General features: G+C 57.9%; 103 protein-coding genes and 1 other RNA gene. 66 read left to right on the forward strand and 38 right to left on the reverse strand.

The features are described from left to right. Positions 1-390: 390 nt before the first annotated feature. The 14 genes from JQN68_RS08150 to JQN68_RS08215 all read right to left on the reverse strand — a co-directional run bounded on the left by JQN68_RS08150 (position 391) and on the right by JQN68_RS08215 (position 17,840). Positions 391-876: an Hcp family type VI secretion system effector gene (locus JQN68_RS08150; RefSeq protein ID WP_225071933.1), complete on the reverse strand. Its 486-nt coding sequence runs from the start codon at positions 874-876 to the stop codon at positions 391-393. 260 nt (positions 877-1,136) lie between these two features. Next, positions 1,137-1,517 (reverse strand): hypothetical protein, encoded by a 381-nt coding sequence (locus tag JQN68_RS08155; RefSeq protein ID WP_225071932.1) that lies wholly within the window; start codon positions 1,515-1,517, stop codon positions 1,137-1,139. 63 nt (positions 1,518-1,580) lie between these two features. Continuing rightward, positions 1,581-2,066, reverse strand: coding sequence for an Hcp family type VI secretion system effector (locus JQN68_RS08160; RefSeq protein ID WP_249621109.1), 486 nt, complete (start codon positions 2,064-2,066; stop codon positions 1,581-1,583). Positions 2,067-2,243: 177 nt separating this feature from the next. Beyond that, the gene (tssC, locus tag JQN68_RS08165) at positions 2,244-3,737 is read right to left on the reverse strand and encodes a type VI secretion system contractile sheath large subunit (protein ID WP_225071923.1); all 1,494 of its coding nucleotides are present in this window, start codon (positions 3,735-3,737) and stop codon (positions 2,244-2,246) included. After that, on the reverse strand, positions 3,734-4,234 hold the full coding sequence (gene tssB, locus JQN68_RS08170) for a type VI secretion system contractile sheath small subunit (RefSeq protein ID WP_225071922.1): 501 nt from the start codon (positions 4,232-4,234) through the stop codon (positions 3,734-3,736). The genes tssC and tssB overlap by 4 nt, the downstream gene beginning before the upstream one ends. 42 nt (positions 4,235-4,276) lie before the next feature. Further along, complete coding sequence (gene tssA / locus JQN68_RS08175) at positions 4,277-6,664, reverse strand: type VI secretion system protein TssA (protein ID WP_225071921.1); 2,388 nt, start codon at positions 6,662-6,664, stop codon at positions 4,277-4,279. Then, positions 6,649-10,122 (reverse strand): type VI secretion protein IcmF/TssM N-terminal domain-containing protein, encoded by a 3,474-nt coding sequence (locus JQN68_RS08180; RefSeq protein WP_225071920.1) that lies wholly within the window; start codon positions 10,120-10,122, stop codon positions 6,649-6,651. The genes tssA and JQN68_RS08180 overlap by 16 nt, the downstream gene beginning before the upstream one ends. Before the next feature lies 1 nt (position 10,123). After that, positions 10,124-10,801, reverse strand: coding sequence for a DotU family type IV/VI secretion system protein (locus tag JQN68_RS08185; protein WP_225071919.1), 678 nt, complete (start codon positions 10,799-10,801; stop codon positions 10,124-10,126). A gap of 4 nt (positions 10,802-10,805) precedes the next feature. Further along, positions 10,806-12,194: a type VI secretion system baseplate subunit TssK gene (gene tssK, locus JQN68_RS08190; protein ID WP_225071918.1), complete on the reverse strand. Its 1,389-nt coding sequence runs from the start codon at positions 12,192-12,194 to the stop codon at positions 10,806-10,808. Continuing rightward, positions 12,191-12,739, reverse strand: coding sequence for a type VI secretion system lipoprotein TssJ (gene tssJ, locus JQN68_RS08195; RefSeq protein WP_225071917.1), 549 nt, complete (start codon positions 12,737-12,739; stop codon positions 12,191-12,193). Before tssJ ends, tssK begins: the two co-directional genes overlap by 4 nt. 554 nt (positions 12,740-13,293) lie before the next feature. After that, positions 13,294-14,511: an ABC transporter permease gene (locus tag JQN68_RS08200; RefSeq protein ID WP_225071916.1), complete on the reverse strand. Its 1,218-nt coding sequence runs from the start codon at positions 14,509-14,511 to the stop codon at positions 13,294-13,296. Beyond that, complete coding sequence (locus JQN68_RS08205; protein ID WP_225071915.1) at positions 14,508-15,254, reverse strand: ABC transporter ATP-binding protein; 747 nt, start codon at positions 15,252-15,254, stop codon at positions 14,508-14,510. Before JQN68_RS08205 ends, JQN68_RS08200 begins: the two co-directional genes overlap by 4 nt. Positions 15,255-15,273: 19 nt before the next feature. Then, positions 15,274-16,476: an efflux RND transporter periplasmic adaptor subunit gene (locus JQN68_RS08210; RefSeq protein ID WP_225071914.1), complete on the reverse strand. Its 1,203-nt coding sequence runs from the start codon at positions 16,474-16,476 to the stop codon at positions 15,274-15,276. Beyond that, the gene (locus JQN68_RS08215; protein ID WP_225071913.1) at positions 16,473-17,840 is read right to left on the reverse strand and encodes a TolC family protein; all 1,368 of its coding nucleotides are present in this window, start codon (positions 17,838-17,840) and stop codon (positions 16,473-16,475) included. The genes JQN68_RS08210 and JQN68_RS08215 overlap by 4 nt, the downstream gene beginning before the upstream one ends. Before the next feature lie 403 nt (positions 17,841-18,243). Here JQN68_RS08215 and dksA point away from each other — a divergent pair, with 403 nt between their 5' ends. Together dksA and JQN68_RS08225 are read left to right on the forward strand one after the other, a co-directional pair. Continuing rightward, positions 18,244-18,669, forward strand: coding sequence for an RNA polymerase-binding protein DksA (gene dksA, locus JQN68_RS08220; RefSeq protein WP_225071912.1), 426 nt, complete (start codon positions 18,244-18,246; stop codon positions 18,667-18,669). A 263-nt stretch (positions 18,670-18,932) separates the two neighbouring features. Next, on the forward strand, positions 18,933-19,142 hold the full coding sequence (locus JQN68_RS08225; protein WP_225071911.1) for a hypothetical protein: 210 nt from the start codon (positions 18,933-18,935) through the stop codon (positions 19,140-19,142). A 6-nt stretch (positions 19,143-19,148) separates the two neighbouring features. Here JQN68_RS08225 and JQN68_RS08230 read toward each other — a convergent pair whose 3' ends face one another. The 4 genes from JQN68_RS08230 to JQN68_RS08245 all read right to left on the reverse strand — a co-directional run bounded on the left by JQN68_RS08230 (position 19,149) and on the right by JQN68_RS08245 (position 21,280). Further along, the gene (locus JQN68_RS08230) at positions 19,149-19,592 is read right to left on the reverse strand and encodes a macro domain-containing protein (RefSeq protein ID WP_225071910.1); all 444 of its coding nucleotides are present in this window, start codon (positions 19,590-19,592) and stop codon (positions 19,149-19,151) included. 2 nt (positions 19,593-19,594) lie between these two features. Next, complete coding sequence (locus JQN68_RS08235; protein WP_225071909.1) at positions 19,595-19,894, reverse strand: hypothetical protein; 300 nt, start codon at positions 19,892-19,894, stop codon at positions 19,595-19,597. A gap of 48 nt (positions 19,895-19,942) precedes the next feature. After that, the gene (locus JQN68_RS08240) at positions 19,943-20,200 is read right to left on the reverse strand and encodes a hypothetical protein (protein ID WP_225071908.1); all 258 of its coding nucleotides are present in this window, start codon (positions 20,198-20,200) and stop codon (positions 19,943-19,945) included. A 555-nt stretch (positions 20,201-20,755) separates the two neighbouring features. Then, positions 20,756-21,280, reverse strand: coding sequence for a hypothetical protein (locus JQN68_RS08245; protein WP_225071907.1), 525 nt, complete (start codon positions 21,278-21,280; stop codon positions 20,756-20,758). 369 nt (positions 21,281-21,649) lie between these two features. Here JQN68_RS08245 and pgaA point away from each other — a divergent pair, with 369 nt between their 5' ends. From pgaA to zupT, 5 genes are all read left to right on the forward strand, one after another. Next, entirely contained in the window at positions 21,650-24,124 is a 2,475-nt protein-coding gene (gene pgaA, locus JQN68_RS08250) for a poly-beta-1,6 N-acetyl-D-glucosamine export porin PgaA (RefSeq protein ID WP_225071906.1), read from the forward strand. A 2-nt stretch (positions 24,125-24,126) separates the two neighbouring features. Then, the gene (gene pgaB, locus JQN68_RS08255; protein ID WP_225071905.1) at positions 24,127-26,052 is read left to right on the forward strand and encodes a poly-beta-1,6-N-acetyl-D-glucosamine N-deacetylase PgaB; all 1,926 of its coding nucleotides are present in this window, start codon (positions 24,127-24,129) and stop codon (positions 26,050-26,052) included. Beyond that, the gene (pgaC, locus tag JQN68_RS08260; RefSeq protein ID WP_502799353.1) at positions 26,049-27,335 is read left to right on the forward strand and encodes a poly-beta-1,6-N-acetyl-D-glucosamine synthase; all 1,287 of its coding nucleotides are present in this window, start codon (positions 26,049-26,051) and stop codon (positions 27,333-27,335) included. The genes pgaB and pgaC overlap by 4 nt, the downstream gene beginning before the upstream one ends. Continuing rightward, positions 27,332-27,781 (forward strand): poly-beta-1,6-N-acetyl-D-glucosamine biosynthesis protein PgaD, encoded by a 450-nt coding sequence (pgaD, locus tag JQN68_RS08265; protein ID WP_225071903.1) that lies wholly within the window; start codon positions 27,332-27,334, stop codon positions 27,779-27,781. The genes pgaC and pgaD overlap by 4 nt, the downstream gene beginning before the upstream one ends. A 110-nt stretch (positions 27,782-27,891) precedes the next feature. Next, positions 27,892-28,794 carry a zinc transporter ZupT gene (gene zupT, locus JQN68_RS08270; protein WP_225071902.1) on the forward strand — a complete coding sequence of 301 codons (903 nt, stop codon included), beginning with the start codon at positions 27,892-27,894 and terminating at the stop codon, positions 28,792-28,794. 59 nt (positions 28,795-28,853) lie between these two features. Here the strand turns inward: zupT and JQN68_RS08275 are convergent, their stop codons facing one another. The 3 genes from JQN68_RS08275 to JQN68_RS14855 all read right to left on the reverse strand — a co-directional run bounded on the left by JQN68_RS08275 (position 28,854) and on the right by JQN68_RS14855 (position 30,488). Then, positions 28,854-29,582, reverse strand: coding sequence for a Crp/Fnr family transcriptional regulator (locus JQN68_RS08275; protein WP_225071901.1), 729 nt, complete (start codon positions 29,580-29,582; stop codon positions 28,854-28,856). A gap of 80 nt (positions 29,583-29,662) precedes the next feature. Then, positions 29,663-29,944: a DUF2325 domain-containing protein gene (locus JQN68_RS08280; protein WP_225071900.1), complete on the reverse strand. Its 282-nt coding sequence runs from the start codon at positions 29,942-29,944 to the stop codon at positions 29,663-29,665. A gap of 328 nt (positions 29,945-30,272) precedes the next feature. Continuing rightward, on the reverse strand, positions 30,273-30,488 hold the full coding sequence (locus tag JQN68_RS14855; RefSeq protein ID WP_225071899.1) for a FeoB-associated Cys-rich membrane protein: 216 nt from the start codon (positions 30,486-30,488) through the stop codon (positions 30,273-30,275). A 358-nt stretch (positions 30,489-30,846) separates the two neighbouring features. Here JQN68_RS14855 and JQN68_RS08285 point away from each other — a divergent pair, with 358 nt between their 5' ends. Both JQN68_RS08285 and arsB read left to right on the forward strand, forming a co-directional pair. Next, positions 30,847-31,779: a septal ring lytic transglycosylase RlpA family protein gene (locus JQN68_RS08285; protein ID WP_225071898.1), complete on the forward strand. Its 933-nt coding sequence runs from the start codon at positions 30,847-30,849 to the stop codon at positions 31,777-31,779. Positions 31,780-31,924: 145 nt separating this feature from the next. Next, entirely contained in the window at positions 31,925-33,112 is a 1,188-nt protein-coding gene (gene arsB, locus JQN68_RS08290) for an ACR3 family arsenite efflux transporter (RefSeq protein WP_225071897.1), read from the forward strand. Between the two features lie 71 nt (positions 33,113-33,183). On the opposite strand, the gene JQN68_RS08295 is transcribed toward arsB, so the two are convergent. Next, the gene (locus tag JQN68_RS08295) at positions 33,184-34,419 is read right to left on the reverse strand and encodes a M48 family metallopeptidase (protein ID WP_225071896.1); all 1,236 of its coding nucleotides are present in this window, start codon (positions 34,417-34,419) and stop codon (positions 33,184-33,186) included. Positions 34,420-34,603: 184 nt separating this feature from the next. Between JQN68_RS08295 and JQN68_RS08300 the strand changes: the two genes are divergently transcribed. Next, positions 34,604-35,959 carry a radical SAM/SPASM family putative metalloenzyme maturase gene (locus JQN68_RS08300; RefSeq protein WP_225071895.1) on the forward strand — a complete coding sequence of 452 codons (1,356 nt, stop codon included), beginning with the start codon at positions 34,604-34,606 and terminating at the stop codon, positions 35,957-35,959. 13 nt (positions 35,960-35,972) lie between these two features. Here the strand turns inward: JQN68_RS08300 and JQN68_RS08305 are convergent, their stop codons facing one another. The 3 genes from JQN68_RS08305 to JQN68_RS08315 are packed head-to-tail and all read right to left on the reverse strand — an operon-like array spanning position 35,973 to position 39,198. Continuing rightward, positions 35,973-37,148 (reverse strand): SpoIIE family protein phosphatase, encoded by a 1,176-nt coding sequence (locus tag JQN68_RS08305; protein WP_225071894.1) that lies wholly within the window; start codon positions 37,146-37,148, stop codon positions 35,973-35,975. Positions 37,149-37,167: 19 nt separating this feature from the next. Further along, positions 37,168-38,937 (reverse strand): [Fe-Fe] hydrogenase large subunit C-terminal domain-containing protein, encoded by a 1,770-nt coding sequence (locus tag JQN68_RS08310; RefSeq protein WP_225071893.1) that lies wholly within the window; start codon positions 38,935-38,937, stop codon positions 37,168-37,170. A gap of 6 nt (positions 38,938-38,943) precedes the next feature. Continuing rightward, positions 38,944-39,198 carry a (2Fe-2S) ferredoxin domain-containing protein gene (locus tag JQN68_RS08315; RefSeq protein WP_225071892.1) on the reverse strand — a complete coding sequence of 85 codons (255 nt, stop codon included), beginning with the start codon at positions 39,196-39,198 and terminating at the stop codon, positions 38,944-38,946. Between the two features lie 535 nt (positions 39,199-39,733). Here JQN68_RS08315 and panB point away from each other — a divergent pair. The 18 genes from panB (at position 39,734) to JQN68_RS08400 (ending at position 50,837) form a co-directional block, all read left to right on the forward strand. Beyond that, on the forward strand, positions 39,734-40,537 hold the full coding sequence (gene panB, locus JQN68_RS08320; protein WP_225071891.1) for a 3-methyl-2-oxobutanoate hydroxymethyltransferase: 804 nt from the start codon (positions 39,734-39,736) through the stop codon (positions 40,535-40,537). 36 nt (positions 40,538-40,573) lie between these two features. Then, the gene (panC, locus tag JQN68_RS08325) at positions 40,574-41,434 is read left to right on the forward strand and encodes a pantoate--beta-alanine ligase (RefSeq protein ID WP_225071890.1); all 861 of its coding nucleotides are present in this window, start codon (positions 40,574-40,576) and stop codon (positions 41,432-41,434) included. Continuing rightward, on the forward strand, positions 41,431-41,826 hold the full coding sequence (gene panD, locus JQN68_RS08330) for an aspartate 1-decarboxylase (RefSeq protein WP_225071889.1): 396 nt from the start codon (positions 41,431-41,433) through the stop codon (positions 41,824-41,826). The genes panC and panD overlap by 4 nt, the downstream gene beginning before the upstream one ends. 121 nt (positions 41,827-41,947) lie before the next feature. Next, the gene (locus tag JQN68_RS08335) at positions 41,948-43,237 is read left to right on the forward strand and encodes an amidohydrolase family protein (RefSeq protein WP_225071888.1); all 1,290 of its coding nucleotides are present in this window, start codon (positions 41,948-41,950) and stop codon (positions 43,235-43,237) included. A 63-nt stretch (positions 43,238-43,300) separates the two neighbouring features. Further along, entirely contained in the window at positions 43,301-43,981 is a 681-nt protein-coding gene (locus tag JQN68_RS08340) for a DUF502 domain-containing protein (protein WP_225071887.1), read from the forward strand. Positions 43,982-44,017: 36 nt separating this feature from the next. Further along, entirely contained in the window at positions 44,018-44,488 is a 471-nt protein-coding gene (locus JQN68_RS08345; protein WP_225071886.1) for a SoxR reducing system RseC family protein, read from the forward strand. Further along, positions 44,478-44,933, forward strand: coding sequence for an SsrA-binding protein SmpB (gene smpB / locus JQN68_RS08350; RefSeq protein WP_225071885.1), 456 nt, complete (start codon positions 44,478-44,480; stop codon positions 44,931-44,933). The genes JQN68_RS08345 and smpB overlap by 11 nt, the downstream gene beginning before the upstream one ends. Before the next feature lie 132 nt (positions 44,934-45,065). Beyond that, positions 45,066-45,423: a transfer-messenger RNA gene (gene ssrA / locus JQN68_RS08355) on the forward strand. 154 nt (positions 45,424-45,577) lie between these two features. After that, positions 45,578-45,826 carry a GIY-YIG nuclease family protein gene (locus JQN68_RS08360; protein WP_283775460.1) on the forward strand — a complete coding sequence of 83 codons (249 nt, stop codon included), beginning with the start codon at positions 45,578-45,580 and terminating at the stop codon, positions 45,824-45,826. A 450-nt stretch (positions 45,827-46,276) separates the two neighbouring features. Beyond that, a complete protein-coding gene (locus JQN68_RS08365; RefSeq protein ID WP_225071883.1) occupies positions 46,277-46,486 on the forward strand; it encodes a helix-turn-helix domain-containing protein in 210 nt (69 codons plus the stop codon). Continuing rightward, positions 46,483-46,959 (forward strand): hypothetical protein, encoded by a 477-nt coding sequence (locus JQN68_RS08370; RefSeq protein ID WP_225071882.1) that lies wholly within the window; start codon positions 46,483-46,485, stop codon positions 46,957-46,959. Before JQN68_RS08365 ends, JQN68_RS08370 begins: the two co-directional genes overlap by 4 nt. Before the next feature lie 72 nt (positions 46,960-47,031). Next, on the forward strand, positions 47,032-47,139 hold the full coding sequence (locus tag JQN68_RS14725) for an aminopeptidase (protein WP_349632305.1): 108 nt from the start codon (positions 47,032-47,034) through the stop codon (positions 47,137-47,139). Beyond that, a complete protein-coding gene (locus tag JQN68_RS08375; protein WP_225071880.1) occupies positions 47,136-47,321 on the forward strand; it encodes a hypothetical protein in 186 nt (61 codons plus the stop codon). Before JQN68_RS14725 ends, JQN68_RS08375 begins: the two co-directional genes overlap by 4 nt. An 8-nt stretch (positions 47,322-47,329) precedes the next feature. Continuing rightward, a complete protein-coding gene (locus JQN68_RS08380; RefSeq protein WP_349632307.1) occupies positions 47,330-48,343 on the forward strand; it encodes a Fic family protein in 1,014 nt (337 codons plus the stop codon). A gap of 84 nt (positions 48,344-48,427) precedes the next feature. After that, the gene (locus JQN68_RS08385; RefSeq protein ID WP_225071878.1) at positions 48,428-48,760 is read left to right on the forward strand and encodes a hypothetical protein; all 333 of its coding nucleotides are present in this window, start codon (positions 48,428-48,430) and stop codon (positions 48,758-48,760) included. A gap of 9 nt (positions 48,761-48,769) precedes the next feature. Beyond that, positions 48,770-49,171, forward strand: coding sequence for a hypothetical protein (locus JQN68_RS14860; RefSeq protein ID WP_225071877.1), 402 nt, complete (start codon positions 48,770-48,772; stop codon positions 49,169-49,171). Continuing rightward, positions 49,171-49,761 carry a plasmid pRiA4b ORF-3 family protein gene (locus tag JQN68_RS08395; RefSeq protein WP_225071876.1) on the forward strand — a complete coding sequence of 197 codons (591 nt, stop codon included), beginning with the start codon at positions 49,171-49,173 and terminating at the stop codon, positions 49,759-49,761. Before JQN68_RS14860 ends, JQN68_RS08395 begins: the two co-directional genes overlap by 1 nt. After that, positions 49,758-50,837 carry a virulence RhuM family protein gene (locus JQN68_RS08400; protein WP_225071875.1) on the forward strand — a complete coding sequence of 360 codons (1,080 nt, stop codon included), beginning with the start codon at positions 49,758-49,760 and terminating at the stop codon, positions 50,835-50,837. The genes JQN68_RS08395 and JQN68_RS08400 overlap by 4 nt, the downstream gene beginning before the upstream one ends. Before the next feature lie 114 nt (positions 50,838-50,951). On the opposite strand, the gene JQN68_RS08405 is transcribed toward JQN68_RS08400, so the two are convergent. Then, positions 50,952-51,380 (reverse strand): ATP-binding protein, encoded by a 429-nt coding sequence (locus tag JQN68_RS08405; RefSeq protein WP_249621111.1) that lies wholly within the window; start codon positions 51,378-51,380, stop codon positions 50,952-50,954. A 61-nt stretch (positions 51,381-51,441) separates the two neighbouring features. On the opposite strand from JQN68_RS08405, the gene JQN68_RS08410 reads away from it, so the two are divergent. Then, positions 51,442-51,759 (forward strand): class I SAM-dependent methyltransferase, encoded by a 318-nt coding sequence (locus JQN68_RS08410; protein WP_249621112.1) that lies wholly within the window; start codon positions 51,442-51,444, stop codon positions 51,757-51,759. Here JQN68_RS08410 and JQN68_RS08415 read toward each other — a convergent pair. After that, entirely contained in the window at positions 51,754-52,473 is a 720-nt protein-coding gene (locus JQN68_RS08415) for a hypothetical protein (protein WP_225071872.1), read from the reverse strand. The genes JQN68_RS08410 and JQN68_RS08415 overlap by 6 nt on opposite strands. An 873-nt stretch (positions 52,474-53,346) precedes the next feature. Between JQN68_RS08415 and JQN68_RS08420 the strand changes: the two genes are divergently transcribed. The 6 genes from JQN68_RS08420 to JQN68_RS08445 all read left to right on the forward strand — a co-directional run bounded on the left by JQN68_RS08420 (position 53,347) and on the right by JQN68_RS08445 (position 61,079). Beyond that, a complete protein-coding gene (locus JQN68_RS08420; RefSeq protein WP_249621113.1) occupies positions 53,347-54,369 on the forward strand; it encodes a helix-turn-helix transcriptional regulator in 1,023 nt (340 codons plus the stop codon). Further along, positions 54,362-55,135, forward strand: a complete 774-nt coding sequence (locus JQN68_RS14735; RefSeq protein ID WP_249621114.1) for a hypothetical protein — start codon at positions 54,362-54,364, stop codon at positions 55,133-55,135. Before JQN68_RS08420 ends, JQN68_RS14735 begins: the two co-directional genes overlap by 8 nt. 860 nt (positions 55,136-55,995) lie before the next feature. Beyond that, positions 55,996-57,081 carry a RecB family exonuclease gene (locus tag JQN68_RS14740; RefSeq protein ID WP_349632308.1) on the forward strand — a complete coding sequence of 362 codons (1,086 nt, stop codon included), beginning with the start codon at positions 55,996-55,998 and terminating at the stop codon, positions 57,079-57,081. Further along, positions 57,078-60,272 (forward strand): UvrD-helicase domain-containing protein, encoded by a 3,195-nt coding sequence (locus JQN68_RS08435; RefSeq protein ID WP_249621115.1) that lies wholly within the window; start codon positions 57,078-57,080, stop codon positions 60,270-60,272. The genes JQN68_RS14740 and JQN68_RS08435 overlap by 4 nt, the downstream gene beginning before the upstream one ends. Positions 60,273-60,555: 283 nt before the next feature. Further along, a complete protein-coding gene (locus JQN68_RS08440; RefSeq protein ID WP_225071867.1) occupies positions 60,556-60,885 on the forward strand; it encodes an ArsR family transcriptional regulator in 330 nt (109 codons plus the stop codon). A gap of 14 nt (positions 60,886-60,899) precedes the next feature. Next, entirely contained in the window at positions 60,900-61,079 is a 180-nt protein-coding gene (locus JQN68_RS08445) for a hypothetical protein (RefSeq protein ID WP_225071866.1), read from the forward strand. A gap of 286 nt (positions 61,080-61,365) precedes the next feature. On the opposite strand, the gene JQN68_RS08450 is transcribed toward JQN68_RS08445, so the two are convergent. Then, on the reverse strand, positions 61,366-61,716 hold the full coding sequence (locus JQN68_RS08450) for a hypothetical protein (protein ID WP_225071865.1): 351 nt from the start codon (positions 61,714-61,716) through the stop codon (positions 61,366-61,368). 189 nt (positions 61,717-61,905) lie between these two features. Here JQN68_RS08450 and JQN68_RS08455 point away from each other — a divergent pair, with 189 nt between their 5' ends. The 14 genes from JQN68_RS08455 to JQN68_RS08520 all read left to right on the forward strand — a co-directional run bounded on the left by JQN68_RS08455 (position 61,906) and on the right by JQN68_RS08520 (position 73,432). Beyond that, positions 61,906-62,358, forward strand: a complete 453-nt coding sequence (locus JQN68_RS08455) for a C-terminal helicase domain-containing protein (RefSeq protein ID WP_225071864.1) — start codon at positions 61,906-61,908, stop codon at positions 62,356-62,358. 532 nt (positions 62,359-62,890) lie between these two features. Beyond that, positions 62,891-63,568: a complement resistance protein TraT gene (gene traT, locus JQN68_RS08460; protein ID WP_225071863.1), complete on the forward strand. Its 678-nt coding sequence runs from the start codon at positions 62,891-62,893 to the stop codon at positions 63,566-63,568. Positions 63,569-63,714: 146 nt separating this feature from the next. After that, positions 63,715-64,002 carry a type II toxin-antitoxin system TacA family antitoxin gene (locus JQN68_RS08465; RefSeq protein WP_225071862.1) on the forward strand — a complete coding sequence of 96 codons (288 nt, stop codon included), beginning with the start codon at positions 63,715-63,717 and terminating at the stop codon, positions 64,000-64,002. Continuing rightward, the gene (locus JQN68_RS08470) at positions 63,999-64,493 is read left to right on the forward strand and encodes a GNAT family N-acetyltransferase (RefSeq protein WP_225071861.1); all 495 of its coding nucleotides are present in this window, start codon (positions 63,999-64,001) and stop codon (positions 64,491-64,493) included. Before JQN68_RS08465 ends, JQN68_RS08470 begins: the two co-directional genes overlap by 4 nt. Positions 64,494-64,967: 474 nt before the next feature. After that, complete coding sequence (locus JQN68_RS08475) at positions 64,968-65,411, forward strand: hypothetical protein (RefSeq protein ID WP_225071860.1); 444 nt, start codon at positions 64,968-64,970, stop codon at positions 65,409-65,411. A gap of 46 nt (positions 65,412-65,457) precedes the next feature. After that, positions 65,458-66,852, forward strand: a complete 1,395-nt coding sequence (locus JQN68_RS08480; RefSeq protein WP_225071859.1) for a GGDEF domain-containing response regulator — start codon at positions 65,458-65,460, stop codon at positions 66,850-66,852. After that, positions 66,815-67,273, forward strand: a complete 459-nt coding sequence (locus JQN68_RS08485; RefSeq protein WP_502799354.1) for an HU family DNA-binding protein — start codon at positions 66,815-66,817, stop codon at positions 67,271-67,273. Before JQN68_RS08480 ends, JQN68_RS08485 begins: the two co-directional genes overlap by 38 nt. Positions 67,274-67,317: 44 nt before the next feature. After that, on the forward strand, positions 67,318-67,986 hold the full coding sequence (locus JQN68_RS08490) for an SOS response-associated peptidase (RefSeq protein WP_283775462.1): 669 nt from the start codon (positions 67,318-67,320) through the stop codon (positions 67,984-67,986). A 223-nt stretch (positions 67,987-68,209) separates the two neighbouring features. Next, complete coding sequence (locus tag JQN68_RS08495) at positions 68,210-68,428, forward strand: dodecin (protein WP_225071856.1); 219 nt, start codon at positions 68,210-68,212, stop codon at positions 68,426-68,428. Positions 68,429-68,858: 430 nt separating this feature from the next. Then, complete coding sequence (locus JQN68_RS08500; RefSeq protein WP_225071855.1) at positions 68,859-69,857, forward strand: AAA family ATPase; 999 nt, start codon at positions 68,859-68,861, stop codon at positions 69,855-69,857. A 55-nt stretch (positions 69,858-69,912) separates the two neighbouring features. Next, a complete protein-coding gene (locus tag JQN68_RS08505; protein ID WP_225071854.1) occupies positions 69,913-71,085 on the forward strand; it encodes a vWA domain-containing protein in 1,173 nt (390 codons plus the stop codon). A gap of 72 nt (positions 71,086-71,157) precedes the next feature. After that, a complete protein-coding gene (locus JQN68_RS08510) occupies positions 71,158-71,370 on the forward strand; it encodes a hypothetical protein (RefSeq protein WP_225071853.1) in 213 nt (70 codons plus the stop codon). An 80-nt stretch (positions 71,371-71,450) separates the two neighbouring features. Continuing rightward, positions 71,451-72,533, forward strand: a complete 1,083-nt coding sequence (locus tag JQN68_RS08515; RefSeq protein ID WP_225071852.1) for an NADH:flavin oxidoreductase — start codon at positions 71,451-71,453, stop codon at positions 72,531-72,533. 32 nt (positions 72,534-72,565) lie between these two features. Next, a complete protein-coding gene (locus tag JQN68_RS08520; RefSeq protein ID WP_225071851.1) occupies positions 72,566-73,432 on the forward strand; it encodes a 4Fe-4S ferredoxin in 867 nt (288 codons plus the stop codon). Between the two features lie 41 nt (positions 73,433-73,473). On the opposite strand, the gene JQN68_RS08525 is transcribed toward JQN68_RS08520, so the two are convergent. The 5 genes from JQN68_RS08525 to JQN68_RS14865 are packed head-to-tail and all read right to left on the reverse strand — an operon-like array spanning position 73,474 to position 77,329. Next, positions 73,474-74,277: an ABC transporter ATP-binding protein gene (locus JQN68_RS08525; protein ID WP_225071850.1), complete on the reverse strand. Its 804-nt coding sequence runs from the start codon at positions 74,275-74,277 to the stop codon at positions 73,474-73,476. A 2-nt stretch (positions 74,278-74,279) separates the two neighbouring features. Then, positions 74,280-75,308 carry a FecCD family ABC transporter permease gene (locus JQN68_RS08530; RefSeq protein ID WP_225071849.1) on the reverse strand — a complete coding sequence of 343 codons (1,029 nt, stop codon included), beginning with the start codon at positions 75,306-75,308 and terminating at the stop codon, positions 74,280-74,282. Positions 75,309-75,317: 9 nt separating this feature from the next. Further along, a complete protein-coding gene (locus JQN68_RS08535) occupies positions 75,318-76,433 on the reverse strand; it encodes an ABC transporter substrate-binding protein (RefSeq protein ID WP_225071848.1) in 1,116 nt (371 codons plus the stop codon). Between the two features lie 12 nt (positions 76,434-76,445). Next, positions 76,446-77,159 (reverse strand): DUF364 domain-containing protein, encoded by a 714-nt coding sequence (locus JQN68_RS08540; RefSeq protein WP_225071847.1) that lies wholly within the window; start codon positions 77,157-77,159, stop codon positions 76,446-76,448. Continuing rightward, complete coding sequence (locus JQN68_RS14865) at positions 77,147-77,329, reverse strand: FmdE family protein (RefSeq protein WP_502799355.1); 183 nt, start codon at positions 77,327-77,329, stop codon at positions 77,147-77,149. Before JQN68_RS14865 ends, JQN68_RS08540 begins: the two co-directional genes overlap by 13 nt. A gap of 168 nt (positions 77,330-77,497) precedes the next feature. Between JQN68_RS14865 and JQN68_RS08545 the strand changes: the two genes are divergently transcribed. The 8 genes from JQN68_RS08545 (at position 77,498) to JQN68_RS08580 (ending at position 85,382) form a co-directional block, all read left to right on the forward strand. Next, positions 77,498-78,532: an ABC transporter substrate-binding protein gene (locus tag JQN68_RS08545; RefSeq protein ID WP_225071846.1), complete on the forward strand. Its 1,035-nt coding sequence runs from the start codon at positions 77,498-77,500 to the stop codon at positions 78,530-78,532. After that, on the forward strand, positions 78,529-79,554 hold the full coding sequence (locus JQN68_RS08550; protein ID WP_225071845.1) for a FecCD family ABC transporter permease: 1,026 nt from the start codon (positions 78,529-78,531) through the stop codon (positions 79,552-79,554). Before JQN68_RS08545 ends, JQN68_RS08550 begins: the two co-directional genes overlap by 4 nt. Further along, complete coding sequence (locus tag JQN68_RS08555) at positions 79,538-80,311, forward strand: ABC transporter ATP-binding protein (protein ID WP_225071844.1); 774 nt, start codon at positions 79,538-79,540, stop codon at positions 80,309-80,311. Before JQN68_RS08550 ends, JQN68_RS08555 begins: the two co-directional genes overlap by 17 nt. 12 nt (positions 80,312-80,323) lie before the next feature. Next, positions 80,324-81,334, forward strand: coding sequence for a radical SAM protein (locus JQN68_RS08560; protein ID WP_225071843.1), 1,011 nt, complete (start codon positions 80,324-80,326; stop codon positions 81,332-81,334). Then, positions 81,331-82,470: a hypothetical protein gene (locus JQN68_RS08565; RefSeq protein ID WP_225071842.1), complete on the forward strand. Its 1,140-nt coding sequence runs from the start codon at positions 81,331-81,333 to the stop codon at positions 82,468-82,470. The genes JQN68_RS08560 and JQN68_RS08565 overlap by 4 nt, the downstream gene beginning before the upstream one ends. A gap of 117 nt (positions 82,471-82,587) precedes the next feature. Beyond that, positions 82,588-83,343 carry a DUF364 domain-containing protein gene (locus tag JQN68_RS08570; protein ID WP_225071841.1) on the forward strand — a complete coding sequence of 252 codons (756 nt, stop codon included), beginning with the start codon at positions 82,588-82,590 and terminating at the stop codon, positions 83,341-83,343. A gap of 194 nt (positions 83,344-83,537) precedes the next feature. Beyond that, positions 83,538-84,386 carry a ModD protein gene (modD, locus tag JQN68_RS08575; protein ID WP_225071840.1) on the forward strand — a complete coding sequence of 283 codons (849 nt, stop codon included), beginning with the start codon at positions 83,538-83,540 and terminating at the stop codon, positions 84,384-84,386. Between the two features lie 246 nt (positions 84,387-84,632). Next, the gene (locus tag JQN68_RS08580) at positions 84,633-85,382 is read left to right on the forward strand and encodes a sulfite exporter TauE/SafE family protein (RefSeq protein ID WP_225071839.1); all 750 of its coding nucleotides are present in this window, start codon (positions 84,633-84,635) and stop codon (positions 85,380-85,382) included. 33 nt (positions 85,383-85,415) lie between these two features. Here the strand turns inward: JQN68_RS08580 and JQN68_RS14870 are convergent, their stop codons facing one another. Next, positions 85,416-85,649: an Nmad3 family putative nucleotide modification protein gene (locus JQN68_RS14870; protein ID WP_225071838.1), complete on the reverse strand. Its 234-nt coding sequence runs from the start codon at positions 85,647-85,649 to the stop codon at positions 85,416-85,418. A gap of 417 nt (positions 85,650-86,066) precedes the next feature. Between JQN68_RS14870 and JQN68_RS08585 the strand changes: the two genes are divergently transcribed. Genes JQN68_RS08585 through JQN68_RS08610 form a run of 6 tightly spaced genes read left to right on the forward strand, consistent with a single transcriptional unit; the run spans position 86,067 to position 93,280 of the window. Further along, complete coding sequence (locus JQN68_RS08585) at positions 86,067-87,995, forward strand: DNA phosphorothioation system restriction enzyme (protein WP_349632306.1); 1,929 nt, start codon at positions 86,067-86,069, stop codon at positions 87,993-87,995. 25 nt (positions 87,996-88,020) lie between these two features. Continuing rightward, positions 88,021-88,302, forward strand: coding sequence for a hypothetical protein (locus JQN68_RS08590; protein ID WP_225071836.1), 282 nt, complete (start codon positions 88,021-88,023; stop codon positions 88,300-88,302). 41 nt (positions 88,303-88,343) lie between these two features. Further along, the gene (locus tag JQN68_RS08595) at positions 88,344-88,523 is read left to right on the forward strand and encodes a hypothetical protein (protein WP_225071835.1); all 180 of its coding nucleotides are present in this window, start codon (positions 88,344-88,346) and stop codon (positions 88,521-88,523) included. After that, entirely contained in the window at positions 88,520-90,619 is a 2,100-nt protein-coding gene (locus tag JQN68_RS08600) for an AAA family ATPase (RefSeq protein ID WP_225071834.1), read from the forward strand. Before JQN68_RS08595 ends, JQN68_RS08600 begins: the two co-directional genes overlap by 4 nt. Further along, positions 90,616-91,344: a DNA phosphorothioation-associated protein 4 gene (locus JQN68_RS08605; protein ID WP_225071833.1), complete on the forward strand. Its 729-nt coding sequence runs from the start codon at positions 90,616-90,618 to the stop codon at positions 91,342-91,344. The genes JQN68_RS08600 and JQN68_RS08605 overlap by 4 nt, the downstream gene beginning before the upstream one ends. Before the next feature lie 13 nt (positions 91,345-91,357). Further along, positions 91,358-93,280, forward strand: coding sequence for a DUF262 domain-containing protein (locus tag JQN68_RS08610; RefSeq protein WP_225071832.1), 1,923 nt, complete (start codon positions 91,358-91,360; stop codon positions 93,278-93,280). Here JQN68_RS08610 and dndE read toward each other — a convergent pair. The 4 genes from dndE to dndB are packed head-to-tail and all read right to left on the reverse strand — an operon-like array spanning position 93,277 to position 98,314. Beyond that, a complete protein-coding gene (dndE, locus tag JQN68_RS08615) occupies positions 93,277-93,651 on the reverse strand; it encodes a DNA sulfur modification protein DndE (RefSeq protein ID WP_225071831.1) in 375 nt (124 codons plus the stop codon). The two genes, JQN68_RS08610 and dndE, sit on opposite strands and share 4 nt — an antisense overlap. Next, entirely contained in the window at positions 93,648-95,624 is a 1,977-nt protein-coding gene (gene dndD / locus JQN68_RS08620; RefSeq protein WP_225071830.1) for a DNA sulfur modification protein DndD, read from the reverse strand. Before dndD ends, dndE begins: the two co-directional genes overlap by 4 nt. Continuing rightward, complete coding sequence (dndC, locus tag JQN68_RS08625; RefSeq protein WP_225071829.1) at positions 95,621-97,219, reverse strand: DNA phosphorothioation system sulfurtransferase DndC; 1,599 nt, start codon at positions 97,217-97,219, stop codon at positions 95,621-95,623. Before dndC ends, dndD begins: the two co-directional genes overlap by 4 nt. An 18-nt stretch (positions 97,220-97,237) precedes the next feature. Continuing rightward, the gene (gene dndB, locus JQN68_RS08630; protein WP_225071828.1) at positions 97,238-98,314 is read right to left on the reverse strand and encodes a DNA sulfur modification protein DndB; all 1,077 of its coding nucleotides are present in this window, start codon (positions 98,312-98,314) and stop codon (positions 97,238-97,240) included. A gap of 136 nt (positions 98,315-98,450) precedes the next feature. Between dndB and dndA the strand changes: the two genes are divergently transcribed. Genes dndA through JQN68_RS08645 form a run of 3 tightly spaced genes read left to right on the forward strand, consistent with a single transcriptional unit; the run spans position 98,451 to position 100,477 of the window. Then, positions 98,451-99,584, forward strand: a complete 1,134-nt coding sequence (gene dndA / locus JQN68_RS08635; RefSeq protein WP_225071827.1) for a cysteine desulfurase DndA — start codon at positions 98,451-98,453, stop codon at positions 99,582-99,584. 21 nt (positions 99,585-99,605) lie between these two features. After that, complete coding sequence (locus JQN68_RS08640; protein WP_249621116.1) at positions 99,606-100,094, forward strand: HNH endonuclease; 489 nt, start codon at positions 99,606-99,608, stop codon at positions 100,092-100,094. Then, positions 100,091-100,477, forward strand: a complete 387-nt coding sequence (locus JQN68_RS08645) for an HIT family protein (protein WP_225071825.1) — start codon at positions 100,091-100,093, stop codon at positions 100,475-100,477. Before JQN68_RS08640 ends, JQN68_RS08645 begins: the two co-directional genes overlap by 4 nt. Positions 100,478-100,655: the final 178 nt, after the last annotated feature.

Consider the following 100,655-nt stretch of genomic DNA (forward strand, 5'->3'; position numbering starts at 1 on the left):
ACTGCAGATGCGCCACCACCGAATCGATGCAGCGTTTGCGGCTTTGTTTGCCGCGCCGCATCGGTTCCTGGTCCTGCGAGCGCAGGCGCTCGGTCAATCGTTGTTCGTACATTAAGTTTGAACTCCGTAAATTATCTGAAAATATTTTTTAATTATTCACCACGCTACCAAATATCGTCATCCCCGAGTAGTTTTGTCGGGGACCCAGGAAAAATCTGGGTTTCGGCCAAATACATAACGGAATGGCGGGGTAGGAGTTGCCTTGAGGCACTACCTTCGACGCTACGGCGATTCCCGTGAGGGCGCTGAATAGTAACTTCTCCTTTTCACATTTCGGGTCCGAATTTTGTGGACGCCCTCCTTGCGTTGAAGGAGGGCGTCGCTTTCGATTTACCTGGGTGCCGCCCAAGAATCTTCTGATTCGATGCCGGTCGGCTCCCAAGTCCATTTTATTTTTTTGAAGGCAAAGGAGACTGTTTCCATGTGGCGGAAGGGTTCGTTGGCCGCTATCAGGGTGTTGGGCATGGACGGGCTGATGCTGACAATGATGGCGTCTTCCAAGACATGGGTGAAGTAGTGTTCTTCGGTGCCCTGTTTGCTGATGCGGTACCACTTGATGGCGACGTTTTTGAGATGCTCGCCTGTGCACAGGGCCTGATAGAGTTTCGGCGAACTCTGGTCGAATTCCTTGGTGATGGTCAGCGCGCCATGTACCCTTTTGCCGGTGGCCAGTCCGTCTGTCGGGCTGCGGGGGATGTTGACGTCATGGGTCATTCCATATACCAGAATGGTGTTTTCCCGCCCCTGCATTTCGCACGAACCGTCGATCTTGCCTTGTTTTTCTCCGATGAGTGTAAGATGTGCGGGCATTGCCATGGTCGGATTCCTCCTTTTAGGTAACTTGTTATTCCAGATCACGACATTCTGAAAGATATTAATCGTGCTTATTCGATCTCACTTAGACTGATGCCGGTCCGCAAACTTCTTTTTCAGATGTCTGTTTTCCAAAAACTGAGCTATTACTATGCCTGTTAATAGTATTCGATCACCATAGACCCCAGTATAATGCCAATATATCCAGGCAAGTATTGAACAAATAACTCCAGTTGAAAGAAGTAGGCTGAAATCTTTGATTTTCATGGTATAACTACCCAACCATTGGCGATAAATTCAGGAACCCAGCTTCTAGAAATTTTATGTTTTTCTGCAAGATACAATACATCTGCAATGGTTGCCCCACCAGATAATGATTGTCCAGTTGCAATAGCAATGCTGCCCAATACAGCACCTAAGTAGTAAGCTGCAGCAACAGTGACCATTGTACCGAGGCCCTCAGCAATTGTTCCTGCTCCGATCAACTCGCCAATTGTGACTTTTGTTCCATAAGTTTCAACAGCTTTCGAGATTGCAAAGGCCGCCCCAATAGATTTCTCAAATGTGCCAAACAACTCTTTTGGTGCAGAAAGACCCATTGCTTCCATGTTTGTTTTGAAATATGTGTAAAAATTATCTGCCACTACAAAACCTCCTTGATTATAAAGGCTATTCAGTAACTGGCGCATATGGCGTGCAAATAGGAATTAACTTGGTGCTGCCCAGGAATCTTCCGATTCAATGCCGGTCGGTTCCCAGGTCCACTTAATCTTTTTGTAGGTAAAGGAGACTGTTTCCATGTGGCGGAAGTGTTCATTGGCCACTACTAGGGTGTTGGGCATGGACGGGTTGATGCTGACAATGATGGCGTCTTCCAAGACATGGGTGAAATAGTGCTCTTCGGTGCCCTGTTTGGTGATGCGGTACCACTTGATGGTGACGTCTTTCAGGTGTTCCCCGGTGCACAAGGCCTGGTAGAGTTTGGGTGAACTCTGATCGAACTCCTTGGTGATGGTCAGGGCGCCATGTACTCGTTTGCCAGTGGCCAGTCCGTCTGTCGGGCTGCGGGGGATGGTGACATCGTGGGTCATGCCATAGACCATGATGGTCTTTTCCCGCCCCTGCATTTCGCAGGAACCGTCGATTTTGCCTTGTTTTTCTCCGGTAAGGGTGAGGTGCGCTGGCATTGCCATGGTGTTTTTCCTCCTTTTGTTGGGGGTTTAACCCGCCTAGTGGCGGTTTGGTGACTTTGTAGTATTTAAAATATTAAATATAATTAGAATTACTGTGGAAAATTTTTTAGGACTAATGCAAGATTTCCTGAAAGTTTGTTTCAGAATGCCAAGCCTAAGCTAATGGCGCGGGCCAATTCATCCCTGCGTCTCCTTATCCAGCTTGCCGACCAGCGACAGGGTGAAATACGCCCCCATGTATTTGAAATGAGGACGCACCTTGAGGGAGACGCGATACCAGCCCGGTTCGCCTGCAACTTCCTCGACGCCGATCTGCGCCTGACGCAGAGGACGACGGCTGCGGACTCCGGGCATGGGGTTATCCATGTCGGAGACGTACTGGCGGATCCAGTTGTTGAGTTCCAGTTCCAGATCGACGCGTTCCTTCCAGGTGCCGATGTTTTCGCGCTGAATGACCTTGAGGTAGTGGGCCAGGCGGCTGATGATGAACATGTAGGGCAGCTGCAGGCCGAGTTTGTAGTTGAGTTCGGCTTCCTTGCCTTCCTTGCTGATGCCGAAGTATTTGGGTTTCTGTACGGAATTGGCGGAGAAGAAGGCGGCGTTGTCGCTGCCCTTGCGCATGGTCAGGGCAATGAAGCCTTCTTCGGCCAACTCGAATTCGCGGCGTTCGGAAATGAGGACTTCCGTGGGAATCTTGGTCTGGATGGCGCCCATGGCTTCGTATTGGTGCAGAGGCAGGTCTTCCACCGCGCCGCCGCCCTGGGGACCGATGATGTTGGCGCACCAGCGATAATCGGCAAAGCTGTCGGTCAAACGGGAAGCGAAGGCGAAGGCGGCGTTGCCCCATGTGTAGTGTTCGTGGCTGGCGGATACGTTTTCCTGGTAGTTGAAGGTCTTGACCGGCTGCGTTTCAGGACCGTAGGGCAGGCGCAGCAGGAAGCGGGGCAGGGTCAGACCCACGTATCGGGCGTCTTCCGATTCGCGGAAGGATTGCCACTTGATGTACTGGGGGCCTTCCAGGATGGATTTGATGTCCTTGAGATTGGGCAGGGGATTGTAGTCGTCGACGCCGAAGAATTTGGGGGCGACGGCGGCAATAAAAGGGGTGTGGGACATGGCGGCCACGGCGGCGGTGTGCTGCAGCAGGCGCATGTCCTGGGGGCCGGCGTCGAATTCGTAGTTGCCGATGAGGGCGCCGTAGGGTTTGCCGCCGAACTGACCGTATTCGCTGGTGTAGACGGTTTTATAGAGCCCTGATTTCGGTACCTCCGGGGCATCTTCGAAATCCTCGAGGAGCTCGTCCTTGGTGACATGGAGAATTTCGATTTTGATGTTTTCCCGGAAATCGGTGCGGTCCACCAGAAAGGCCAGAGAGCGCCAGGCGGATTCCAGCTTCTGGAAACTGGCATGATGCAGAATTTCGTCGACCTGGCTGCTCAGTTTGCGGTCGATTTCGGCGATCATGCCATCCAGTCCGGCTTTGGATACGTTGGGCGTGGTCTGTCCGGGTTCGAGCAATTGGGCGATAAGCGCCTGGACGCCCTTGCGGGTGATGGAATAGGCTTCGTCGGCCGGTTGCAGCCGGGTGGCTTGGACGATTTCCTCCAGCAGAGAGCCCTGCTCCAGGGTAGTGGCTTCCGGCTGTTGAGCGGTTTGCTGTTCGTTGCTCATTGTTGCTCTCCTTCCGAGGCCAGGCCGATTTCGGCCAGGATGCGTTGGCGGGCGTTGTCATCCTTGATCAGTTCCTGGATCTTTTTGCGGAATTCCGGCACGTTGGACAAGGGTCCCTTCAGGGCGCGCAGGGCCTCGCGCAGTTCCAGCAATTTTTTCAGTTCGGGAACCTGCGCGACGAGGGCGTCGGGCGAGAAATCCTTCATGGACTGGATGTTCAGATTGACGTTCAATTCCTCGCTGTTTTCGGGGGCGAGCCGGTTGGGCACGTTGAAATTCAGGGAGATGTTCTGGGCCTTGAGAATTTCATCGAAATTGTCCTTGTCCACGTTGGCCGGCAGGCGCTTTTCGATGGGTTCATCGCCGGGGGCGCCGGTAAAGTCGCCCATGACGAGTGTTTTCAAGGGCAGTTCCACCTCTTCCTGGGCGTCGTTGAGGGACGGTTTGTAAACGATATTCACGCGTTCCTTGGGGGCTACGGTTGGATCCTTGGCCATTTTCGACTCCTTTTGTCAGGCGTTGTGAGTGTGTAATTGAGATCAGCCGTTGGCCAGTCGCACCATTTCCGGCATGTCAAGTCGACCGATGCGATGGAGGACGTCCGTGGCCAAATCCTTGAAGCGGACTTCCGGTTGGCTGTCGAAGACGAACCAGGTCAGCTTGAGGCTTTTCATGGCCAGGCCGGGGTCGTATTCTTCCAGCTTAAAGCGATCCAGATCGCGCAGAACCTGATCCAGGTGGGGCAGGGCGAGCTTGGGTTTGCCCACGTTGACCATCATTTCGGACAAGGTCAGCCGCCAGAGCAGCTTTTCCCTCTGGGACGTGCAGTTGCGCAGTTTCTGCTGCAAGGCTTCCATGGCTTCCACCAATTTGTTCTGTTGCATTAACTGGTGAATCGCGGCGCTTTCGGCGGCCATGTCCGTTGCGGTCTCGCCTTCGATCTGGGTTGCCGGACCCAAGGCCGGCGCCTGCCGGAACGTGAGCCCGGCGAGCCATTGCCGGGTTTCCGGTGTGGCGAAGGGCGTTCCGTCGGCAAAGGTCAGATTCTCGAGGCCGGGCAGGCGTTGCAGGAGGAAAGCGGTCTCCTGACACACGGTCTGGTGAGCTTCTTCGAAGCGGCTGCCGAGCCGGGACAGGGCTTCGGCCGCGAGACGATTGAGGTCGAGCCAGAATATATACAGGCCCAGGCGTGCTTCTGCCGCCTTGAGCAGTGCTTCCGCCTCGCTGTTGTTGCGTAGGTCGAACAACAGATTCTTTTCCTGGGCCGCTGGCGCCGGAATCCGGGTTCTGCCGTTATTGGCCGGCGGCAGGGTTTCCACCGCATGCCAGTGTGCCTGACGGGCCAGGCGGTAGGGCAGGGCGGCGGCGGGGTCCTTCTGGAACAGGAGGTAGGCGCTTTCGCTGATTTTTCGCAGGCCTTCCTGCAGGACCTCGGCGGCGTCCTGAACGGATGCAGGGGGGGACTCTTCAGGAACGGTTCTCTGGGCCGGCGGGGCCGGCTGAGCCGTTGGGGTCGGGACGGTTTCCGGTGTACGGTTTTCAGGGGTTGCAGGCCTGAGGGCGGTGCTTGCCTGGCCGGCTGTGGCAACCAGACTCGGATTGCAGAAATATTCTTTCAGGGCACCGAGTCCCGGCGCTAATTCCAGGTGCTCGGCCAGGAAGATCTCCAGGCGCGACAGGTTATCTTTGATAAGGGCGATTTGCTGCGACGGGAAGGACAAGTCCCCCGCCTGCTGCAGGGCGGCTTCGGTTTTTTCCAGCCACCATTCAACGGCGCGCACCCGGCCCCGCATCCGTTCGCGGGCCGGAAACAAGCCTTCCCAGAATTGTTCGCACAAGTCCAGGTAAAGTTTCAGGCCGACGGCGAAACCGTCATTGCGGCGCGTATGCAACAGGGACACCGCCAGGTAGCTGGCCACCAGCAGGTCCTTGGATTTGTGCATCAGGATATCGGCGGCCAGGCGTCCGATCTTTTCCCAGTTGATGGAGCCGGCCAGGGCCGGAGAAGCGAGTTTGTCGATTTCCGTCTGCAGGGCGTCGAAATCCGGATCGTAGCGGATGTCGCTGCCTGCGGGTTTTTCGGCGTTTATGGGTTGTTTGGCAAGTTCGGAAATATCCATGGAAAACTCCGTTCCGATGACGGGATAGCGGGTCCCTGAAGCCGGGATGGACCACAAGATGGAGAAATCGGCAGGTTTCAATGGCCGGTTAAACAGGGCCAGGTAGGCTTTGTCCAGAGTGCCGCCCATGAACATGGCATTGGGTACCTGGCTGGAGGCTTCCTTGAACAGCCAATGCCAAAGACCGACCCGCACGATCTTGTCGTTACAGGGACCGCGGTCCAGGGCGACGAGAATTTCGCCCCGGTCAGTGCTGGCGTGCGCGGTTTTTCGCAGTTCCCGTAAATCGGGAAAGGAAGCAAAGGGATCCAGCGGTGATCCGATTTCATTGAGGGCCCGACACTGGGCCGCCAGTGCTGTCCAGTCGCCGTCCGGCGGTTTGATGTTGTGCATCTGTTCTTCCATTTTCTGCAGGTCGGGAAACAGATGCGCGGCCAGATATTCAATCTGGCACCAGGTTTTTTCGCAGGCAAAGGGCAGCAGATGACGGTTTTTCTGCCAATTCTTCAAGGGGCCGGCGCCGGTAACGGCTAATGGAAAGGGACGGCCGAAGCTGTCGCTGCTGACCCGGATGACGCCGCAGACCAGAGAATCCTTGCCGGCTTCCCGGGCCCAGAAACGCCAGGAGCAGAAATCGGGTTTGCCGCCCTTTTCGGAAACCAGCTGCTGATAACCGGTTTCCATCCAATGAAACAGCCCGGAGAAAAAGGGGGATTTTTCTCCCAGTCGGAAATAGTCGCCGGCCGCCGGATGTTTGCCGAAAGCGGCCCATTTCCATTTCTGCGCATTCTCTATTGGTCCCAACACTGTGCAATGCTCCTTGGCGCCTGACCTGTCAGGGTGGCGGTCTGTTGGAGAATCGGCCCAGTACCGGTAAACCGGTAGTTGACCGTGATGGAAGTAACGCCCAAGCGCGCCAGGGCCTGACGTTCGCCCGGGAATTCGGCCGGCCGGAAGGTTCGGCTGCCGCCGCGCATATCCTTGAGAAAGTCGGTAAAGCCCTGGGGTCCGGAGTAATGGCGGGAGAGCAGCACGTCGCCTACCTCAATCTGCAGAATGGTGTCCCCGCAATGGTCGGGCGCATAGGAGAAGGTTCGGCTGACGGGATAATTGTTATTCACCAGGCTTTGGCCGGCGTTGCCGCACTGCAGTTCCAGACGGGTGGCGTGAGGCTTAAAAAGAGCATTGGCGTTGGCATTGGTGGGGAGTCCCTGGATGCCTACGTTGAAACTGCGCGGACGCTCCATGGAGCGCACCGTGGCCTGGGTCAGGTTGCCCCGGCGCAAAAAGGTGAACAAGGCGCTTTCCAGCGGCAGACTGTTTCCGAGAGCCTGGCGGGCGCCGTAGCCTGCGCGACCGCCTTGTACGAAAGGCGCGGCCGGACCTTGCACGAAGCGCCAGACCAGACCGTTTGGACCCACCAACTCCGGCATGGCCTGTTCCGGAGACATGCCCACGGTCCCTGCCAGAACCTGTTCCTCCCACAGCGATTGGAGTTGGCAGGCGCTTTCTCGACGGGAGTAATCCCAGAGAAAATCGAAGGGGCCGGACACCAGATTGGCTATGGTCTGATCATTCTGATTGCTGCCGAGGCGACGGGAAAGTTCCGAGCCCGCCGCGGATGCAACGTAAACGGCATTGTCCCCTGAGCCATGGTCCTGGCGGAAGGTCTGGGTCATCAGGTCAAAGACCTGGCCCCGGGATTCCGTCGCGGCGGCCATGGAGGCCAATGCCCGGCGGTAGGTCTGGAGTGCCTTGCCGCCCGCCAGGTGGGTTTCCAAGGCTTCCGCCGCAGCTTCACGGCCCACATTGCGCCGCAAGGTGGCGACAATTTTTCCGCCGCCGCTGGCGGCTTTGGCCAGGGCTCCGCTGTCCTGAACAATGCTTTGGGCGCGAACCGCCTGGTACTGGTAGACCTGTTGCAGCCAGGCGGGTACCGCCGCGGTGGTGGCAAGGGGTTCAAGTTCCATGGCCAGGGTGTTGAGCAGTTTGAAGTAAGGGCCCTCGTCCCCGGCCATGCGTGCGGCCAGCGGTTGCCATTCGCGAGGGCCCCGAAGCCGCTGGCGCCCTTGGCCAAAATTGGCGGCAAATTGATGCCAGGCTGCCAGCGCCGCGTTGCGGTACCAGCTTTCCAGTTCGCCGACCGATGGGCTCAGTCCGTGCGGATCCGTGGTGGCGCCGGCCAGTTCTGCCAGTAACTCGTCGAGAGTTTTTTTGCCCTGACGCGTAAATGCCGGGGGTACGATGGGTTCATCCGGAATACTCAGACTGCCGCCCCAGAAATCCTGCAGGGATACTGCCGGCAGGCCGCATTGGGTATTGACCCAGGTTGCCAGCCATCGCAGATGGTTGCCCTTGAGGGCGAGCAACCGGTTGAGTCGTGCCTGCAGGTCGACCAGATCGCCGGTGAGAAGATTCTGGTCGGTCTCCCAAAGCAGATAGCGATGGTAAAGGGATGACAGATGGCTTTCGGCATCCGACACACCATCGCCCGCAATACTTTCTATTCCGGTCGGCGGGTGGGGCAGGTCCAGAAGGCCCTGAAGCCCCTGGCCTGCCAGTCGGGCTTTGATGAGATGGATGCGGCGCATTTCATGAACGACATGCCGTGCAAACAGTTCGTCCGCCGTGGCCGGATTCATGGCCGCCTGAGTGGTGGTCAGGCGGCGGTTGAAAGGCTCCAGGATGGCCTGCCGAAACTGCCGACAATAGCTGCGTTTAAGGGACTCTTCCACCCTTATGCTGGCGTTCAGGCCGAACCTGGGGAGCCACCAATGGCGATTCTTCTCTTCGACCAGGAGAATTTGCTCAAGAAACCGTTGGCCGTTGGCCAGGCGCACGGCGGCATCACTGTCGGTCATGGCCGGCCGGGTGAATTCCTGGGAGATTTCGCGAACGGTTGTCAGATTGCGGATGAAGGAAAAACTCAACAGCCCGCAGACGGCGACGCCGAGCAGCACCCATGCCGTCAGGCCGAGGTTGCCGGTCAGGGCGCGCCATTCGAGGGCGCGTCGCGTCGGGCTCAACAGGGCTCGGTCCCGGGGCAGAACGGCGGCAAAAAAGTCATGCAGAAAAAGACCTTTGCTGGTGCCCGGCAGGGGGCTGGCAGGCTCGCCGTGTTCCAGGGTGGCCGTGAAGTGGGAGCGTGGCTGACCCTCCTGTCTGCCGCTGCTGAAAAACAGTCCGCGGAGGGCGGGGGTTTCCTGGTAGGGATTGTCTCGAAAGGCACTGGTCATGAAGGAGACCAGCCCTTCCCGGACTTTGGCGAATTCCTCCGGGAACAATAGCAGAGCCGAATCGAAGTCGGCCTTTTCGGTACTGTGCAGCAACTGCAGACGCAGGTTGCGCAGCCGCTCGTCGATGGTCCTGACGGCGTCATCGACAAAAGATTCGACCTTTAAGGAGAGCTCCTGGTTGATGATGCCCATGGGCTGATTAAGGCTCTTTTCGGGCAGGCTTTCGCAAAACCGATTGATGCCGTGGACCAGGTCGCACTTGGTTACCAGCACATAGACGGGAATGCGCACGCCCATGGTCCGCATCAATTCATCGATGCGCTTGCGAATCGTCAGGCCGTCCTTTTCCAGTTCCTCCCGATTCCCGGCCAGCAGTCGATCGGCGGCAACGGTGACGATCAGGCCGTTGAGGGGTTCACGCCGACGGTAACGCAGGAGCATGGCCAGGAATTTTCGCCATTCGGACTGATCCTGTTCGCCATTGACCGGCATGGTGTAGCGTCCGGCCGTATCGATGAGGATGGCCTGCTCGAAAAAATACCAGTCGCATTGCCTGGTTCCGGCAATACCCTGTACCCGGTCCGTATCGGCAAAGGGCGAGGCGATGCGCGCGCTGTTGAGGGAAGTGGTCTTGCCCGAACCACTTTCGCCGATGACCATGTACCAAGGCAGAACGTACAGCGGATTACCCAGTTTTCTCAGGTGCGAGGACCGCAGTCGTTGGATGGCCGATTTCCAGCGCTGTTGAAGTTCCTTGAGCTCGTTCTTTTCCTGAGCCGATGCGGCGCGGATCCGGGCTTCGTCCTGTTCGCACATATCCTTGACGAAATTCTCTTCCCGGCGTCGCCGCCAGAGCTTATGCAGGAAGAACCCGCCGATCCACAGACCCGCCGCGAGCAGCAACAGGAACCCGCCGACCCACCAGGGCCAGCCCAACACCAGTACCGTTCCGACAGCCAAAAACAGCAGTAGCATGACGGCCGCGATCAGGAGGAACAGCTTGAAGAATTTCCGGATGCTCTCTTTCATTTCAGTTGACCACCGTTTTCAGGAAATTGTCGGCAACGCCGTTGAGAGTGAAGCGGTAAATGAGATAAAGCAGGCCGAAAAGCAGCACCGGGGCGACCAGGCAGATCATGCTCATGGCATCGAAGGCGCGTCTTTTTCTCGGTCTGCTTCGTTCCGCCACGGTCGGCCAGGCTTCGGGAAACAGGTCGGTACGATCCAGGGGCGGCAAGCCGACGGAACTGCCCAGCAGCAGTTTCAGGTTGGCGATGCGGATCTGCTGCAGGTGGTATTCATCGCCCGGGCGGCAGTGGCGGCCGGTGAACCCCAGTGCCAGGCACAGATAGTAGATTTCACGTACTTCACGCTGGTGCAGACCGAGGGCTTCGAGACGGGTGAAAAATTCTTCTCCGGCATCGGTGGTGTTGTAATGGCTGCGTTGCAACTGGTCCTTCATCCAGTAGCTTTTCTGCTGCCAGTTGGCGCTGAGCAGTTTTTCATCGACCCAGGCGCAGAGGGCGAAGCGGGCCTGATCGAAATCATTCCCGTCGATACCGTTTTCGGCGGCCAGTTTTTCGCTGGCGGCGAACAGGTTTCGAATCTGTTCCCTGACATCGTGGTAATCGGGCTGCCTGACCTCCACCGATTTGGCGAAGCAGGAGACATAGGCGAATATATCCATGAAGCAATCACTCAGATGCATGGTCTTATCTCCCGACAACCATCAATTCCACGGCCAGATCTTCCGGCGGATTGTGCCAGAACAGGGCCAGGGAATGATTTTTCGCGACCGTTTCCCACTGTTCGTCGTGGTGGTGAATGGCAAAATACAGGGTGTGCGCCCGGCGCGGCAGTTCCTGGGGGGGAACTTGGAGGTACTGCAGAGGCACCCCGGGCAGTGCCTGGGTGACCAGCACATCGAGGCTTTCCCGGGAACTGAGCTTGGCCGTGTGCTCCAGGGCATGCAGGATCAGTTTGGGATCGGCATCGGCACGAACGGCCAGGTAGAAACGGTTGCGGCCTTCGAAGATGGCCGGCTTGAGAGAGGCTGCATAGTAGGTGCCGTCATGCACCAGCCGCATGACATATTCCGGTCCGGCGGTGATATCGTCCAGCAGATGGGAGATCATGTCCTGGGCGGCGGCAAAACATTTCCAGAGCTGGCCATGGTCGTAATCGGGCAAAGGAGAACCTTCCCGCCCGGCGTCGCCAAGGACACCGACCCCCTCGGAAAAACAACTCAGTTCGCCGACCAGTTGCCGCAATACACCATACAGATGCCAGGGGTGGACCCGGCCGGTCTGGGTGTACTGGAACAGCAGCGGCACATAGCGGTTGATGGAGCGCAGGGCCAGGAAGTAGACCATGTCCCGCGAGCCGAACTCGGCCGTTTGTACTCCGCGTCTGCTTTTATGCTCCTCGAGCTGGTTGGCCCGAGCCGAGACCTGATCACGGATTTCCTCGACCAGCCGTTTCAGGCTGTCGGCCGCGGAGAAGGTCAGGCAGGGCGGAATGAATTCATCGGCCAGGCGCACTTCGGCGCCGAATCGTTCCAGGCGAGCGATGGGAATGAGCTCATAATCCCCAAGCTGCGGCAATTCTTGGTCCCAAAAAATTTTCAGAACGAAATGCATGCGTTTTACCAGTCCGTCGGCACCGTCGCCATGCAGGTCCGGAAATGCCTCCGGTTCTTTCAGGGCCACAAAGCGCGTATGGACGGCGCCGACGTTTTCCATGGCCGACTGGGTGGTCACGTTGATGCCGTCGTCGTTCCATTTCTTCAGTCCCAGATAGACGGTGACGGGTTTCCCTCCCTCCAGCCACGCGTCGTCGAAAATCCGGGTGGTGGCGACGGCATTTTGCGGCAGGCAGACAAAGGTGCCGTCGGGAAACAGAAACTCTCCCGCTGCCAGTTTAAAGGTTCGGGTGCCCAGCGCTTCCCGGAGAATTTTCATGGCGCCCACACCCCAAAATCCGGGTACCAGGTAGTGCTGGAAAGGAGCAAGCAGGCCCTGGGAAAAACGGTCCGACAGTTGCAGATGTTGGGGTTGCAGGTAAATGCCTGGGTGCCAGAAAAGCGGTTGCGATACGATCATGGTTTCACCTTTGCCTGGGGAGCCGGTTCCGAATCGACAATGCCCTGGGGTCCGAAGTGGAGTTCAAGATTCATCTTGGACGGTGTTTGGATCAGGGTCCGTTTGATTTTTTCTTCGGCTACGGGGAAGGGGTAGTAACGAACCGAGGTGGTTTTATCCAGGTTGTAATACCCGGCAATGATACCCAGGTATTTCGCGCCCTCGGTGCGATCCAGAATTTCCAAGGTGGTGCGGTTTGGTTGCACCACCACCCGGCGGGCATAGGTCACGCTGGGGTCAAAGCGATTGCATTCCAGCAGGGAAGACAGACCGGAGCGCTCCTCGGTCATCTGGTTGAAGGCGCCTAAGTCACGCAGGTGATAGACGCAGACCACCATGGAATGGGAGCGGTTGCGGTACAGGTTGAGATTGGCATCTCCGGAGAACTTCAGTTGGATGGCTGCTTTTTCGTAGCCCCAGTCGGGCGGTAGAATTTCTCTCGCCTTTGAGGGGCAGCCAAGCAGCAGGGCAAGAATCGGCAGAAAGACAACGTGTTTTTTGAACATGGTGATTCCCTCCTCGTTCATTTCAGGGCCGGGGTGGCTGGTAACTTATTGAAAAATATTGAAAAAATTTACTTGGCGAAAAAATATTAAAAATAAAAACACTTTTATCATGTCTGAACGCTAATAGTCAATGTCTGATTAATGACTGTTAGTTTTCAATTTTTTATGAAAATAATAATGTCAAAAGGTCAAGGTTTCGACTATGGAATGAGCGCTCTGCGGGAATTTTGAGCTGGATTCTGCTGGAGGTGTGGGGGATTCCGCGACTGGGGAATGCTGGGGAATGCCATCCCGTGCTTGGCCGGTTTCGATTTGGGGACAAATTTCACGCCGAGGTCGGTCGCTTTTTCACGGCCTTCCATGGAGCGCTCCCTGAGCAGTGCTCGCTTCAACTGCCTGATAGCTGTGAGGATGTTGTATGTGGTTGCGAGCCTCCGGACGAGGTTTGCCGGATCCACCGTTAATTCAGGAAACTTGGCAGTGTCAGGCCAAGCGGACTTCCCGCCAGGCAGGCTTTTTATGGCAATATGGCGTTGGTCTGTAACCCATTATGTTTACTCGTAACGTAACGCCTCGATGGGATTCAGACCGGCGGCTTTACGGGCCGGATAGAAGCCGAAAAAGACGCCGACGGCGAGGGTGAAGCCGACGCTGAGGAGAATGACGAGGGGGCTGAGCACGACGCTGCTGCCCATGATGTGACCCAGGCTGTAGGCGATGCCGAGGCCGGACAGCGCGCCGATGATACCGCCGCACAGACAGAGGATGACGGCTTCGATGAGAAATTGGACCAGGATATCGCCGGAGCGGGCACCCACCGCCAAGCGGATGCCGATTTCCCGGGTGCGTTCCGTAACCGAGACCAGCATGATGTTCATGACGCCGATGCCGCCGACCAGCAGGGAAACCCCGGCTATGGCGCTGAGCAGCAGGGTCAGGGTGGTGGTGACCTGACTGGCCATAGTGCCGATCTCGGTTTGATCGCGAAGGGAAAAGTCGTCCGGTTGGCCGTCGCGCAACCGGTGGGCGCGGCGCAGGGCGGCGGTGATCTGGGTTTTGGCGGTGTCGATCTGGTCGGCGGATACGGCGCTGGCCAGAAGGCCGCGGACGGTTTTGCCGTCCGACAGGCGATAGAGGGCGGTGGTGGACGGAATCAGCAGCAGATCGTCCTGATCGGCGCCCATGCCGGTCTGGCCCTTGGCCGCCAGGACGCCGATGACCGTAAAGGGTACGTTGCGAATCCGAATGCGCGCGCCGACGGGATCCTGGCCGGGAAACAATTCTTCGGCCACGGTGGCGCCGAGCAGGGCGACCTTGGCTTTGGACTGAACCTCCCGATCCGAGAAAAAGGCTCCGTTGGCGAGGCGGTAATTACGGATCTGCCGGAAGGTGGGGGACACGCCGCGCACGGCGGAATTCCAGTTGCGGTTGCCGGCGATGATCTGTTCGCTGAGACGGATTTCCGGCGATACGTAACGGACCGCCGGGCAATCGGCCAGGATGGCGTCGACGTCGGCCAGGGACAGGCTGGAAGAGGTGCCGGCGCCGCCGCGCACCCCGCCGGTGGCGGTGCTGTCGGGCATGATGATGATCAGGTTGGTGCCCAAGGCATCGATATCGGCGGCGATGTCTTTCTGGGAGCCCTGGCCCAAAGCCAGCAGGGCGATGACGGAGCCGACCCCGATGATGATGCCGAGCATGGTCAACAGGCTGCGCAGGCGATTTTTGGCGATGCTGCGCAGGGCCACGACGGTCAGGATCTGCCATTTCATGGTTGAACCCCCTCTGCGGAAGCGGTCGGTCTCGGCCCCGGGGCGATGCGTCGCCGGCCTACCGGGCGATCCTGAATGATGGTCCCGTCCTGCATTTCGATGATGCGCCTGGCATGCTCGGCGACGTCGGTTTCATGGGTCACCAGGATGATGGTGATGCCGCTGTTGTTGAGGGACTGGAACAGCGCCAACACTTCGAGGGTGGTGCGGCTGTCGAGGTTTCCGGTGGGTTCGTCGGCCAGGATGATGGCCGGATTGTTGATGAGCGCCCGGGCGATGGCCACCCGTTGTTGCTGGCCGCCGGAGAGTTGGCTCGGTTCGTGGTGCATTCGGTCTTGCAGACCGACCCGTTGCAAGGCCAGGCGGGCGCGTTGGACGGGGGAGGGGCCCGATGCTCCGTCGCGGGCATAGACCAGGGGCAGCATGACGTTCTCCAGGGCGCTGGTGCGCGGCAGCAGGTTGAAGCCTTGAAAGACAAATCCGATGCGGCGGTTGCGGATTGCGGCCAGTTGGCGGGCATTCAATTGCTGGACGGCGCTGTTCTCCAGAACATATTCACCGCTGTCAGCCTGGTCGAGGCAGCCCAGAACATTCATCAGAGTCGATTTGCCGGAACCGGATGCCCCGATGATGGCCAGAAATTCGCCGGCGCCGATGTCCAGGTCCACGTGATTCAGGGCGTGAACCTCACTGTCGCCGAGGCGGAAAGTTTTGCAAATCTGTCTTAACCGGATAAGAGCCATGGGCACCTTCGCAGGCAGATCAGGGGTTGCCCGGACCGGGTCCGGGACCGCGCCGGGGCGGGCGCGGCATCAATTTCGAAAACAGGTTGTTGCCGTTGCGGTTTTTGCGGCCGGCGGAATCCATCCTTCGACCGATGATGACCCGATCTCCGGCGGCGACGGTACCGCCCAGGATTACGGTGCGGGCGCCATCGGAATGACCCGTTTCCACCGTCACCCGCAGCGGTGCCTGTCCGCGCCTGAGGAGGGTCACAGACGGTTCGGGGCCAGGTTCCGCGTCGTTGGGCGCAAATTGCAACGCTGCATTGGGGACCAGCAGGGCATTCTCGGTCCGGCTCACGATAAAGTCGGCGGTGGCCGTCATGCCCGGCAGCAGCAGGCCGTCCGGATTGGGGGCTTCGACAATGACGGTATAGGTCACCACATTGGAGGTTTCGGTGGGATTGAGGCGGATCTGGCTTACGGCGCCGTTGAACTTGCGTTCCGGATAGGCCTGGACCGTGAAGATCACCTTCTGCCCCGGCCGGATCAGACCGATGTCGCTCTCATCCACGTCGGTCTGGATTTCCATGCGGGCCAGGTCCTCGGCGATGAGAAACAGGGTCGGGGTTGAAAAACTCGCCGCCACGGTCTGGCCGGCCTCAATCTGCCGTTCGATGACGGTGCCGTCGATGGGGGAGCGGATCCGGGCATAACGCAGGTTGGTTTCGGCCTGTTTCAGGGCGGCCCGGGACGACTGCAGGTCGGCTTCAGCGGTGGCCAGGGCGGTTTCATAGCCGAGGAACTCCTGGGCCGACAGATGCCCTTCGGCCAGCAGCGGCCGGTGCCGCTGGAATTCCACCCGGGCCTTGGCGAGCAGGGCTTCGGCACGGCGCAAATCGGCGCTCGATTTATCCACGGCGGCCTGGAACAGGGCGGTATCCAGCTCGGCCAGCACCTGGCCCTTGCGAACCCGATGGTTGTAATCCACCAACACCCGTTCGATGGTGCCCGAAACCTGGGTACCGACCTCCACCGTGCCGACGGCCTTCAGGGTGCCGGTGCAGGAAACGCTGTCGATGAGGGTGTCGCGGGTCACCATCGCGGTCTGGAAACCGCTTGTGTCGGGGGCGCGGTCCCCGGCCCTTGTCAACCAGCGCGTCGCCGCCAACAGCACCAACAGGGTGCCCAGCAGCAGCCCGATTTTCTGCCAGCGTGGCCGGGTTTTCATGACAGGTTTCATTCCGAAAGCTCCTTCAGAAAGGGGGCGGCGTCGAGTTCGCCCCGATGGTAGGCGATGGCGATGGTTTGTCGCATCTGTTCCATGTGGGCCGCGATTTCCGCATAACGGGCGCTGACCAGGGTGCTGCGGGCATCCGTCAGATCCGTCAGGGTGGCGGCGCCGACCCGATAACGTTGTTCCGTGGAATGCAGCGCCTCCCTCCCATAGGCGGCCTGGGCGGCGGCCACGGTTACCTGATCGCGGGCATTCTGATAGTCGGCCAGGGCACGCCCGATCTCGACCTCTACCTGCCGCAGCAGACGTTCCAGAACCAGTCTGGAAGCCTGTTCGCCGATACGCGCCTGGGAAACCTGATGCCGGGCCAGGTTGCGATCGAAAATGGGTACCGACAGAGTCAGGCCGGCCGAACCGTACAGGTTGTCATGATCGTACTGGCTGCCGAAACCGGTTCGGTTGCGGCTGTTGTACCCGGAGCCGACGCCCGCCACCAGGTCCAGGGACGGATAGGCCGCGGATCGCGCCACCCGGATTTGTTCGCCCGCGGCGGCCAGGTCGCGTTGTTGGGCCAGCAGGTCCGGCCGGTTGGCCAGGGCAGCGGCCAGCATCGTTGCGCGATTCGTGTCCGGTTCGGTTACGAGCAGCGGATGCTGGGGCATTGCCACCTCGATGCTTACCGTAGCCGGAACGCCGAGAATCCGCAGCAGGGTCAGGCGGCTGATTTCATCGCTGCGTTTGAGACTCAGCAAATCCGCCTCGGCCTTGGCCGTTTCCGCCTGTTGGCGATAGACATCGGTAACGGGGCGTCGTCCAGCGCGGTGAAAGGCCTGAATCTGTTCCAGTAGAGTACGATTGTCCTCCAGGTTGGCTTCGGCAACCCGGATCTGCTCGCGGGCCTGGACCGCTGTCAGATATGCACTGACTGTATCGAATATCACCTGTTGGCCGGCGCGGTCGAGGGCATGATCCTGCGCCAGCAGGTTAAACCGGGCTGCGGCGAGGGCGGCGCGATCGCCGAAGCCGTTGAATAGATTCAGGCGTGCGGAGAGGTCGGTAGTCAGCTGATGGTAGTTCCGCTGGGAACCGCTGTCGCCCTGATTGTGGCGACCATGGAGGCCGGCACTGCCGGTGATTTCAGGCAGGAACTGGTCCCGGCGTTGACGGACGGTGATTTCAGCCCCCTCCTTTTGGGTCGCGGCGATGCGAAAATCCTGATTATGGAGCAGCGCCAACGTGACCGCTTGTTCCAGGGACAGAGGCAGGCTCGAGTTCGGGAGGATTTCTCCGGACTGAGCCAGGCGCCCCAGCAGAACCACCCATGCGATCAGCAGGATCAGGCCGCGCAGAATTCGAGACAGGGCCAACATGGTGGTGTCCTTTCCGGTTCGACGTTGAAAGAGATGGGGATTGGCTTCGGGAGCATGGATAGCAGACAAATTTGCAGCAAATATGCAAGAAATGAGGAATGAATTTAACTTCTTGCATGGGCAGGCAGGCGACAAATCCCGGCCTGCGCGGAGGGTGTTCATCTCCGGCCAGGTGCCGCCGAAGCCAATCGGGAAGGGGAAGCTGCATTGACCAGGGGCGCATCCAACTTTATACTACCTTGGCCAGGGAGTTCTGGATTGGCGGACTTGGGCGATGTCGCCAATTGGAATGCACCAGGAGGGGCGCCTGCTTGACTTCCTGAAAGATGCCCGCAACAGCCATCATTCGGACATGACTTGCGAAACGGGCTCAGCTGCGATATAAAATCAAACAGGAGGTGTCATGAGCAATACGGATTTGGATTGGGACGAAAACTATCGTCCAAACGAAGATGAACCTTATATGAATGCCCGTCAGCGGGAATATTTTCGGCGCAAGTTGCTGCGTTGGAGGGGTGAACTGCTGGCGGAATCCAATCAGGCTTTGGAGCGCATGCGTCAGGAACCGGAACCGGAAGCCGATCCCCTGGATTCCGGTGTGCAATCGGCCGATCGGGCATTCGAATTGCGTTCCCGGGACCGGGCGCGGAAGCTGATTCGCAAAATCGATGAAGCCCTCGAGCGCATCGCCGATGGCTCCTATGGATATTGTGAGGCCAGCGATGAGCCCATCGGCGTGAAACGGTTGGAGGCAAGGCCGGTGGCCACCCTGTGTCTGGCCGAGCAGGAACGCAAAGAGCGCGAGGAACGGGCCCGCAAAGGTTATTGAACCATTCGTTTTTATCACCTGCCGCCAACTTCGTTGCTGAACCGAAATGCCCCTTCCGATCGGAAGGGGCATTTTCCTTGAAGGATAACAGGGACGCTTGCCTTCCGCGATGGGAACGACGGTCGGCCCGCGAGGGTTATTTGGTGCCGGGCAGGCAGGTCGGCCAAACTTGCAATGCCGGTGGCTTCAGCTATAAATAAGATGCAGGGTGATGGGCAGCTTGGAAGGCAGTGAACCCTCAAGACCAGAAAGGCAGGCTGAATATGGCAATGTCCGATGATCGTCTGCAGGCCCTGGAAAAAGTGGCTGAGACTGCACGCAATCTGGAACGACTTCTTTCCGGAACGGTCCATCCCGGCATTGAAAGTGAAAAACTGCTGTTGTTGGACGAATTGAAAAAGGCCGTTCATCGGCTTGACGATATCGAGGGAAAACGCGAACCGGTCGGCAAGCTTGAAAAATGGCAGGGTTGAGGTGAATCAGCTGCCATGTTTGTTGGGCTGACAGACGACTACGAAACGGTCGTCCAGATGGCGGGTCAGCACCGGTTGAACCTCTTTCCAGGATAACCCTCCTGCGCCGCAACCGGGCCGTGGCAGAACCACCAGCGGCCAGCATCGGCGATCCGTCAGGTCTCGCAATTGCCGGCAGGATCGTTCGATGAGCCGGACATCCGGCACCTCGAAAGGGCTGTTCTCAACCGGAAAGCTGACCACGCCACCGCCGAGTTCGTGCACCACGTTGCCTGCGGCCTTGAGCAAAGCGCCAAGGTGCAATGCCAGATCCGGAAAGCGATCCCGCGCCTGGCGGGCGCAGCCCCGCAACATCACCGCCGCGCCGCGGCGGTCGACCTGGCCGCCGGTGGTAATGACGATGACGGCGCGGTTGTGCCAATCCCACAGATCAGCCTTGATTTCCCGCATGCCTACACATCCTGTCGCAAGACTTCTCGCATCGACTCCAGCAAAAAATCGTATACCTCCTCCCGCGTCACGAGGCAGACGGGCAAGACGCTGTTCAGCAGTTCCTCCAATTCCCGCAGAATGCCTTGTTCCCGGGTCTGGAGGGCAGCCATGACCGCCTCGAGCATGGGAACCACTTCGTAGAGATTGTTGCGGTCAAAGGGTGCTGCATCCGGCTTGCCCGAAAACCGGGGCAAGTCCCGGGTCGCTTTGTTGCGCGGGTAACGATACCAGAGATCGGAAGGTTTGATGGTGATGTTCATGGCATCCTCCAAGATCGAACGCCGTAGGGCGGACTTTTTGCGGCGCCATCATTCATGACAGCCGCCGCAGGCTTTGCCGTGGTGGCAGGCGGGACGGCATTCCGCGGCTCCGGAGGGGGCTTGTGCCGCCTCCAGGGTTTGTCGCAGTTGCTGGAGGCTGGCGGATTCAATTCGCCAGATGCCTTGATCTTCCCGGCCCGCGAGACGGCCGCGTTTGACATGCAGCAGGACATTGACAGGGGTGGTGCCCAGTTGTCGGGCGGCATCTTCCAGTAAAACCAACTCGGCTTCCGTAATTTCCGTCATGTTGGGGTCTCCTTTGAGCCGCGGGGCTGTAAGTGTTGCCTGGGTGATACCAGAAACAGAGCTTGCAGGCATCGGACCAGTTTTCCTTCGGCCCTGAAAAAAAGCTCGTCCATGTTCCAGGGGTTCATCAGGGGGCGGCTGGTACTTTCTCCGGGAGGTTTTTGACATGGCCACCGGATCGATAAAACCTAATGTAATTTATTGAAATTTTTTCTAAAAAACATGAATTTATTTAGAATTTTAGTTTTTGCTGTCGAATCCGGGAAGGGGGGCGGTTTGTCCGGCGCCCGGAGAAAACTCAAATGGGATGGAAACAAGGGCGATGGTTCTTGAAAGGATGGTGGTCGAGCTGGTCGCTGGGAAAAAAGTCGGATCGAATCGTATGGTGAATGGCGAGCAGCACGATGAGGAAGGTGCCTGAAAAAATGGCAATCATGATGTCGATCTGAGTATATGCACCGGCAAAAAATCAGGGACCCGGTTATTCAACTCCCGGGTCCCGGTTCAGAGAGCCTGTTTGATAAGTTGGACAGTTCCCGCAGCGACTTGGCAGGGTCAGCGCCCACGTCTGCCGTGATCGCCCCTCGATCCGGGATGGTGACGCCCCGGTTCGGAGCGGCCCCGGTCATGCTGTCCCCGGTATGGCCCCGGTGCCGGGCGGTAATGCTGTCCATGGTAACGATGCGGAGCTTTTCGGTAGCGCAGGTATTCCGCATCCCGGATGCGGACCAGGTCACGGTGGCGTCGCCGGGCCAGTCCCGGGGGCAGATGGCGGGGCGCAACTTTGTACCAGGGCCCCTGGTAATAGGGGGAACGATACCATTGCCGGTTATGGTAGGAATAGTAGGTGCCCTGCACCCAGAACATGTCGAAGGGCACCCCTACGGCCACATAGAACCCGTAGCCCGGCGGGGCCAAAAACAGAGGCGGTTGGGCTACGACCACCGGCGCGGGAGCCACCACCACCGGCGGCGGATAGGGGTTGCCGATGCGGATGCCGAGATCCACATTCACGTTGCCGGCGTGGGCTGTCGAGGTACCGGCGGCGAGCAGCAGCAATACGAGGAGCTTTTTCATCATGGCCATCCTTTTGTCTAAATTCAGCGTGTCGTGCGGTCGAAAAGATCTTCGGAACTGTCCGAATCCCGACCATGTCCAGAGGGCAACCGGGAAGGCTGCCGGTATCGCTTCCTTTGTTGACTTGGACGCCGCTGCCGGGCAATGGTTTACCGTCAATAAATAAATGCCGAGCAAGAGGGCGATTGCGCAGAATTTGCTTGATTTTTTTATTCCCATTTTTTAATTGATGAATGTGCTTCACATTTTTCACTGTTCATGTAAGCTTTTCGCCACCTGCAATCGGGCGTTGGTCCGGTCCCTCGGCATTTCGGCAGAGGACGCGTCTCGGACCGGCTTGTGAATGGTGTTCTCTTGGAGAGGGTTGAAAACATGCCCCATATGGAATTTTCCAGTCTTTTTGGTGTGCTGCGCAGCAGATTGGTGGGATTCGGACCGGTCGCTCTGGGCCTGATCGTGTTGCTGGTCGCCTCGGCCGCTGTGGCCGATAGTCCGCCTCCGACCATGAGTCGCGAAGCGGCGGTGCTGGCGGCGCGGGAAGGGCGTTTCGATCCGGCCATCGCCGCCTTGGCGGAACAGGTCCGGCAGGCTCCGGCAGATCGAGGGTTGCTGTATGATTATCTGGCGGTCCTCAGTTGGGCGGAGCGGGATGGGGAAGTGGCGCGTCTGCAGGAAGGGCTCGATATGGAGAACGCCCCTCTGTTCACGGTGGCCGCGGTGGCCAAATCCCTGCGCCGCCTCGGTGACTGGGATGGCGCTGAAAAGATGTATCGCCTGGGCGTGCGGCAGTTCCCGGAGGAGATCGATCTCCAGGCCGGGCTGGTTCTGACCGTGACCGATGCCGGGCGGCCCGTAGAGGCCCTGCGCCTGGCCGAGGAATTGGTCAAACACCATCCCCAGGCACCGGAAGCTCTGATGGCCCAGGCCTATGCCGCCGAGGCCGCGGACCACCTGTTCATCGCTCTGCGCTCCTACCAGCAGATTCTCAGTCGCAACCTGCTGCATCGCGACGCGCGGCGACAGCAAATCCTGCTGCTGCATAAACTTGGCGCGGCGCATTGGGCTCGAGAACTGGCGCAACGCTATCCGGGGACCCTATCCGAGGAAGAGTGGCGCCAGGTGCGGGGCAGTGCCGATGCCCTGGCGGTACGCTGGGGAAGTCTGCCGCCGGTTTCCGAGGCGAACCGTTTTGCCGACAGCGATCGGGCCTTGGCGCAACTGGCGGCGACCATGGCCGCCCCGGAGTGCCAGGGGGACGCCGGCCGGCAATGCATGCTGCGGGCCCGTACCGACCGACTGGTTGCCCTGCGGGATCGCTACCGCATGGACGAAGTGGTGACCGAATATCAGGTGCTGCGCCAGGAAGGGGTGAATTTGCCGCCCTATGCCCTGGAGGCCGTGGCCGATGCCCTGCTTTACCAGCGCCAACCGGAGCAGGCCCGGGATCTTTACCGGGAAATCATCCGCCAGGATCCGGAAGCCTATGAAGCGCGCCTGGGCCTGTTTTTTGCTTTGATTGAAACGGAAGATTTCCGTTCAGCGCAGAAATTGGTGGAAGAGATGGCCGCCGCCGAACCTCTTTGGCTGCATGCGGGTGGCATGACGGAGCGCCGTGCCAATTGGCGGCGACTGGAAACGGAAACTTTTTCCGCCTTGGGCCATTTTTTTGCCGATGATTTTGCCGAGGCGGAACGTCGCCTGACGGCTATGACCGATGAAGCGCCGGCCAACCCCGATCTGCTTCGGGAACTGGGAACCGTGTATCTCGGTCGCGGTTGGCCGCGGCGGGCTTTGGAGGTGTTCGAACTCGGCTTGGCTCTGGCTCCGGAACATCGTGGTTTGCGCACCGGTCATGCCGAGGCCCTGCTGGAACTGCGGCAATTTGGCCTGGCCGGGAAATCGATTACCGCTTTGTTGGCTGAATACCCCGAGGATCGCCAGGTGCAGCGCTTGGGCAAGTTGTGGCAGGTACGCAACATGCATGAACTGCGCCTCGATGTCGGCTATGGGGACAGCAGCGGAGATGTTGAAGGCGATCAAGACTGGAATGTGAGCGGCATGCTCTTCAGTCGGCCATTTAAGGATCGTTTTCGCCTGTTCGCCGGTATCGGCTACTCCTGGGCCGGCTTTCCCGAGGGCGATGGTGACTGGCAGCGGTACGGCGTTGGCTTGGAATACGCCAGCCAGCTCCTCGAGGCCAGCACCGAGGTTAACTTCAATGCCGGGGATGCCAGCCATCCAGGCCTGCGTATCGCGACCCTGTGGCATCTGAACGATCATTGGTCGGTGCCGGCGGTGGCGGAAATATTCAGCCGCGATACGCCCCTGCGGGCCATACGGAATGGCGTACGGGCCAACGCTTTCAGTCTGGGCGTCAACTATCGCGCCCATGAAAGCCGGGCCCTCCGACTCAACGGCCAGGTTATGGATTTCAACGACGGCAACTTTCGTGCCAGCCTCGGTCTGTCCGGCGAGCAGCGCCTGCTGACCTGGCCCAAGCACAAACTGACTGCCTTCGGTGAAGTGACCGCTTCCAGTAACAGCATCGACGATGCGGCCTATTTTAACCCCGATTCGGATCTGACCCTGCTCGGTGGCCTGGAACATCTGTGGCGCATCTATCGACGTTATGAGCGTTCCTTCCATCAACGGGTTCGGGTCTCAGGTGGCCATTATTCTCAGGAAGGCTACAGCGGCGACTATCTTCTTGGCTTTGAATATGCTCATCTTTGGGAAGCCGACTACCGCTTCAGTTTGGCCTACGGCGTCGGTCGTGACCGGAGAGTTTATGATGGCGACCCCGAGTGGCGCACTTACGGTTTTCTGTCCCTGAACTGGAGGTTCTGAACATGATCCGTTGGGTATTTGCTCTGGTCTTGACGGTTCTGCTTTGCGCCTCGCCGGTCTGGGCAGGGGATTTTCTGGTCTTGTGCTATCACGATGTCGCGGATATCGCGGATGACCCTGATGGCATGACTATCTCCACCGATCGGTTGGTGCAGCATTTCAGCTGGCTGCGCGCCGAAGGTTATCAGGCGGTCCGCGTCGACGATCTGCTGGCCGCCCAACGCGGCGAGAGATCCCTGCCGGACAAGGCTGTCCTGATTACCTTTGATGACGGCTACGTCAGTTTTCATCAGCGGGTTTTGCCCCTGCTCAAGGCCTTTGAAATGCCGGCAGTGCTGGCTTTGGAAGGCAGTTGGCTGGATGCTCCGCCGGATGCTCTGGTGCGGTATGGCGAACAGATGGTTCCCCGGCAGCGCTTTCTCAGTTGGGAACAACTGCGCGAGATAACCGCCTCCGGGTTGGTGGAAATTGCTTCCCACGGCTACGGCTTGCATTATGGAGAGGTATCCAATCCCCAAGGCAATGTCAAACCGGCCATGGTCAGCCGCCGCTATGATCCCGAACTTGGCAGCTATGAGTCCGATCCGGACTTTCTGGCCCGTATCCGTCGTGGCCTGAAAACCAACAGTGACTTGCTGCAGCGGAACCTTGGCGTCCGTCCGCGGGTCATGGTTTGGCCCTTCGGACGGTTCAATGAGCCGGCCCTGAACATGGCCCGGGACTTGGGCATGCCCATTGCCATGACCCTGGAATACGGCAAGAATCGGGTCGAAGATCTGTCCCGTATCAACCGCTACCTGATAGAGGGAGACCAACTCCTGGATGACCTGGCTTTCGATTTGCGCCGACCAGTCAAGGAACGACCCCATCGAGCCGTCCAGGTCGACCTCGACTATGTCTACGATCCGGATCCCGAACAGCAGGAGCGCAATCTGGGCCAACTGGTGGATCGCATCCATCGCCTGCAGATCTCCACGGTATACCTCCAGGCCTTTGCCGATCCCGATGGTGACGGTACCGCCGACGCCCTCTATTTTCCCAACCGTTATCTGCCCATGCGCGCCGATTTGTTTAACCGTGTGGCCTGGCAGCTGATAACCCGGGCGGGCGTAGAAGTTTATGCCTGGCTGCCGATTCTGGGGTTCAATCTCGGTGACGAAAGTTGGCTGGTCCAAGCGGAGGGTCGGTCGGAGGGCTCTCCGGAACACGGACTCTTTCGGCGTTTGTCGCCCTTCGATCCGCGTGCCCGCGAGGCCATCTTGAATATCTATGAAGATTTGGCTCGACACGCTCAGTTCGATGGTCTCATGTTTCACGATGACGGTGTCCTGGACGATTATGAGGATGCCCATCCCGAGGCCTTGCGCTGGTACGGCATGGTTCACGGTCTGCCGCCTTCCATTGCCGAGATCAGGCAGAATCCCGCGGCCATGTCCCGCTGGAGCCAGGCCAAAACCCAGGCTCTTATCGAAATCACGGAGGCCGCGGCGGCGCGGGTGCGCATCTGGCGGCCGCGCCTGAAAACCGCCCGCAATATTTTTGCCTCCCCGGTGCTGGATCCCGCCGCGGAGACCTGGTTTGCCCAGAGTCTGCCGGAATTCCTTAAACACTATGATTTCGTCTGCGTCATGGCCATGCCGTACATGGAGCAGGCCGCGGACCCCAAGGGCTGGATGCGGAAGGTAGTGGAGCAGGTCCGGGCGCAGCCCGAGGGTCTGAAAAAAACCGTTTTCATCCTGCAGAGCCGGGACTGGCGGGAGCCGGCCCGCTTTATTCCCAGCCAGGAACTGGCGGCCACCATGCGTTCCCTGCAACGCCAAGGCGCGTTGAACTTCGGCTATTATCCGGATGACTTTCCCGTCGATCAGCCGCGGGCGGAGGTCATCCATCGGGCATTTTCCCTGCAAACCTTTCCCCATCGGCCATGATTATGACCTATTCCATCAGTGACATATTGCTGGGTTTCGCCTACTACTATCCGCTCTTCATGGCGTACCTGTGGCTTGTTGGCGCCCTTTACTTCTACCTGCGCTGGGAGTACCGCAAGGGACTGCCGTCGCAACCGCCGGCGCTGCCGGAGTATCCCCTGGTATCCATCATCGTGCCCTGCTTCAACGAGGCCTTTCAGGTTTCGGATACCATTGAAAACCTGGAGGATTCGGCCTATCCCAATTTTGAGATTCTGGCCGTCAACGATGGCAGCCAGGACAACACCGGCGCCATCCTGGATGAAATGAGCAGCCGCTGTCCCCATCTGCGGGTCGTGCATCTGAATGCCAACCAGGGCAAAGCCATGGCCTTGCGGGCCGCGGCCCTGGTGGCGCGGGGCGAATACCTGGTTTGCATCGATGGCGATGCCCGGCTCGATCGGCATGCCGTGCACTGGATCATGAATCACTTCCTGACCGGCCCGCGGGTCGGCGGGGTGACCGGCAATCCGCGCATCCGCACCCGTTCCACGCTGTTGGGGCGCATTCAGGTCGGCGAATTTTCCGCCATTCTCGGCCTCATTAAGCGGGCCCAGCGGATTTATGGTCGGGTTTTCACCGTATCCGGGGTGGTCAGCGCCTTTCGACGCTCGGCCCTGCACCAGGTCGGCTACTGGAGCGACGACATCATGACCGAGGACATCGATATCAGTTGGCGCCTGCAACTCAACCACTGGGATATCCGCTTCGAACCGCGGGCTCTGTGTTGGATCCTGATGCCGGAAACCCTGCGGGGATTGTGGCGCCAGCGGTTGCGTTGGGCGATTGGCGGAGACCAGGCGCTGCTGCGCTATCTGCCCCAAATCCTCAAGTGGAAATCCCGGCGCATGTGGGGGGTCTGCCTGGAATATTTCGTCAGCATTCTCTGGGGCTATACCATGCTGGCGGTGGTGCTGCTGTGGCTGCTGGGACTGTTCCTCAATCTGCCGCCGGAAATGGTGGTGGTATCCCTGGTCCCGGCCTGGCCCGGGATGGTGCTGGCCATGACCTGTCTGCTGCAGTTTGCCGTCAGTCTGCTGCTGGACCGGCATTACGATGAGAGACTGTTCCGGAACTATTTCTCCATGGTCTGGTATCCCCTGGCCTATTGGATCATCAACTGGCTGACTTCCGTGGCGGCCCTGCCTAAAGCCATGCTGCGGCCACGCGGGAAGCGGGCACGCTGGGTTACCGTGGATCGAGGCATCTCCGACTTGGAAAGCAGACAGGGAGGTCCGGCATGAGACCGTTGATTATCGAACGTCCGCAAAAGCAGACCCGCTCGCAGCGCTGGGGGTATCGGGCCATCACGGTTTTGTTCTGGGCCCTGTTCGCCTATTTCATCCGCCCGGTTTTGACCCTGGCGGCCTGGCTGCTGGGCTATTACCGGTTTCAGGAGATCATGATCGGCGCCCATGGTTGGGAGGAGTTGGTGCGGTTGCTGCTGGTCTACAGTGCGGTTATTTTGACCATGACGCTGGTGCTGATCGGCTGGAGCCTTTATAATCTGGTGCGTTTCGGCCGTCACGAAAAACGGGTTACACCACCGGCCAGAATTCCGGTTGAGGTATTGGCCGGCCATTTCGGTGTGACCCTGGAGCAGGTTAGGCAGTGGCAGGATGCGCGACGACTGATCCTCCATTACAATGATGAGGGGGCCATTGTCGATGGGCGCAGCCTGTCGGGCTAAACAAGGCTCCTTCGTTCCCTTGAAATTCGCCTATACAGAACAGAAGCTTTGGGAACGGTGCGATGATGGGATCGGCCTGCAACGGCACCGGGGCTGTCGAGGGGACAGACATGAGAGAGATCCTGATTGCATTTGGTTTGACACTGTTTGCCGGCATGGCCACCGGTATCGGCAGTGCCATTGCGTTTTTCGCCAAGCGCACCAATTACCGGTTTCTTTCCGTGGCAACGGGTTTTTCCGCGGGAGTGATGCTTTACGTGTCCTTCGTGGAAATTTTCTTCAAAGGCCAAGAGGCCCTGGTCGAGGCTTTCGGTTCGGGATGGGGCAACTGGATCAACGTCATTTCCTTTTTTTCCGGAATTGCGCTTATCGGTCTCATCGACAACCTGATTCCGGCGGCAGAAAACCCCCACGAAACCCCCTCGGAAGAGATGACGGCTCCTTTACATCCTTCGGTGCCCTGTCCCGGGGGGAACAACGAGCGAGTCCTACACTTCCAACGAGGCCTGGCAGGGGTGGAAAGCGAGGCTCAGCGCAATCGCAAACTGACCCGCATGGGTCTGTTCACCGCCCTGGCCATTGCCATTCACAACTTTCCCGAGGGATTGGCAACCTTTCTCGCTGCTCTGCACGATCCCAAACTAGGCCTGGCCATCGCCGTCGCCATTGCCCTGCATAACATCCCCGAGGGTATCAGCGTTTCCGTGCCCATCTATTACGCCACCGGAAAACGCCGGCTGGCTTTCGCCTATTCGCTTTTGAGCGGTATGGCGGAACCGGTCGGCGCCGCCATCGGATATTTGGGGTTGCGTCTTTTTCTCGGGGATGAAACGGGCGCCATTCCGCCCGAGGTAATGGGAATCCTGTTCGCGGGCGTGGCAGGCATCATGGTGTACATCAGCCTCGACGAATTGTTGCCGACGAGTCAGGCTTACGGCAAGGGGCATGACAGCCTTTTCGGCCTGCTGGGAGGAATGATGGTCATGGCCTTGAGTCTGCTGCTGATGCAGTAACAACGAGCGTCGGCGATTTTCCCCACCCCGGAGGTCTCAAGCATCATATTCACAAGTTTTCAAATGCATTCGGCCAGGCGCTGCAGTTTTTCGTGATTCCTGATTTTGGCGCACCCCCGCTCATAACGGATAATCCCCTCATCATGCATGCGTGAAAGGGTACGGGAAAGGGTTTCCCGGGCCATGCCCAGTTCCCGTGCGCGCTGAGAAATGGGGCTCAGATTAATCTTGCCCTGCCCCTGCTGAAGCAGATGCCTGGCCACCAGCACCGTCGCCGAGCGAGCCTTGGTCAGACAGGCTTGGCAGTTGGCCTGTTCCAGGCATTCCCCCAGATGAACGATAATTTGCAGGCTCAGGTCATAAAATTGCCTGAGAACATGTTCAAAGCCGGTTATCGGGACGATGAGCAGCCGGGTTTTTTCCGCCGCTTCGGCGAAGGTGTCGGGGCGCCCATCCTCTGCAGGGCCATTTCTGCAGGGACACAGCATTTCTCCCTCATCGATGAAACGCATGCTGCGTTCCTGACCCTCGACATCCATCAGAAACAGACGGATGCGTCCTTGCAACACAAAGATGAAGGCCTCGGGACGGTTCTCGGGGGACAGCAACGTTTCCCCTTTGTCGATGTTGCGCAAGCGTCCGGCGAGGAGGGTATGCAGGGCTACTTCCGGCGGCAAGTTGCGGAAAATCCTGCTGCTGCGAATCTGCCTCCAGTCTTCAAGGTGGAGGCCCGGTCGCAGTTTGCCACAGCATTTGTTCTCTACCGTTGGATCACTCCAGGTTGCCATGCAACGGCACTCCCAATGGATTACCGGAACCTTTCAGCCCCGGGATGGCCAGGCAAAACCAGTCTGTTCAAGCTGGCTGCCTACATGGACAGGGTGTTGATCTTATCGGCCAATTCGCTCCAGCAACGGCGGCAGTGGATGACGGGCAGGCCACAGGACTTGGCTTTTTCCTTCAGTTTGCGTGCTGCCGTGTGATGCAGAAAGTCAGTGAAAAACAGAACTGCCTCAACGTGGGTGGGAATGGTATTCCGGGTGGTGTTGGGCGTGCGTCCCGACCAATGGGTGATGCGGGTCACCCCCAGGTCCACCAGGCGGGGAATCAGAGCATTGATGCGGTCGGCGCCGACAATCAGGATGGACATGGCTGGATTCCTTTCTCATGGCTTCGTGGGAATAGTGTTTTTGGCCCGGGCCAGACTGAAAAGAAAGCAGATGCCCTTGGCGGCCGGACGATGGGTACATGGTAATAATAAAACAGGGTCTGTCATTAATCTGTGATTTGAGTCACGAAAATGAAAATTATTTTCAAGAAAAGGGCAATTTTCTGCTCGCAGGCCATAAGGATGGTTTTCAATGATGCCAGGGAAAATCGACCCCGGAACTGGCTTCCGGGATCGATGGGATCAGGGGCTCTGGATCGGGCCTGGCCGGCCGGAAGACCTGGCGTCCTGCAGTTTGAACGGTGCGCCGTTATTGCGGGGCATGGCGCGGCCGATCCTCTGCAGCCGACGCTTCGCAGCCTGTTTTCTGCCTGCCGTTGGCGTTTGCCGACGGGTTGCTGGTTCTGCAGGAACAGCCGTTGCCACCTCCGCCGCAGCAGCCCGGACTGCGCCCCTGCCGCCAGCAATGGCGGACCAACCAAGCCAGGGCCAGAAAAATTATCAGTAGAATGATGGTCAGTTGCATGATTTCTCCCGGATCAATGGAGCCTGGTCGGCCATGAGACTAAAGCTCCCCCGACTTGGTAGACGACGATGACCAAACCCGGGGCCGGAAGGAAACTGCCGGCCATAGGGCGACATGGCTGTAATTCTTTGGTTGGCCATGATCGTCACTCCTTTGCCATCTTTGGCGTGAAATTGAAAACGGTTTTCAAAATAGTCGATTATTTCATTTCTGTCAAGGAAAAAAGACCTCTTTGGAACGGTGCCGTCAGGCCCCGTCCGAGACATTTTCCCTCTTGCCAAAAACCCGGGAAGCGGGCAGACTTTCCCGCATATGGTTGGCTTGGTGCGTACCTGTTTCATGCCAGGGGGAGGTTGGGATGTGGCGTTTTGGCGGATGGCTGGTTTGCGGGTTGATGTTGACCGGATGTGCTTCGGCTCAGGGGCGGGCGATGCACCGGGAATTTCCCATGGTCCTTGACCGGCCCCAGGTCGTTACGCCGGTGGTGGACCAGGCAACGACCCGGCCGGTTGATGCGACCGGGGAGGGCTATACCTGTGTGGTACCGACCTTGGGAGAGCGCTGGCAGCGAGCCTACGAGGTAGCCGGTAAATTCTATCAGCCGATTCTTAACTGCTCCGGATTTATGCAACAGGGCATCGCCAGTTGGTATGGGGACGATTTCCACGGCAAATTGACTTCCAATGGCGAAATCTTTGATATGAACGCCATTTCCGCCGCACACAAGACCTTGCCCCTGGGCATTTGGGTGAAGGTAACCAATCTCGGCAACGGCAAGGAGTTGGTCCTGCGGGTCAATGATCGCGGCCCCTACTTCAAGGATCGGGTGTTGGATCTGTCCAAAGCGGCTGCCAAGGAATTGGGTTTTTATCAGGTGGGCACCACGCCCATTCTCATTGAAGCGCTGGGCTATGCCCCATCAGAGCAGATGCTGGCAGATGGTGCCGGGAGCGCAGCTCCGATCTCCGCTTCCCCTTTCCGGGCCGGCGAGATCATCCATGGTTCTTCCTCCAAAGCCGGCGAGTTCACTCCGGATCAGGTTCGGCCGCGCTACGCCGTCCAGGTAGCGGCCTTTCAGAGCCCGGAAAAAGCCGAAGCGGTGTTTCGGACCGTGCAGGACAGATTTTCCGGTGCGGTACTCAAGCCCCTGATGTCGGGCGGCAATCAATTTTTCAGTATCCGTATCGAACCTTTTGCCAGTCGTCAGGAGGCAGAAGCCGCCCGGCAGGCCTTGACTGAAATCGGCTTTCCCGGCAGCATGATCGTGCTGGATAATTTTGAAACGGTCTGACGCCGGACTGTTGACCTGAGCCGGGATGAGCCAGGTAATGCTCACCCGGCTTTTTGGGGCTTGATAAATCCGGAAAAACGGATATATAATAACATACGTAACAAGTCGGCTATTTATTCTGGAATCGGACAGAGGAGTTTTGGCCATGTCGCATCCTGACAACGCAATGAGCGAACGCAAAATGAGCAATATCTTCGAACGATACCTGACGGTCTGGGTGGGGTTGTGCATCCTGGGTGGGATCTCCCTCGGCAAAATCGCTCCGGATCTGGCCCATACCCTGGACGGGATGGCCATCAGCGTCAAGGGGGCACCGGTGGTGTCCATTCCCATTGCAGTCTGCCTGTTTTTCATGATGTATCCGATTATGGTAAAAATCGATTTCGCCTCGGTGGTTCAGGCGGGGAAGAGCGGCAAACCGGTTTTTCTGACCCTGTTCATCAACTGGGCCATCAAGCCCTTCACCATGTACGGTATTGCGGCCGTGTTTCTGGGGGTGCTGTTTCATGGATTTATCGGACCGGAGGCCATGGATCTGGTCAAAATGCCCTTTGGCCTGGATTTGCCCGTGGGGGCGGTGCACGGTGCCGGGACCGTGGTGCTGCATGAAGGGGTGAAAATGCTGCAGATCCCCCTCTGGCGCAGCTATCTGGCCGGGGCCATCCTTCTCGGTATCGCCCCCTGCACCGCCATGGTGCTGGTCTGGGGCTATCTGGCGCGGGGCAATGACGGTCTGACTCTGGTCATGGTGGCCATCAATTCCCTCACCATGCTGGTGCTCTACGGGGTGCTGGGCGGCTTTCTCCTCGGTGTCGGCCGGTTGCCCGTGCCCTGGCAGGCACTGCTGTTGTCCATCGCCATTTATGTGGCCTTGCCCCTGGTCTCGGGGTATTTCTCGCGGCGCTGGATCATCGCCGCCAAGGGCGAGACCTGGTTTAGGGAGAAGTTTCTTCATGTGCTGACTCCGGTGACCATCGTCGCGCTGTTGACCACCCTGGTGCTGCTGTTCAGCTTCAAGGGTGAGGTGATCCTGGCCAATCCCCTGACCATTGTCTGGATTGCGGTGCCCCTGTTCCTGCAGACGGTGTTGATCTTCGGTCTCGGCTACGGCCTGGCCAAATTGATCGGCCTGAATTATCGGGATGCCGCGCCGGCCGCCATGATTGGTGCTTCCAACCACTTTGAGGTGGCCATCGCCACGGCGGTCATGTTGTTCGGCTTGTCTTCGGGAGCGGCCCTGGCGACCGTGGTAGGCGTGCTGATCGAGGTCCCGGTGATGCTGATGCTGGTCAATGTCTGCCGGCGCACCTCGGGCTGGTTCCAGTCGGCGTGACATGCCTGGCTGCCGGATCAAAGCCCGGACCGGTTCCGGGCTTGGTGCATCTCAACGGGTCGGCGCGAGCATTATCCGTTGCGGTCGCGCAGCGCTTCCAGACGTTCTACCAGGGGCGGATGGGAATAGTTGAACCAGACGTACCAAGGGTGGGGATGCAGGGCAATCAGGTTGTCGCGAGCCAGTTTGACCAGGGCATCGGCCAGACGATCGGGGCGCCCGGTCAGGTGTCGGGCAAAGACATCGGCCTGCCATTCCTGGCGGCGTGCCAGGCCATTGCCCAGAGGAGCTAGAAAAAAGCCCGCCAGATGCATCAGCAGCAAAAGCAGCAGGCCTTGGGCGGCCGGCGAGGCGGTATTCAACCCGACCAGGCCCGGCAAGCCGCCCCAGAGCCAGAGACGCTGAGCGAGAAGGAACCCGGCCAGGGTGACCAAGGCGTGCCACAGAAACCGATAGCGCAGATGGTGGTGGCGCCAGTGCCCCATTTCGTGGGCCAATACAGCGAGGATTTCGTCCGGTTGGAAATGGTTCAACAGGTTGTCGTAGAGCACGATGCGCCGCTGGCGACCGAGCCCGGCAAAGTAGGCGTTGCTGTGTCGACTGCGGCGAGAAGCATCGACACTGAGGATCCGCGCCCCAGCCAGTCCCGCCGTGTCGGCCAGCTGTTGGATGGACCGCAGCAAATCCGGTTGGGTCAGGGGGCGGAAGCGATGGAACAACGGCTCGATGAGCCAGGGGGCGAGCCAGATCAGGGCGGCGGAAAACAGGGTCAATCCGGTCCAGCCCCACAACCACCAGCTGTCGGGCCGCCATAGCAGCAGCGCCGGGAAGGCGGCACCGGCCAGCCCGGCAAAAAACAGGGCCAGCAGAGTGGCCTTGATGGCATCGGCCAACCACAATTGGCGGCTCATGGTATTGAAGCCGTAGCGTTCTTCGAGGCGAAACTGGCGATACCAGGCAAAGGGCGCGGCCACCAGCAGGCGCAGGGCCAGCAGTCCGCAGGCAAACACCATGCCCTGCATCGGCAGCGCGGGCCAATGGGCGAGGAGCAGGGCGTCATAACGGCCCAGCCCGCCACCGAAAAGAAACACCAACCAGAGGGCGGCACACAACAGCGTTTCGCTGCGCGCCAGGAGCGTTCGCGCCCGATGATAGGCTTGTCCCCGCCGGACCCGCTCCGGCGTCAGAAGGTCGGCCAATATCGCCGGCACCTCCGCCGCATGCCGTTGCTGGTGAACCTGATTGACCACATCGAGCAGCAAGTCGGCCACCAAAACGCCTAGACAGGCCATCAACAAGGGAATCATTTTGTTCCCATCCTCCTTCCAGAACCGGTTTCGGTTCAGGGTTTGCCTCGGCGGATGATTGTGCTATGAATAGCGCGCTTAACTTGATTCCGGTCAAGGCCGCCATGGCTTTGCGATGTTATGCTGCAGTCAAATGAATCGGGAGAACTCAAAGACAAGCGGGACTATTTCCCCCGGAGGAACCATGAACGTCAATAATTGTCAGTTCCTTGAGGCAGCCGGCGAGATGGAGCCGGCACTGCGCCAGACACCCAGCAAGCTGTATGTGGAAACGACCACTCATTGTAACTTGCGCTGTCCCATGTGTGTCAAGCAGGCCCGGGACAGCCGGGTTATCGATAACGATATGACGCCGGAAATCTATTCCGCTCTGGTGCCGGCTTTTCCCTACCTGGAATCCCTGGTGCTCAACGGCATCGGCGAACCGCTCATGCATCCCCATCTGCTGGACTTTGTCCGCCAGGCGCGCGAGGCCATGCCGGATGAAGCCTGGATCGGCTTTCAATCCAACGGCCTGTTGCTGGATGGACCAACCGCGGACGCGCTGGTTTCAGCCGGCTTGGACCGCATCTGTCTGTCCGTGGACGGGGTTCGCCCGGAAACCTTCAGCAAGGTGCGGGAAGGAGAGGAGCTCAGCGACATGGACCGGGCGTTTCGGGTCCTGGGCGAGGCGCGTTGGCGGCATGCCGGCGCCCGACTCCGGATCGGTGCGGAGTTCGTCGCCATGCGGGAAAATTTTCGGCAGTTGCCGGATACCCTGCGCTGGGTCGCCGCGCGCGGCGCCGATTTGTTCATCGTGACCCACGCTTTGCCCTATGATGCGGCGCAAACCGGTCAGGCCTTGTTCCATAACGCCACCGACGCCGCCGTGGAACTGTTCGAGACCTGGGAAAAGACCATGGCCGAGCAGGGGCTGGACATACGGCTTTACGACTACATGGTCTGGGAAAAAGAACGGATCGCACCGGACACCATCGACCCGCGGATTCGCAAGGTCAACAACCTGGTGACCAAGATGCGGGCCGAAGCCCGCCAAAAGGATATCTTCATGGATGTCCTGCGGTTATTGAAAAGGGATGCGGTGTTGGCGGCGGAAATTCAAGAAGTGTTCGAGGAGACGCGCGAGCTGGCCGAGGGGATGGGTATCGAGTTGCGCCTGCCTGCGGTTGTGCCGCGCGTCGAACGCAAGTGCGATTTCATCACCGGCGGATCAGCCTTTGTCTCCTGGGATGGGGATGTGCATCCCTGCTACTTCCTCTGGCATCAATATCGTTGTCATATCAACGACTGGGACAAGCTGGTCAAACCCAAGGCGTTCGGCAATGTGCTGCGCAAACCGTTGCTCGACATTTGGAATGACGAGGCTTTCCACGGCTTCCGGGCCAATGTGCTGAATTTCGATTACCCCTTCTGTTCCAATTGCGGCGTGGCGCCCTGCGACCTGGTTCAGGCGGAAGATTTTGCCCAGGATTGCTTCGCTTCCGAGGAACCCTGCGGTGCCTGCCCATGGGGCTTGGGGTTGTTGCAATGCCTGCAGTAGCAGATTTTATTGGCTAGAGATAGCGAATCTCCACCTCTTTCAAATACTTCTTCTCCAGTACCTGGGCGATGCGTTTGATGATGTTGCGGCGAATCTCCAGGTCTTCGGGATGCTGGGGATCCTGGTGGGCTTCGTTGATCTTGGTGCCGACCATGAACTGAATGCTGTCGCTGTCGCGCAGCAGGTTGGTCAGACGGGCGGCGCCGTTCTGTTCCAGGGGGGCTTCCCCCGCTTCCAGAAGTTGCGCCGTCCGCGTCAGGGTGAGGATGCCTTCAGTGATCAGGTCGACGCCGTCCATGTAGGAGATGGGCGGAATGCCGCGGGCGCAGGTGGCCAGGTCGGTGACGATTTCCCGACCGGTTTCCCGTGCGATGATCTCGGCCGAGGTGCCGCCGCAGATCACTTTGCGGCCGCGAAAGGCATTGAACTGGAAAGCGTATTCGCGATCCCGGTCCTTGATGAAGGGCGGCCCGGTCATGAGCAGGGTGCGGCGCGGTACCCGGAAATAAAAGACCGCGGCGGTCATGTCGTCGCCCGGTTTCAGGTCATGTTCCAGGCTCAGGGCCTTGTCGAGAATGCCCTGGGCCAAGGTGCGGGCGGAGATGCCCGGTTCCCGGGCGATGCGGCCCAGCACGAAATTGGCGCAACCCTGGCGCCGCCAACCGAGTTTGAAATTGTCCGAACCGAGACCGGCCTGGGTGATGCCGTCCGACAGCAGGATCAGGCGATCCTGCGGCTGCACATCCAGCTCATAGAGGCGCAGCAGCCGGTTCTGGTGGCGCGGCGACCAGACCTCCCGGTAGTCCAGGTTCTGCAGTTCGCCGTTGCGAATCAGCAGGAAAGCCGGGTTGTCCATCTCGATGATGCGGGCGCCGTTGCCGGGCAGATAATCGACGATGGTGAAGGTTGCATAGCTGATCTTGCGCTGCTGGCAGACCGGCAGGGCGTCCATCATGATTTCCGCCGAAGGGACGATGGCCTGATTGCTGGTGATGAACTTCAGGGCCATGGAAGCGGTCATGTTGGACAGAATGCCCGCCTTGACGCCGTGTCCCAGGCCGTCGGAAAGCACCGCGACAATCCGGTTGCGGGTGCCGATTTTCTGCATGCGAAACGCGTCCCCGCAAATATCCTCGCCTTTGCAGTTGTATTGCGACGCTTCGATTTCGACAAATAGCGTACCGTTCATGGTTGCGTTGACTCTGGCGTTAAAGGGTGAGTTCCGGAGGCGCGTTGCGGTCGGCATCCTCCGCACTGCCGGCGTTGGGAGTGAACCCCTGCACCAGGGTGCGCAGCAGGATTTCCGTTTCGGCCATGTTTTCACCAAGGCGGCAGGCAATCTCCTGAACGGTTTTCAGGTTTTTATGAATGACTTCGCGGGCCCGGCGGACGATGAGTTCGCGGGGCATTTCGTGCGCGGTCACGTCGCTGATGACGCCACCCACCACCTGGCCGGGATCGATGGGGAAGATGGTGACCTGAAAGATGCACTCGGCGACATGCAGGGCATCGTGCTGCAGGGGGCAGTCGCTGTCCAGCACCTGGCGGAACAGATGGGTAAAGGGCAGAATCTGCTCCAGCACCGCGCCCTTGAGTCCCGGACAGACGTCGTAGGCGGCCACCAGATCTTCGCTGAACAGTTCGGCAAAACGCCGGTTGCAGTCGACCACCTTCATGTCGCTGTCGACCAGCACGATGGCCGAAGGAATGCAATGCAGCAGGGCATTGGCCTTGCGCAGGGCCTCGCCCTTCAGGTAGGAGAGGCACATGGCGGCTTCGGCGTGGCCGTTGAGCAGCGAGCGGGCGAACTCCCGACAGGTTTCGTAACCGCAGCCGCCGCAGTTCAGTTCGTCTTCGACATGCTCCTTGCCGATCTGGCGCAGGGCGTAGCGAATCTGCTGTTCGCTGAACTGCTTGGCCGGCAGGGCCTGATCGCAGAGGAACTCGTCGATGTCATGCCGGGGCAAACGGTTGATGGGAGTGGCCGGCACCTTGGCGCGGGAGATGATGTCCTGCCATTGCTGCAGGCTGCCCTGGCGGACGCTGGCACAGGGGCCGTTGATGCAGCCGCCGCGGCAGGCCAACAACTCCAGGAAGATGGGCTGCGTCAGTTGTTCGGGGCGGATGCCCAGCAGCACCCGTTCGATGCCGGTGACCCCGGCGACGGTGCTGTAGCGGGCCGGATTGCTGCCGGCCTGCATGCGGATGGTATCGATCATGCCCCCTTCGATGGGATAGAGCGCCCCTTCCAGGGAACTTTCCGGAACGAAGCGATCCTCCTCGCGCGGCGTCAGGGCGGCCGGATCGATGTCGGCATCCTCGAACCACTGCCTGAGATCGGTGAAGGTGATGACGGCATCGAGGAGTTCCGGGTGGCGGTCGCCCTCATTCTTTTTAGCACCGCAGGGGCCGATGAATATGACGCCGATGTCGTTGCCGAACTCCTCCCGCAGCATGATGCAATGGGTCAGCAGGGGCGAGAAGACCGAGGTCACGGAATCGCTCAGTTCCGGCAGATATTTCTGGACGTAGGTGACCGCCGCCGGGCACGCCGAGGACAGAAACAGCTTGCGGCGGTTTTCGGCCAGTTCCACGGCCACCCGTGTTGAGACCTCCTGGGCGCCGAGGGCCGTTTCGCTGACCCCGGCAAAGCCCAGGGCGTGCAGGGCGGCAATCAGGTTACCAACGGGCAGTTCGGGAAATTCGCTGGCATAGGACGGTGCGATGGAGACGTAGTAATCCCGGTTCTGACGCAGCAGATGCTTGACACGGTCCAGGTCATCCCGGACCCGTTTGGCCTTGGCCGGGCAGATACGCACGCAGGTACCGCAGGCCACGCACATCTCCGGCACGATCTTGGCTTGGCCGTCCGCAACCTTGATGGCCTTGACCGGGCAATAGCGGACGCATTTCGAACAGTCCTTGCACTCGGTCTCACGGGTATAGATGGGCGGCTGGTTGGGCTGGAACAGCGGCATGGCGGATTATTCTCCCTTGGATTTAATCAGCTGATCCTCCAGAACCTCCAGCAGATCGCCCTTGTCCATATGGGATATCACCTGGTGTTCAATGCGGATGTTCGGGCCGTGACTGCAGCGCCCCTCACAGCGACTGCCGCGCAGATCCACCTCTTCGGTCAAGTCGTGCTGGTTGATGAATTCTTCGATGGTTTCGAGGTTCCGGTCGTTGCCGCGACTGAAACAGGAACTGCCCATGCAGATAATGATCTGTTTTTTCATCAATCGCTCTCCTTCTATGATGGCCGGATGCCGAAGTATCGCGTCGACATTAACACTCGCCCTCCGGAAAACACCGTCAACCCGGTTTTTCTTTCAGCATGAGTACACAACAAACATAAGGGTTTTCGAGCCCTTCACGTTTATCTTCTGCACATTTCCGTCAACTATAAGATGAAATCAAAGCCTAAAACAAGGGGGTTTTTGATGAGATCAAATAGGTCGATAAGGGGCATCCAATACGGACCGCGTCGGCTTGGAAAATAGCCTTTTCTGAGGAAAATGATGGACTTTTTTTGCGCTTTGTGCTAGTCAGAGGCTCTCAATTCGAAGCTCGTGGCGGTGGGCCCGGAACTCGTGCTGGAGCCTGCCAAGCCGCCATGACCCTTCAGTCAGGTAGGACCGCCTGGATCCGTGGGACCGGGACGGGGGACGATTGCGACGGCGAAACAGGCTTTTCGTCGGTCAGGCAGGGGTCTTTCGGACGGTGTCCGGGGACCTTTTTTTATTTTGGGGCGGCAAGGATGCGGAGTGAATCATGGACAAGCGTGTGACTGTTCTGGATATCCAGCGCATGAAGGCGGAGGGCGAAAAGATCGCCATGCTGACCGCTTACGATTACCCCTTTGCCAGGTTGGTGGATGAGGCGGGCATCGACATGGTGCTGGTCGGGGATTCCGTAGGGTCGGTGGTCGCCGGGTACGACAATACCCTGCCGGTGACCATGGAGGAGATGCTGTACCATTCCCGGGCGGCGGCACGCGGTTTGCACAGAGCGTTGCTGGTAGTGGACATGCCCTTTCTTTCCTACCAGGTCGACCTCCGCGAAGCGCGGTTCAACGCCGGTCGTCTGGTCAAGGAGGGCGGCGCCCAGGCGGTTAAGTTGGAAGGGGGCGTCCCGGTGGCGGAAACCATTCGCGCCATCGTCGATATGGATATCCCGGTGGTCGGCCACATCGGTCTGACTCCGCAATCCATTCACCGCATGGGCGGCTACCGGGTGCAGGGCAAGCAGGATGAACAGGCCCGACAGTTGCTGCGGGATGCCCGGGCGGTCCAGGATGCGGGCGCCTTTGCCGTGGTGGTGGAAGGGGTGCCGGCCAACCTGGGGAAGGAGATCACCGCCAGTCTCGACATTCCCACCATCGGCATCGGCGCAGGCCCAGATTGCGACGGCCAAGTGCTGGTGCTGCACGATATCCTCGGCCTGTTCGACAAGTATGCGCCCAAGTTCGTCAAACGCTATGTCGACCTCTCGGTGCCCATCCGGCAGGGGGTCGGAGACTATGTCCGAGAGGTCAAGGACGGGGTGTTCCCCGGGCCGGAACACTGTTTCAAATAAGATTCAGATTGAACCGAATTGAGACGAGCATAACTCATGGAAATCATCACCCGGGTGGCCGAAATGCAGGCACGGGCCTCGGCCGCAAAAAAAAATGGGCAATCCATCGCCCTGGTGCCGACCATGGGCTTTCTGCACCAGGGGCATCTGTCTCTGATGCAGGAAGGCCGGCGTCGTGCCGACCTGCTGGTCGCGTCGGTGTTCGTCAACCCGACCCAGTTCGGGCCGCAGGAAGATTTTGCCAGCTATCCACGCGACCTGCAACGCGATGCCGAACTGGCCGCCGGGGCCGGGGTGGATTGGCTGTTCGTTCCCGAAGTTGACGACATGTACCCGCAGGGTTTCGCCACCGCGGTCACGGTGTCCGGCCTGACGGAGGTCTTGTGCGGTGCCAGTCGCCCCGGTCATTTCCAGGGCGTTACCACCGTGGTCTGCAAGCTGTTCGGTATCGTGCAGCCGCAGGTGGCCCTGTTCGGCCGCAAGGATTTCCAGCAACTGGCGGTCATCCGACGCATGACGCTTGATTTGAACCTGCCCGTCGAAATCATCGGCCTGCCCACCGTGCGGGAACCGGACGGCTTGGCCATGAGTTCCCGCAACGCCTATCTGTCGGCCGCCGAGCGCCGGCAGGCGCCGGCTTTGATCGATGCCTTGCAGCTGGCAAGTGCTGCGGTCAAAACCGGCGAGCGCAACGTGGAGCGGGTGCTGGCCCTGGTGCGCAACCGCATTGACCGGGAACCGGACGCCGTCATCGATTACGCCGTCATCTGCAACGGTACCACCTTGCAAGCCGTACCGGAGGTGGATGGCGACTCGGTGCTGCTGCTCGCCGTGCGCATCGGTCGCACCCGACTGATCGATAATCACACTCTCTTTGAGGAGGTTGACATACCATGAAACGCAAGATGCTTAAATCAAAAATTCACCGTGCCACGGTGACCGGCGCCGACCTGGATTACGAAGGCAGCATCACCATCGATCCGTTGTTGCTGAAGGCGGCCGACATTCTGCCCTATGAAGCGGTGGATATCTGGAACGTCACCTACGGCACCCGGTTTCAGACCTATGCCATCGAGGGCCAACCCGGCAGCGGGGTGATCTGCATCAATGGCGCCGCCGCGCGTCTGGTGTCCCGGGGCGACAAGGTCATCATCGCCAGCTGGCTGGAGATGGACCACGAGCAGGCCAAAACCTATGAGCCGAAGCTGGTTTTTGTCGATGAGCAGAACGTCGCCACGGCGCAGACCAAGGAAACGCCGGGGCAGGGCAATCTGCGGGCCGCCATCTGAGGTTCTTGACCCTGTACCCAGCCTGTCACAGTTGCTGCCGGGGGCCGGTTTTTCGGACCCCGGCACATCCGTCGCCTCATCCAGTTTGAGCTGACTCAAAACGCCCAAACCCGGTGCCGCCATGCCCCAGCCTGCCGCCGAAGCCGGAACCCCGATTCTCTATCGCGCCCGCTGCCTGGTCCCCATGGCCGGACCGCCCCTGGACGATGGCGGGTTGCTGGTGGCCGACGGAACGCTGGCCGCCGTCGGCCCCTTTGCCCAACTGGCCGCTGCGGGCCGGCACCAGCACTCCGTTGATTTGGGCGAAGTGGTGGTGCTGCCGCCCCTGGCCAACGCCCATACCCACCTGGAACTGACCCATTATCCTCGTTGGTCGGCCATCGATGCGCCTTTCTGGGGCGATTTTACCGACTGGCTGCTGCACCTGGTCGGGGTGTTGCGGGATATTCCCCCCCAGGATTTTGCTCCCTCCCTGGCCGATGGCCTGCAGACCCTGCTGCGGTTCGGTACCGGTGCCGTCGGCGATGTCCTGTCGCGACTGCCGGCCCGCAGCGCCTATCGCGGCACCCCATTGGCGGGGCGAGTGTTTCTGGAAGCACTGGGAGTTTTCGACGATCTGTTTCAGCGGCGGCTCAACCAGTTGCGGCCGGTTCTGACTCGCAGACCCGCCGCGGGGCTTGACTACGGCCTCACGCCGCATGCCCCCTATACCCTGACTCAAAAGAGCTTGGGCCGTTGTCTTGAGCTGGCGCGACGCCATCATCTGCCGCTTGCCATGCACCTGGCGGAATCGCCGGCCGAAGTCCAACTCCTGGATTCCGGAGACGGACCTTTGGCGGAGCGCTTCTACCCGGCCGTCGGCTGGCGGGAAAAAGTGCCGGCGGCCACCGGGCTCAGTCCGGTCGCCTGGCTGGTCAACGGCCGGGCGCTGCCTCCCGGCATGCTGCTGGTCCATGGTGTCCAGGTCGGGCCCGAAGATATCCCTCTGCTCACCGGCCACGGGGTCACGGTGGTGCTTTGCCCCCGCTCCAACGAACAGCTCGGGGTCGGCACGGCGCCCGTCGCTGACTATCTGGCCGCCGGGGTGCCCCTGGCCCTCGGTACCGACAGCCTGGCCAGCAGCGGCTCTTTGTCCCTTTGGGATGAAATGGCTGCCGCCCGCCGTCTTTATGGGGGCTGCCTAACCCCACCGCAACTGCTGCACCTGGCCACTCGCGATGGCGCCCGAGTCCTGGGCCTGGAGGGGCGCATGGGTACCCTCCAGGCCGGCTGGGGGGCGCATTTCCAGGCCCTGCGCCCCGATAGCCAACCGGCACCGGGTGAGCTGTTCGAATATCTGTGCAGTCCGAAACGCCCCGAAGAAATACAGGCCCTTTACCTGGATGGTCGAGAGGTCTTGCATTCCGGATAAAGGACTTTTATAATCAACTATTTGGTTGGCAAACCGGAAACTGATGAAGCGAGGACGGTAGCCATGCACGAATATCTCGGCAAACGGCTGAAACATTTTTTTCTGGCCGGGCTGCTGATTGTGGTGCCCCTCGGCCTGACCATGTTGTCGGTACGTTGGGTCATCGGATTTCTGGACGGCCTGCTGGTGCGGTTGTTGCCGGTGGCCCTGCGACCGGAAGCGCTGTTCGGGTTTCCCGTGCCGGGGTTGGGTCTGCTGGCGACCTTTTTGCTCATCGTGCTGGTGGGCATGTTGGCCACCAATTATTTTGTTAAGGCCTTGCTGAACCGATCCGAAAACCTGATGGGACGCATTCCCCTGGTCAAGGGCATCTACTCCCTGTTCAAGCAGGTTACGGACACGGTTCTCAATGCCGAACGACAGAGTTTTCGCAAGGTAGTACTCATCGAGTATCCCCGCCGAGGGGTCTGGTCCCTGGGGTTCGTCACCGGAACCAGCGAGGGAGAGGTGCAGCGCCTTACCGCGCAACGCATGATCAACGTCTTCATGCCGACCACCCCCAACCCCACCTCGGGATTTTACATCCTGGTGCCCGAAGAGGATGCCCGGGTGCTCAACATGACCGTCGAAGAAGCCTTCAAGCTTATCGTATCCGGCGGGATGGTAACGCCGCCGGACCGTTTCCCCAGCCTGACGGCCATTAAACAAGAAGGTCGGCCGGCGAACAACAACGACCAGGCTTGATGGGGTCTGGCCTGGTGCCCCCGCTCACAGGACCGCATGCGTCACGAAACCGGCAATATCGTCGAAATCAAAGATGAAGGACAGGCCGTAGTGGCCTGCCGTCCGAGCCTGTTCTGTGCACGTTGTACTGTCCTGGGCGTCTGCCGCCGGGCCGAAGATGGGCGATTCCGGCTGGTGGCAGTGCATAATCCCCTTGGCGCCAGGCTCGGAGAGCGGGTGCGTTTGAGTTCCCCGCCCGGTCCGTTCTGGCTGAGCGTGACGCTGCTTCTGGTGCTGCCCCTGGCGGCCCTGCTGCTCGGTGCCCTGGTGGGAAAATTGGCCGGGGCCTTTCTGCCCTTGGGCATTCACCACGACCTGCTGGCCGCCGTCGCCGGCATCGGTGCCATGATCGGCAGCATTTATCTTGCCCGTTTCGGTATCCGGGCTTTTCCAAGGGTCACCTTCATGCCGGAGATTTGCGAAATTCTGCCCGGGGACGCCTACAGCGAAGACAACGATGGCTATTAAAATTATCGTCAACAACAAAAAAGCCTTTCACGATTACTTCATCGATGAAGTCTTCGAAGCCGGCATGGTATTGCTCGGCACCGAGGTCAAATCCCTGCGCCTGGGCAAGGCCAACCTGAAGGACGCCTTCTGCCGCATCAAGGACGGTGAAGTATTCGTCAACAACCTGCACATCAGCCCCTATGAATTCGGCAACCGGGAAAACCACGATCCGACCCGGGTACGTAAATTGCTGTTGAATCGCGCCGAAATCGACAAGATGACCCGCAAGGTCGAGGAGCGCGGTTTTTCCCTGATACCGACCAAACTCTATTTCAAGGAAGGTCGGGTCAAGATGGAGATCGGCCTGGCACGCGGCAAAAAGCTGCACGACAAGCGCGAAACCCTCAAGGGCAAGGAGGCCGAACGCGAAATGGCCCGCGCCCTGCGGGATGCCCATCGCTGAGTTGCAGGGGGATTTAACTGGCCATTATTGGGGTACACAGGCCGGGCTTGGTTTTTGAAGTCGGATATGAGATAATGATTTCGCTCGGAAAAAGCAGCGGTTCACAACAGCAATAACGCAATACACATCAATGGGGGTGACAAGGTTTCGACGGGGATTGGAAGCGAAGGTGGCATGCCGGGGACGCCAGTGGGCCTCGATAAAAAACTGGCACCAATACAAACGCCGACTCTGACGTTTCGTACGCACTGGCTGCTTAATTGCAGCCACGTCTTCTGTTTCATCGCCCGCGTGGGGCAGCAAGACGTCAATTCAGTGGGCTAGTTTCAGCAATCGTTCGCGCTGCTGAAGCGAAAATTCAGTGAACTCGCCTGATGCAGATCCTGTCGTTGGGAGCGGCAAAGGGTTAAATTCAATACAGCGACTAAGCATGTAGAAGCCTTGCGTGAAAGATTTTCGGACGCGGGTTCGATTCCCGCCACCTCCACCAGCCTACGCCAAGGCTTCGGCTGGCAAGCCAACAGCTTGTCAGTCGGAGCCTTTGGTTTATGGCGTAGGCTGCGCGCCATAGCTGCCGAAGTTTACGAAGGCGTCTAGCGCAGGCGGGCTTTCTTTACAGCGCACTGCTATCAATTCAATCAGGAATGCTCGTGAAGTACGTCTATCTGATGCAAAGCCTCTCCAACCCTGAACAGCGCTATACCGGCCTGACCAAAGACGTCGAGAAGCGGCTTGTTGCGCACAATGCCGGCCAATCAATCCACACCGCAAAATATCGCCCCTGGCGACTGGTTCTTACTTTGGCGTTCGCCGAAGACAGCAATGCCATTGCTTTTGAGAGGTACCTAAAGTCCGGTTCAGGTAGAGCTTTCGCCTCGAAGCATTTCTGGTAACACACAATCTCATCTCGTCCTCCCCCCCTATTATCCGGACCTCGTCCGGTTTCGTAAATTTTTTCCTGCAACCGCTGTTCGGCGGCATCAAAGGCAAACTGGTTGATACTCTTCATGATTCCGTCTGGCAGGTCGTTGATGTCCATGGTCAGTCGCTCCTCGTCCTAGTTTATGTCCTTACTTACCTGGTGGAAGCTGGATGTGTCGGAGCCGTACATAAAAAATCTTGGCTGCATATTTCACCGATTTGTCAGCGCAAGCTGGTCAATTCCCATGGCGTCGATTGAGTTCGCATAAATTCGGCCGAAAACGGCAAAGATCGTTTGACTTCGTACCAATGGCCTATGTATATTAAGGAAGTTTTCATCCTGAGGGAGGTGCGTCCAGCACCCTCCCGTTTCGCCTCTGGCGGATGTGGCCGCAAACCAAAACGCCCGTGGAGTTTTGAGCATGAACGCGATGGAAGACCGCTGGTTGTCGATAACCGAGATCTGCAAACACCTCGGGGTCAGTAATGACACCGTGTACAAATGGATCGACAAGCATGGCATGCCCGCGCACCGCATGGGCCGGCTCTGGAAGTTCAAGAAAAGCCAGGTGGATGCTTGGGTCGAATCCGGCGGCGCGGCGGAACCTGGACCGGGGGCGGAAAAACCATGAGCTACAACGAACAGGAAACCCGTTTCTTTCTGATCGATCCCGTCTTGCGGGACAAGGGATATAACGAACACCAGTGGATCAAGATGGAAACCCCCGCACCGGTGGAGCCGACCGGCCCGAAAGGCCGCCTTCGCAGGGGGGCAGGCCGCACCGATTATCCGCTCTGCTTGCAGGTGGGCGATATGCCCAAACCTTTGCCCGTGGGCGTTCTCGAAGCCAAGAAAGAGACGGAAGATCCCCTCAAGGGCATGCAACAGGCCAAGGGGTATGCCGATTGCCCGCGCTTCGAAGTAAAATATGTGTTTGCCACCAATGGCCATCTCTATGGCGAGTTCGATTTCTTCACCAACCTGCAGGGTGGACCGTTCCCCTTTGTTGATTTTCCGCCGCACCCGGATCTCTCCGCCCGTTACGCTGCGTGTGGCCGAACCGGTCGCCCACGGCGGGCACAACATTCCGGTGGCGGATATTGAGCGGCGCTTTCCGCGCAGCCTGAATCATTGCTGAACGACTTTGGCCATCGGGTTGATGGCTGCACCTGCTTCATGAACGACGGGGAAAGCCCGGTGTTGGTCTTCGAACAGCGCGGCCATGATCGCGATATCGTGCATGACGACTACTATCAGCTTCTGCTTAAGGAGGCCAAACGATGAACACCAAAAGCAAAACCACGACCTCCCCGGAAGGGCAGCGCCAGTTGGAAACGCTCCGCCAAGCCGTCGACAAGACCCTGGAGAAAAAGCGGCGGCTGGGGCAGTACGCCGTCACCTGGAAAGATGGCAAACCCGTCGTTCAGGGAGAGGATGCCCCGGGCACGAATGATGACTCCCGTTGAACGGTGAAATTTTGAGTGTCTATGAGCCACCCTACACCATCACCCCGGAGATCCTGAACCGGGTCGCCGCCATCAGTGAGGCCATTGGACGGCTGACCGTGCTCACCGATCCGGCGAGAGCCTTGCGCCTGCAGCGTGTCAACCGTATCCGCACCATCCACGGCTCGCTGGCTATCGAAGGCAACGCCCTGAGCGAGGCGCAGATCACCGCGATTCTCGAGGGCAAGCGGGTCATCGCCCCGCCCCGCGAGGTGCAGGAGGTGAAAAACGCCCTGGCCGCCTACGACCGGTTCGACACCTGGAAGCCCGAGGCGGAAAAAGACCTGCTGGAGGCGCACCGGATTATGATGTCCGGCCTGATCGACGAGGCAGGGCTGTATCGGCATGGCGGCGTAGGGGTGATGGCGGGAAGCCAGGTGATCCACATGGCCCCGCCCGCCGACCGGGTGCCGCATCTGATGGCCGACCTCTTCGGCTGGCTGGCCGCCACTGACGCCCATCCGCTCATCGCCAGCTCGGTCTTTCACTACGAGTTCGAATTCATCCACCCCTTTGCCGATGGCAACGGCCGCATGGGGCGGCTCTGGCAGAGCCTGATTCTGGCCCGCTGGAATCCCCTGTTCGCAGACATCCCGGTGGAAAGCCTGATCTTTGAGCACCAAGCCGAGTACTACCAGGCTATTCAGGAAAGCACCCAAAAGACCGATTCTGCGCCTTTCATCGCCTTCATGCTGCGGATGATCCTAGACACGGTGACCACCACCGCCCCCCAAGTCAGCCCTCAAGTCACCCCCCAAGTCGGCGAGCTGCTGGCGGCAATCGGGGGCGAGATGGGCCGCGAGGCACTGCAATCCGCACTGGGGCTTTCAGATCGCAAATCCTTCCGCGAGCGCTACCTCAAACCGGCCCTGGCCGAAGGCCTGATCGAGATGACCATCCCCGACAAGCCCAACAGCCGTTTGCAGAAATACCGCTTGACCGACAAGGGGCGGCAGTGGTTGGCACAGCACGGCGATGGATAACTTTGCGACAAACTCGCGACATGGCTTGTGACATCGAGCTGTGACACATTGGCGAGCCAGAGCGATGGAATTGAAAGGCATCCTATGAAACAGATAAAACCGTTTACCGGAAAATGGCGCATTGTCGAGATGGAGGTCTGGGATCAGGATTATGTCGACATGGAGGTGCCTGGATACATCCGCATCGGCTCGGACGGCACCGGACGGTTTCAGTTCGGCCTGGTCACCGGGGACATCGATGGCCGGGTGGAACAATGCGGTAATGCGCCACGTTTCGATTTTTCCTGGTCCGGGCAGGAAGAGAACGATCCGATCTGCGGTCGGGGCTGGGCGATCATCGAAAATGGCGAGCTGAATGGCCGCATCTATCTGCATCTGGCCGACGACTCCGCCTTTCGGGCCACAAAATCTGCGTGAGGCGTTGCCGTGAGTGAATATCAATATCTTGAGTTTCTCGCTGTCGACCGTCCCTTGACGGCTCGGGAGATGGACCACCTACGGGGCATTTCAACCCGGGCGCAAATCACTCCGGTCAGTTTCATCAACGAATACAGTTGGGGCGGACTGAAGGCCGACCCCCGCGATTTCATTCGGCGTTTTTTTGATGTCCATGTGTATCGCGACCACCTCTGGTCGCTTGGCGGCACTATCATCCGAGAGGTTTCACTGTACGAGGAGTATCAGGACGACCCGCTGGAGAAGCTGCGCGAATCGGTCGCTGATGACGGTATCTTGCCCGACCATTACGACCAGATGACCCAGGCCGAATTAAAAGCCTTCGAGCGTATGTGCCGCAGGTTCGAAAAATATTTAGGAGAACGCAAATAATGAGTCAACGTTTTTATCTGCTGAAAATGCAGCTGCTTGGCATCGAACCAGCAATCTGGCGGCGTTTTGTCGTGCCCGCCAGCATCACGCTGGACCGGCTGCACGACGTCATCCAGGTTGTCATGGGTTGGACCGACAGCCATCTTCACGAGTTCACCATCGGGAATAAACGCTACACAGAGTATCCGGAATCAAAGGATGACGGGCAGGCATGCGGCAGGTACCGTCTCGGGGATCTGATCAAACAGATAGGGCGCACTTTCCGCTATTGGTATGATTTCGGAGACGGCTGGGAACATGAACTTGTGCTTGAGGAAAGCCGATATTTCAATCCTGAACTGAGAATTCAACTGGCCTGCCTTGATGGTCAACGAGCCTGTCCACCAGAAGATGTGGGCGGCGTGCCCGGTTACTTTGAATTCTTAAATGCGTTGAAAGACCCGAACCACGAGGAACACGAAAGCTATACGGAATGGTCTGGTGGTAGCTTTGACAGTGAGCGATTTGATCCCGAAACGATCAACTGGGAGCTGATGAAATACCTCCGCTGGTCCCGGGACAGGTATCAAAACTGGGAAGGGATTGAATGAAAAAGAATAAGGATAAAGAAATAAGGAAGCCTCATAAAAAAGAGACGGCCATTGTTCGCTCTTCTGCAGCCGAATATCTGACCTTTGTCGCCGCTGGGGGAGGATCGGAAGCCAGCGTGGAAATGCGCTACGAGGACGAAAATATCTGGCTGACCCAGAAGATGATGGCGACCCTCTACGATGTTTCGGTGCCCGCCATCAACCAGCACCTGAAGCGCATTTTTGCCGACAACGAGCTCGAAGAAGAGGCAGTTGTTAAGCAGTACTTAACAACTGCCGCCGACGGCAAGAACTACCGGGTCAAGCACTACAACCTGCAGGCCATTATCGCCGTCGGCTTCAAGATCGAGAACGAGCGGGCAGTGCAGTTTCGCAAATGGGCCAACCAGATCGTCAAGGATTACACCATCCAGGGCTGGACCATGGATGTGGAGCGCCTCAAACGCGGCGGTAACCTGACCGATGAGTTTTTTGAGCGCCAACTAGAAAAAATCCGAGAGATTCGGCTTTCCGAGCGCAAGTTCTACCAGAAGATCACCGACATCTATGCCACCGCGCTCGATTACGACCCAACCGCCACGGCCACCAAGCGGTTTTTCGCCGCCGTGCAGAACAAGATGCACTACGCCATCCACGGTCAGACAGCGGCGGAGGTTATTGTAGGCCGAGCCGATCATCGTAAGGAAAACATGGGCCTGACCCATTGGGAAGGTGCGCCCCACGGGAAAATCCATCGATACGATGTCGCCATCGCCAAAAACTATCTCTCCGAGTTCGAGCTGGCCCAGATGCAGCGCATCGTCTCCGCCTACCTCGACATGGCCGAGCTTCAGGCCATGCGCAAAATCCCCATGACCATGGAAGACTGGGAAAAACGGTTGACGGGCTTCCTGAAACTCTGGGACCGGGAGATTCTGCAGGACGCGGGAAAGGTATCGGCCGAGCTGGCCAAAACCCATGCTGAAAGCGAATACGAAAAATACCGCATTGTGCAGGACCGGTTGTTTGAAAGCGATTTCGACCGATTGGTGAAGCAGATCGAATCCGCCGGAGAGGGAAAACCGGAGGAAGAATAAGGCGGCCACTTGAGGGCTGACTTGGGGGGTGAAACTTGCGACAAACTGGCGACACGGCTTGCGGCATGACTGGCGCAGCGATCAAGTACCGACCAAGTAACCGACCAAGTAACTTTACAGCTCCATCTCCAGCAGAAAACGCCAGACCGGCACCACCTGGATGGTACCAAAATTCACGGGGATGGTTTCATCGGTGCGCCAGGTAACGATGGTCCCCTCCGCCACCGCCAGCTCGACCGTGGCTTCGGAGAGGAAGCGGACCTCGCTCTGCCTGACGCGGAGGTCGGCCGGCGTGGCGCAGACCTGGATCAATAGCATGGCTCGCTTTTGTCCCGGCACTGACGGCAGCAGCGCGACAAGGTCCACCTCCCGGCCCGTCTTGGTCTTGTGATAGAAGATTTCCGGCGTCACACGACGCAGCGCGGTGAACGTTAGAATCGCGGGCATGTAATGAAAATCTATGGTGATGGTGTTATTACCCGCCATGGCACAATAGAATTGATAAAAAGAGGGACGTTGTATGGATGATTTCCGACTGCTCATAGACCTCCACCGGCCTGCCCAACGGCAAGGACCAGGCGGGGATGCTGAAACGAAACGGGCGATGGAGCTGGCCGGACTCGACCGGTCGCGCCCCTTGAAGATCGCGGATATTGGCTGCGGTACCGGTGCATCGACCATCCTCCTGGCCAAGGAACTGGATGCCCGCATCACCGCCGTGGACTTCCTGCCGGAGTTTCTCGACGAGCTTCAAATCAGGGCCAACAACCATGGCGTGGAGGATCGGATTACCACGCTGAACGCCTCCAGGAATGCCTTGCTGTTTGCGAAGGGGGAATTAGACCTTCCAGCAAAACAGGACCAGCACCACTTCGGCCACACGGGGCGGCTTGGACGTTGTCTTCGTCGAGAACGTCTATGACCCCGACCCTAGGGATGAAGAGGGAGCAAGGGTAATAGTGGTGGTTGGAACGCCCGGCAGGCCACTGGGCCCCTGGTAGTGCAGCAATACGAGGTCGCTGGCGCGGAACCAGTAATAGCCGCGTCCCAGCCAGGCAGCGGGACCGGTCAGGGAGATTTCCACCTTTTCGCTCACAACCTGTTGCCCCCCCAAGGCGAATAACTCTTTGCCCTGCTTGGTTGCCCTGACTTTGTGGGCGGTCAATTTATCCGGGCGCATGGTCCAGAACTCGGTGGAAGGCTGGGGTTGGGCCAAAAAAGCGCGCAAGGCAAAGGACAGCGCCTGGAACCATGGCGCCTGGTCTATGTCCAGGGTTCGCTCGATGGTTTTCCCATGCCTTTGTCCCTGCAGTAGGATTCTGTTACCTTCCCGTCTGGCCTGGATGCGGGTTCCGGTTTCCACATTGGTGAGGCTCCAAAGACGTGTAGCCATAGCCGTATCCATCAGGGTATGGTGTTCTTCGACCAAGCTGACCGTTCGCAGCAGGTAACCTTCACGATTTTCAAGTATCCAGGTAAAATGTTCCTTTTTGTCCCCAGATTGCTGCTGGTAGCGGTGTTTTTCCGTCATATCCGCTTCCGCCCAGGAGGTGGCCAGCAGGATCGCAAACAGGTTCACCAGGATGAGCCAGCCTGTACGGCCGCCAGGCAGGCCATGGATATTCCGAATTTTCATCTGCAGGATCCCTTTGCCTCCTCCGATTCTTCCGCCTGCTGCACGGTTTCATTGCCACAACATGCCCTGTCTGTGTTTGTCTTGTGTTTGGAAATCATGATCAAACGGGTAAAGCACTTAAGAGAATCGCAATGCTTTTTTTCCCGAGAAAAGGCATAGGTAGAAATTTTTTCTGTATGGGGCAGGAACAACTCGGATTTCTCCTTAACCAAGCTATCGGGACCCGGTTTGTCGACAATTTCCCGGCCGAGTTGCTTTACCGCAGGCTTTGTTGGATGGATAGATCCGATTTTCTCCTCTTGGATGATGGTAGGCCTGACTGCTCGATTTCTCTCAACCCCGCCGCCATCAATTGATCCGGCCGGTGGTCTGAGTCATCTCAACGATGCTTTGCACCGCATCGCAGAGGCCCCGGTTGGTCGGTGCAAAGGCCCGTTCCATCGGAAAATCCCGGGTCGTGATAGCCAGTTGTTGGTTGGAGATGACAATGTGGGAATCACCAAATTTCTGAAGTTCCTGGAATCCTCTCTCGACTTGTTCTGCCCGCTTTCTCCCCTCAAAGGCCAAGGCATGGTAACTACCCCGACGTTTCCACTGCCCGACTCCTTGCCCGCCATGGCAACAGCGGGGGCGGCTCCGGTCCCCTTGGCCTCCCCCATGTCGACCAAATAAAGAGCAGATCCCGAAGGTTCGTGTCGCCCCTTGAGAAACATTAAAAAAGGTGACAAACATAAACCGGAGAAATACAATTCAGGCTCATTTGCCGGTCTAAAAAACACCTTTTGAATATCGTTCCTGTTTAGCGACACGGATTGTCGTTGGCCTGCGTTACGCTGTCGATGCCGGCAATCGAATGTGGGAGGGGAGGAGTCATTGGAAACCTTGTTGCGCCAGTGGACGATGCTGGAAAAGATTCCCCGGTATCCGTCGCGCATCACGACCACCGAACTGCTGGAAAAGCTGACGGATGCCGGTTATCCCACCACCCTGCGGACGGTTCAGCGCGATTTGGAGAAGCTTTCGGTCAAGTTCCAGATTTCATCCGATGAAGGCAAACCGGCTGGTTGGTATTGGCCCAGGGAAGCCGTGCAATTCAACATTCCGGGCCTGTCCTCCCATTCCGCCCTGGTCTTCAGAATGGTGCAGAAACATCTCTGTCCTTTGCTGCCCAGGCCTTGTCTGGACCTGTTGCAATCCCACTTCGACCAATCCGAAAAGGTTCTGGCCGGAATCCGGCCGCAGCCGCTGGCCAACTGGCCGGACAAGGTCGCTGTTCGCTCCCGGGCCCTGTCCCTGCGTCCGCCGCATATCGATCCGGACGTGCTGTTTGCCGTCTACCAGGGTCTGCTAGGCGATCGGCAACTGCGGGTCTTGTACCGCCGCCGAGGCGACGACCATGCCGAGGAGCGGGTGGTCAATCCCCTGGGGCTGGTTGTCGTCGATCAGGTTCATTACCTGGTCGGCACCCTCTGGGACTATGCCGACATCAAACATCTGGCCATCCATCGCATGGAAGCCGTCACGGAACTGGACAGTGCGGCCTTGATTCCGGAAGGGTTTGATCTGCAGGCTTATGCCGATTCGGGGGAATTCGGCTATCCCGCCGGGGACCGGCCCTTGACATTGAAGGCCCTGTTCGATGCCTATACGGCGGAGCAGTTCAAGGAGACGCCCTTGAGCCCCGATCAGAAACTGACCCGGCGTCGGGATGGCCGGGTGCTGCTCGAGGCCCGGGTGGGCGATACCGCCCAACTCCGCTGGTGGCTGCAGGGGTTCGGTGCGGCAGTGGAGGTGCTCGGCCCCCAAAAATTGCGGGAGGAGTTCACGGACATGAGCCGCAGGCTGGCGGCCCTTTACGCGCCGGCCTCCCGGGCACAGGAGCACAACAGTGACTAAGGTCCATTTCATACTGGCTGAGGATCGGGCGCAGTCGCGCTTCATCAAGCGGCAGTTGGCCGAAACCGGGGCCTGGCTGCATCTGGTCGTCGGTACCTGGCTCGAGCTTGCCGAAACCCTCCAGGGGGTGTTTCTGGCGGGGACGGTGGAGGATCACTGGGGACAGCGGCTGGCCCAGGCGGCGGCAGGGATGGAGGAGGCGTTCTGGGCGGCGAGCCTCCAGGTCGCCCCGGCGGAAACTCTGGCCTGTCTCGATGCCGAGCTGCGCCGGTTGCTCCGTGCCGCCGGTCCGGGCCAAATGCTCGCGGACTGCCGTCCGGAAAGCCTCGGCGCCAGAGGCAGCCGCCATTTTCTCGAGTTGTGTGCCTTGCACCGGGGTATGGAGGGCATCCTGCCGGCGGAACTGGACATGGTGCAACGGCTGCTGGCCGTGGAGCCGGCAACAAGGCTCAAAGACGTCGCGGTTTATCCCGGCCTGCTGCGATCCGTTCCCGATCCCTGGCAGCAGGCCCTGCTGCAATGGCTGAACGGCCTGGCCGGTTCGCAAGCCGATGCCGAAATACTCGCCCTTTTGGCCGCGTTGGGGGCCGACGAGGGGCAGGGGGGCGGGCCCTCGGGCATCTCGCCGCCCGGTTGTTCACCACCGGCTGCCACCGGGTGCCCCTGGACGATTCGGTCCAGTGGCTGGCGGTTCGGGACCCCCTGCAGGAGGTGGAGGTGGCCGCCGGGATCATTCAGCAGGCCCTGCGCGACGACCGGAGTCTGAGCCCTGGGGAGTTTGCCTTGCTGGTACCCGATGACGACAGCTATACCCTGCCTCTGCAGGCGGTTTTCGGCCGCGCCGGCATCCCCCTGTCCGGGTTCGACGGCCGACTGGCGGAGCGGGATCTTGGGGCCGAAGTCTGGTTCTATTTCCTGTTGAGCCTGCGCAAGCCGGCGCCGGTCATGGCCCTGGCGGCCTTTTTGACCTCGCCCCTGCTGCCTTGGGAGGGTGCCGCCGGGCACCATCTGGCACAGCGCGTCATGGACGGCCGCTTCGATTTCCCCCCGCCCGAAGGGGCCTCCGATGCGCAGCGCCAGCTGCTGCAACTGCTGCGGGAGGGCGCGGAGGATGCCGGTGCCCTGCGCAGGGCTTTGCAGGGGCTGGCGAAGTGTCTGCCCCGTCTCGAACCCGGGGAGACCCATCGCCGGCGGGCCGTGGAACTCGGTGAAGGTCTGATGGCCACCTTGCCGGCGGCGGGGGCGATTCCCTGGGAAGCACTGCTGCAGACCTGCGTGCCGGTGCCCCGTCGCGCCGACGCACCGTTGCCCCTGTGTCGGGAAGGAGTCGCGGTGTTTTCCGAAGGGGAGGAACCCTGGAGAAGGGTACGGCAGCTCTTGATCCTCGGTTTTTGCCAGGGCCGTTATCCCGCCGGCGTCGGCGGCTCACCGGTTTTCGGCGAGGCCGACCTGGCGGCGTTGCGCGATAGCTGCGGCTTGGCCGTCGAATTGCCGGCAGACCTCATCACCCGGCGCCGGCAGCGCCTGCGGCGGCAGTTGGCAGCGGCATCCGAGCGGGCGTATTTTCTGATTCCGCGGCGCAGCGAATGCGGCGAGCCGCTGACGGAGTCAGGCTCCCTGACCTTCATGGCGCGTCTGTTTGAAGGGGTCGAGGAAGCCTCCGGCCTGGTTCGGGAACTGGAGCGGCGGGACGATCTCCTTGCCTGTCGTGGTCTGGCTCTGGCGCAGGAGCGGGCCCCCGATCCCGGTCGGGCCCTGACCATTGCCGACCTGGACTTTCAACGCAACCTGCTGCGGGTGAAGACCCGGGCCGACGGGTCCCTTCGTCCCCTCTCGCCCAGCAGCCTGGCGACTCTCATGGTTTCCCCCCTGGCCTGGCTGTTGTCGCGGCTCGGGTTGGAAGGGAAGGAATGGTGTCCGGAGGCCCTCGATGTGGCCACCAAAGGCACCTTGGCCCACCGGGTCTTTGAGGATCTATTCAGCCCCGGCCAACCCATCCCGACCGAGGCGGAGATCGGCACACGGGTGCCGACCCTCCTGCAGCAGGCCGTCCGGGACCTCGCGCCCTTTTTGCTGGCGGCGGCCTGGCGGGTGGAACGGGCCCACCTGCAACGGGAGATCCAGTGCGCCGCCACAAGCTGGAGCGCCTTTCTCGGGAGCAGCGGCGGCCAGGTGCTGGGCAACGAACTGTGGCTCGACGGCCGACTAGACGATCTGCCCCTTCACGGTTCAGCCGATTCCGTGGTCGGGCTGCCGGACGGCCGTATCTTCGTGGTCGATTTCAAGAAATCCAAAAGCGCCAAACGCCGCGAACAGATGGAACAGGGGTATGACAGCCAGGCGTCTCTGTACCGTCTCATGCTGCAGACCGGGGACGCCCAAAACCGGGACGATGAGTTGGGGCGGGCCCTGCGGCAGGGGCACGAAATCGGCGTGCTCTACTACCTGATGAACGACCAGGTGGCCCTGACCGATACCGCCGGTTGGTTGCAGGGGGATCTGCCCGGGGCCTTCGAACTCGGCGCCGGAATTTCCACCGCCGCCATGGCCCTGATCCGGGAGCGCATCGGCCAGATCCGGCGCGGCGAGGTGCGCCTCAATGGCCAAGGGGATGAAGAATGGTACCAAAAGAACGCCGGCATCACCATCTATGCCCTGGACAACAGCCCGTTGCTGAGGCTGTTCATGCACCCGCGGGAGGCGCAGCCATGAGCCTGCCCCCATTGACCCTGATTCCCGCCGGCGCCGGTTCCGGCAAGACCTACACCATTCAGCAAACCCTGGCCCGCTGGGTGCGGGAGGGGCTGGTGGATCCGGGCAAAATCGTCGCCGTGACCTTTACCGAAGCCGCCGCCGGGGAACTGCGGGAACGCATTCGCAGCCAACTGGTGGCGGACCAACGGCTGGAGGACGCGCTGCGGCTCGATGAGGCCTACATCTCCACCATCCACGGCTTCGGTCTGCGGCTGCTCACCGAATTCGCCTTCGATGCCGGATATTCCCCGGCCCCGCGTCTGCTCAACGAAGACGAGGAGGCGATTCTGATCCGACTGGCCCTGGCCCAGACGGATCGGGCCGATCTGCTCCTGGGCAACCTGGAAGACCACGGCTACCGCTACGACTACAATTCCGGAAAAAGCGGCGAGGATCTCTTCCGGGACCGGGTTCTGGCCCTGATCGGCAAGCTGCGGGCCATCGGCCGCTCCAGGGAGGATGGCCGCCTGGCCCCCCATGCCCAGGCCCGGGCCGAGGAGCTATACGGCCGGCCGCGGCTGGCCGAGAATCTCAACCGGGCCCTGCAAGGTGCCGTAAGCGCCCTGCTGAAGAGGTTTCCGACGGACCTCTCGGGCCTCTATCCGGACAACAAGACCTTCGTCACGGAACTGCGCGGCAACTTTCAGGCGCTGAAGCGGGCCGAAAACGCCACGGCCGTCGCCGGCGACTGGGGCTTGTGGCAGAAGTTGCGCGGCTTGCGCCGCTCCAAGCGCGGCAGCGCACTGCCCAAGGGCTACGACGAACTCGCCGCCGCCGTCATCCAGGCGGCGGATGCCCTGCCCGAACACCCCGGTCCCCTGGCTCAGGCCCTGGAACATATCGAGGCCCTGCTCGGCGCCGGGCAGGATTGCCTGGGGCGCTATGCCGACACCAAGCGGGAGAAGGGCCTGGTCGATTACACCGACATGCTGGCCCTGAGTCATGAGCTGCTGCGGCAGGTCCCGAACCTTCTGGCCGCCTTTCGCGAGCGCGTCGACTGCCTGGTCATCGATGAATTCCAGGATACCAACCCCCTGCAGTTTTCCCTGCTCTGGGCCCTGCGGGAAAGCGGCGTGCCGACCCTCATCGTCGGCGATCTCAAGCAGGCGATCATGGGGTTCCAAAACGCGGATTCCCGCCTCCTCGCCAGATTGCAGGAACAATATCCCCAACACACCGCGCCCCTTACCGGCAACTGGCGCACCACCCCGAAGCTGATGGCCTGGATGAACGCCGTCGGTGCCGGATTGTTCGGGGAGGGGTACACCGCCCTCACGCCGCAGGCCACCTATCCCGCCACGCTGGCTCCCCTGGAGGTGATGGATTTTGCCGAGAACTGGCGGGCCAAGCCCGGGGAGAGTGAATCCCCCGGCCTGGTCCGGCCGCGCAGCACCGCCGCCAGAATCAAGGCGCTCCTCGACGATCCGACCCGGCAGGTCTACGATCGGCACGCCAAAGCCGGTCGCCCGCTGCGCGCCGGCGACATCGCCATCCTCTGCCCCTTCAACCATCATCTCGATGCCTATGCCGAGGCCCTGCGGGAGTTGGGCCTCCGTTCCCGCATGGCCCGGGACGGCTGGTACCAGGCGCCCATTGTGCGCATTGCCTGCCACGCCCTGGCCTACGTGGCCGACCCCTCCGACCACCATGCCGCGCTGTGCCTGTCCGTCACCGAACTGGGGCGGGAGGATCTGCAAACGGCTCTGGCCACCCTGCTGGATGGCCACGGACTAGCCGAACCCCTGTTGGAGGCTCTGCAGCCGGTCATCCACGGCGATCCGGCCCGCTCCGTCCTGTCCCTGGTCGGTGAAACCGTCGCCGCCCTCGATCTTTACGGCCGGATCTCGACCTGGCCCGATGCCGAGCAGGCGCGCGCCAACCTGCTGCGCCTGCAGGGCGAGGCGCGGGAATTTTTGGCGGCCAATCGCGAAGCCCTGGCCAGCGGCGGGTATTACGGCAGCGGCCTGAAAAGCTTTCTGGCCTGGCTCAAGGTGCGGGCCGAGCGCCAGAACGGCCAACCCGATGCGCGCGTCATCGATGAGGACGCCGTGGTGCTGACCACCTGGCACAAATCGAAGGGCAAGGAATGGCCGGTGGTGGTCGTGGCGCGCAGCGACGCCGAGGTGAAATGCTCCCTGCCGAGTCTGGATGTCGTCTATACGGATTTTAGCGATTTGGACCAGGTGCTGGACGCGGCCCGCATTGAAATTACCCCGGGTTTCACGGCCCCCGAAACCGCCGACCGGTTCAAGGCGCCGCTCCGGGAAGCGGCCCGCCAAAGCGCCCTGAATCTGCTCTACGTGGCCGTGACCCGGGCGCGCGAGAAGGTCATTCTGGAATGGCCGCGCTATCTGGATAACGGCCGGGAGCGTTCCACTCTCACCTACTGGGAAGTCTTGACCGAGAGCACCGGCATGCGCCTGGAGTCGGAACATCTGACCCTCGGCCAACAGCGGTTCGACTGCCTTGTCATTCCGACCGGTCGGACATCACCGCCGGCCTACGATGAGGGAATACAGGTAGTGCCGACCCTGCCGGTCATCGGCCGCCGGGCCCTGGTCACCGCCGACCGGCCCCCGGTGTTAACCCCCGAGGCAGTCATTCCCAGTTCCCTGCATGGGGATTGCGGGTGCCTGCCGGAGGGTATGCAGACCGTCATCTACGGAGTCCCCCTGGAGATCGAGCTGCCCCTGGCCGCCGTTGAGCGCGGAACCCTGCTGCATCGCTGTTTTGAACTGATGGACGGTGTCCGGGACCGGGCCACCATCAGCCGGGCCATCGGTTACGACCTGACGGAGGAACAGTTTGCGGTCCTGTCCCGGGCGGTCAAGAATTTCGAGACACATCTCGCGGATTGGCTCAAGCCGCTGCGCATGGACCGCGAGGTGCCCATTCTGGCCCTGGATGAACAGGGCAGTGTCGTCACCGGATTCATGGATGTGCTGGTGGAGACGCAAGCCGGTTTCTGGATTGTCGACCACAAGTCCGACCGGGTGGAGGACAGGAGGGAGCGCTTCGCCTTCTATCTGCCTCAGCTTCGCTGTTATGCCGCCGCCATCCAAAAAGCCCGGCCCAACAAGCCGGTTCTGGGAGTGGCCATTCACTGGCTGTCCCATGGAGAGGTGATTTGGGTCGGGAGGCCTTTGTGATTGAAAGGTGGCTTCAGTTTTTTCAAAAGCGGCGGGAATAGAGGTGGTTCTGCGGCTTCGTGCTCTGCCGGCCAGTGGTACACTTTTCAATCAACGAAACTGTTGCACTTCTCCATTACCATGGAAAACGATGCCAGTGGTTCCGTGATGCGGCTTTAGGAAAAGGCAAGGAAAGCAGGATATTGTAAATTCTCTCACGATCGGCTATCCTGACGGAAAAAATACGTCATATGATGGATCGAATACGTCATTTGAAGAAAAAAATACGCCAACGGAGGATGGAGTGCTTGAGGCTTTATTCGGAACCGTCAACAGGGAAAGGGTTCTTCTGTATCTTTTCGCCCGGGACGAGGGCTATCCGAGAGAAGTGGCCAAATTTTACGGCACGGATCTACGGTCGATTCAAAACCAGTTCGAAAAACTGGAGGTCGGAGGGGTTCTGTACAGCCGCCTGCTCGGCAATACGCGCCTTTATGCCTTTAATCCCCGCTATCCATTCCTTGAAGAACTCAAGGCTCTGCTGGAAAAGTCGCTCGCCTTTTATCCCGAGAACGAACGGGAACGACTGGTAATGGTCCGGCGGCGACCGCGAAGAAAAGGGAAGCCGCTGTGAAGGAGATTCAGGCAATGACCATGGGAGAACTGGCGGCCTTCGTCTGCTCCCATCTGCAAAGAAACGGCATCCATGTGGTGCTCTCTGGAGGTGGTTGTGTGTCCATTTACAGCGAAGGACGGTACGTTTCCTACGACTTGGATTTTGTCGAGAACATATCCTCCGGGCGGCGCAAGCCAAGCGGTGGTCCTTAAGGGAAGGGCACGAAAAAAAGTTCCAGCATTTTCGGGGTCTCCTGGGGGAGAAAGGGTGACATCTTTTCTTGTTGAGCCGCGAGCAAAGTAATTTCCTCCAAGATACTCAATGAGAACAGAACGTGTTTTTGGGTCGAAAGCGACGGCCAAGTCCGCCGCTTCGCGCAGGGACAAATGGGACTCCCCAGTCCACACCCGCGCCCGATTTCCCGGGACGGAAAAACCCTGGCGTGCTCCTTTTTCAGCAGCGCCAGGGCGAACATTTCCAGGCATCAACCGCACATGCTCAATCCTCCTCGTCCTCGTCATATTCCACTTCTTCATCCTCCTCATCTTCTTCCATTTCTGCGGATAATTTTTCCTCGGGCAGATACCGTTCCAGAACCCTCGGCACCGCCTCGGTCGCCGCATCGAAACATTCCGAGTCGGCCATGATCAGGTAATGATCCATGGGGACCAGAACGTAACCGGCTTCGGCGACTTCCTCGCCCATCCGGCGCAGGTAATCGTCCCCCAGTTTGCTGACCCCGGCAAGACTGCGCAACTGCGCCCAGCCAATGCGGAACAGTTCGCCGCAGCAGGTGTCGTCGTACAACTGAATCAGAGTTTGAGCGGTTTGGACTGCCGTGCGTGCCATGGGTTTCCCCCTTGGTGTGTGAGTTGGGGCCATGGTAGCACGCTGTTGCGACAGGGGGTGTCGTATGGGACGAGGGGGGAGGGAATGGATAGGTGTCCTGAAAAAAAAGGAAAAAATGGTTGAGATCGTCGCGCTAAAAGGTCGAAAGATCAAAGGAACGATCTTGACGGAAATAGCCCCGAATTCAAGGTGCGCAAGGCGCGGCGGATTGCCGAGTGGCTGCAGGAGGAGAAGGAACGGATTGTGGCCTATGCCCGAGCGGCCGATGCCCGTCTGATGGAGATCAACGACGGCGAGGTGCTGCAAAAGGCCGTGGGCATCGTGACGCCCTTCAAGCAGCAGGCGGCCCTGATCCGCCAACATCTCAGGCAGATCGGCATCACCGGCCTGACCGTCGGCACGGTGCACAGCCTGCAGGGCGATGAACGGCTGCTGGTGCTGTTCTCCAGCGTCTACGGCAACAACGACGGCCATCGCGGCAAGTTTTACGATAGGGGCCACAACATGCTCAATGTCGCGGTCTCCCGCGCCAAGGACGCCTTCATCGTCTTCGGCCATCCCCGGGTGTTCGGCGCGGACAATCCGGCCGCGCCTTCCGGGTTGCTGCGAACTCGGCTGGCCATCGGTGCGGGGGCTTCTTGAGTGACAAAAATTTGACAAGTGCCGGCAGGAGGTGTGGTTTCAATATGGACGAAGTGCCGACGGCAATCATCAGACGGGCATTTGTGTGATAATTTAATTTTGTAGAATATTAATTAATAGATGAAAGTCTTTAAAATATAAAAGTTTTTCCATTTTTTTCATAAATCTTGTAATAACAAGCATTTGTTTGAACGACAAAACGGTTTTTGGTAGTCTTCGTCTCTAGGTTTTTAATCTTTATGTCCTTTTCGCTGCCTGAAATGTGTTGGAAATTTGACTTTCCAATCCGTGGGATTGCCTTTCAGATGCATCCCGGATGTGGGCAAATCGAGATACTGGAATTTTTCGGGCTGTTGGACTCGATTTTTGGAAGAAAGGAGGTATGAAAATTTAACAACAGAAAACTATGAATTGGTTAATTTTGCGTTGATTTCAAAAGGTTTTTTTCAGGAGGATTCAAGTGTTTAAAATGCCGTTGATTGTACCCGTTGTCATGATTGCATGTCTCTTTCTTTCCGGTTGTTCCGCAGGCATGCGTGCCATCGAGAACAGGAATCTGAACGTCTCCGCCAAAATGTCGGATACCATTTTCCTCGACGCCGAGACCCTGACCAGCACGCCTAAAATCTTTGTCCGGGTCGCCAATACCAGCGATTTCCAGGATATCGATTTTGCCGCCCTGCTGCGCCAACAACTCCAGGGGATGGGTTACCAGATTACCGGCAATGCCCGTGAAGCCGCCTATCATGTGCAGGCCAATCTGCTTTACCTGGGTGAAAAAAAGGAAGGCATGGATCCGGATGCAGTGCTGAAAGCCGGCTTCGGCAGCGGCGTTATCGCCGGCACCCTGGCCGGGCTGACGGGCAGCAGTCTGCGCGGCGCGGGATCCGCCGGTCTCATCACCGGCTTGGCGGTGGCCGGCGGGGAAGCTCTGGCCGGTCACATCTTCCATGTGGACGAGTTCTTCGGCATGGTCGACGTGCAGATCAAGGAAGAAGTGGAGGGCGGTGTCACCGGCATCCAGATGAGCCAGCTTCAGGACGGTACCAGCACGACGACCCAGACGACCCGCAATGTTGAATCGAAGCGTCAGGAATACCGGACCCGCATCGTCGTCCAGGCCAAGCAAACCCGCATGGACAAGCAGGAAGCCTGCAATATCATCTCCGACCGTCTGGCGAACCAGATCGCCGGCATGTTTCGGCTCTGATGTTTGAGAAGGCCGGTATCCTCCGTTGCAAACGGGGGATACCGGCATAAGTGGCCTCTGACCATCGGATCCAGAATGTTGGCCAGAAATGTAATGACAATGTATGGACGCTCTGTTAGTGTGGTCCTAAAAGGAGGTCGCAAGCCATGCCTGCATTAAAATCCCAAAACAAACGCGAAACGCTGAACATCCGCATCCGGCCAGAGGACCGGGGATTGATTGACAGGGCCGCCAGAGCGCGAGGGAAAAATCGAACCGAGTTCATACTGGAGGCCGCGCGCCTGGCTGCCGAAGAGGCGCTTCTTGACCAAGTCATCATCACGGCCAACCCGGAGAATTACGCGGAATTTCTCGCTCGGCTGGACCTGCCACCTCGCCCCAATGAGAGTTTGCGCAGGACGATGCAAACCCCCGCTCCCTGGGATGAGAAATGACGCTTTCGCCTCCTGAGCCACTGAATGAAAATCACTGCATCGAAGCATTTTCCTCTGGAATTCCAAGCCTGGATGACTGGCTCAAGCGGCGAGCCTTGAAAAATCAAATTTCAGGAGCTTCGCGCACCTTTGTTGTTTGCGATGGCGGGCGCGTTGTGGCGTATTACGCCTTGGCATCCAGTGCGGTTGCCGTCGATGAAGCACCTGGCCGCTTTCGGCGCAATATGCCCGACCCAATCCCCGTCGTTGTGCTTGGAAGGCTTGCAGTCGACCGCTCTTTCCACGGCAAGGGGATAGGAAGGGCATTGGTCAGGGATGCCGGCTATCGGGTAGCTCACGCCGCGGATACGGTTGGCATCCGTGGCTTGGTTGTCCACGCCATCTCTGAGGAAGCGAAAGTGTTTTACCAGAAGGTAGGTTTTGATCCCTCCCCCCTTGATCCGATGATCCTCATGATTACCCTTGCCGACCTTAAGGCGTGTCTGCAGTAATCCCTTTCCAGCCCTTCCGCCACCTTTCTCCCCATGCCAGGCTGACGCCGCCGCCCGAAATCGCTCCGCGCTGAACGTTGTTCCCAGTCGGGTTGAGACCCGAAAATCGATTTTCAGCTTAAGTCGGAAAGTTTAAGTCTTTAGACGATGAAAGATGGCCTCAATTTAATGCTTGGCCCGTCAATAAAATTGACTTAAGATAAAAAAACCTTTCCATCGTTGTGCGGTGCCCCGCAAAGACTATTTTTATAAATGCAGGCTTATCCCGGTATCCTTGGCCCCCGATCCGCTCGGCAAGGTCTGCCGGGAGAGCGTTCACCATCGGCCCCTCGATGTCGCGATCGCTCCCAAGCGGAGAACGGCCGTCACAATTTTGCTGCCTTCTCAAGGCAAGGATATCCCATTATGATGCATGGTACCGAGCAGAGCTGAGGTGAGTTCTTTGCCGGCGTGATACCGCCCAGGATATGGATCATGGATCCCAAGGCACCGCGCAAAACGCTTTTGACCCTTTTTCAGATTACCGATCGGGACTCGTGCGCCGATGCCATTCGCAACGGCGGGATCGTTGCGCTGGTTTCCGGCGGACTCTCCGCGGTTCTGGGGATTGCGGGCTTTCTGATTGAGACGCCGCACAGCGCCTTGCGCCCCTTCCTGGACCCCTGGAACCTGGTGGATGCCGGTTTGGTACTGCTCCTGGCTGCGCTGGTGCTTCGCAAGAGCCGGGTGGCCTCGGCGCTGCTGGTCGTGCATTTCGTCATAGCCAAGGTGGTCATGTGGAAAGAGATGGGGCGCCCCCGTGCCGTTGTCCTTACATTGGTGATTCTTCTGCTTTACGTGACGGCCTTGCGCGGCACCATGTTGTGGCATGCAAAGTATCGGGATGCGGTTGATGAACCCTCCACGCCCAAGACATAAAATTCAATGGCAGCGATAGGCTAACCGTCCATCAAGGTTTTGGCGCATGAAAAAAATTCTGGTCGTCGATCACGAGCCTTTTTCCAGGACGGTGCTGCAGGATATCCTGGGTGGTGAATACCAAGTGTTTGCCGCCGCCACCGGCGCCGAAGCAATGGCTTTGGCCCGCCGCCAAACCCCGGATTTGATCCTGCTGGATCTGGACACCCCCGAGGACGACCGGGCCGCGCTCTGCACCCGCCTGAAGGAGACGCAGACGACCCGGTATATCCCGCTGATTCTGCTGTCGTCCTGCAGCCAGAAGCAAGAGATCCTCGATGGGTTCTATGCCGGGGCCGACGATTATCTCACCAAGCCTCTCTGTGCCAGCGAGACCCTGGCCCGCATCGACGCGCATCTGCGCACCCGGGACGATTTTGCCGATCTGGAAAAAGAGGATCTGCTGATGCTCCTGGAGTTGTCGGAAATCATTTCCGTCACCCGCAACCCGAAACGGATTCTGGCCATCATCGTCGAAAAGGTGGCGGCCGCCCTGAAGGTATCCCGGTGCTCGGTCATCGCCCTGAATGACACCGGCGAGTTGATGGTCAAGGCCAGCAGCGATCTGCCCCCCAATCTGGAGATTAAGATCGATCTGGAAAAATACCCGGAAATCGAAAAAGCCTGGCGTACCCAGCGTCCCGTCGTGCTGCAGGACATCCACCGGGACCCTCTAATGGCCCCCGTGCGGATGCGCCTGCAGGGGCTGCCCGACCAGGCCATCCTGGTGGTGCCCATCATCAAGAAACAGAACGTCATCGGGACCTTCTTTCTGCGTACCGCCGCCATCGGCAGCGGGGGGATTTCAGGGCGGGTATTCACTCTCTGCCAGTTGGTCGCCAACATCTCCGGCAACGCCCTGGAAAACGGAATCGTTTTCGAGGCGATGCAATCCAAGAAGAAGTTGCTGGAGGAACTGGCCTTTCGCGACAGTCTGACGGGTCTCTACAACCATCAGCATTTCCATACGCGGTTCGAAGAGGAATTCTCCCGGGCCCAGCGGTATGCTTTACCTCTGTCCTGCGTCTTTGCCGATATCGATGGTTTCAAGACCATCAACGATCGGTTCGGGCACATCACCGGCGATGTGGTGTTGAAACAGATCGGCCGGCGGATCGAGAGGATGCTGCGCAAAAGCGACCTGGCCGCCCGCTACGGAGGCGAGGAGTTCGCGGTGTTGCTGCCGAACACCACCGAGCAGGGTGCCCGTGATTTTGCGGATCGGCTGCGCACCGAGATCGGTGCCTTGGCCATCCAACAGCTCAAGGGCGAAAGGGTTTCCATCAGTGTCGGTGCCGCCACCTGGCAGGACGGGAATACGACCACATACACCCAGTTGCTGCACCTGGCGGATAACGCCATGTATGTCGAGAAGCAGGCCAAAAAGGGGCAGGGGCGATGAACATCCCGTAACGCCCCCTATCGTGGGAAGGCCACATCAGGTTCATTTTCATCGGATCGCGAGGTTGGCTGGACCAGCAACCGCACACATTCAGGGAGGGAACATGAAAAAGGCAGAGTTTGTCGCAAAGATCGCCGAAGGGGCCGGACTGACCAAATCCCAGGCCGAAAAGGCGCTCAACAGCTTCATCACGACCACGGTCGCCGCTCTGAAGGCCGGCGACAAGATCGCTCTGCTGGGCTTTGGCACCTTCAGTGCCGTGACCCGCGCCGCCCGTACCGGCAGGAACCCTCAAACCGGCAAGGCCATCAAGATTGCGGCCAGGACCAACGGCAAGTTTACGCCGGGCAAAGCCCTGAAGGATCTGGCGCCCAAGCCTGCAAAGGGTGCCAAGGGCAAGGCGTCGGGCAAGAAGAAGTAATGGGGAATTGGGGGGCTGCATGATGGCTGAGGTTGGATGAACCCATGTGCGGCCGCTTCTCGATGACCTATTCCCGGACGGTCCTGCGGGATTATTTTCTCCTGGACGACACCTTTGATCCCGAGCCGAGGTACAACATTGCCCCCGGCCAGGATATAGCCGCAGTGCGCCAGGAAGAGGGCCGACGGCGGTTGGTGTCGCTCCACTGGGGTCTTATCCCTTTCTGGGCCGATGACCGTAAAATCGGCTACCGAACCCTCAACGCCCGTTCAGAGACCGCCCATGGCAAGCCCGCATTCAGGGCCGCTTTCCGCAGCAGGCGATGCTTGATTCCTGCTACCGGCTTCTATGAATGGAACAAAAGGGCAGGCACCAGACAACCCTATTATATCTACCGAACGGACAGGAAACCCATGGCCTTTGCCGGTCTCTGGGAACACTGGGAAGACCGGGAGGGGAAGGAGACCATCGAGTCCTGCACCATTTTGACCACCGAAGCTGCCCATCCGGTGGCCGTTCTTCACGACCGGATGCCAGTCATTCTGGAGTCGGAAAATTTCCATCTCTGGCTGGATCCCCATGAGCAACGGGTTGAAAAATTGCTCGACTTGATCGGTTCCACAACGCTTGGGACTTTAGCCATGTACCCCGTTGCCAAATATGTCAACAAGGCGGGGAACGAAGGTAAGGGGTGTATCGAACCCGTTAGTTGAAAGCGATGGATTTGGGCGCCAAATCCTGCGGAACACTTTTGAACCTAAGCCGAAATACAGTTCGGTACCGAAAAGGACCATTCATGGGTGCGGCAGAATTTTGGTAAATTATGTAGTGTCTCTTTTCCTCCGCAGCCCGGCATCTTCTTTACTTTAGGGATCAAGGTGCTACGCTTTAGAAACGTCAAAAGCGTACATGGCAACCCAAAAAAAGGAGGGAGAAATGACCTACGGCCATGGCAGGACTTACAAGAAGGTCGAAATAATTGGCATCTCTAGTGCGGGAATCGAAGATGCGATTCAACAGGCTGTAACCCGGGCACATCATACCCTTGATAAGCTTTCCTGGTTCGAAGTTCAGGAAGTTCGTGGCCATATCGGGGACGATGGCAAGGTCAATGAGTACCAAGTCGTCCTGAAAGTCGCTTTCGAATTGAAATAGTCATCCCTCAAGCGGCAAATGAAAGCCTGGCCGATGCCCTTCGCACCGAGTTGAGGCTCCACCATGTGGTGCTCCCGAAGTCTCTGCAAACGTTCGATGTATAAGCAAAAAGCCACCACGTATACAGTTATGCAATTCGCCACTCACCAGGCCCGCGCCTGGAGAATCGGCGGATCTGTTGCCCGCCTTAGACACTGAGCGGGCGATCCTTGCCGCAGCCATGGCGGACTTTCCCCTTGCGAAGGTTGGCCATGGCGCCCTTTCCCCTACCGAGATCGAACCCCGCTTGATCCAGGTCAATTCGCTGCCATGTGACCTATGCTATATCTATATCAACTTCTGCACTCCGGCCGAACCCGTAGACTGCGGCGCAGGCCGGTACGGAGCTATGAGCCGGATCTCTCACTTCCACCATTCAAGGGGATGCTTCATGGATGCAGCCGTCGCCGTAAAACCATCACTGGCCATCACCATTCTCAAGAGCTGCCTGACGGTCAATGTGCCGCTGTTCCTCTGGGGACCGCCTGGGATCGGCAAGTCCCAGATCGTGGCCCAGGTCGCGGCGTCCTTGAAGCTGCCGCTCATCGATATTCGCGCCGTGCTGCTGGACCCCGTGGATTTGCGCGGGGTTCCCTCCGTAAGTAACGGCGTAACGCGTTGGAATCCGCCCAATTTCCTGCCGACGGAGGGGGAGGGTGTGCTGTTTCTGGACGAGCTTTCCCAGGCCCCCGAATCGGTGCAGAGTTCCCTGCTGCAACTGGTGCTTGACCGCAAGCTGGGGGAATACAGCATGCCGGACGGCTGGCGGATTTTGGCCGCGGGCAACCGGGTCACGGACGGTACTTTCAGCCGCAAGATCAGCAAGGCCCTCGGTTCCCGGTTCGCGACCCACCTGGAATTGGCGGTGGATCTCGACGAATGGTGTGCCTGGGCGATTGAAAATGATGTGCCGGCGGAAATCATGGCCTTTCTGCGCCTGCGGCCGGAACTGCTGCACTACTTTGATGCCAAGGCCCAGGGCAATTCCTTCCCCTGCCCGAGGGTCTGGGCCAATGTCGGCAAGTTCATGGGGATATTGCCCCTCGAAGCGGAGTTGCCGTTTTTTTCAGGCGCATTGGGCTATGGTCCGGCGGCTGAATTTACCTCCTTTTTGCAGGTCTACCGGGATTTGCCGGATCTCGATGCTCTGTTGCTGGCTCCCGATGAAACGGACATCCCCAAGGAGCCTTCCGTGCTCTACGCGCTGTGCGGGGCAATGAGCCGGAAGATCCATGCCGGCAATGTGGCTCATGCCTTTCGATACATGAAGCGGTTGCCCATAGAATTTCAGGTGGTGTGGCTGCGTGATGCGCTTCAGGCAGACTCCAAGATTGCCAACAGCAAGGAATTCAATGCCTGGGCCAAACAGAATGGGGATCTGTTGTTGTGAGATTTTTGTAAAAACCGACCAGGTCACGGGTGGATTCTTATAGCGAGAAGGCGTTATGCGAAAAAAAACCAAATTGGCCCAAGCGATGGCGAGGATGGTGTTGGATCATCCCTTTTTCGCCACCTTGTTGCTGCGCATGCGGCTGGTTACCGACAAGGATCTCAAAACCGCCGTTACCGACGGCCGACAAATTCGCTACAACCCGGATTTTATTGAATCATTGAATATCGATCAGATTGTGTTCGTGCTGGCTCATCTGGTCATGCATGTCGCTCACTTTCATCCGCTTCGACGCGGCCTCAGGAGCTCTGCCCGATTTAACCAGGCCGGCGATTACGCCATCAATGGCATTCTCAAAAATGCCGGCCTCCGGCTGCTGCCGGATGCTTTGTACGATGTGGATTACGACAATCTTTCCGCGGAACAAATTTATGAGCGCCTCCTCTTGTCCTCCGATGAGGAAGAAAACAATGTGTGCGTCCGTGGCAGGGACAACCAGGCCGAGGACAACGATCCCGGCGGCTGTGGCGGGTTTGAAGATGCCCGGGATGAGTATGGCCAGGGGCTGTCCAGGGCGGACCGACTGCATGAAGAAGCTCAAATTACCATTGCCATTCAGCAGGCGGCGCAAGCGGCCAAGGCTCAGGGCAAGTTGCCCGGTGCCCTTATGCGCCTGGTGGAGGAACTGGTTCACCCCATTCTCGATTGGCGGGAGATTCTCCGGACCTTCATCGATCGCACCGCAAGAAACGATTATTCCTGGAACCAGCCCAACCGTCGCCATGTGGCCGCCGGGCTGTACCTGCCCAGCTTTCGCTCCAACGGGCTGAAGCCCCTGGTTCTGGCCATCGATACTTCCGGCTCCATCGGCAAAACCGAGTTGACCCAGTTTCAAGCGGAACTGAACGACATTCTGGAGAGCTATCCCTGCGTTGTAACGGTCGTTTACTGCGACAACGCCATTGCCGGCACGCAAATCGTTACACCAGAGGACTACCCGGTGGAACTGAAATTCGCGGGTTGCGGCGGCACGGATTTGCGACCGCCTTTTGTTTGGGCGGCAAACCATATCCCGGAGGCCGGATGCCTGATTTACCTTACCGATCTGCAAGGCGAAAGCCCCGAGATCGACCCCGGCATTCCGACTCTATGGGTCAGCACGACCAAGGACAAGGATCTCCCTGATTGTTATCGGCCGAAGTTCGGGATCATTGCCACCATGGCATAGCCATCGAGCACCAGGGTTTGCACCAATGATGATTCATGTGAAGCAAACACCCATTGCGGCACTGAGGAAAACATGCGAAAAATCATCCTCTTGACCTATATTCAGCGGGACAGCGTCCGGAGTCGGCATCATGATCTGTGGCGAAAATGCCGCTATCTGGGAACCGGCAAACTGACCAAAATGCAGTACACCTGGCGGTATTCAACGACGCTGGAAAACGCCGTGGCCTTGCGCTTGCTGGGTTTGTGCTTTTTGGAGGAGGATGCCGACAGTGAGAGCAGGTAGGTTAGCCGGCGGATGGGTACTTGTGCAAAGCGCATGATCAGGTACTTTATAACCGAGCCAGGGGGAAAGGAGCGAAGGATATGCCCAGCCTGTTTGAGACGACGAGCATCAAGAGCCTCGAGTTGCGAAACCGTTTCGTGCGGTCCGCAACCTGGGAGGGCATGGCCGACGAACGGGGAGCGCCGACTGACGAACTGAACCAATTGATGGCGGAACTGGCTCGTGGCGAGGTGGGGTTGATCATCACCGGCCATGCCTTTGTCAGCCCCGAAGGTCAGGCGAGCCCCCGGCAGATGGGGGCGCACAGGGAGGACCTGTTGCCGCAATTGAGGCGGATGCCGCAAGGGGTCCATTCCGTCGGCGGGCGCATTGCCCTGCAGTTGGCTCATGCCGGTGCTTACGCTTTGGTGCCGGAAGGGGCGGTCGGCCCCTCGGTGATCGCCAATCAGGATGGAAAAAAATGCCGCGCCATGACCGGCGATGACATTCAGCGGATTACCGCTGCCTTCGGGCGGGGCGCCGCCTTGGCGCAACAGGCCGGGTTTGACGCGGTGCAGATTCATGCGGCCCACGGCTATCTGCTCAGCCAGTTTCTCTCCCCCTATTACAATCGCCGCGAGGACGGGTACGGCGGCAGCATAGAAAATCGCGCTCGCTTGGCCCTCGAGGTTCTGGCGGCGGTGCGCCAGGCGGTGGGTAATGGCTATCCCGTCATGGTGAAGCTCAATGCAGACGACTTCATCGATGGCGGCCTGACGGTCACGGACATGCTCCGGGTGGCGGAGTTGCTGCAAGAGGCCGGCATCGACGCCATGGAAATCAGTGGCGGCACCATCTGGGGCCCGAGCCGCTACCACTCCGTGCGCTCCGGTGCGGCGGCTTTGTCCGGCGGGCCCTATTATCGCGAGGCGGCCAGGCTGGCCAAGGCGTGCCTGCAAGTGCCGGTCATGCTGGTGGGAGGAATCCGCTCCCTGGAGGTCGCCGAAGAACTGCTGGCACGGAATGAAGCCGACTATATCGCCCTGTGTCGGCCCTTGATTCGGGAACCGGATCTGATCCAACGCTGGGCGGCGGGCCGCCGGGAACCCAGCGGCTGCCAATCTGAAAACGCCTGTTTTGGACCTATATTGGCCGGGAAGGGGATGTGCTGTCCCCTTAAATGATTCCGGATTGTCTTATTCTGTGGGAGAGATCCTTGGCCATCGATGCTGTCGCTCAAGTTGAAAAGATTCTGCATGACTTCTGGGCCTCCGCCCCGGGCAACAGCCTGCAACTTCCCAGCGGCGAGAAAGCTTGGGGGGCGCCGCGAGTTGCCATTGCGCGGGGCGACGACCCTCTGTTTCTGCGCAACAAGGAACTCATCGGAGATTTTCTCTGGACCCCCGCGCAAGCCTATGCCCTGGCTTTTCCCCATCTGCCGAGGCCTGCCGCCGGGCAGTTGCGGGTCATCAGCTACCTATTGCCGCAGACCCCGGAAACCCTTGCCGACCAACGCCGCGAGACGGCCATGCCGGCTGAACGCTGGGCGCGATCGCGCTTTCATGGTGAAGAGTTCAACTGCGAGCTGCGTCTGCATGTGGCGGGGGTCCTCACCCGGGCCGGCCATCCGGCGGTGGCGCCGGAGCGTTTGGCCGATTTCGACTACCGTCGTTCGCCACGATTCGGCTTGGCCTCCAACTGGTCGGAAAGGCATGTTGCCTTTGTGGCCGGACATGGCACCTTCGGCCTTTCCGACGCCCTGATTACCCGCTGGGGGCAGGCCGTGCGCCTGGGCTCGGTGGTGTGCCGCATCGATCTGCCCGTTACGGAACGGGTATACGGGGAAGATTATCACGCCTGGTGCCTCTGGCATGCCAAAGGCACCTGCGGCGCCTGCGCCAAGCGCTGTCCCATCGGGGCCATCACCACTCGGGATGGACACGATAAGCAGGCCTGTTTCAAATATATACGTGATGTGACCGCACCCTATGCCGCCAGAACCTATGGAACCGGCGCCACGCCCTGCGGTTTGTGCCAGGTGAATATTCCCTGCGAGCGCCGGGCGCCGACGGGACTTTCTTGAGAAGTTAACATGAAAAAATATGGGGTGAGGCAACGCTCCTGTTATGGAGCACTGGTGTGCAGTGTGGGAAAGCATGCTTTGCGATTCACTTCGGCGCCGATGTGCAGCACTTTCACTACAATGCCGTAGGCCGCTTCCAGATTCTCCGCCGTAATGACCTCGTCCGGCCTGCCTTTGTGAAGCATGAGGCCGCCGTTGAGGATGGCCGCCTCCGTGGCGGCAATGAAGGCGTGATCGGGAAAGTGGGAGGCCATGATGATGCCGAGTCCCTGTTCGGCCAGGTTCCGCACCACGCGCAGAATGCGTACCTGATTGCCCATGTCGAGGTGGGAGGTCGGTTCATCCAGAATCATGAGTCGCGGTTGCTGGGCCAAGGCCCGCGCAATCAGGGTCAATTGCCATTCACCGCCGCTGAGCATGGTGCAGGGCCGATGGGCAAGGTGCCGGATCCCCACCGTTTCAAGCGCCGCAAGGGCGATATCTCGGTCTTTTTGAGTTGGGGAGGAAAAGACGTTGATATGGGGGGCCCGGCCCATGACCACAATATCGTGAACCAGGAAGGGAAAGGGGGACTGCTGACTCTGGGGAACGTAGGAGATGCCCTTGGCCACCTCGGCGGGTTTCATGTGGGCGATGTCCCTGCCATCAAGGAATATTTTGCCCTGCCAGCCGTGCAGCACATTGCTGATGCATTTGAGCAGGGTGGATTTGCCGGTGCCGTTGGGGCCCAACAGGCAGAAGACATCGCCGGACGCTACGGAAAAGGACACATCGCTGAATATGGGACGGGCCCCGTCTTCCCCATAACTGAAGCCAAGATTGTGCACGCTCAGCAGCGGATTCATTGTTACCACCCCGAACGGTTCTTGCGCAGCAGGTAGGCAAAAATGGGAGCTCCCACCAGGGAGGTGAGAACACCGATGGGGATTTCCATGGCCATGGCCGTCCTGGCGATGGTATCCACCGCCACCAGGTAGGCGGCTCCGACGAGCACCGTTACCGGCAGCAGGATCTTGTTGTCCGGTCCGGCCAGGAGTCGGCCGATATGGGGAATCACCAGCCCGATCCAGCCGATGATGCCGCCGATGGAAACCGCCGCCGCGGCAATCATGGTGGCACAGAGAATCACCGTCGCCCTGATGCGCGTCGTATCCACCCCGAGGGCCCGTGCATCCTCTTCGCCCATGGCCAGCAGATTGATCTGCCATCGGATCAAGAGGAGCACTGTTATGCCCACCAGGATGATGGGCGCCACCACGACCATATCCCGGTTCGATGCGTTGTTGAGGGAGCCGAGGAGCCAGAAGACGATGGAAGGCATCTCGTTGGCCGGGTCGGCGACATACTGGATGAGGGAGGTGCCGGCGGAAAACAGGGCGCCGACGATGATCCCCGAAAGAACCAGCATCAACACCGGTGTCGAACGATAGACCCTGCTCAGGCAGTAGGTCAGCAGGACCGCCAGCAGGCCGAACACGAAGGACAGGATCTGCACGGCGATGATGTTGCCGAAAAAGAGGATGGCCAGCGCCGCGCCGAAACCCGCTCCCGCTGATACGCCCAGAATATGCGGTGAAACGAGGGGATTGCGGAACAGCCCCTGGAAGGCGGCGCCGGAAACGGACAGCCCGGCCCCCACGAGCATGCCGGCCATAAGCCGGGGCAGCCGGACATCCAGCAGAATCGACTCCACGGCCGGCGACCAGGTGCGTTCCATGGGCAGCACGTTGGCGGCGAAAATCCTCAGGATCTGGCCTGGGGCGATGTACAGATGGCCGAGTATCATGGACGTTGTCGCTACGGCAACCAGAAGAATGGCGAGGATGAATAGAATTCTGTTCGCGCCGACGGCGCTTTTGTGCTCAGCGGATGGCATGATGAAAAACTACCTCGCGCCGCCGAAAGAACCGAAATTGAACCCGTAGCCACCGCTCAGAACCTTTTGGGCCTGCTCGTCGCTCAACTCGAAGTTCATGGTCTCCCGGTAGAATTTCTTGACTTCATCAGCCATGTCGACATCCGCGAACCGCTCCGGGTAGGCAATTTTTGCCAGCCAGAGGGGGTGCAGAACCGCGGCTTCGGCCGTCGGCCGGTCCCAGATGAACAAGCCCACCGGCTGTCGGTAAACCTGACGGTTTTTTACTGCAGCGACATTTTTCCAGCGCGGATTGTTGTAAACCTCTTCCGGGGTTCCGGTATCGATGACCAGGATATCCGGGTTCCAGTCGAGGACCTTTTCCATGGATACTTCCGCCAGGCCGGAATGCAGACCTTGCTGGGTGCCTGCCGTATGGATGGTGGAGGTTGCATTGACGCAGCCGGCGGTCGTGATCCGTTCATTCATGAAGGTGTCGCCGCCCAGGGTGACGAGATGCTTGGGGCCGTAGCCGTTGAACAATTTTTTACGCTGTTCCGGCGGAATGTCGGCGGTTCGGGAACGCACGAAGGCCAGGATTTTTTCCAGGTAGTCGATATAGTTGGCGCCACGCTCTTCGCGCTCGAAAATGGTGGCGTAAAAGCGAATTTCATCCTTGAGCAGGTTGGTGTCGTGACTCATGTTGCTTTCCGTATAAGCGACCGGTATGCGGGTTTTTTTCTGGACGATGGAGCCGTCCAGGTTGCCGGCGATGACCAGTTGCGCATCGGCCAGGAGCAATTCTTCGATGTTGATGTGGCCGCTGGTGCTGCGCGGGCCGGGGAGTTCCTTGATGGATGGATCGAAGGCGAGCAGCAATTCGGAATTTTTGAGGGTGCTGGTGACGGCGACGAGTTGGTCCCGAGCTCCGAGGAGGTAGGCGATCTGCCCCGTGGGACCGCCGAACAGGGCGACCCGGGTGAGGGGCACCGGGACCTCGACCCGATTGCCGACCATGTCGGTAATCACGCGAGTTTTTTCCGGGAGCCGTCTATGTTCGGTGCGAAACAACGCCAGGGCAAAGACCATGGCCGCGCCAAGAGTGAAAAGAACCAGAAGATTTCGGGTGTGGCGGATGTTGGGCATGGCTGACTCCGATTATTTCCTGAACCGTGTGACCGGCTCTATGCCGTCGATTTTATTGTAGAATTTTACGCCCTGCGAAAGGCTGCGGAAAAGCCGGACACGGTCCGTCACCCTGATGCCGGCGATGACCGAGGCGCCGAAATCGAACAATACGTCGCTCATGGGGGTGCTGGGACCGAGGACGATGGCGGTGGCGTTGGCGGCGCGGGCCAGTTCCAGGAGGCGCTCCATGGTTTTGTTGATCAGGGAGGTGGCGGTGAGAATCAGCAAGTCGGATTGGGGCACCACCTCCTCGGCGGCGAAGGACGGCAGCTCACCGGCCTGCGGGTTGATTTCGAGCAGAAAGGCCCGCTTGGCCGCTTGGGCCAGGTCCGGAAAAAAGGGGAACCGGCCGATGCAGGTCACGGTTTGGCCGGGGACGCGGTCCATGATGTAGTCGACGACATTGAGCCTTTCGCCTTGAGCATCGATGAGAGACGACAGGGCGGCCAGACCCAGGCCCGCCTCCAGCGGTTCCCAGCTTTTCAGCCCGGCCGCCAGTTCCATGACCTCCATTCCTTGCAGGGCACCGGCGTTCGGCAGTTCGAAATCCGGCCGCCCGGGAAAGACATGGGCCATGCCGGTATGTCGGCTTTCCACCGCCAGCCAGTGCAGGCCGATGCGAACCCGGGACGCGACCTGACGATCTCCGTCAACGCTGTCCAGCAGGGCGTCTATGAGTTGCAAAACGTTTCCTCCTCCGTTTCATAACAGGCACCCAGATCCTTTTCGCGCTCCGGTTCAACCCATTCCAGACCATTTTTCGCGATGCGGACTCCCAAGAACCGGCCGATGCAGAAATGGCCGTGAAAATCGATGCAACGTTGTAGCGTTTCGGAAATATCCATAACGCGCATGGGTCTTTCTTTTCCGGCGATGAAATTGGCGAAACTGGCAAAGGCTTTAATTTAATGAATACTTGACATAAACAAAGTCGATATGTCAAGAAGTAAACAGCGAAAGCTTCAGACAGTCTGTGGCCGGCTGCCAGGTTCGGGCCAGGTTGACAGGAGAGTCTTCATCCCATGCGGAATACACACATTTTCTTTTTCGGCTGGCTGGCATGCCTGGGTTTCGTTCTGTCCGCGGCCGGCTGTGACTTCGGCCGCCGGGAAGTCGCCGGTGAAACCCGGATCGTCGTCGATCAGATGGGGCGCAGGGTCACCGTTCCAAAAAACATCGAGCGCATCGCGGCATTGCATCATTTCGGCGGCAAGGTGATTTTTGCCCTGGGGGCCCAGGATCTGCTGGTGGACCAGGCGCTCTATCATCACGAGAACACCGCCATGGCCAGAATCAATCCCGTTTTTGCGGCCAAACCGAAACTCATCGACGGCCACAATCTCAACAACGAGGAAATGGTGGCCCTGCGGCCGGACATCGCCATCGCATATGCCTCCTTCGACCCTTCGGAAATGGAACGGTTGGAGCATGCGGGGATCCCTGTTGTTGCCATCCGGGGCGAGACCCTGGAAGAAAGCTATGCGGGGGTGCGCCTGGTGGCCAAGGTGCTGGGGCGGGAACAGCGGGGGGAGGAATATATCGCGGACTGCCGGAAGCTCTGCCGCCTGGTTACGGAGCGAACCGCCGCGATTCCCCGGGACGAGCGCGTCAAAGTGCTGTTTTCCGGGCCGAAAAATATTTATTCCGTCGCCACCGGCGACATGCTGCAGGATACGCTGCTGACCATGGCCGGCGGCTATAATGTCGCTTCCTCCCTGAAGGGTTTCTGGGCCACCGTTTCGCCGGAGCAGGTCGCCTCCTGGAATCCCGATGTCATTTTTCTCGGTTCCAGCCTCGACACCTACGGCGCCGGGGCGCTGTTCGACAACGGCATGCTGGAAACCGTGAATGCCGTCAAGCATCGGCGGGTATACGTTTTCCCCTCGAATATCGGCTGGTGGGACTACCCGGCGCCCCATTGCGTTCTGGGCCTGGTCTGGGCGGCAAAGATGCTTTACCCGGAGCGGTTCGTCGATATCGATATGCAGGCGCTCGCCGACGATTTTTATCAAAAATACCTCGGTTATTCCTTTACCGCCATGGGCGGGAGGTTATGAAAAAAAGTCTGATCATCTTCTGTCTTTTCGCCTTCGGCCTGGCATTGGTCATGTCGCTGGCCCTGGGGCGTTATCCCATCGGGCCTGCCGATCTGCTGGGCCTGGCCGGTTCTCTGCTGCCCGGAATCGCCGCCGATGCGGTCCCGGTGGAAGTACGGATGGTGTTCTGGAACATTCGTGTACCGCGCATCCTGCTCGGCATCGCCGTGGGCAGCGGTCTGTCCATCGCCGGCGTGGTGTTCCAGGCCTTGTTCCGCAATCCCCTGGCCGCCCCCGATATCCTGGGGGTGACCGCCGGCTCCGGTTTCGGCGCCGCCCTGGCCATCATGTTTTTTACCCGCATGGCGCTGGGGGTGCAGGGTTTGGCCTTTCTGTTCGGCGTGGTGGCGGTTTCCATCGCCTATTTCCTTGCCAACCGCAGTTGGGACCGCTCCGCGTCGGTGCTGGTGATTTCGGGGATCGTGGTCTCCGCCGTGTTCCAGGCGTGCGTTTCCATCCTGATGTATCTGGCGGATCCTTACGATCAGCTGGCCAAGATCGTGTTCTGGATCATGGGCAGTTTTCATGCCGCTTCCTGGGCCAAGGTCCAGGTCACCCTGCCTGTGGTGGTGGTCGGTTCCCTGCTGCTGACGGTGTTCGGTTGGCGCCTCAACGTCATGACCCACAACGAAGAGGAAGCCCTTTCTCTGGGGGTCGACGTTTTCCGCTGGCGGCTGTTTTATCTAGGCATCAGTACCCTGGTGGTCGCCTCCTCGGTGGCGGCGGTAGGCAATATCAGCTGGATCGGCCTGATCGTGCCGCATATCGCCCGTTACCTGGTCGGCACCGAGCACCGCCGGCTGATTCCGGTCGCGGCCTTTATCGGCGGCGGCTTTCTACTGATCATGGATACTGTCGCTCGTACCGTTTCCGTGTCGGAAATCCCCATCAGCATCATCACCTCCATCTTGGGCGCCCCCTTTCTCGGCTACCTGGTGATTCATCGCGGCAGAAAGGGGGCCTTGGGTGTCGGTGCGGGTTGACGGTCTGACCGCCGGCTACGGCAACAGCCCGGTGCTCTATGAGGTGGCTGCGGATCTGGCGGCGGGGCGCAGCTGTGCCCTCATCGGGCGCAACGGGTCGGGAAAAACCACTCTGATGCGCTGCATCAACGGCATACTGAAACCGACCAAGGGGACCATCACCGTGTCCGGGCGGGAAATCCGCAGCATGAAGCGGGATGAAATCGCCCGCCTGATCAGCCTGGTTCCCCAGGGAAACTATTCACCGTTCCAATTTTCGTGCCTGGAAATCATTCTCATGGGGGGTGCGGCGCGCATCAAACCCTGGAGCGCACCCTGCGCCGGGGAGCGACGGCAGGCCCTGGAAATCTGCCGCGAGGTGGGGATAGTTGAACTGGCGGAACGGCCCTTCAACAGCCTTTCCGGCGGCCAGAAACAGCTGGTCATGCTGGCCCGGGCGCTGCATCAAAATGCCCCGGTCATGCTGCTGGACGAACCCAATTCCCATCTGGATTTTCCCAATCAGCACATGATGATGGGGCTCATGCGGCGCTTCGTCAGGGAGCGGGGGGTGACCGCGCTGATTACCCTCCACGATCCCAACCTGGCCCTTCAGTATTGCGACGACGTGGTCATGCTGCGGGAGGGACGGGTGGTCGCCGCCGGGCCGACAGCCGAGATTCTGGATGATGTTCACCTGCAGGAGGTTCTGGGGCCGGGGATTCTCATGGAGAGAACCGTGTCGGGGGGCCGGGTGGTGGTGCCGAGGAATATGTGACAGGAGGTAACCATGCAGTGCAATTATTGTGAATGGCGGTGCGACCTGGCGAACGGCAAGCTGGGGCTGTGCCGCATGTACGAGACGGCGGAGGGCGGGATTCGGGAACGGTTCCCCCATTACTGGTCCAGCTGCATCCCCGCCCGCATCGAATCGATTCCCTTCTACCATGTCCGACCGGGCAGTCGCGCCCTGGTGATCGGCACCATGGGATGCAATTTCCGCTGCCGCTACTGCAGCAATGCCTTCATCGCCAAGGAGGATCCGGCCGTCGTCAGGGAACGCATGCTCCGCCTGTCGCCCGCCGAAGTGGTCCGCAAGGCCAGGCAGATGGGGTGCGCCGGCATCGTCTTCAACGTCAATGAACCGGCGGTGTCGCTGCCCTCCCTGCAGGAACTGGCCGCCGAGGCGCGCCGGGAGGGCATCGCCCTGGGCTGTCTGACCAATGCCTACACCACGGAGGAGTCGACCGAGTTGCTGACGTCGATCTTTTCCTTCTTCAACGTCGGCCTGAAAGGGATGTCCGCCACCTTCAACCGGGATCATATCGGTATCCCGGGGGTCGAACCGATTCTGCGCAATATTCGGCGCCTGGCCGCCGTCGCCCACGTGGAGGTCACCACGCCCATCATCGAATCGGTGAATGACGGGGAATTGGACGACATGGCGCGGTTTCTGGCCGACGTGGACCCGGAAATCCCCTGGCACGTGTTTCGCCTGCTGCCCGAGGACGAGATGAAGGAAGCCCGGTATCCGAGCGTCGACAGGATAGCCGCCGCCCTCGATGCGGTCCGCGTCAGACTCCCCTATATCTACTTTCATAACTTCGTCGGCTCCGAATGGGTCAATACCCATTGCCCCGAGTGCGGCACCCTGGTCATCGAGCGTTTCAGTCTCGGTTGCGGTGGTGACAAGCTGAAAGCTTGCCACTGCACCGGGGGGAGTTGTCCGGCATGCGGGCATGAAATCAGGCTGGCGGGGGATGTCGCGCCCACCTGGCAACCGGCGGAGGTGCGGCCATGAGCAGAGCGATCATCGACGCCCGGGAATGGCAGAAGGTTTTCGACCTGAAAACCGGGGCCACGCTGGCTGCCAAGGGACCGCTGGATGACCTGGTTCGGGGAGTGCAGGACCGTCATCCCTATCCCGGTGATCTGGATGCCGCCGGCAATCGCTGGGTGACCGATACGGCCATGGATTTGCTGGAGCGCTACGATCCTTCCTTCGTTTTTTTGACCTACGCCCAGCAGTACTTCGCCGGTCGCTATACCCCGCTGACCGAGGCCCAGTGGGGCGCCACGATTGCGACGGTCTACCGCGAAGTGGAACGTTTCGCGGCGCTTTCCGGCTTTACGCCGGTTATCGTGGGAACCGGAGACATGGCGCCCCTGGTCGCGCCCATCGACCTGACCCATCTCGACGGCCTGGCTCTGTGCACCCACTGGTCGGCGCGCTACGCCGGTCTGCATGAGCCTTCGCCCGCCGATCTCGCACTGCTGGGAACGCTGCCGGAAATCGAACGGATCGTGCCCTGGCAGCAGTTCGTCGATCTTCTCGGCCCCTGTTCCCTGGATCCGGTGCTGCTGCCGAAGTATGTTCTGGTCGCCCGCGCCGGGCACATGTTTAAAACCGTCGGCGGCGCCTTCCGGCAGGTCCGGCGGGTGCCGGCGCCGGCCTACCGCATCCCCGTGTCCGGTTGTCCGGAGGGGGTATCGGACAGCACGGAGGTGCGCAGCACCGTTGAAAAGCTGCTGGGGGCAGGCCGAGTCGCGCTGATCTTCGTCGAAGGACTCGGCATCGAGAATTTTCCCTGGTCCTGCCGGGAAATCGGCAACGGGCGGGAGTGGTATTATTACGAAACCGGAGATGCTCAGTACCTCACCATCACCACCGGGCGGCACCAGGTGTTCGAATATCCGCCGGGGTACCGCTATTTCGAGGAGGACGGACCGGGCAAGGAGTTCCCCTTTTCCGGTTATTTCCGCTCCGTACCCGCCCGGACCATCGGCGCCGATTTCGGTGGCAGAAGCATTGCCGTAGGGAACCGCAGCATGTTCATGCACATGGCGGCCGGCGCCGACATATCCGTGGAGTGCTTTGCCCGCAACCTTTACAACCAGGGCACCATGGCCGTCATTCATCGCGACGACAAAGCCTGACCGCATCCGTTAACAAAACAGGCGGACACGACAGTTTTGGGCACATCGCCAGATGGGGATTTTTTGCTATATTTCAACTTGAGAGATGGGGTTTTGGCCCCGTGGGAGATTTCAACCATGACCATGGAAATTCAACAGAAACTGCTGACCCTTCTGACACCGGCCGCGGCGGCCCTCGACGTTGACACGGTGCGCATCGGCCTGGGTTATACGGCGGTGCGGCTCGGTGACGGTGCAACGGGACTGGCCTGGACCCCGCCCCCCTCCGCGGGATGCTGCACCCACATGAATTGCGCCGGCACCCTGGCCGGCCGGTCGGCGGAAGAACTGCTGAACAACCTGGTGGACGAGCATCCTCTGCGGCGGGCGGTGGGGCTGGCGACGGCCAACGCGCTGCTCGCGTCGCGCCCCCATCCTCAAGCCTCCACCATCGATGCCCTGGAACCCCTGGCCGTCACCGACCGGGATCACGTTGCCATGGTCGGCTATTTCGGGCCCTTGGTACGGGATCTGAAACAAATCGGCTGCCGGTTGGATATCATTGAACTGAATTCGATCCATTCCGAGACCCTGTCGCCCGAGGCCGGGCGCGCCGTGCTGGCGGCCTGCGATGTGGCGATTCTTACCGGCACCAGTCTGGTCACCGGTACCATCGACGACTTGCTGGCTTCCCTGGGCCGGCCGCGGGCCGCGGTGTTGCTCGGCCCTTCGGCGCCTTTCTGTCCGGAACTGTTTGCGGGAACGCGACTGACCCAGATTTCCGGTGCCAGGGTCATCGACGGTGACGGGGTCCTGCGCGTAGTATCCGAGGCCGGCGGCACCCCGTTGCTGAAACAGTATGTGGCCTTCGAGACGGTGCCCGTAGGGGCGTAGCTTCGCCCTTCGGGCCGTGTCAGCGCCAAAGGCAATTCTGCCAATTCTGCCGAAAAAAACCGGCCCATCCCTTCGCAGGGACCGGGCCCGGTTTTTTTCGGCAGGACCGCCTTGGCTGGTCGGCTTCCAAACCGAAGGTGTCGCCTCGACGCCCGACGAGAGGACTTCATGGAACAACTGGAAAGGTAAGTTGAATGACATTGTCCATATCGGAAGTTATGCTCGAACGCTTGATGGAAGAGGATGTTCCTTACGGCGATCTGACCACGGATCTCCTTGGAATTGGGGGCCGGCGGGGGAAGATCGTCTTTACCACCCGAGAACCGACGGTTGTGTGCGCCACCGAGGAAGCGGCCGGGATACTGAGAAAATTTGGCGCCGAAATCCGCCATCTGACGCCGAGCGGGGCGTATCTGCCAGCCGGCACCGTGTTTCTCGAGGCAGAAGGGACGGCGGCCGCCATTCATGCCGGATGGCGGGTGTCTCTGAATCTGCTGGAGCATATATCCGGGATTGCGACGCGCACCAGAACCATCGTGGATCGGGCCCGGGAGGTCAATTCCCGCATCGCCATTGCGCCAACCCGAAAATCCTATCCGGGCCTGAAAAAACTGGCCATCAAGGCGGTTGAATGCGGGGGCGCGCGGCCGCACCGTTTGGGTTTGTCCGAATCCGTATTGATTTTCAGGCATCATCTGGTGTTTTTGGGAGGCATGGATCAGCTGGTGGCCCGCATGGAGTACCTGCGGCGCGAGGTGCCGAGCATGAAACTGACCATTGAGGTCGAAGATGAGGCGGGTGCCGTCCAGGCGGCCCAGGCCGGTCTCGACATCATTCAGGTCGACAAGCTTCCGTGCTCCCAACTGGCCGACCTGGTCGGCAAGGTTCGAGCCGTGAACCCCGCGGTGATGGTAGCCGTGGCGGGTGGCATAACTGCTGCGAATGCCGCGGAATACGCCGCGACCGGAGCCGACATCCTGGTTTTGTCCTCGGTCTTTTTCGGCAAATCGAGCGACATCGGGGCGAACATCCTGCCCCTGTAGCCGCTTTTCGGGTCGGCGCCCAGGTGCGGCGGCATTACCCGCGAGGGCCGGAGCTCGGCCACCTTATCCTTGGTAAGGCCGCTGCCGATGGGCAATCTCCCTGGTGTTGCCTGACGCAGACCCGCCAAGCAGGTGGTCATCGGACAGTCGTTTATTTTCAGATGTAACTGATGGGAGTAAAACCGCAAGCGGCAAAGCGACCCAGGTGCTCAAAACGTAAATCCCATGTTTCGGAGGCGGCCGCCGATGTTTCCCGATTTGCTCCGGTTTGCCCTCATCGGTTTTCTGGCCCAGATGGTCGACGGCGCCCTGGGCATGGCCTATGGGGTGACTTCGGCGACCTTCCTGCTCCACCTCGGGGTGCCGCCGGCTATTGCCAGCGCCACGGTGCATACGGCCGAATTGTTCACCACCAGCGCTTCCGGCTTGTCCCATCTTTTTTTCCGCAATATCGATTGGCGAGTTTTCAAAAGACTGTTGCTGCCCGGGGTACTGGGAGCGATCCTGGGCGCCGGCCTGCTCAGCCATGTGCCCGTTCAGCCCTTTCGTTACCTGGTCGCCCTCTATCTGCTGGTCATGGGAATCGTCATCCTGCGCAAGGCCCTGAAAATGACCCAGCCGACCGGGTCCCCTGTCACAAGATTATTTCCTTTGGGTTTCTGCGGCGGATTTTTTGACGCCCTCGGGGGCGGCGGCTGGGGACCGATTGTGGTTGCTTCATTGCTGGGGCGGGGCGGCGTGCCCAGGTATACCGTCGGCACCGTCAACCTGGTTGAATTTTTCGTCGCCTTGGCCGCTTCGGCGACCTTTTTCCTGACCATCGGCTTCGACTACTGGCCCCGCATCGTCGGCATGGTGCTGGGCGGCGTGCTCGCTGCGCCCCTGGCCGCCTATGTCTGCAAAAAGATCCCGGCTCGGCCGTTCATGGTCCTGGTGGGGATTCTGATCCTGATTCTCAATCTGCATACCTTGTTACAGCTCTTTTTTTGGGGATAGCTGATTTTCATTCGGAACCGGCCTGTTTCCAGGTCAGGAGGACTGCCGCCGAATCAGGCCGTCAACCCAGGCCATCGCTTCCGGATATTCGGCACAATCCAGGACGAATTCCTGTCCCTGCATCACGGCCTGCAATAGGGTGCGTCCGTCGCGTGTTTGCCAGTGTTTTGGGTTCGAATGGTAGGTGAGGGCAGTCCGGGTTGCGGCCGGATTGAACCAGACCGGTAGTTCCCAACGCGTCGCCTTTTTGAAAAAAGGTGCTGTCAATTGCAGGTGGGGCCGGTTGAATTTCTAGGAATTTGTTCTCTTGTCAGAATAAAATTAGAAATCTTGACAAGGATGGATTAGAGCGTTAATTTCATGAAGATTAGGCTTGTTCTGTTTTGATCGTTGAACGATTTGGAGATGGAATGAGGACTTGGAGAGTTATCTGGGACGGACTTTTAACCGCTTGGCGCCGAATGGTTGCCTGCGGTTTTTGTTTTTGAGGAGCTGGTGAAAAACCTTTCCGAATTGCCACTCAAGTTATCCTACCGAACTGGTCGGGATGATTTGGCAAGAGACTTTTTTATTCCATGCTTAGAGTCGACAACGCTTTATCGTAGAGCGGCTGGGTATTTTACCAGTGCTGGCTTGGCGTTAGCAGCTCGTGGGGTGGCGAGCCTTGCATCGCGAGGTGGAAAGATGCGCTTGGTTGTATCCCCCTATCTGGATCCAGATGATTTAAATGCATTGCAGATGGCAATTGACAATCCAGCTGTTGTTTTGCGGAATATTGCTGCGAAGAATTTGGCGGATATTGAAGATGCTTTGGTCAAGGACCGGCTTAATGCTTTGGCTTGGCTAGCGGCCACCGGGCTCTTAGAAATAAAGTTGGCGCTGCGTCTAGGTCCAGCGGGAGAAATATCCAGAGGTATTTTTCACGAAAAGGTAGGTATTTTCACAGATGAAGTCCAGAATAACGTCTCCTTTTCTGGCTCTTCCAATGAAACGGCCGGTGGCCTGGTGGAAAATTTTGAAAGTATCAAAGTTTTCTGCTCTTGGAGAGATAGCGAAGGTAGGGTAGGAGAAGAAATCGAAAATTTTGAGGCACTATGGAATGATTCTACTCCATGTTTGAAGGTCATTGAGTTCAGTGCGGCTGGGCGAGAATTGTTGGAACGTTTTCGTGATTTCAATAAGCCCCCGACAGGGTTATTCATAAATAGAATCGCAGATAAAGTTTCACAGCCTGATTTTCGACTACCTAGCGGATTTGAGCTGCGCCCTTACCAGGCTGATGCCATTCGTGCCTGGAGCAAGGCAGGTGGAAAAGGCATCTTCGCCATGGCTACCGGCTCCGGCAAAACGTTGACCGCGCTCACGCTGGCCAGCAAGGTTGCCGAAAAGAATCACCCGCTAGTGCTGATCGTTGTTTGCCCATTCATCAACCTTTGCAAGCAGTGGCTGCGGGAGATGGCGGCCTTTGGCCTGCAGCCGGTGGCCTGTTATGAAGGGAAAGACCGCTGGCAGGCAGAGCTGGAAGAGGCGTACCAGCGGCTTTCGGTAGGCATTACGCAGGTTCATGCCATCGTTGCCACCAATGCCACCTTTCAGAGCGAAGGTTTTCAGGCCCGCATCCGGCCGCGGGTGGCATCCCCGGCACATTACCATCTGCTGATTGCCGATGAGGTTCATAATCTAGGGGCCGACAGAAGCCGCGAATCGTTGCCCGATTGCATCCCCCTACGACTTGGGTTGTCTGCAACGCCGGAGCGGCATTATGACCCGGTGGGAACTAAGGCAGTGCTGGACTATTTCGGTGACATTGTTTACGAGTATCCCCTATCATTGGCTATTGCCGACGGTCGATTGTGCCGGTATCGATACTACCCCATCCCGGTAGAGCTAACTGATGCCGAAACAGACGAGTATGAAGAACTGACGGCTAAATTATCAAAGTTTTTTTCCCGGGGCGAAAACGATGAATTGAATCAGTCGGCCATCCGGCTGCTGATCAAGCGTGCACGGCTGCTGGCTGGCGCGGAAAACAAACTTGTCGCCCTTGATCAGGTCATTTCGTCCCTGCCGGAGTTGCCGAAAAAAGCGCTTTTTTACTGTGGTGACGGTCGCACTACCGACGCCATTACTGACGAGGAAGTTCGGCAAATTCAGGCAGTCTCCCGGCTGCTTGGTGAGCGGCACAACCTGCGAGTACGTAATTTCACCTTTCGAGAAAAGACGGAGGAGAGAGAAGAGATTCTTCGGGACTTGTCTAGCGGGTTTCTGGATGGCGTTGTTGCTATCCGTTGTCTCGATGAAGGTATCGACCTGCCAGATTTGCGCATGGGTTTCCTTTTGGCCAGTTCCACCAATCCGCGCCAGTTTGTACAACGACGGGGGAGACTGCTGCGCAATGCCCCAGGAAAAAACCGGGCGATCATCTTTGACTTCTTTGTCCAACCGCCCGATCTTGGGGGCAAGCTCGATGACAGCTGCTTTAATATGGAGCGGTCGTTTTTTCAAAGAGAGTTGAGCAGGATTGTGGAGTTTTGTCGGATGGCCGAGAATGGCCCTGAGGCGTTGCATTCATTGCACGATTTACGATTGAAGTACAACTTATTTTCGGAGTAAATGAACCATGTAAAACGAATTTTATGTGCAAGAAATTATGAAGCGGTTGAAAGCACTTGAAGAAGAAAACTCTCGACTCCGAAAAGTAGCTAATAGGAAAGAAGAAAAACCACTAATCGTCACAGAGAGCGAATATAAAGGTCATCCAACTCTTGTTTTTGAGGGCTCATTCAAGTCTTTTTCGCTCGGGATTAAAAAATTGAGTATATTAAAAAATGCATGGCCGCATGTTGAAACATTTCTTCAAAAACACTCAAATTCTGTTGCCGAACAAGTTTCGTATGATTTTGATGACGGAAAAATCTAAATTATATTTGAATGATTCATTTTCTATTTTAGGGTGCAACCATGACTGACCAAAATAAGAAAAAACTTACTCGTGCCCAGGAAATTTTCAAGGCAGCCTCAGAGGATTATCAAGTACTAATTCGGGAAATCCTCAAAGAAGAGCGCGATGTTATGCACCTGAAACGTCGTAGCGATATCCATACGCGCCTCTACGAACATGTGAAACGGGTGATCAAATGATTCTTGAGCGATTGGTTCTGGAAAATTTTCGTCAGTTCAAGGGGAGACAGGAGATTGTTTTCTCTGATCTGAGAGAGCGCAATGTCACCATTGTACATGCAGAAAACGGTTTCGGGAAAACCACGCTTCTTAAAGCCCTCCTGTGGGGGCTTTACGGTCGGGAAGGACTGATGGGTAATGATGGCAATCCTGATGACTTTGAGCGCCCGGACAGTATTATCCACGAAGGATTGGCATTGCGTGCTAAAGACCCAATGGCTCTTGCGGCAACGGTCGAAATCACCTTTAAACATGATGCGGATCGATACGTTCTAACGCGTCAACTCTCTCTTGCACAGCAAAAACTCAACCCCAAACAAACAACCCTTTCTCTAGAGGTCATGAAAAACGGTCAGACATTTTCGCTTGATCGGCCACAGCAACGAATCCAGGCGATTGTGCCAGATGGCATCAGTCGCTTTCTTTTTTTTAATGGCGAACGAATAAACTACCTGGCTATGGAACGTAACAGCGCCCAGGTAACGGAAGCCATTCACCAAATGCTCGGCTTGGATTTGCTTAAGCAGACCATCGACGACCTGCGTCATCAAAATGTCCGTGGCAAGCTCCGCAGTGAACAAAAGGAGATGACGAGTGACGAAAAGCGCAACCTCATCGAAGAGTTATCAAGGCTGGAAGAACAGTTAAGGGAATACAAAACACAAGAAGACCAGACCTTGGCGAACCTGAAGGCTATTCAGGTTGAAATTACCACTGTAGACAGTAAGTTGGCTGCTAATCGGGTTGCCCATGAACTGCAGGCCAAGCGCATCCACTTAAGCCAGGAGCGTGAGGAACTTGTCAGCAAGAAAGACGATGTTACAAAGCGTATTTCGAAGCTCATTGCTGACGACGGTTATACTCTCTTTACCTCACCATTGATCAATCGTGGCAGGGAGATCGTTGCGAAGTTTCGTAGTGAGGGAAAGATCCCAGCACGAGTCCTGAACACTTTTTTGCAGGAGTTACTAGACCATGACACTTGCATCTGCACCCGATCGCTTATACATGGAACTCCAGAGCGGGCTGCGGTAGAAAAGCTGCTGACCATTGCTGGTGACCAGGATTTTAACAATGCCGTCGGGGCACTTGATCATGCCATTGGGCTTATCGAAGGTATTTCCGATCAAACGCAGGATTTGCTTAACCAACTGAAGATCGAACGCCTGGGATACTCCCGAGATATCCGGGAGCGGGACGAAGAGATCGAGGAAATTCATCAGAAGCTTGGTGGCAAGAATGATGAAGAAGTAAGCCAGCTAGAGTCGAAAAGAAAGTCACTTAGCCTTGATCGTGATGCTCAAAATGCCGCACTCGGGCGAATTGGCGAGCAACTCAAAATTTCAAGTGAGGCAATTGAGACTCTTGAGAACCAGATCAGGCAGATCGAGGACAAGGAAGAGGCTGCTGCTCGTGCGCAACGGCGCGTTGATGCGGTGGAGGATTGCGTAGATATCCTCGATAAGATTCTGAAGGCCGAGACTGAAGAGTTGCGACCCCTCCTTAACGCCGAGATCGACAGCCATTTCCGCAAGATAATGACCAAGGATTATTGGGCGGAGCTAACGGATAATTACACGCTTCGTATCCGGAAGCGTGTCGCCGGCGGTGATGGCTCGGCTGATCCAGTAGAAATCGATGCAGCGCTCAGTACCGGCGAGCGGACGGTTACGTCGCTGGTCTTTATTGCCAGCCTAGTTGCGTTAGCAAACCGGCGTTCTGAGATACCTACTATCCTGAGAGGTTTGGCCGGTTCGGCTTTCCCTGTTGCAATTGATTCGCCATTCGGTTCGCTCAGCATTTTCCGTGAGGGAGTTGCCAGATATGTTCCTGAGCTTGCACCGCAGGTTGTCCTGTTTGTCAGTCCCAAGCAGTACGATGGTGAAGTAGAGGCAGCCCTCAAGGCATCAGGGCGAATCAGCAAGCGCTATTACCTGCGCTATTACGGACCAAGCATGCCGGAGAGAGCAGCCCCGGAGCTGATTGTTGATGGCCAAAAAATCCAGCAATACTTCCCGCTGGACAATGATGAATTCACTGAGCTCGTGCCTCTATGAAAAACAATAAAGACACCCTTGCCCAAGTTGCTCAGCAGGTTTTGCTAGGCCTCGACAGATCGGCTTCAGTCGATGAGATTTATACCGAAATCGTGAAGCGGAACCTCTACACCTTCAACACGCCGACGCCGGAGAATGTCCTGAGAACGGCCATTCGCCAACAAACAGACTGTGTTGAACGAGTCGATTCCCGTGACGAGATACTTTTCGAAATGGTTGGTGAAGATGTTTATGGATTGGCGACAGGGATACTCGCCCGTAGTCGAAAAAGAGCAGGAGTCGGTATGAAGCGAATTCAGCGTGCAAGTGATAAGGAAGAGATTATCAAGTCACTGATGTCCGATCAGGTTGGAGTATTCAAGGAGATCTGGAAATTGTTGCTCTTTGCTGCGCAAGTAGGAGTCAAAAACAATGCCCGCACGCCTTTGAAGGCTGCCGATCCTGGTAAGGGGATTGATCAGACGACATTCGGAAACTGCCCCGCCTGGCCGGGGGTTTTATATCTTATGGCTCTTTCAGAGACGCAGAAATCCGAAAGCCTTTCTGGGACCCAGGAAGCTGAAGATGAGCGGGTGGCGGTGTTTCAGGAGTATTCAAATGGTGGCTTGGCAATGTTGCAGGAATTTTTTGCTGGACGGCCTATTGATCTTGATGGATTGCTAGCATTTATTGAGATGCAACGGGAAAAGTGCGCTGGAAGGCTAGATTTAGATCTTACTATTTAACCTGGGGCAAAATATGAAAAAATTTAGTGAAATATGTAGTGGCCATTGTTTTGTAATACCAGAGAATCAAAGAGGGTTCAGCTGGGGCATTGATGAAGTTAACGATATTTTCAATGATCTTGATTTAGCTGATACCCAGTCTCATTATATGGGCCCCATAATAGTAACAAGGACGTCAGAGCCAGATTTTCAGGATGATACTTTAACAACAACGGCAGAGTTTACCTTAGAGGATGGCCAACAAAGAATAACAACATTTTTCATTATTATTAATGAAATTAAAAAAAAATTTGAAAATCTCGGGCGCAGCTTGGAGGCCCAAGAGCTTGAGAGAATCATTTTTTTCAAAAAAGGGCAGTTGCACCTTAGGTTGAGCAATAAAAACCCACACCTTGATGCAAGCTTTTCTCATATTGTTTGTGGAAACCCGCCATTGCCAGCTAATCCTACTGCTCCAGTTATGGCCTTAAAAAAAGTGTCAGAGTATGTTGGAAATAAAATTATGAATATGAACGATGCCGATTTATTGACGTGGAAGCATAGGTTGACAAACCAAGCTAAGTTTATATGGGTTGATTTAGCTGCTGAAGGTGTAAATAGATACTTAACGTTTGATGCGATTAACTCTCGCGGGCTTCCTTTGAGCGAGTTTGATAAAATAAAAAACTTCTGCATCCTCGTTGATCAGATGCGAAACCTTGCTACTTTCCCTGAGAATTGTTGGTACAAGGCCATCACTGAGTTGGAGAAGTTTAAAGTTTCCTCCAGGCCCAACGAAGCTGCTTTTATAGGCGACCTTTATAACGTTTTTCATGATGAAAATATCAGTCAGGGAAATGTGCATTCAGAGTTTGTGAAAAAATACCGCAGGCTACTGACAACCACAGATGTTGCGTTGGAAAATGATTTCAGGGATTTTGTAAGTCTTTGGGAAAAGTATGCAGAATCATTTGGATTTATAACAACAAAAAGCAGACAGGCACATTATGCTTCTATGTGTTCAGCTGAAGCCAGCGCTTGGCTTGATCGCATTGACAACATGGAATTGCCTACGATTACAAGGGTTATATTGACCTCAAGTCATTTTCGGATGGAGGAGGGTGAGTTTGAACGAGTTGCTAGAGCATGTGAAATTTATACTTTTCGAGTCTATGCGGTGATGAGATATCGAAAGGATAACAATTCAAAAGGCATAATCAAACTTGCAAATGAGGTATTAAGATTAAATAAGGATTCAGCTCACGTGATGGGAAGAATATGCAACTGGCTGCGAAGTCTTGCGTCCCTCAAACAAGTCATTCTAAAGCTCGCAGATGGTGAGCCTAAATACTATTACGATCAATATGTAAAAGGCTGGCAACATTGTTATTACTTTTTGTATGAATATGAGATTGGATTTTCTCCAGTTGGTGTTGCGCCACTACCATGGGAAGCAGAAAAAACTCAGAAAATTAATTCTCAGGAACACATTTTGCCACAAAATCACCGAGATGGTGCATGGTGGGAGGATCATTGGCCAAATGCAGATGAAGCTGAGAAATACAAACATCGTCTTGGTAATCTCGTGATTTCAGTAAATAATTCCGCCTTGGGAAGAAAATCTATTGATAAAAAAATTAATGATACTGCCGCAGCTCATTACTATAATCATCCGAATGCCAGCAATTCTGAAAAAAGGATAAGTTTTTTTACCACGGGAACCGAGTGGAGACCCCATAACATTCTCAAGCGTGAAGTTGAAATGCTTGAATTTGTGGCAAGAAGGTGGAGCATACCGTGCAGCTGCGACAGTGGTCAAATCGTGCTTGAGGATCACGTAAATGACGATGGCAATTCTATCATTATCACCCCAAATATTAATGATGGTTACGAAGAAGAGGAAGAGCTAAGCTCTGAAAATGGTAAGAGCGATGACTGTAATGACGATCAGATCTAATATTCGTATTTAGCCATATCCTGGAGAGACTTGACTTTTTGTAACATCGTAATACCTCTTTCCAAATGGTTTCTGAAATAGGCCGCTAGAATATGCCTGTCTTGCAAGGGGACGCCATCTTTTCGAGCTCTTAACAAGAAGATAGCTGTTATTTCAGCATGTAGGTTTCCACCGAGCACTTTCCATTCGATATCGATATTGCTATCACCATTCTTATTAAAAGCTGGCGGAATGGAGGGAGTTGCAAGTGAACGAAAAAGCGCTATCCTGCATAGTTCATTCCAGTGCTCTATGCCAGTATGGCGTTTTACTTTTGAAAGAATATCTTTTCCACCTTCGGTAATTCTTATATGCTCAACTGGTGATTTCATAATAGGAAATATCCTTCTACAATCTGCGTTTGACCTGAACCTTCAGCATGATCTAGAAGATAAGTTCTGGTGATAAATGGCTTTAGCTCTTCAAGGTAGTTCCCAACTATCTCCTCGTCCGTCGAAAGTAATAAAACCTGATGCGATGCACTTGGGAAGTAGCGCTCAATCAGGTGACGCCGGTGAGATGAGTCCAGGCGGCCGAGCGGGGTATCGATTATGGTTGGTACTGGGCGACCTGATGCGCGAGCGAGCCCCCAGAGGAGAGAAGTTGCCAGCAGTTGCTTCTCCCCGGCTGAAAGCCGGTCAAAATGGAGCGGCTTGCGCTCCTTGGTGGTTAGGGTTGCTTCAAAATTTACCGGGTTGATTGTCAGTCCATGCACCAGTTCCTTCTTGCGCAGGAGTTTGCGGAAGGATTCCAGCATCAGCGCTTCCATGTTCTCAGTATGCTGCTGAACAATTCTGGTCCGAAAGCGGCCCAAGGTATCTCGTACCTTTTGTGAGTGTTTGAGCATTCGCAGCCGACCATCCTCGGCAAATTGGGCATCCACACCGCTTTCACCGATCTTGTCCAACCGTGCTTCGGCCATCTGCAGTTGCCTTGCTAATGTCGCCCGGCGCACCTTAACAACTTCCAGATCAGCCAACTTTGCCTGATGCGCTATTTGGATTGCAGCCAGTTCCTGTTGCAAATCGGCAATCCGGTCTGCAGTCGGTACCCGATCCATCTCGCTTTCCAGGCGGACAATCTTCTCATCCAAGGCGGCGATCTTGGAGGTCAGCTCCCGCGCCCGCTGATCGGCGGCAGGCAAAACAGTGCCACGCAGATGAGCAATTTGCGGGGCTAGGGAATCGTCGGCATCAAGAATCAGCTCTTCCTGCGCACGCTCCACCCACTCTTTGCGGTCGTCATCCAGTGTCTTGGCAATGGACTTAAGAGTCTGCGAGGGGATTTTACTCGTTTTCAGCCCATCCAGAATCGCTGAATCACGGGTTGCCAGGATGTCTTGAACCGTCCGCGCACGTTTGATCTCGGCTTCATGGCGGACCACCTGTTCGACCTCGGCTAGGAGATGCTCCACCAAAAGAAGGGGTAACGGACCGGCTATTAACTCCCGCAGCTCAGCTTCGGCGGTCTGCTTTTGGGCGACCGTGGAAGCCAGTTCATTTTCAATCTCTTTGCGTTTTAGAAAAAGCTCGCCACCTTCTTTTCTGAACTCGTCTTCCTTCTCGCGCACGAGTTTAGCCAGCCGCCCGGCTTCGTTCACCAGGGAACCTTCTTCCATGGCCGCCTTTTCCTGCTGATGGTCGATCTCCTCCAAATCCCCCCGGGCTTGGACCAGCTTGCGGGCTGCTTCCGGGTCGAGGCCCTCGCTTTTTTTCTTACGCTCAAAAACCTTGAGGTCATTTTCCAGCCGATCGACTAGGTCTAGCCCTAATAGAGAGTGAATGGCGGTGCCAAGAATCTCGGCGGCATGTCCTCCCTCGGCAAGCTCCTTGATCTGCTCGCCATCGAAAAAGAAAAGGTGAGCGATACTGCTAGGAAGATAGGCTTCGATAACTTCATCCCAGTGCTCGGTTGAAATGTCATCGGGGAGCCCGTCGCGGAGCACCCGGACGGTTTCTTCAATTCCTTTGACCCCTACGCGCCAGCTCCGTTGCAACTCGAAATGATGCTGGTCTCCTTCGATAACTCGACGAAAACGAATGGTGATGCTGGCACCTTCGCTTGGATCGCTGCCGCGATGGATCGATTCGCGAAGGTACTCCTTGTAGGCCATCCGTCCACGATTCGAGATGCGGGCCTTGGGACCGTAGAAAACCAGCTGGACGGCATCCAGCAGGGTGGTTTTGCCGCCTCCATTCATCCCGCCGAAGAGGATGATGGGACGCCCTTCCTCCGGAGTGAGGATGGCTTCTTGTCGTCCATCGTAGGCGCCGAAATTTTCCAGAGTAATGCTATCTAAAATCATCCCTCGCTCTCCTCGTATTGAGCTAAGGGGTCCATGGCGATGGGAATATTTTGGGGGCGGTTTTGAGAGATACGTTTCCTTTGTTCCGTTAGATTTTGTGCACGAGAAACGGCATCATCCTTACTGTCGTAGAAGTGGCGGGAGAAGGTCTTCTCCAGAGCTTCGTGTAGACCCGCTCGGCGCGCAGTGCTTCGTTGCTGAAGGGTAATGCTAAGGAGCTCGCGGGTCAGTTCATAATGGAGCCGGTCGTCACCACAAAGTCCGGCAAGGACCTTCATTTCCTCTTCAGCAAGCACCAGGTTGTCGTCGAGCGGTCGTCCTGGGTATTTATTGCCGGTGGCCTCGCGGTAGATACGCGGCAGGGAGTCTTCCAGCTCATGCTTATCCACCACCCAGATGCGGCGGATTTCCTGAAGTTCATCCAGGGTGATTAGTTCAATGTCGAAGACTTCCGGTGGACCGTTCTTGCGGATGTAGGTTTGGGCAACGAGCAGCTTTTTGAGCCATTCTTCCCGGGCACTCTGAATGTAGGGGCCAGGAATGGGACGGCCGCCGGACATAACTTGTACCGCTCCGCTCATGCGGCGGAAATCGCGGATGTCGTAATCGGCATTTTCAGCGTACTCGCCCTTGTGATCCCTGCGAAAATCCAGAGCGTCTCGGAGATCAAGTAAGGGCATCATCCACTCTTTTTCTTCGTCATTCTGGATCATGGCGGTCATGGACTTGTCCTTGTCCACCAAGGTACAGACCCAACAGCCGAAACGTGAATCGCCGCAGCTTGGGGTGGAGTCATCAACGACCAGAGGGCACTCGCCGTCCGCTGATGCCCCTGCATACATGCCAAGCAGATCGCGATTATTGTATCCCCACGGATTTTTCACCTGCATGAGATAGAACCAGACGTCATCATTGGTCCAATCCTCAATTGGGGTGTAGACCAAAGAACCAGGCAGGCTTGAGTTGGGACTGAGCCGATCTCGCACTCGGCCTTTTTCGTGGCGAGCCATGTTTGCTGCCCGCGCAGAGCTTTCCGCCTTGCGGGTGCCGAGAACCAAGATTGCTTCTCCGCTGGACGAAACGATACTGTTGATGAAAGTGTTGGACGGCGAAATTTTCAGACGTGCCGTACACCAGCGGAATTTATGTCTAGGTGCTGGATATCCCTTGCCGATGAGGTTTACCCAAAATGAATCAGCCAGGGCAGGGATAAGCCGTCGCGGCTGGATCGGCATCTCCTGATCCATGGCCGACTGCTTCATGATGGAAAGAGAATTAGCCACCCAGGCGGCAACAACCGGGTTCTCTACCATGGTATCGGTGGAGATGGCGTAGACCGTCTTGCGTCGCTGCTCTAGGGGGAGGGCGGCGATTGCAGTCCAAACCAGTTGCAGGGTGGCGGTGGAGTCTTTGCCGCCGGAGTAGCCGATAATCCAAGGGATATCGTCGGCAGTGTAGAGGGTGCGGATCTCCTCCTGGAGCAGGTCGATGGTGGCCTGAAAACCTATTTCGTTGAAGGCCGACTTGCGCTGACGGGTGGGCGGTGGCGCAATTGGCTCGGTTGTAGAGACTTGTTTATGTGGTGAATTAGTCATGACTTTCCATTACTTGGATTACTTGCGTTGATAAGCGGTTTCTACTCGTTGTTCTTCTTCAGTCAGAGGAAGAAACAAAGCCTGCTTGACCACGTTTGTGGTCAGTACAACGTTGGTGGTGACTTTAGAGACTTTCCCGCCAATCATGGCCCGCCCTTCCCACAGCATGGCGTTGTTGCGGGACCAGTCAATTTTTTGCAGCCCTTCAAGTCGCTTTCGCCAATCTTTCGGGTGATTCTGGAGGAGTGTGTTTCCGGCTTTGCCAAGTGCTTGGAGGGCGATGCCGTGGGAATGGATGTAACCTTCCCGAACCTCACTGGATGGCAGCCGGCCTTCGCGTACCTGCCCCCATATGGGGAAGTGCTCCGCCGCGGTATCCCAGAACCCTCTGGCCAGATCGGCGTCCTGAACCAGATCACCAGTCGCCATTCCCTGAATCAGGTCGGCGCAGGCGTTGTAGAAGGCCGAAAGGGTGAAGAGCTTGCGGGAGCGCTTGGCAAGGGACGACTTTTCCATGTCGACAATATCACGGAAAAATTCGGATTTCATGATGACCAGCTTGGCCAGCCGCGCCTTGTCGTTACGATGATCGTAAAGAAGGCCAAGCGACCGACTTGGGCGGATGGCATAACGGTTCAGGTCGGCAAACATCTGCTGGCAGCGTTCCAAGCCGATATCGAGGAAAAACACCACGGCGATTGTTTCGTGAGCGAGCTCCGGCCGCTGATCCAACGCCTCGATGATGGCAGCTCGCCGATGCTGACCGTCGTTTATGATGAACCGCGCCTCCATGGGAACTCTTAGCAATCCTAATTTGTCCTGGCCCGGCAATGGTTCAAATACGACGTCCGAGTCTATCGAGACGGTGAGGGCGGAAAAGACATAGTCGTCGGGGTTGTCAAGAATGTATCCCGAAATCTCGGGGATACGTGCCCTGTTGAGTGTTCTTTGGGCGCGGAATTCAGGCGGGAGCTCGTCTTCATCAAAGATGGATATCTGGCGCAGCATCCGCAAGGTCCACATGGCGACGAAATACTCTCGCCGGGCTTGCAAGCCGCGGATTACCGGAAAGGTGATCGTCGGTTCGGTTTCCATGGGAGTCTAATGTTTTTTAGGGTTGTCAGTTGACCAAAAATAAAGTTCAATGCGTTAAAAAGGCGCTTGGTGTTCATTACCTCATATCTCTTTGTTTGTCAAATTAAATAACCTAAAAAACATACATGGAGGGCTTGTGCCGTCAGTTTATCTAGACTGCAATGCCACTACCCCAATTGATCCAGAAGTTCGCGAAATATTTTTGCAATTTTTGGATATCGAATTTGGCAATGAAGGCAGCCGAACCCATGAATTCGGGGCTAAAGCTAAACAGGCGGTGCAGAAGGCTCGCGACCAAGTCGCCCTCGTGGTAGGCGCCAAACGTGACGAGGTGATTTTCACCAGTGGCGCTACCGAGAGTAACAATCTCGCCATCCTCGGACTAAGTGCTGCGGGTCATGAGTTGGGCAAGCGACACATCATTACAACGTCTATTGAACATAAGGCAATTTTAGAGCCTTGCGATGCATTGATACGCGATGGGTTTGAGGTCACCCGACTACCGGTTACAGGTGGTGGGTATGTTGACCCTAACGCGATTAAAGAAGCATTGCGCCCTGATACTTTGCTGGTGTCAGTTATGCAAGTAAACAATGAAACCGGTGTGCGCCAGCCCCTATTGGAGATTGCAGAGGTGCTGGAGGGTCATCCTGCCTATTTGCATACGGACGCGGCACAGGGGTTCGGAAAGGATATTGAGGAACTCCGCAATCCTCGCATTGACCTTATCAGTATCAGCGGCCATAAAATTTTTGCCCCTAAGGGGATTGGTGCGTTGATTATGCGCAGGAGAGGGTACGACAGACCGCCTTTAAAACCTCTTTTTTTTGGAGGCGGCCAAGAACGTGGTCTGCGACCAGGGACTTTACCCGTGGCATTGATTGCAGCACTCGGCAAGGCATCGGAGTTATCCATTCGTGACCAAGATAAGCGACAGAAAAAATGTAGAGAAGTGCGAAACAACGCGTTGGAAGCTCTAAAAATGCTAAATCCAGTTTTTGCTGGAGACCAGTCATTAGTTGTTGACCATGTTCTCAATATTGCTTTTCCTAATCTGGACTCTGAAGCACTCATGGTTGCTGTAAAAGATTTGATCGCCATCTCCAATGGTTCTGCCTGTACGTCAAGTAGCTATACTCCAAGCCATGTTTTGAGAGCTATGGGTATGAACGACGAACAAGCGAACGCCTATGTTCGTATCAGTTGGTGCCATTTAACTCCAGAGGTTAACTGGCAGGGTGTTGCTGATAGGCTGGCGGACCTTCAATAAAACAAATGAGTCTCTGCAGTTGTGCTCGACCAGGGCTCCATCAATGCCGAGGCTATTGCCTACAGCCTGGACCTGTTCGAGAAGGGCCACGGCAGGGCGGGGGAGAGTCAGAAAGATTACCAGCCGGCGGTTCGAGACCAAGGCTTCCGCCGGGCCATCCAACGCCTACAGCCATCGTGCGCCCTGTGCGGCATCCGCATGCTCACTCCGGACGGACATACGGCGGTGGACGCCGCCCACATCGTTCCCTGGAGCGAAAGCCGCAACGACGCCATTACCAACGGCATGGCCCTGTGCCGACTGTGCCACTGGACCTTCGACGAGGGGATGATCGGGGTTGGGGATGACTACAGAGTGATTACCTCTGGATTGCTGGCCCGGGAGACCAATGTTCCCGGATTTCTGCTGACTCTCACCGGTCGGCCCATCATCGCTCCCGGGGATCGGGAACTGTGGCCGGCCAGAGATGCGCCGGCCTGGCATCGCAAAAAACTCCGGCTCAGACCATGAACAACAATATCTCTTGCCCCTTCTGCAATCCCGAGATCCGGAAGCGCTTCATCGCCGAACATGGCAGCATGTTTGCCGTTTCGGACCGCTTTCCGGTCACCGATGGTCATTTGCTCATCATCCCCCTCCGCCACACCCCCGATTGGTTCACCCTGACGGTCCAAGAGCGAAGGGACGCCGAGGTCTTGCTCTTGTTTCTGCGCGAAAAGCTTCTGGCCGAAGACCCGACCATCACCGGCTTCAACATCGGCATGAACTGCGGCGCCAGCGCCGGCCAGACCATTTTTCACGCGCACATTCATCTCATTCCCCGCCGAGACGGCGATGCCGACGATCCCCGGGGCGGGGTGCGGGGAGTGATTCCTGATCGGCAGAAATATTGAGCCGGGAGGAAAAGTAGGGTGGCTGCCGGCCGGGACCGGCGAACCTGGTTTTCCGATTTTGATCTGGATTGTTACCAAGGTCAAAGACAAGACCGCGGGTCGCGTCCCGCTGACGCCTTACTTTTTATCCAAGCGGCCATAAAAAGTAAGCAAAAAGGGCCTTTCTCCTGCGGAGGGC

This window comes from Desulfuromonas sp. CSMB_57 (assembly GCF_020194955.2).
GTDB lineage: Bacteria > Desulfobacterota > Desulfuromonadia > Desulfuromonadales > Syntrophotaleaceae > JAFCIY02.

What these genes read in the sequence shown, in the direction of transcription:
- JQN68_RS08560 (WP_225071843.1), top strand. Translation starts at nt 80,324, where the DNA reads ATGCAGTGCAATTATTGTGAATGGCGGTGCGACCTGGCGAACGGCAAG.
- panB (WP_225071891.1), top strand. Translation starts at nt 39,734, where the DNA reads ATGGACAAGCGTGTGACTGTTCTGGATATCCAGCGCATGAAGGCGGAG.
- JQN68_RS08515 (WP_225071852.1), top strand. Translation starts at nt 71,451, where the DNA reads ATGCCCAGCCTGTTTGAGACGACGAGCATCAAGAGCCTCGAGTTGCGA.
- JQN68_RS08480 (WP_225071859.1), top strand. Translation starts at nt 65,458, where the DNA reads ATGAAAAAAATTCTGGTCGTCGATCACGAGCCTTTTTCCAGGACGGTG.
- JQN68_RS08285 (WP_225071898.1), top strand. Translation starts at nt 30,847, where the DNA reads ATGTGGCGTTTTGGCGGATGGCTGGTTTGCGGGTTGATGTTGACCGGA.
- tssK (WP_225071918.1), bottom strand. Translation starts at nt 12,194, where the DNA reads ATGATCGTATCGCAACCGCTTTTCTGGCACCCAGGCATTTACCTGCAA.
- JQN68_RS08235 (WP_225071909.1), bottom strand. Translation starts at nt 19,894, where the DNA reads ATGAACATCACCATCAAACCTTCCGATCTCTGGTATCGTTACCCGCGC.
- JQN68_RS08200 (WP_225071916.1), bottom strand. Translation starts at nt 14,511, where the DNA reads ATGAAATGGCAGATCCTGACCGTCGTGGCCCTGCGCAGCATCGCCAAA.
- JQN68_RS08495 (WP_225071856.1), top strand. Translation starts at nt 68,210, where the DNA reads ATGACCTACGGCCATGGCAGGACTTACAAGAAGGTCGAAATAATTGGC.
- JQN68_RS08610 (WP_225071832.1), top strand. Translation starts at nt 91,358, where the DNA reads ATGAAAAAATTTAGTGAAATATGTAGTGGCCATTGTTTTGTAATACCA.
- JQN68_RS08545 (WP_225071846.1), top strand. Translation starts at nt 77,498, where the DNA reads ATGCGGAATACACACATTTTCTTTTTCGGCTGGCTGGCATGCCTGGGT.
- traT (WP_225071863.1), top strand. Translation starts at nt 62,891, where the DNA reads ATGCGTGCCATCGAGAACAGGAATCTGAACGTCTCCGCCAAAATGTCG.
- JQN68_RS14865 (WP_502799355.1), bottom strand. Translation starts at nt 77,329, where the DNA reads ATGCGCGTTATGGATATTTCCGAAACGCTACAACGTTGCATCGATTTT.
- JQN68_RS08580 (WP_225071839.1), top strand. Translation starts at nt 84,633, where the DNA reads ATGTTTCCCGATTTGCTCCGGTTTGCCCTCATCGGTTTTCTGGCCCAG.
- JQN68_RS08570 (WP_225071841.1), top strand. Translation starts at nt 82,588, where the DNA reads ATGACCATGGAAATTCAACAGAAACTGCTGACCCTTCTGACACCGGCC.
- JQN68_RS08185 (WP_225071919.1), bottom strand. Translation starts at nt 10,801, where the DNA reads ATGCATCTGAGTGATTGCTTCATGGATATATTCGCCTATGTCTCCTGC.
- JQN68_RS08465 (WP_225071862.1), top strand. Translation starts at nt 63,715, where the DNA reads ATGCCTGCATTAAAATCCCAAAACAAACGCGAAACGCTGAACATCCGC.
- JQN68_RS14725 (WP_349632305.1), top strand. Translation starts at nt 47,032, where the DNA reads ATGAACGACGGGGAAAGCCCGGTGTTGGTCTTCGAACAGCGCGGCCAT.
- JQN68_RS14740 (WP_349632308.1), top strand. Translation starts at nt 55,996, where the DNA reads ATGGCGCGTCTGTTTGAAGGGGTCGAGGAAGCCTCCGGCCTGGTTCGG.
- JQN68_RS08385 (WP_225071878.1), top strand. Translation starts at nt 48,428, where the DNA reads ATGAAACAGATAAAACCGTTTACCGGAAAATGGCGCATTGTCGAGATG.
- dndC (WP_225071829.1), bottom strand. Translation starts at nt 97,219, where the DNA reads ATGACTAATTCACCACATAAACAAGTCTCTACAACCGAGCCAATTGCG.
- tssC (WP_225071923.1), bottom strand. Translation starts at nt 3,737, where the DNA reads ATGAGCAACGAACAGCAAACCGCTCAACAGCCGGAAGCCACTACCCTG.
- panD (WP_225071889.1), top strand. Translation starts at nt 41,431, where the DNA reads ATGAAACGCAAGATGCTTAAATCAAAAATTCACCGTGCCACGGTGACC.
- JQN68_RS08150 (WP_225071933.1), bottom strand. Translation starts at nt 876, where the DNA reads ATGGCAATGCCCGCACATCTTACACTCATCGGAGAAAAACAAGGCAAG.
- dksA (WP_225071912.1), top strand. Translation starts at nt 18,244, where the DNA reads ATGAGCAATACGGATTTGGATTGGGACGAAAACTATCGTCCAAACGAA.
- JQN68_RS08340 (WP_225071887.1), top strand. Translation starts at nt 43,301, where the DNA reads ATGCACGAATATCTCGGCAAACGGCTGAAACATTTTTTTCTGGCCGGG.
- JQN68_RS08225 (WP_225071911.1), top strand. Translation starts at nt 18,933, where the DNA reads ATGGCAATGTCCGATGATCGTCTGCAGGCCCTGGAAAAAGTGGCTGAG.
- JQN68_RS08470 (WP_225071861.1), top strand. Translation starts at nt 63,999, where the DNA reads ATGACGCTTTCGCCTCCTGAGCCACTGAATGAAAATCACTGCATCGAA.
- JQN68_RS08645 (WP_225071825.1), top strand. Translation starts at nt 100,091, where the DNA reads ATGAACAACAATATCTCTTGCCCCTTCTGCAATCCCGAGATCCGGAAG.
- JQN68_RS08445 (WP_225071866.1), top strand. Translation starts at nt 60,900, where the DNA reads ATGACCATGGGAGAACTGGCGGCCTTCGTCTGCTCCCATCTGCAAAGA.
- JQN68_RS08485 (WP_502799354.1), top strand. Translation starts at nt 66,815, where the DNA reads ATGTCGAGAAGCAGGCCAAAAAGGGGCAGGGGCGATGAACATCCCGTA.
- pgaC (WP_502799353.1), top strand. Translation starts at nt 26,049, where the DNA reads ATGATTATGACCTATTCCATCAGTGACATATTGCTGGGTTTCGCCTAC.
- JQN68_RS08475 (WP_225071860.1), top strand. Translation starts at nt 64,968, where the DNA reads ATGGATCCCAAGGCACCGCGCAAAACGCTTTTGACCCTTTTTCAGATT.
- JQN68_RS08410 (WP_249621112.1), top strand. Translation starts at nt 51,442, where the DNA reads ATGGAGCTGGCCGGACTCGACCGGTCGCGCCCCTTGAAGATCGCGGAT.
- modD (WP_225071840.1), top strand. Translation starts at nt 83,538, where the DNA reads ATGACATTGTCCATATCGGAAGTTATGCTCGAACGCTTGATGGAAGAG.
- JQN68_RS08365 (WP_225071883.1), top strand. Translation starts at nt 46,277, where the DNA reads ATGAACGCGATGGAAGACCGCTGGTTGTCGATAACCGAGATCTGCAAA.
- JQN68_RS08405 (WP_249621111.1), bottom strand. Translation starts at nt 51,380, where the DNA reads ATGAGCAGTCGGAAATCATCCATACAACGTCCCTCTTTTTATCAATTC.
- JQN68_RS08300 (WP_225071895.1), top strand. Translation starts at nt 34,604, where the DNA reads ATGAACGTCAATAATTGTCAGTTCCTTGAGGCAGCCGGCGAGATGGAG.
- JQN68_RS08490 (WP_283775462.1), top strand. Translation starts at nt 67,318, where the DNA reads ATGTGCGGCCGCTTCTCGATGACCTATTCCCGGACGGTCCTGCGGGAT.
- JQN68_RS08585 (WP_349632306.1), top strand. Translation starts at nt 86,067, where the DNA reads ATGCGCTTGGTTGTATCCCCCTATCTGGATCCAGATGATTTAAATGCA.
- JQN68_RS08280 (WP_225071900.1), bottom strand. Translation starts at nt 29,944, where the DNA reads ATGTCCATCCTGATTGTCGGCGCCGACCGCATCAATGCTCTGATTCCC.
- JQN68_RS08245 (WP_225071907.1), bottom strand. Translation starts at nt 21,280, where the DNA reads ATGATGAAAAAGCTCCTCGTATTGCTGCTGCTCGCCGCCGGTACCTCG.
- JQN68_RS08180 (WP_225071920.1), bottom strand. Translation starts at nt 10,122, where the DNA reads ATGAAAGAGAGCATCCGGAAATTCTTCAAGCTGTTCCTCCTGATCGCG.
- JQN68_RS08335 (WP_225071888.1), top strand. Translation starts at nt 41,948, where the DNA reads ATGCCCCAGCCTGCCGCCGAAGCCGGAACCCCGATTCTCTATCGCGCC.
- JQN68_RS08375 (WP_225071880.1), top strand. Translation starts at nt 47,136, where the DNA reads ATGAACACCAAAAGCAAAACCACGACCTCCCCGGAAGGGCAGCGCCAG.
- pgaB (WP_225071905.1), top strand. Translation starts at nt 24,127, where the DNA reads ATGATCCGTTGGGTATTTGCTCTGGTCTTGACGGTTCTGCTTTGCGCC.
- JQN68_RS08500 (WP_225071855.1), top strand. Translation starts at nt 68,859, where the DNA reads ATGGATGCAGCCGTCGCCGTAAAACCATCACTGGCCATCACCATTCTC.
- JQN68_RS08395 (WP_225071876.1), top strand. Translation starts at nt 49,171, where the DNA reads ATGAGTCAACGTTTTTATCTGCTGAAAATGCAGCTGCTTGGCATCGAA.
- JQN68_RS08310 (WP_225071893.1), bottom strand. Translation starts at nt 38,937, where the DNA reads ATGCCGCTGTTCCAGCCCAACCAGCCGCCCATCTATACCCGTGAGACC.
- JQN68_RS08605 (WP_225071833.1), top strand. Translation starts at nt 90,616, where the DNA reads ATGAAAAACAATAAAGACACCCTTGCCCAAGTTGCTCAGCAGGTTTTG.
- JQN68_RS08315 (WP_225071892.1), bottom strand. Translation starts at nt 39,198, where the DNA reads ATGAAAAAACAGATCATTATCTGCATGGGCAGTTCCTGTTTCAGTCGC.
- dndD (WP_225071830.1), bottom strand. Translation starts at nt 95,624, where the DNA reads ATGATTTTAGATAGCATTACTCTGGAAAATTTCGGCGCCTACGATGGA.
- JQN68_RS08600 (WP_225071834.1), top strand. Translation starts at nt 88,520, where the DNA reads ATGATTCTTGAGCGATTGGTTCTGGAAAATTTTCGTCAGTTCAAGGGG.
- JQN68_RS08450 (WP_225071865.1), bottom strand. Translation starts at nt 61,716, where the DNA reads ATGGCACGCACGGCAGTCCAAACCGCTCAAACTCTGATTCAGTTGTAC.
- JQN68_RS08275 (WP_225071901.1), bottom strand. Translation starts at nt 29,582, where the DNA reads ATGGCAACCTGGAGTGATCCAACGGTAGAGAACAAATGCTGTGGCAAA.
- dndB (WP_225071828.1), bottom strand. Translation starts at nt 98,314, where the DNA reads ATGGAAACCGAACCGACGATCACCTTTCCGGTAATCCGCGGCTTGCAA.
- JQN68_RS08530 (WP_225071849.1), bottom strand. Translation starts at nt 75,308, where the DNA reads ATGCCATCCGCTGAGCACAAAAGCGCCGTCGGCGCGAACAGAATTCTA.
- tssB (WP_225071922.1), bottom strand. Translation starts at nt 4,234, where the DNA reads ATGGCCAAGGATCCAACCGTAGCCCCCAAGGAACGCGTGAATATCGTT.
- JQN68_RS08305 (WP_225071894.1), bottom strand. Translation starts at nt 37,148, where the DNA reads ATGAACGGTACGCTATTTGTCGAAATCGAAGCGTCGCAATACAACTGC.
- JQN68_RS08400 (WP_225071875.1), top strand. Translation starts at nt 49,758, where the DNA reads ATGAAAAAGAATAAGGATAAAGAAATAAGGAAGCCTCATAAAAAAGAG.
- JQN68_RS08205 (WP_225071915.1), bottom strand. Translation starts at nt 15,254, where the DNA reads ATGGCTCTTATCCGGTTAAGACAGATTTGCAAAACTTTCCGCCTCGGC.
- pgaD (WP_225071903.1), top strand. Translation starts at nt 27,332, where the DNA reads ATGAGACCGTTGATTATCGAACGTCCGCAAAAGCAGACCCGCTCGCAG.
- JQN68_RS08510 (WP_225071853.1), top strand. Translation starts at nt 71,158, where the DNA reads ATGCGAAAAATCATCCTCTTGACCTATATTCAGCGGGACAGCGTCCGG.
- JQN68_RS08535 (WP_225071848.1), bottom strand. Translation starts at nt 76,433, where the DNA reads ATGCCCAACATCCGCCACACCCGAAATCTTCTGGTTCTTTTCACTCTT.
- tssJ (WP_225071917.1), bottom strand. Translation starts at nt 12,739, where the DNA reads ATGTTCAAAAAACACGTTGTCTTTCTGCCGATTCTTGCCCTGCTGCTT.
- JQN68_RS08345 (WP_225071886.1), top strand. Translation starts at nt 44,018, where the DNA reads ATGCGTCACGAAACCGGCAATATCGTCGAAATCAAAGATGAAGGACAG.
- JQN68_RS08360 (WP_283775460.1), top strand. Translation starts at nt 45,578, where the DNA reads ATGCTCGTGAAGTACGTCTATCTGATGCAAAGCCTCTCCAACCCTGAA.
- JQN68_RS08525 (WP_225071850.1), bottom strand. Translation starts at nt 74,277, where the DNA reads ATGAATCCGCTGCTGAGCGTGCACAATCTTGGCTTCAGTTATGGGGAA.
- JQN68_RS08160 (WP_249621109.1), bottom strand. Translation starts at nt 2,066, where the DNA reads ATGGCAATGCCAGCGCACCTCACCCTTACCGGAGAAAAACAAGGCAAA.
- JQN68_RS08295 (WP_225071896.1), bottom strand. Translation starts at nt 34,419, where the DNA reads ATGATTCCCTTGTTGATGGCCTGTCTAGGCGTTTTGGTGGCCGACTTG.
- JQN68_RS14855 (WP_225071899.1), bottom strand. Translation starts at nt 30,488, where the DNA reads ATGCAACTGACCATCATTCTACTGATAATTTTTCTGGCCCTGGCTTGG.
- dndE (WP_225071831.1), bottom strand. Translation starts at nt 93,651, where the DNA reads ATGAAATCACCAGTTGAGCATATAAGAATTACCGAAGGTGGAAAAGAT.
- JQN68_RS08215 (WP_225071913.1), bottom strand. Translation starts at nt 17,840, where the DNA reads ATGTTGGCCCTGTCTCGAATTCTGCGCGGCCTGATCCTGCTGATCGCA.
- JQN68_RS08595 (WP_225071835.1), top strand. Translation starts at nt 88,344, where the DNA reads ATGACTGACCAAAATAAGAAAAAACTTACTCGTGCCCAGGAAATTTTC.
- JQN68_RS08550 (WP_225071845.1), top strand. Translation starts at nt 78,529, where the DNA reads ATGAAAAAAAGTCTGATCATCTTCTGTCTTTTCGCCTTCGGCCTGGCA.
- JQN68_RS08210 (WP_225071914.1), bottom strand. Translation starts at nt 16,476, where the DNA reads ATGAAACCTGTCATGAAAACCCGGCCACGCTGGCAGAAAATCGGGCTG.
- arsB (WP_225071897.1), top strand. Translation starts at nt 31,925, where the DNA reads ATGTCGCATCCTGACAACGCAATGAGCGAACGCAAAATGAGCAATATC.
- JQN68_RS08415 (WP_225071872.1), bottom strand. Translation starts at nt 52,473, where the DNA reads ATGAAAATTCGGAATATCCATGGCCTGCCTGGCGGCCGTACAGGCTGG.
- JQN68_RS08230 (WP_225071910.1), bottom strand. Translation starts at nt 19,592, where the DNA reads ATGCGGGAAATCAAGGCTGATCTGTGGGATTGGCACAACCGCGCCGTC.
- zupT (WP_225071902.1), top strand. Translation starts at nt 27,892, where the DNA reads ATGAGAGAGATCCTGATTGCATTTGGTTTGACACTGTTTGCCGGCATG.
- panC (WP_225071890.1), top strand. Translation starts at nt 40,574, where the DNA reads ATGGAAATCATCACCCGGGTGGCCGAAATGCAGGCACGGGCCTCGGCC.
- JQN68_RS08435 (WP_249621115.1), top strand. Translation starts at nt 57,078, where the DNA reads ATGAGCCTGCCCCCATTGACCCTGATTCCCGCCGGCGCCGGTTCCGGC.
- JQN68_RS08240 (WP_225071908.1), bottom strand. Translation starts at nt 20,200, where the DNA reads ATGACGGAAATTACGGAAGCCGAGTTGGTTTTACTGGAAGATGCCGCC.
- pgaA (WP_225071906.1), top strand. Translation starts at nt 21,650, where the DNA reads ATGCCCCATATGGAATTTTCCAGTCTTTTTGGTGTGCTGCGCAGCAGA.
- JQN68_RS08370 (WP_225071882.1), top strand. Translation starts at nt 46,483, where the DNA reads ATGAGCTACAACGAACAGGAAACCCGTTTCTTTCTGATCGATCCCGTC.
- smpB (WP_225071885.1), top strand. Translation starts at nt 44,478, where the DNA reads ATGGCTATTAAAATTATCGTCAACAACAAAAAAGCCTTTCACGATTAC.
- JQN68_RS08505 (WP_225071854.1), top strand. Translation starts at nt 69,913, where the DNA reads ATGCGAAAAAAAACCAAATTGGCCCAAGCGATGGCGAGGATGGTGTTG.
- JQN68_RS08565 (WP_225071842.1), top strand. Translation starts at nt 81,331, where the DNA reads ATGAGCAGAGCGATCATCGACGCCCGGGAATGGCAGAAGGTTTTCGAC.